Source organism: Butyrivibrio sp. INlla16 (genome assembly GCF_900104155.1).
In the GTDB taxonomy this organism is placed as follows: domain Bacteria; phylum Bacillota; class Clostridia; order Lachnospirales; family Lachnospiraceae; genus Butyrivibrio.
Genome location: NZ_FMYB01000008.1, coordinates 57,672 through 138,442, shown reverse-complemented (window position 1 = coordinate 138,442; position 80,771 = coordinate 57,672). Strand labels below are relative to the sequence as shown.

Genomic DNA, 80,771 nt, shown 5'->3' with positions numbered 1-80,771 from the left:
CAAAAAATAATTGAGCTCCAGGCTGCAGGCTGATTGTTCTTAGATTCTGAGCCAGAGGTAATAACCCAGCCACCGCGTTAGCGGCTTGCCCTTGATGGCACAAAAAATAACTGCTACACTGCTGCAAACGACGGAGAAAATCTGATTGTTCTTGAGTTCTTCGCCGTCGGTGATTAACCGTCAGCAGTTATTTTTTGTGCTGTCAAGGGTGGCGTCCGGCTACCTCAATCTAAATATCTGCATTTTTCAAGGTTCATCTGAGCCTATTTTTTTGACCTATTTTTTTCATAGATTATTTGACACTATCGTCAGCTTCGCTGCCACCTTTCCCCCCAGGGGGAAGGCTTAATTTTTTCAATTGGCTGCCACCTTCCCCCCAGGGGGAAGGCTAAATTATCAAAGCTGTCCGAATGTCTCCATAATATTATCAGCTGTTGCGCCTTCTATACTGCCCTGCACCATGGCGGGCTTTCCGCCACCGCGAACCTGGAAGCTTTTCCTGAGCTCCGTCAGAACATCGTTGCTGTTAAGTCCGTCCGGACATCCGATTATAAATCTGTAACCGCTCTCATCGTCTCCGAAAAAGATACCGCAGTACCCTTCTCTCTCGCTGACAAGTCTGTTCACAACACGTCTGATGACGTTAGGATCCGAATCCTTGTCCGTTAAAAGACAGACATTTCGTACGTCTTCAGGTACCTTGTCAGCTTCTATATTGAGAAGTTTTTCACCTGCCTCGGAAAGGCTTCTTTTCAGAGTGGCGATTTCTTCCTGCTGCTTATGCACAATGTTTGGAATATTGTCACCGGAAGTAGACAATTCTCCGGCAAGTTCCTGGATCATATTATGCTCACCCGACAAAAACTCGAGCGCTCTTTTCCCGCACAAAATGCTGACTCTTGTTCCGCCCTTATAATTCTGAAAACCAACAATTTTCAATATTCCGATCTCGCCGGTTCTCTTAACATGAGGCGCGCAGCAGGCGCAGACATCATAGCCGTCAACCTCAACTATTCTAACCGCACCGATAAGTTCCTTCTTGCTCCGATAGTCGATGTCCGCAAGCTCCTCAGGCGACGGGTAATATGCCCTGATCTCACGATTTTCATAAATCGCCCTGTTCACCTGCAGTTCTACGTCCGCAAGCTGTTCGGGTGAAAGCTGGCCGCTATAGTCCATTGTTACAATAGAATCGCTGAGGTGGAATCCCACGTTATCATAGCCAAATTTAGAATTCACTATTCCGGAAAAAATGTGCTCTCCGGAGTGCTGCTGCATGTTTGAAAAGCGGTGACTAAAATCGATTTTCCCGAGAATCGTGGAGCCTTCCTCGAGCTCCTTATCAAGATAATGATAGATTATATCGGATTTGATCTGGACATCAATGACGTTGATATCATTTTCCCCTTGCGTAAAGGCATCGGCACTTTCAGATGTTCCTGCTGTTTTTAATCGCTCAATATCCTGTTCACTAAGGAGATAAACTACGCCTCTGTCGGGAGTCTGTCCGCCCTCTTCAGGAAAAAACAGTGTCCGGTCAAATACAGCTTTATACTGTCCGTTCTCACCTTCTACCTTCTCACAGCTTATCACCTTGGCTGTGAACTCTGTTGAATATGCATTTTCATCATAAAGTTTTATTGTATTTTCGTTCATAATGCTTTATTTTACCACACTTTGAGGTTATTCAGAAATTTAAAAAGGGATGCCTCATCGGCATCCCTGAAATAATCAATTATTATGCAAGTGTAAGCTGTGAAAGCTCGCTGGTAACGCGCTCTTTTACTGCGTCGAGCTTGGACTCCATTGAGTAAGCCATCTCAGAATAAAGGAGCTTCTCAGCGATTCCGAGGTACTTCTCATCCATTGATGCGAACTTCTTGCCCTCGGCAGCTCTTGTAGCCTTAATCTTGCGAAGAGACTTAACAAGGCACATCATCTCGGGAGCCTTATTTCTCTTGATAACTTCTACGATAACAGCCTCAGCCTTCTTTCCCTGGGGAATATCGTATACTTCAAGCTCATCGATCTCATCGATAAGTTCCTCGGCTTCGTCTGCATCGATAGCATCACGCATCTTAGCCTCTGCTCCGTCAACGGGAACATAAAGAACACCCTTGGTGTCTATGCTTGACACCATGCTGTAGTATAAGGTTTCATTGCCTCTCTCAAGAAAAGACGGAACCAAAATGTCTTTTACTTCACAAAGTCCATGGTTACCATAAACGACGCAATCTCCTCTACTCAGCATATTTTTTCCTCCTAAAAATAAAACACGAAAAAGCCTTTTCGGACGGCAGAACCCCATCCGATGACTACTTCTAAAAAACAAGGGCGACACTAGTACAATCATAGCAATTTTTTACGATTAATGTAATATATCGGGCTCTTTTTTAAGAAAATCTTAAGAAACTATCAGAATATTGTTAGTATATGCTAATAGGGCCTGTTTTAACCGGCAAAAAGCCGCGCCAATGCAGCATTTCTAGCCAATAAAGAAGACCCGACGGAGGTATACTCGCGCCAGGCCATCTTCGCAACAATAACAATATAAGAAAGGAAAGGAGGAATTACTATAAAGCCGGGTGTTATAAAGCTTCACCGAGCTTTGTGTATATAAAACCTGTATTCTGACAGAACTCGTTAAGTTGCTGTCCAAACAGTTTCATATATGCATCTTCCATGTACTGAGCATCATGTGACAGGAACAACAGTACCTGTCCGCTCTTTAAGTCAAACTCAATATCCTTGGTGGGTTCAAGAGCATTGATGTCTTTAAACGACATTCCGTAATTTTCTCTGCACACTTCTTCTTTATTGGGCAGATCCATGGTCTCAGTGATAATCTGGTTCTTGATTTTTCTAAGGTCATCCAGAAAATGGAGAACCATAAACTCTGCAACATTGAGAGAAGTGATCTCATACCCGCCAAGTTTCATGTCGCTGATAACTTTTCCGAAATCTATAGTTGCGGCTGCAAAAGGATCAATCTTCTGCCCACCGACATCCACACAGAACACCGCATCGTATAAGCTTTGATTCATACTGAGCCTCCTGTCATCACGGGGAGTGAACTTCCATATGGTAATTATAGCACGCCTTCTTATAAACAAATCTTATAAATCTATAAAATCATTATTAATTAAATGTTTTTTCGTTAAGAATTTGTTACGAAATTGAAGTAACAAAAAAGAGGCCTGTGGTAGAGCCCCTCATCCGGCGCTGCGCGCCACCTTCCCCCAAGGGGAAGGCTTATATTTTGGCGCGCCACCTTGGGGGAAGACGCAAATTATCAACCGTGGAACAGTTTCTTGGTCTGGTATTGCGGCTCGCAGGTAAGGTTAACGCCCAGCTTGTGGAAGGTGGATTCATCAACGGGTGAAAGAATAACCGTTGAGTGAACCTCAGCGCCGCGAAGCTTGTCAACCTGCTCCAGTGCTGCTTTTGCCTGCTTATCGGTTGCAGCGCAGATTGTAAGAGCTATCAGTATTTCGCCAACATGGAGGTGCGGATTATGTCCGCCAAGCTGCTGGGTCTTGAGATTCTGAATAGGCTCGATAATTGTAGGTGAGATGAGATCAATTTCATCCGGCACTCCTGCCATCACCTTAAGGGCATTCAGCATCATAGCGCTGGTTGCACCCATGAGAGCACTGGTCTTACCTGTAACAACCTGACCGTCCGGAAGCTCAATAGCTGCTGCGGGTGCGCCTGTAAGCTCTGCCTTTAAGTTAGCGGCAGCAACCACAGGTCTGTCCTGAATGCTGCAGCCGGCCTTCTGCATGAGGATCTCGAGAGTGTCGATTCTCTCCTGTGAGCTGTCACCCTTTCTCTTTTCACAGAGTTCCTTGTAGTAACGTCTGATTATCTCCTGTTTTCCTGCTGCCTGTGCGGCCTCGTCGTCGATAATGCAGTTACCAGCCATATTTACGCCCATGTCGGTAGGTGACTTGTAGGGTGAATCGCCATAAATCTCCTTGAACATTGCGTTGAGTACAGGGAAAACAGCGACATCTCTGTTGTAGTTGACAGTGGTCTGTCCGTAAGCTTCAAGATGGTACGGATCAATCATATTCATGTCAGCAAGGTCAACGGTTGCTGCCTCATAGGCAAGGTTAACCGGATGCTGAAGCGGAATGTTCCAGATGGGGAAGGTCTCGAATTTTGCATAACCCGCCTTAACTCCGTGTCTGTTTTCATGATAAAGCTGAGACAGGCAGACAGCCATTTTTCCGCTGCCGGGACCGGGTGCAGTCACAACGACGAGTGAATGCTTGGTCTCAATGTACTCGTTCTTACCGTAGCCCTCCTCGCTGATGATGAGCGGGATGTTTGAAGGGTAGCCCGGAATTGTGTAATGTCTGTAAACCTTGAGTCCAAGGGATTCAAGCTTCTTCTGATAAGCCATAACCTGCTCTGTGCCATCATATCTTGTGAGGACAACAGATCCCACATAGAGTCCGTAGCCGTGGAAAGCATCGATAAGACGAAGCACGTCCATATCGTAGGTTATTCCGAGGTCTCCGCGGACCTTGTTTTTCTCAATATCACCCGAGTTAATAACAATTACAATCTCTACATCCTCTTTAAGCTGAGTAAGCATGCGGATCTTGGAGTCGGGCTGAAATCCCGGAAGAACTCTGGAAGCGTGGTAATCATCGAAAAGCTTACCGCCGAATTCCATGTACAGTTTTCCTCCGAACTGTCCTATCCTCTCACGGATCCTTTCTGACTGCATCTGCAGATACTTGTCGTTGTCAAAAGCCTGTTTCATCATTAGTTTTCCTCCTGGTTATTCTCTATGTGTCTTCTTCGAAGCTGTCCACAAGCTCCGTCTATGTCTCTCCCCATCTCACGCCGTACCGTGGAGTTTATGCGTCGTTTTTCCAATTTCTTCTTAAAAGCCTGAACCCTCTCTGTGGTGCTCTCCACAAAATCCCGCTCCTTTATGGGATTGACCGGAATCAGGTTGACCACGCAGTTTAGATTCTTAAGGATATCCGCGAGCTCGTCGGCATCCTCGTCCGTATCGTTGACGCCGCCCACAAGCGAATACTCGAAGGTCAGCTGTCTTCCGGTTTTATCAAAATAGTATTCACAGGCTTCCAAAAGCTCATCTATGGAATACTGATTTGCTATCGGCATCAGTTCCTGCCTCTTCTTCTGATTTGAAGCATGAAGCGATATTGCAAGATTTATCTGCAACTTTTCATCCGCGAGCTTTTTCATGTTCGGAACGATTCCGCAGGTCGATATCGTGAGATTACGCTGCCCCATGTTAAGCCCGTTTTCATCTGTTAAAAGTCGTACGAATTTCAGAATGTTGTCGTAATTATCAAGCGGTTCGCCGCTTCCCATGACCACCACTCTCGACACCTTCTCTCCGGTGTCGCACATTATGGAATATATCTGGTCAAGTATCTCGGAGGGTTCAAGGTTCCTCTCGACGCCGTCTATTGTCGATGCACAGAATCTGCAGCCCATTCGGCAGCCTACCTGCGAAGACACGCAGACGCTGTTGCCGAAGCGATACTTCATAAAAACGCTCTCGATAAGATTGCCATCTCCAAGCTCAAAGAGATATTTCCTCGTTCCGTCGATTTTTGATTCCTGCACCCTCACTACCTTAAGCGCCACAAAATCGCATTCTCCGGAGAGCTTTTCGCGAAGATTCTTCCCGAGATTGGTCATCTCCTCAAAACTTCGTGCCTGCTTCTTGTGCATCCAGTCATAGATTTGCCCGGCTCGAAAGCCGGGCTCCCCCATGTCCTTAATTAAATCCGTTAATTCTTCCTTTGTCAGTGATTTGATATCTGTCATTGAAAATCCTTAATGATACAAAAGTTATCCGTCCCTGCGTCTGAACTTCGAAATAAAGAATCCGTCAGTGCCGAATTCTCCGGGTATTATCTGGATATAACCGGCTCCGGCCGTAAGAACTTCCTTCATGGGTCCCGGAAGCCTGTCCTCTATGCTTACTGCGTCAAAAGGGAGATTTTCCAGTATCCATTTGTAATTCTCGAGGTTCTCCTCTTTTGTAAGTGTGCATGTACTGTAAATAAGTATACCGCCGGGCTTAACATAATTCCACACATTGTTTAGAATACTTCTCTGTTTTGCCTGAAGCGTCATAATAGCATTCATGTCGGTATTCATCTTGATGTCGGGTTTTCTCGCAATAACACCAAGCCCCGAACACGGAAGGTCACAGTATAACACATCCGCAGCATTTTCTAAAGTCTGATCATGCTTTTCAGCATCATGTTCTTCGACAACAACGTTATCGCATCTCATCCTGTTAACGTTTTCACGAATTAAAATGCACTTATTTTGAGATATGTCTCTGGAAATAACTTTTCCCGTATTCCGCAAGACATCCGCAGCATGAAGGCTCTTGCCCCCGGGTGCTGCACAGACATCAATTACCGTATTTCCTTTTCTAAGTCCCGCAACCTCGGTAACGAGCATGGAGCTGATATCCTGCACCATGAAGGCGCCTTCTTCGAAGCCCGGAAGATATCTGATATTGTCGGTATGATAGAGGTCCATCGCATAGGAAAGGAGCGGACTTGGTTTCATAACTATATTGCCGTTGTTCGCCTCCTTCATTTTTGCAAGAATTCCTCTTAGTTCTTCAGTTTCGAACCTATTGGAAAACCGCACCGTTACAGGTCTTGGTTCCAGGAAAAACTTGAATATTTCAACTGTCTTTTTAAAGCCAAAATCTTCCAGAAACTTTTCGGAAAGCCACTCCGGCTCTGAATATTTTACTGAAAGATACTTAATTCGCGATGCCTTGGATTCATCGTAATCCGGCCACTTTATATTGTCCTTGTTCCTTGCAATGTTACGAAGCACTCCGTTTACAAAGCCCTTGAGTCCCATGAAGTGGAGCTTCGCCGCAAGCTTCACCGATTCGTTAACCGCAGCGGAATCCGGAACAGAATCCATGTAAAGTATCTGAAAAGTCCCCATTCTAATTATGTACAGAATAGGCTTTGCCATTTTTGATATGGGTGTCTTGGAAAACAGGCCGATAACATAGTCCAGGCTTATCTGTCTCTCAATGGTTCCCTCCGCAAGATACTTGATGAAGGATTTTTGATTAGCATCAAGAAAATCATATTTATTTAGCGCAAGCTTAACCGCCGACTTCTGAAAGGAGTCGCTTTTTCCCATCTCAGCGAGAATGTCGTAGGCTATGCGCCTTTCATTAATCTTCCCTGCCATTTTACCTCCGATTTCTGTTTCCGCCGTTTACCATCAAAACCAAACGAAGAAGCTGAAGTATTGATGATGCAGCAGCCGCAACGTAAGTAAGGGCAGCCGCGTTAAGTACTTTTCTTGACTGGTCCACTTCGTCATCCGCAAGAATGCCGTAATCTCCGAGCATAACGAGCGCTCTGTGAGAAGCATCAAACTCAACCGGAAGTGTAACAAGCTGGAATGCCACTGCCAGTGAAAATACCCATATTCCGATCTTCGCAAGGGGTGTCATTCCGATAATAAGTCCAAGTATGATGATCGGTATTCCGATGTGTGATCCGATATTGGCAGCAGGAACAAGCGCTGATCTGATCTTGATCGGCACATATCCTGTGTGATGCTGCATAACGTGTCCGCACTCATGAGCGGCGACACCGATGGCTGCAACACTGGTGGAATTATAGGTGCTGTCCGAGAGGTTAACGGTGTTATTTCTTGGATCAAAGTGGTCTGAGAGGTTTCCCGGCACATGGACAACCGCCACGTCATTTATGCCGTTTCTTCTCAAAATCTCGGTAGCAACCTGAGCACCTGTCATGCCTGACATGCTTCTTATTTTCGCATACTTATTGTAGGTGGACTTGACCATGGCACTGGCAATGATACACAATAGCGCACCAATCAGCACCAATATATACGTAGCATCAAACATCATTCCCCTACCATATCCATAACTATATCTGTACATAATAACTCCTCCAAAATGTAATAATACGGGCAAAGGTTCAATCTTTGCCGCCCAGTAATATATATAATATAAGAAAGTTACTCGAGGTTATCTCCAGGGTTTAAGGTGTATCCAAGGAGGAAGGATTTTACATCCATGCGTTTTTTTCCTTCGAGCTGAAGCTCGAAGATTTCAAGGAGGCCATCGCCGGTGTTAACGGTAAAGCTGTCTTTATTGACAGCTGCGATAGTTCCGGGATTGCCACTAGCAGTATTATTCAAAACCTTAGCAGTCCAGATTTTAAGCATTTTGCCGTTTAAATGTGTATAGGCGCTGGGCCAGGGATTCATGCCTCTTACGAGATAGGAAATCTTCTCTGCTGAGTCGTCCCAGTTGATGTGCCCCATCTCCTTGTTGATTTTGCCGCACTTTGTGGCCTCAGCATCGTTCTGGGGAGTCGGTGTGAGTTCTCCCTTTTCGATTTTCGGAAGTGCCTCAACAATAAGGTCTGCCCCTAGGTACATGAGCTTGTCAAAAAGTGTACCTGCAGTGTCATCCTCTTCGATCGGGATTTCTTTTGTTATAAGCATATCTCCGGTGTCCATTCCCGCATTCATCTGCATGATGGTAACGCCTGTAGTCTTGTCACCGTTTAAGATGCACATCTGAATGGGTGCGGCGCCTCTGTATTTCGGAAGAAGTGATGCGTGAATATTGACGCATCCAAACTTAGGGATATCAAGAACTTCCTGAGAAAGGATCTGTCCGAAAGCAGCAACAACAAAGATATCTGCTCCGAGAGTTTTGAGTTCCTCTACTACCTCTGTCTCTCTGATTTTCTTAGGCTGTATGATCTTCAATCCGTGCTTTAGTGCACACTCTTTTACCGGAGAAGGAACAAGCTTATCACTTCTGCCCTTTGGTTTATCGGGCTGAGTCACAACTGCAACTATTTCATGACCTGCCTCTATCATTTTTTCAAGCGGTGGCACGGAAAAATCCGGTGTCCCCATGTAAACTATTTTCATACTAATTATTCTGTCTCCTTATACATCTATAATAATCCTTATAGGTTAGATGACTTCTACAAACAAGAAAAGCCCTCCATCCGTTATTTTAAACTAATGGAGAGCTTTTTACAATTTTGTAGGATTGATCCGTGGGCAAGGAAATAATCACATGCAACAAAAAATCCAATAATATTGGAATTTGTTGCACCTAAACTGAAGCTTATACAATAAAAATATTGATGCTCCCCAGATTTGTTGTAATCCATTTTCGTACAAACAATAAATATAAATGTATTATCTATATTTGTTGTCTATCAGAATTTTCTGAACAACAAATATGATGAAACGATTCAGATTTATTGCACTCCCAAATTTTGCGTACAACAAAAGCAATTAGAAGATCAAGAATTATTGCACTCTCAAATATCCCACACAATAAACACGATGAAAAACACATGAATTATTGCAATCTAAAAACCATACATACAACAACACCCGAAGTGCTGTAAATAGTGCACTCCGGGCGTTAAAGATTCGTAATAAGTTTTTCATCCCAAAACTACAGTTATTTCTTCATCATCCACAAGCCTTGCATCGACGGAATCCTCTCCGCAGCTGATGGTGTAATTGCCTTTAAAAGCCTCCACAGCAGCGCATCCGTTTTCGTCAGTTGTAACAGCGGTGTCTGTCCACCATTCCTGCTTAACCAGCTTCTTCAGCATCTCGAAAGAGGGCTTCTTTGAATTGTCAAGTCTGATATAACCACTGGGAGCCTTAAGCCATGCGCCGTCCCTGTAGTCCCAGGTGGTTATTGCTTCTACAAGAGGATGCTCGAACAGGGTTCTGTACATCTCCTCTATCTCCCTTGCCTGTCTTTCCTCGCCTTCAGGTGTTGAGGGCCATTCGTCCACCTGCCAGTCATTAAGATCAACAATATGAGGTGGCATAATATCTCCGGATATAAGGGTATTTTCCGTGAAATGGATCGGGAGTCCAAAGTGTGAAAAGCGCTCCAGAACCTCCTCCAGTTTTTCCTTGCCCCAATAGCCCTGATGCTGATGAGACTGGATACCAATGGCACTGATCGGAACACCTGCATTCAGACAGCCGTCAATCAGAATCTCATAGTTGATTGAGGTATTAAAATCGTTCAATAAAAGTACTGCATCCGGATTGTCCGCATGAGCCCTCTCAAAGACTTCCTTAATCAGTCCAACTCTTCCTTTTTCCTTGCAGATCCTGGTAATCGCGTTATCGTATTTATCAAATATGGGCATGATTACAACTTCATTTATCACATCCCACATATCAATAACGCCCTTGAAGCCCTTAACTTCCCTGTCAATACGCTCAAGCTGCTTCTGCATGATGGTCTCATTGTCGTATTTCATGAGCCAGTCAGCGCAGGCTGTGTGCCAACAAAGAGGATGTCCTTTCACGGTGACGCCCTTGCTCTTTAGGTATTCTGCGGTTTTCATGAGAGCATCCTTATTAGGCTGTCCCTCCACAGGCTCATATCGTCCCCAATAGAACGGCAGTGTTCCGTAATTGAAAATCTCAAGCCAGCTCTCTGTTATCTGCTTATGTTCTTCGTCCCCGTTCATTACATAGGGAATAAAATCAAAAGCTCCGCATCCAAAGAGGAACTTATGATTTTTCTGCTGTACTTTTATCCTGGAATTTTTGATGGGATTTCCTTGAGTATCAGTGATCCTGATAAGCTTATTTACTTTTCTGTGTGATATAGCCATGTGCACTCCTTCTCCTATTATTCGAAATATGAATGTCTATCCCAAATGATAGAGATTACGAAGTGCACATACCACTCATGTTTTGTTATCGCACTTATCAATTTTCGTATCTTGAATCCGTTCAAGCTCTGCTCACTTTATAAACTCACTAAGTGTATCGAACAGCACTTCCGGTTGAACCGGTTTTGACAGGTGCGCGTTGAGGCCTGCCTGGAGGCTTTGCTGAACGTCCTCGTCGAAGGCGTTGGCGGTGAGAGCTATTATCGGGATGCTCTTTGAGTCAGCTCTGCCCATGGCTCTTATTGCAGCGGTTGCCTCGAGGCCGTTCATCTCGGGCATGCGCATATCCATCAAAATTGCGTCATAGTAGTTCTCGTGATGTGATTCGAACATTTTAACTGCAATTTTTCCGTTAACCGCAAGCTCGGTCTCCATCTCCTTCATTTTAAGAACCTTTATCATTATCTGTGCGTTGACATCCACGTCCTCCGCCAGAAGAATTCTGCGGCCCGTAAGATCGGCTTTCTTGGGCTTTTCCATTATCTGAAGTCGCTTCTTTTTCAGAGCGTTACGGAATTCATCAAGAAGACTTCCCGCGAACAGAGGCTTGGAGATAAAGCTGTCCACACCTGCATCAGTCGCTTCACTATGGATTTCATCCCAGCTGTAGGCGGTCAGCATAATGATTGCAGAGTCATCCCCGATAATCTCTCTGATCTGTCTGGTTGTTTCAAGTCCGTCCATCTCGGGCATTTTCCAATCAACGATTATCAGATTGTAGGGCTCCATCCTGCCCTTATGCACCTTAACAAGGTCGATGGCTTCCTGGCCTGAGCGCACAGTCTCCACCGCAATACCTTCGTTGCCGAGCACAAGCTTTGCGTGATCTAAGGCAACGGGGTCATCGTCAATTACGAGAACGCACATCTCTTTGGGATTGATCTCTATATCACTGTTATCCTCGGAATGCTTTTTATCGGAATCCAGGAGTGTAACGGTTACGGTAAAAATACTTCCCTTACCCTTTTCACTCTGCACCTCAATCTTGCCGTTCATCATCTCCACAATGCTCTTGGTTATAGCCATTCCAAGTCCGGAGCTGCCATATTTGTTGGCCGCTGTGGTATCCTCCTGGCTGAAGGTCTCAAAAAGTGATGGAAGGAATTCCTTGCTCATTCCTATACCGGTGTCCTTGATTCTAAAGCGCAGTGTGGAGTTTCCTCCGTAGCCTGCTGCCTTCTCAACATCCAGAGTTACCGCGCCGCCCTCGGGAGTGAACTTAACCGCATTGCCCAGAATGTTTATAAGGACCTGCCTTAGCTTTGTGCTGTCGCCGATATAATAATCATTTAACTCCCCTATAATATTGCATTTGTATTCAAGGCCTTTTTCCATGCACTGTCCGTTGAAAATGGTATTTATCTGCTCTAAAAGCTTCGAGAAGGCAAATTCCTCATTTCGAAGGACCATCTTACCTGACTCGATTCTGGACATATCAAGGATGTCATTAATAAGACTGAGAAGGTGCTGCGCAGATGATCCGATTTTCTCCAGATAATCCTTGGTTGCATCTGATATATCAGGTTCGTGAAGCGCAAGGGAATCAAGCCCTATGATGGCATTCATAGGTGTTCTGATCTCATGGCTCATGTTAGACAGGAAAATAGTCTTTGCTCTGCTTGCTTCCTCAGCGGTTTTAAGGGCATCAGAGAGTGCCTGGCTCTTTGCAAGGGAATCCCTCATCTGTGCATCTATATCTGAGAAGCCTGCTCCCACTGCATGAATCTTGTTATCCTGAGCATCCCCCGGATGTCCGACACCTGCCATACGGAGCATCTCATAGGTCTCTTCGCCGTTTTTCTTTACAAGATATCTGTAGGCTATAATTGGCTCTTTTTCCAGCGCCTGCTTTATATTTTCAGGCTTTATGAAATCAATAAAGCCCTGGCGATATTCTTCTGCGACAAAAGACTCAGCATACTCTGTGAATTTTTCACTAAAGTTGAACCGGTCACCTTCACAGATGTCATCTTCGTGATTTTCATCTCCTCTGTAGCAGATTGCATTGTTATTCTCAAGATCAACATAATAAACACTGCGGTAATCCGAAGCCAGTGCGTTTATCATCTTATCCTGCTGCGTACGCACTTTTTCCTGGGCAATGAGCTCATCCTGGAGAGCGATCCTCTCCTCAAGTTCCTGCTGAAGTATTTCAGAGCTCTCCTGTTCTGCCGCGAGCTTCGCTGTCCTTTTTGTCTGGGTGATCATTATTACAAGGAGGGCAATCATTACAGCTGCCGTAAGAATAGACTGTATAAGGCTTCTGATGATTATGCCCTGAGAAATTGTATTTATCTGCTCGGTGATAACGCTCTCTCTTATGAGGTACGTAAGCACCCAGTCGGTTCCGTGCACCGGTACGAAAGCGATAGTTTCTTTTACTCCGTTGTAGGTAAATGAAGCTATTCCCTCAGTATCTTCAGCAAAGCACCTGCGCATTTCCTCAATGGAATATCCCTCATCAAACTTGGCTGATTCAAGCGCCGTGAGAATATTCTTATCCGCTGCAAGTCCGCCCAGAACCGCTCCCGTGAGGCTGCTTCCGTCAGCGGCATACAGATTACAAAAAGTAGCGGAACTGTCATTAGCCTGAAGTGAAACCTTATCAAGAAAATTATTTATATCCATCTCCATGAAGCAGACAATAAGGGTGTGTTTTTCCAGTTTTAGTCTGTCGATCGGAACGGCGATGATGATCTTCTTATTGTTTCCGTCTGCATTTTTTATGGAAATCTCAGGCTCCGAAAGAGTCTTATGATTAAAGGAATACAAATCTATATCCGTCCTGGTGCCGCGTGAGGTATAAATAATTCCTTCTTCATCAACAAAAGCGAATTTTTCAAGTTTGTAGAGCTGCTTCATTCTAAACTGATAAGCCTGAAGACTCTCCACGCTTTCCAAATCAGTTTTTTCAATAAGTCCTATCGCAGTATCAAGGTCACTGACATAGTTACTAAGGGTGGACGCAACAACCTGTTCCCTTCTGCCCGCAAGCTCATCAAGATAGAGGAGGCTGACTGTTTTGACCGCGTTTTCCGTGTCTTTGCTCGCACTCTGCCCCATCCATAATGTTCCTATGATCATTATTGCAACGACTATAATACCGCCGATAATTGCAACTCTTGTAAGTCCGCTCTTACTGTGAAGTTTCATAGCCTTGTTTTTCACCCTATAGAATCTTTAACTGCATCTACAAATACCTGAAGTCTGTCTTTAGTTACATGCTGCATAACTACGATATGAGAAAGGTCGCCTCCCAGCCTGTCATCATGGTCGGGAGCCAGTCCGTATCTATCTGCAATTTCTTCTACCGGTCGCTTGAAATATACTGTGTTGGACATAGGCTCAAGCCATGCCGGCCATCCTATCTCGTCAAGCGCTCCTTTAAGCCACTGCGCTCTTTCCAGCATTCCCTCCGACTGCTCGGTGAAGTCTTCCTTTGTCGTATGCTTTAATATCCACCAAAGTTTAAGCGGAGACATTGCGGAACGCGAGCAATTTATCATCGGCATGCTGGCATTCAGATAGCTGATTTCGAACGGAATCTGATTGTTCTTTACTTCCATCGATGTCAGGAAAACTCCGGCAGGTTCGTCTATTCCAAAGAATTTATGTCCGCTTATTACTATAGAATCAAACGGCTGCACCTTGCGGTTTACGACATCCTTGAAACGTGTGTAGGGAAGGTATCCGCCAAAAAGCGCCGCGTCCACATGGCGATACACAGGTATTTCCGGGTGCTTTGCAAGAATCGCATTTATAGCTGCCTGGTCATCCACTCCACCCTTAAAGGTTGTGCCCATAGCAAACACCACAAGCGCAGGCTTATCAGGTACCAACGCCTTTTCAAATTCCTCGGGAATCATGCAGCCATGAATATCCGACGGAATAAGCTTCAGTTCAAGATTCTGAAGATTGGCAAGGCGCATACTTGAATAATGAGCAGCATCAGAGACATACAGAACCGGTCTTTGCTTCGTCTTTTTTACAATATAATTCGTGCCAAAGTATATTCCGTGATTGTTACCGTCGGTTCCACTGAAAGTGACAATTCCCCAAGTATCGCCCTGATCATACCCATACAGCGGTCCCATCATTTCAATTACTTCTCTTTCGAATACAAGAGTGTTGAGTAAACCGTCATGAATATTGAACGGATCTCCCGCATTATTCGCCATTGCGAGATTGAGTCCGCTTCCGGAAAGCCATTTATAGAACTGCACCAGACGGCTCTTATGATTTATCGGGTACCCAAAGGCTCTGTTTTTCTTGGCAAACAGAGTACCGGCATATTCATCCAATCGGGCAACACACGGATCTTCATTTTCTGCATTGTTTAATACGTTATTGTTTTCACTGTTTGTCATCGTTCTCCCTCCTGTATCCTTACTTTAGTTTCAACTTCCTAACTATTGACAACAACCTTGTTTCGGCCGCCTTCTTTTGCAATATATAATCTCTCATCAGCCAGATTTACCAGTTCCTCCGCAGTCATCCCATCCCTATAAGCAGCCGCTCCGATAGAAACAGTAATCTTCAGGTCTCTGCCGTCTTCATGGAATGAGGTCTCCTCTACCTGGCTTCTGATGTCCTCCAGAAGACTTCCAAATTCCTCATAAGAAATGTCTTCCGGTGCAATAAGCAAAAACTCCTCGCCGCCCCATCTGCCGTAGATAAAGCCTTTGCTTGAATTTTTCTTAAAGATTCCTGCCATCTGTTTTAGCACGTTATCACCGGCGATATGTCCGTAGGTATCATTGATGTTCTTAAAAAAATCGACATCCAGAATCGCTACGAAAAGATCGTTTTCATCCGTCTCATTTTTCCTCTGCAATTCCTTATCAAGAATTCGCTGTACTCTCTGTCTGTTGTAAATCTCTGTCAAAAAATCGTAATCCGCAAGGCGCCTTAATTCTTCATTTTTATGAGCCATGCTCTGATTGTATACGGAGGTATACAGCGTAATTGCACCAAAGCCTATCAAAGCATTTATACAATACAAAACTCTCGCCAGTCTTTCATCCGGATTATAAGTTGTAGGAAACATTTTCAGATCCGCACAGACATGAAGCATCAAAAAAGTTAATACGACGATAATGCTGAAATTTCCAATCTGTCGTCTTTGTTTTGAAGACATATAGGGCATGAAATATGGCAGGAAAATGCTGGCAAATGTGCCAAATAGCCAAAGCTGAAAACCGGATTTTATGCCAACGAAAACAGTGGCAAGGATTATATGAAAATAGACCTCCAATGCCATGAACCAGACAGAACGCAGGGTATTGCCGCTTCGAATAATAAATATGCTGACTACATAAACAAGCATGCTTACGATGTTAAGATAAATCATCGGAGTACAGGATAGCCAAATGTAAAAACCTTCAAAGAAAACGTGAGTAATCAGAAACGAAATGGCTATCATCATATACTGCTTTTGAGTAAAGTAATCACCATCTTCGGTTATATCGTTGTATACCCGGCTGCTATTCAGATTTTGATTATTATTATCCATAATTCGATTGTAAATCTACTGTTAGCAGTGTGCAAATTAAGAAACTATAAACAAAAAAGATGTCCGAAGACATCTTTTTTTGCTTATGGCTATGATTCCCAAGGGAACTCTTTACTGAATCTTGAACTTGCTGAGTTCATCGTTAATCGATACTGCGGAGTCGGATACGGAGTTTGCAACGCTTTCTACACCCTTGGATTCGTTCGCAATATCCTGAGCACTCTGAGCCAGGGTTGTTACGGTTGCGGTAACCTCCTCGGAGCTTGCCGACTGTTCCTCGGAAATAGCAGCTACGCTAGAAGCAATGTCATTTACATCACCCATCATTCCGATCATTTCCTTCATGGTTGCTGCTGTGGAATTAAGCTCCTCATATATCTTGTTAAAGCTGTCGCCTGCCTTTGAAACCGCTTCGCTGTTTTCATTGATGGCATCCATATTAGCCTGCGATTTTTCTGCAAGGTTATGTATAAGCTGAGTTATCTCGCTTATGATGTCGCTGATCTCCTTGGTCGCATCCTGTGAATTCTGAGCCAGTTTTCCGATCTCATCTGCAACTACCGCAAAGCCTTTTCCTGCTTCACCCGCACGAGCTGCCTCAATACTTGCATTAAGCGAAAGGAGGTTGGTCTGCTGTGAAATGGAGTCGATCATCTCAACGATTTCGGTAATCTTATCAGCTGATTCACCGACCGTTGTAACAACATCATTCATCTCACTCATGGATGTTGTGATAGTCTCCATATTCTGCTGAACAGTGTTCATGTCGTGCTGACCGACATCGGCCTGATCCACAAGTTCAAGCATGATCTCATTTGCTCTGTTTCCGCTATCGGTAAGATCAGCAACCGCACCTGCAAGCTGAGTTGCATTGTTTGCAAGCTCTCCAACCGCATTCGAAATATCGTCCATGGTGGTCTGAATCTGTCCCATGGAAATCGACTGCTCACTCGCACCCTCTGACATCTTTCCGGATGCATCTCTTGATGAAGTGGAGTCTGCCTTCAGCTGCTCTGCCTTGGACTGAATCGAATTGATGGTGCTATTCATAATCTGAACGTAATTGTCCATCTCCTTACTGATAAGACCAATCTCATCGCCCTTATCTGCAGGCATCTTGGTTGTGAAGTCACCACCGGAAATCTTTATAATGCTCTCAGAAAGTCCTTTTACAGGCTTTGTGATTACTCTGTTAATTGTGAAAAGAATTACAGCAGCTATGATGATAATAAGAACGATCATTGCAATTATTGCTATGGTCATGAATCTGTTAGCTGTTGCTTCAACATCACTTACGCTGACGGAGGAAATAAGTGTCCAATTTGTTCCCTGAATCGGATAGGTTGCAATATACATCTTAGCCGAAGAGCCATCTTGCTGTATTGTAATAACCTCATCGGATCCACTCTCGATATGTTTCTTCAGCGTATTGAGGTAATTGTTTCCTGATTCCGAAACCTTGGTACCAACAAGGGACGGATCGAAGAAAGTGATGATGTAATCACCATCAAGTATCATTGACCCTCCGACTTTCAGAGGCTTTAAGTCATTTACACTATCCTGCAAATCGTTAAGGTAAACATCCACACCGGCAACGCCGAATTCACCATTATAAAAATCATTCTGCCTTACAAAGGTAACACAGAGGTCTCCTGTTGTTGCATCCAGATATGGCTCGGTTTCAACGAATGTCTCGTTTCCAAGGCCTGCCTGGTACCAGTCGCGCTGTGTAGGTTTCCAATCATCATCCACTTCGGAATGATCTGCAAATATATAGGTATCATCCGAAAATCCAATATAGATACCTGAATTCTTAACTGCGCCGTAGCTTGCCGACGGTTCGATGTACTTAAGCATTGCATCGTGGTCAGCAAATTCCACCTGCTCAAGTGTGTCGCAGTATTCGCCAAACTTTGCGGTCAGCATTCTGAATTTGGTGCCAAGTTCATTTGCATTAGCTCTGGTCTCAGCCTGAATGTCCATCAGCGCCATCTCGGTGATTGTATTCTTGGCATTAATACTCAGCGCCATTATAATCGCCACAACCCCGATGATGATAATCGGCAAAAGGCTTATCAAAAGAGTTTTGCTAATGCTCTTTCTTAACCTTATGTCTTGAAGTATTAGCTTCGTTTTTCTTACCCTTTACACTAGTATCCTCTGCCATTTCAAAAACCTCCGTTCAAGAAAACACTAAAAATTTAATGTGGATTACATATTATAATTGTATACGGAATTACATCAATTAAAATGGATTTTATAGAAATATTAGAGGGTTTAGAATACTTTTATATTTGGAAATAATTGGCATAAAAAACGCCTTCCCCCCAAGGGGAAGGCAAAAATTATTCTTCCGGCTGCTGGAGGTCCTCGTTATTTACGAGTTCTCCCTCAACCTTCTCAACGTACATATGTCCGTCAAGATGATCAAGCTCATGGCATATAGCTCTGGCAAGAAGCTCTGTTCCCTCCAGTTCGAAGGGCTTCATGTCTATATCAAAAGCTTTTACCTTAACATAGTTGGGACGTGTAACAACTCCGGATTTTCCGGGAAGAGATAAGCATCCCTCGTAGCCTGTCTGCTCGCCGCTGGTCTCAAGTATTACAGGGTTGATGAGAAGATGCGGCTCTTCTCCCTCCGGAGAACAGTCAATTACAACAATTCTCTTCAAGATACCAACCTGCGGCGCTGCAAGTCCTACGCCGTTGGCATCATACATTGTCTCAAACATATCCTCAATAAGCTCGCGAATCCTGGGAGTAACCTCTTTTACTTCCTTGCATGGACGCGCAAGTACATCATCACCGTATTCTCTGATCTCTCTAAGTGCCATATTTTAGCCTTTCTGTCTGTTTTATTTCCTCTCATCCGGCGCTTCGCGCCACCTTCCCCATAGGGGAAAGCTTTATTACAAATATAAAGTGTATGATAAACGGCATTATATTTCAATGCTTTATACAATTCTTTCGCTTTTTACATTGTAATCACATGAAATTCATGGGGTCGAAGTCGAACTGAACCTGGAGATTTCTTAAATATCCAAGCTTCTCCCACTCTGAAAGGGCTTCCTCCAAGGTGTCCTTAATCAATGTAAGTCTGTCGAAATCTTCATGCTTAACGTATATAACCATGCGATAGATATCGTTTATCTTGCCGATTGTCGCCGGCGCGGGACCGATTATTATTGCATTCTGTATCCGCATCCTGTCAATGAAGGCGCGAAGCTGATTCGCTTTCTCTTTTCCGAAATCCTCATCCTTAGCCCAGAGCTGAATTGCAAGCATATGAGCTGCCGGCGGATACCTCAGTAATTCTCTGTAGGATATCTCCTCATCGTAAAAGGCTTTATAGTCCTGCTTCGATGCGCTGACAATGGCATAGTTATCCGGCTGATAGGACTGTATCACAACATTACCGGGTACTTTTCCTCTTCCCGCTCTCCCCGCTGCCTGCGTAAGAAGCTGGAAGGTTCGCTCCCCCGCCCTGTAGTCGGAGGCGTTAAGTGACATATCCGCCGCAAGAATTCCAACAAGTGTTACATTAGGAAAATCGTGCCCCTTAACAATCATCTGAGTACCAACAAGAACATCTGCCTCTTCTGCGGCAAAGGCCGACAGAATCTTCTCATAGCTGCCCTTTATCCTCGTGGTATCGGCATCCATTCGAAGAACCCTGGCCTTCGGGAAAAACTTAAGCACTTCCTTCTCAATCTGCTGGGTTCCTGCCCTGAAGGCTGACACGTACTTGGATCCGCACTCCGGACATATCTTCTGAATCGGCTGAGTGTGACCGCAGTAGTGGCACATAAGCATACCGCCTCTGTGCTCTGACATCGACACATCGCAGTGCGGACACTTAAAAACATAGCCGCAGGATCTGCAGGACACAAAACCGGCAAGTCCCCTTCTGTTTATGAAAAGCATTGCCTGATGTCCGTTATCAAGCGTCTCCTGCAGTCTTTCCTGAAGGCTTCTGCTAAATATTGATCGATTTCCGCTTCTAAGTTCCTCTCGTAAATCTGCAATCTCGACATCCGGCAGTGTTCCACCCGTTAGCCTTCTGTTAAGCTCAAATAACCGGTATTCACCTTTTTTCGCCCTGTAATAGGTCTCAAGTGAAGGTGTGGCTGAGCCCAGGATCACATCTGCGCCTCCCGGCACAAGCTTTGCAAGCTCTATAGCTGTCTCCCTTGCGTGGTACTTAGGCATAGTCTCGCTCTTGTAGGTGGATTCATGCTCCTCATCTATAATTATGAGTCCCACATTGGGAAAAGGTGTAAAAAGAGCTGATCTGGGACCGATAATAATATCTATGTCCCCTTCTGCGGCTCTTTTTGCCTGATCGTATTTTTCTCCGGGTGACAATGTGGAATTCATCACCGAAACTCTCTCGCCAAAATGTCTGTAGAACCTCATGAGAGTCTGATAAGTAAGCGCAATCTCGGGAATCAGCACAATGGCCTGTTTTCCCCTGGCGATTATCTCATCTATCATTTTGATGTAGACTTCCGTCTTGCCGCTTCCGGTGATGCCGTGGATCAGGCAGGTCTCCCTGATGCCCTTGTCATAGTTTGAAATGACTGTGTCTACAATCTCCTGCTGCTCCTGACTGAGAGTAATATCTTTCTTGGCAGAGCTCACTTCTCCAACGGGATTTCTGTAATACTCCTCGCTATCCGTAACTATAACGCCCTTTTCGGAAAGTGCTCTTATCACAGCCGCTGAAACATTAAGCTTCCCTGTCACAAGTTCATAGGGAATCCGCTCCCCGGTATCCTCCAGTAGTGCTTCCAATAAGCGCGCTCTTGCCACCTGATGCTTTTTGACGCAGTTTTCATAAAAATCCCGGACATCTTCCTCATTCATGGCAAGTCTTACATAACGTTTTACAAGAGCCTTGGACTTCTTCCTCACCGGGATGACAGTCCGAAGAGCATTTATCATGGTTGAGCCATAGGTTTTCCTCATCCAGGCTGCCAGCGCAATCATTATGCCCTCCGCGGACATCTCACCCTCTTCAATATCAAGAATTTCCTTGGTCTTTTCGGGATCAAACTCTGGAACATCGGTTATTCCTATGACGTATCCCTGTCTTTTAGTGTTTCCCCGTCCAAAGGGTACGCTGACGCAACAGCCTATCTCAATTTTGCCAAGAAGTCTGTCCGGAATTTTGTACTGAAAAGGTCTGTCCACCTTTTCATGGGAGATATCGATTATTATGTTGGCAAATGATAAACTCCCTCTTTCCATCAGGCTTTTTCCTGCATCTCCTCTAAAATCTCTTTGATAAGGACTCTCTCATCCATGGGGTACTTAACGCCCTTGATCTCCTGATAGTCCTCATGTCCTTTCCCTGCAAGTACAATGATGTCACCCTGCTCGCCGTGCTCTATAGCATAGCGGATGGCCTCTTTTCTGTCGGCAATCTTGATGTACTCACCGTCAGTCTTCTTCATACCGGTCTCGATATCGTTCATGATGTCCATGGGATCCTCGAATCTCGGATTATCCGAAGTTATGATAGTAAAGTCGGCAAGCTTTCCGCTGACCTCACCCATCTCAAATCTTCTAAGCTTTGAGCGGTTTCCGCCACATCCAAACACACTGATAAGACGAGTCGGATGATAATCTCTGAGAGTACTAAGGAGACTCTTAAGTGCCATAGCGTTGTGCGCATAGTCAATCATGAGAGTAAACTCATCTGATACTTTAACCATCTCGATTCTGCCCTTTACATGAGCCTTCTTTAATGCAGAAGCTATCTGCTCCTCGTCGCAGCCAAGGTGCTTAGCAACATCAATAGCGCAAAGTGCGTTATAAACACTGAATCTTCCCGGTGTGGGAACCTGTGCATGCATCTCGATTATACCTGTGGTATCAAACATAACCCCAAGTTCACCTGGCTTATGAAGATAAGCAAGGTTTATCGCACGAAGATCTGCATCTCCGGCAAAGCCGTAGGTTGTAAGCTCACAGGTGTGACCTTCAGTAACTTCCGTCATTCTGGGATCGTCCGCATTGGCAATTCCCACTTTACACTGCTTGAAAAGAAGTCCTTTACAGTGCATGTAGTCCTCAAAGTCCTTATGCTCTCCCGGACCGATGTGATCAGGCTCAATATTAGTAAAGACACCAATGTCATAAATGAATCCCTGGCTTCTGTGGAGCATAAGTCCCTGGGAGGATACCTCCATGACAACCGTGTCACATCCTGCATCCACCATTCTTCTCATATATTCCTGAAGCTCATAGGATTCAGGTGTGGTATTTTCAGCGTGAATATGCTCATCTCCGATAATTACCTCGATAGTACCGATAAGTCCGCACTTGTGTCCTGCATTCTCAAGCATATTTCTAATAAGGTAAGTTGTCGTAGTCTTACCCTTTGTTCCTGTGATTCCCACAGTCTTAAGACTCTGTGCAGGATTTTCGAACCACTCAGCTGAAATAAATGCCATGGCATATCTGGTACTTTCCACTTTGACCACCACGGTCGATGAGTTTTCAGGAAGTTCAACATCTTTCTGAACAACAATAGCTGCCGCACCTTTCTCTGATGCTTCAGTCGCAGCGCTGTGACCATCGAAGTTCATGCCTTCGATACATATGAAAAGGCATCCTTCCGTGATCTTACGATTATCCTTTACTACCTCAGTGATCTCCACGGATGAAACATCCGCCTTTTCTTTGCTTCCCCCTACATAAGCTTCATAAGTCAGATTTTTAAGCAGATTCTCCAGTTTCATAGCCTCTCTCCTCGTTTCTTAATAAAATCATAAACTTTTCTACTGTTTTTCTTAAGGTTTTGAACACAATCAGTTCACAATTTAACTGTATATTATAGACAAGATAGTTGATGAACTAACTATCTCCCCCTCATAAGAAACCGCAGACACACGCTTTTAGCGTGTGTTTTGTGGTTTATGGGATAAAATCTTTCAAAACGATCTGAATGCTTTCTTCGCCTCTGTATTCATTAATTTTCGCCTGATATGCAATCTTAATTATCATTTTATCATGATTCGCACCTTTATATAAATTTTCCCGCTGTTCTTTTCCGAAATTCATATCAAGGAACTCATTCCATCTGTCAAAGATACTTCCAAAAACCATCATATCATAGAAATTGCCCTTTTCATCCCTTACTGACATTTTCACAGTATTGGCGTTCTTACCTATAACGCGGCCTCTGACAAGCTCTACATCCCTAGAAGCAAAAAGCGGTTCAGGATTTCCCTGTCCGAAAGGAGCAAGCTTATCTATCTCCTTTAGCAAGCCCATGGACAGATACTGCAGCGGAAGTACCATATCAAGGCGAAGTACCTCTTCAAAGTCATCTTCTGTAAGCTTGCTGTTATCGTTAAGCGCTTCCCTGAAGGCCTCCACATTTTCCTTTTTTAGGGAGAATCCGGCTGCCATCTTGTGTCCGCCGTACTTCGTAAGGAGGTTTCTGCATTCACTAAGGGCCTCAAACATATGATACCCCTCAATTGAGCGGCCTGATCCCTTTACCAGGCCATCACCTGTATCGGTAAGTACAAATACAGGGTGATTCACTTCCTCTTTCACTCTTCCGGCAATAATTCCCGCAAGTGATTCATGGAGCTCAGGCATATAGATAACAAGCACATCCGGAAGATTCTCTCCATAACCGGAGATGATTTCCATCGCCTCGTCCTTGCCCTCTGCGGTCATATCCTTACGACTGTCGTTGAGTTCCTTTAATTCCAGCGCTATCTCGGCAGCTGCATTTGAGTTGGTCTCCGTTAGAAGCTCAAGACCTCTCATGGCTGAGTCAAGTCTACCAGTAGCATTAAGACACGGTCCGATGACAAAGCCGTATATATAGCAGCTAACCCTGTAAGGATCTATATCGGTAGCACGAAGAAGCGCACGTAGCCCAATATTATCAGTTTGGGGAATGCACTTAAATGACTTCTTTACAATTATTCTGTTTTCATCTTTAAGCGGCATAACATCGCATACTGTAGCCCAGCCTGCAAAGATTGACATCTCATCGAAGAAATGACTTAGCCTTTCATCCTGAGGCATTCCCATCTTCTCTGTAAGCACCTGAATGAATTTGTATGCCACCATTGCTCCGCAAATCTCAGGATACGGATATTCATTATCTAGTCTCTTCGGATCAACCACTGCATCAGCCGGAGGCAGAATCATCTCATCCCTATTCTCCTCTGAGTAACTAACCTCATGGTGATCAGTGACTATGACAGTCATTCCCAGCTCTTTTGCATGCGCAATCTGCTCTATGGCTGCTATTCCGTTATCACAGGTGATGATAGTCCTCTTGCCTTCCTCATAAGCCTTATCAACAAGCCCTACACTAAGACCGTATCCATCCTCTATTCTGTGTGGAAGCCTTGCATCCACATCTCCGCCGCAGAGCTTTATTCCGGACAAAAGAATATATGATGAGCATATACCATCAACATCATAATCTCCGATTACTCTTATGAAATCACCTGCCTGAATTCGTTCAGCCATAATCTCTGCCGCTTTATCTATATCTTTCAAAAGATGCGGATCATGAAGATTACTCTCATCACCATTCAGATACATCTCAATATCTGCGGTTTCAACAATATCCCTGTTTTTCAATAATCTCGCCGTTATCGGAGAAATCCCATTATCCTGCGCAATCTTATTAAAATCCGCACCTTTTCTAATTTCAATCCACTTTGCCATAAATTCCTCTTGAAATAAAACAGGCTGCCGTAGCTATCTGCGGCAGCCCTCTTTATTAGTTCTTTTTGAATTTCTTAAGATCAAGCCATATCGGTGATGCGATAAAGATTGATGAATATGTTCCGGCTACTACACCGACCATAAGAGGCAGTGCGAAGAAGCGGATATCCGGCACACCGAAAATAGCAAGTGAAAGAACCATGATGAAAGTTGTGATGGATGTAAACAAGCTTCGTGTAATTGTCTGGCTTACACTCTTGTTAACAAGCTCCTCGAGCTGATCCTGACGATTCATGAAAATATGGTTCTCTCTGATACGGTCGAATGTAACGATAGTATCGTTGATTGAATAACCGATAATTGTAAGAACTGCAGCGATGAAAGTACCACCGACCTGAATTCTTGTAAGTGCATAACATGTAATTACGATAAGTGCATCATGCGCAAGGGCAATGATTGCTGCTGCACCGAACTTGATATCTCTGAATCTGATCCAGATATATGCAAGCATAAGTACAAGTGCGATGATCAAAGCAACTGTCGCATCAGTACGCATCTCATTACTGATTGTGGAACTGATACTCTCAGCAGCGATATTCTCTGCAGGAACAGAGTAATCTGTCTTGAACATATTATCAACTGCTTCTCTCTGATCTACTGTAAGTGTTACAGTCTTGAAGATAACCTGGTTGGAACCTGCAACAGTCTGAACCTGAACGGAATCAACACCTGTAAGCTCCTTGATCTTCGGAACAACCTCGCTGTCAAGCTTCTCTGTTGTCCATGCCTCGTTAAAGGTTACGCTTGTGGATGTACCACCTACGAAGTCAAGGCTGTAGTTGAATGCGCCCTGTCCGCGTCCTGCATTTACACCCATGAATACAAATCCAAGAATGATGATTGCTGCAGAAATACCGTAGAACATCTTTCTCTTTGTAGTGAAATCGAAAAGCTTGAGTTCTTTTGCCTGTCCATACCACTTCTTATCCTCAAAGCCAAGGCCGTAGAAGATATTTGTAATAGCTCTTGTAACAAAGAGAGCTGTGAACATTGAAACAACAATACCAAGTGCAAGTGTGGAAGCAAATCCCTTAACAGTACCTGTTCCGCGAAGTCCGAGAATTGCTGCCGCAATAAGGGTTGTGATGTTACCGTCAAGGATAGCTGAAAGAGCCTTGCTGTAGCCGACCTTGATAGCTCCCTTTACATCCTTACCACCTGCAATTTCCTCTCTGATACGTGCAAATACAAGCACGTTAGCATCAACGGCCATACCTACTGAAAGGATGATACCTGCGATACCCGGAAGGGTAAGTGTAATCTCAAATGCAGAAAGAAGAAGAATCTCCAGTCCGCAGTAGAACATAAGTGCAATACTTGCAGCTACACCGAGCAGTTTATACAGAACAATCATGAATAAGATGATTGCGCAGAAACCTACGATTGCAGCGATCATACTTGTATGAATAGCATTTGAACCAAGCTGAGCTCCTACTACGTTGGAACGAAGCTCGTTAAGCTGAAGCTTAAGTCCACCGATACGGATCATGGATGCAAGATTTGCAGCATCCTCGAAAGTCTTCTCACCAGTGATGATAGCTCTTCCGTCTGTAATTTCTGCCTGAACGGTAGGAACTGAAATGAACTCACCGTCATAGTAGATACCGATTGACTCGCCGTTAGCATAAGCCTTCTTGGTAGCCTCAGCGAATGCCTGTCTTCCGGCCTCTGTAAACTCAAGAGAAACAACTACTTCCTGAGTGTTTGCTGTGCCGGAATTCTGATATCCTGCCTCAGCCTGCGCAACATCCTCACCCTTAAGGACGATTGAACCTTCGGCCTCGAGTTCCTCGATAGTCTTGTTAAGTACGTATCCGATCTCACCATCGCCTGAAAGAACGTAGTTGCCATCCTCATCTACAGTGAAACCTGAATTGTATGTGTAGTTCTCATTACCCTGGCTGTCAGTCTGTGCAATAAAGTACAGATTACCGGGCTGACCTAGATCCTCAAGAATCTTGTTGGCATCTGTAACACCGGGAATCTCGATATTGATTCGGTTGGAACCCTCCTGATAAACCTGTGACTCTGTACTGTACTGATCTACACGCTGCTGGAGCTTGTATATAGTATCTGACATGTCTTCGGCACTGGGTGTTCCATCGCCTACAACTTCATAGGTGATGCTGACACCACCAGCCAGGTCAAGTCCGAGATTGATACTCTTAAGTGAACCTGACTTATCGCTACCAAGGCCATAATATGAAGTATAGCCAAGTCCGCCAAGCAGCAACAGCGCTACCAGCAAAGCGATTACTGATTTTACTCTTTTCATTTCTTAACCCTCCGTTATACTCATTCGGCAAGTGCGGCTTTAATCATAATTGCGCATTCTATACGCTTTCTCTGAAGCTCGCATCCCGTATGATAGGTTGTATTTATGTCGCCGTTAAAATTGTAGGCGTTTGCAGCACAACCTCCGCTGCAATAATATCTTGCAAAGCACTTCTGACACTCCGGTCTCGAGTACACATTGCTCTCCTTAAACTGTCTGCGGAGATCATCTCTTGTGATTCCGTCAAAGACATTACCCATAATAAAATCTTCATTACCGACAAACTGGTGACAAGGATAAAGGTCACCCCAGGGCGTAACTCCGAGATACTCACATCCCGAACCGCAGCCCGACAGTCTCTTAGCTACGCAGGGACCGCCCTCTAAGTCGATGTTGAAATGGAAGAAATTGAAGCCTTTCCCTTCCTTATGTCTCTGAAGATAAAACTTGGCAAGTTCATCATACTGCTCGCAAAGATAAGGGATATCCTCATCCTTGATTGCATACCAGTCTTCAGGCTTAGCCACAACCGGCTCAACCGAGATCTGTTTAAATCCGAGATTCGCAAGATGCTTAACATCCTCACAGAAATCCAGATTGTTGTGCGTAAAGGTTCCTCTTACGAAGTATCTGAGCTGATGACGGCTCTCCGCCACCTTCTTAAACTTGGGAACGATGTTATCGTAGGTTCCCTGACCTCCGCGCATGGGACGCATCTTATCATTTACTTCCTTGCGTCCGTCTATTGAAAGGACGATGTTGCCCATCTCCTTATTGGCATATTCAAGTATCTCATCTGTTAAAAGAGTTCCGTTGGTGGTAAGTGTAAAACGGAAGTTCTTATCGTGTTCCTTCTCAAGGCTTCGTCCGTACTCTACTATCTTCTTTACCACATCCCAGTTAAGAAGCGGTTCTCCTCCAAAGAAGTCAACCTCAAGATTCCTTCTGCCACCGGAATTCTTGATAAGGAAATCAAGAGCAGCCTTACCGACTTCCTCTGTCATAAGAGCTTTTCTGCCGTGATACTCACCCTCATCGGCAAAGCAATACTTACATCTGAGGTTGCAGTCGTGCGCGATATTGAGGCAAAGTGCCTTGACTACGGTATCTCTCTCCTTGAACTCTTCAACATAATTCTCATAAACGTCATCCGTATAAAGAACTTCACCTCTTCGAAGCTCCAAAATATCGGAAATCGCGTCCTTCAGGTCCTCTTCACTGTAATTATCAAAGTCACCTGAAAGGGCAGCCGCAAGCTCTGAAGTAAGAGCCTCATCATCTGCATCGGAAGCACCCTCTGCTGTGATGTCGGCTGACTTAAAGCGCTTAATCAATTGCTCCTCCACGGGGTGGATAAGATCAAAAACAATGTCATCCACTACGTGAACAGAACCACTGTTTACATCCAGAACAATATCATAGCCGTTGTTCTTGTATGCATGTACCATATAAAATTCTCACTACCTTTTCTAATATGTGATGTTGTAAAAATGTATTCCTCACAGTTTTCATAAAGCAAGCAGCGGCATGGCCGCTGCCTGTTTAGTTATAACTATTTAGTTAAATACACCTATTACTTGTTAGCAACCTGCTCGCAGCTCTGGTTACCAACAGTGCAGGAAGTCTTGCATGCAGACTGGCATGATGTCTGGCATTCACCGCAGCCGCCCTTCTTCATTGACTCCTTAAGATTTCTTGTTGCAAGTGTCTTTACATGCTTCATAACTCTTCTCCTTTTCATTCAGGATTAATACTGAAAAACAACACAGTTTTCCACGCTCCAGTAGTATACCATAATTTGTTCACTGCGAAAAGCACTTTTTCACCCAGTCACACTACCTTTTTCATCCTCGTTCTCAGTGCCGCTCTCCTTAGTGTCAAAAGCGCCCTCCGGAATATAAACCAGAACATCGGTGATACGGTTTCTCTTTATGGCACTCGCTGTGAGTTCAACACCGTTTTCAAGCTTTGTGGTCTCGCCGCCTCTCGGAAGTCTGTCCAGACTCTCGATCATCAGTCCTCCGATGGAATCGTAGTCGTCAGATGCAAAAGCCGTTCCCAGAGCATCATTGATATCATCGAGCTTCATATTACCTTCAACCAGGAATCTTCCGCCTCCGAGCTCTCTTATCTGCTCTTCTTCATCGGAATCATACTCATCACGTATCTCACCGACGATTTCTTCCAGAAGATCCTCCAGAGTGATCATTCCAACGGTTGCTCCGTATTCACTAAGGACAAAAGCGACATTCTGCGCATTTTTCCTCATCTCCATAAGGAGATCCGCCGTCTTTTTATATTCGTAGGTGTAGTAAGCCTCTCTCAGATAGTCGCTTATTTTGAAGTTATCCTTATCAGAAACCAGCACCATGTCCTTGATATTTATAAGACCGATGATATTGTCCTGATTATCCTCATAAACAGGGATTCTGGTATACATCTCCTGCTTGAAAACACGCAGAACCTCATGATACTCAGCATCGGAGCTAACGCAGCTCATATCTATTCTGGGAATCATGACATCCTTTGCAACCGCATCGGAAAATTCGAACACGTTGTAGATGATTTCCTTCTCACCGCTTTCGATTACTCCGTCCTCATGGCTTACATCGACATAGGTCTTAAGCTCTTTTTCCGTCATAAGCTGATGCGAATTCTTATCAACTCTCAAAATTTTAAGCACAATATCCGCCACAGCATTGACGATCCAGATAACCGGCGAAAGAATTGTCATTATAAGAAGAATTATTCTCGCGTAAAAGAGCGCCATATTTTCGGCATAAGTGGTCGCAATTGTCTTAGGAATGATCTCACCGATTATGAGAACCACAATAGTCAAAACGCCGGTTCCGATACTGATAGCCCAGTCGCCCCACAATCTCTGAACAAAAATCGTCGCGATGGCAGAAGCCGACAGATTGACTATGTTGTTTCCTATAAGAACCGCCGAGAGCATGTTCTGATAATCGTCCAAGATTTTCTGAACCGCCAGAGCTCTCTTATTGTTTTCCTCCACAAGCGTCTTGATCCTGACTCTGCTGACACAGCTCATGGCCGTCTCCGCAGATGAAAAAAACGCTGATAAAAATACAAGAAGAATCAGAACGATCAACTGTATTATATTTTGCTGCAAGTCTTTGCCCCCCTTTAGGTGTTGTTATGCTGTAACAGTACCGCCATCCATCTTCGATACCACTTTTTTCTTAATTATAAAGTAACTGATGAGATGTGCGGTAGATGTAATTGTCCAGGTCACGGGATAGGATATATACAGTACCGTAAGGTCGTGATATATCCTGAATACAGTAAGTATCCATACAATTCGAAGTCCGCAGGCTCCAATGATCGAAACTATCATTGGCACGGTGGAGTATCCCATTCCGCGAAGGCTTCCGCAGATAACATCCATGCATCCACAGAGGAAATAAACCGTGCAGATAACCGCCATACGCTGAACGCCGTACTGAATTGTAGCAGGTTCCTTGGTATATATACTTACAAGCTGTGCCCCGAAGAAATAGAAAACATTTCCCATCACAGCTCCGACCACAAATACAACCGCAAGGCAGGTTCTAAGTACCTTGCCGATTCTCTCCGGCTTGTTTGCACCGACGTTCTGGCTGGTGAAGGATACGCAGGCCTGGTATACGGAATTCATCGCCATATATACAAAGCCTTCAATATTTGCCGCCGCCGCACTTCCCGCCATAGCAACGGAACCGAATTCGTTGATTGAGGACTGAATCAGCACATTTGAGAATGAAAAAATCGCACCCTGAAGTCCTGCAGGAAGCCCGACACGTACTATCCTCTTTGTCTTGTCCATGTCCACCCTGATTTTTCTGATGCTCAGTTTATACATCTCATCCGTAGTTATAAGCGCCTTTACTATAAGGCCTGCCGATACGGCCTGAGCAAGTATTGTAGCCAGTGCAACACCAGCCACATGCATGTGAAAACCGATTACAAAAATCAGGTTCAGAATTACATTTATCACGCCGGCATTCATAAGGTAGTATAGAGGCCTTCTGGTATCTCCGGTCGCCCTCAAAATAGCCGCACCGAAATTATACAGCATTGTTACCGGCATTCCGATAAAATATATTCGCATATACAAAGTGGAAAGGTCAATTACTTCCTCGGGAGATCCCATCATCTCCAGAATTGGTCTGGAAACAAGGATACCTATAACGGCAATAATAATTCCACCGATAAGAGCAAGTGCAACTGTCGTATGCACTGTCTCTTCCATCTCCTTCTTCTGTTTTGCCGCAAAATATCTGGCAGCAAGCACATTGACACCCACGGAAAGACCCATGAATACACTAAGGAGCATGTTTATAACAGAGCCCGTTGAGCCGATTGCCGCTACGCAATTGGCTCCCAGGGTATCATCTCCCGAGAACTGGCCTACCACTACTATGTCCGCAGCATTAAAAAGAAGCTGCAGTACGCTCGAGATAATTAAAGGTATGGAAAAAAGGAGAATCTTCGGAAGAAGAGCCCCCTTAGTCATATCTATCTCGTATTTTCTGTTTCTGTTTTTCATAATCAATGCTTAAATTCTGTTTTGTAGAAATCCTTGAAATCTGCGTAGCCCTGAGCACCAAGCTGTTCCTTCTGGAACTTTTTATTTTTATTCATGCGCACAACAAGGACCTGGCGTCCGTTTGCTCTCTCTTTCTGTGCCTCGGCGATAATTTCGGAAAGCTGCTCACCGCCGATACCCTTTTCAATAAGGAAAGCGACTTTATCCTTCTCATCGGGAATCTTGAAGCCCTCGTCCATCATAATCATGATAATACGCTCAAAACCGATTGAGAATCCGCAGGCAGGTGTGTCCTGGCCTGTAAACTTGCCGACCATCTTATCATAGCGTCCGCCGCCACCGCAGCTTCCGCCGTACTGAGGCATAGCCACCTCAAAAATAGTTCCTGTGTAGTAACTCATACCGCGAACAAGTGTGGGATCGAATACAAGCTCAAACTCCGCACTCTTTGTTGCATCAACACTTGAAATGATCTCCTGCAGGCTGTTCTTAACGTCAGCGTCAAGGAAGTCGCCGAGAGTATCAGCGAGGAAGCTTATTCCTTCAATTGCACCCTTTCCTTCAACATTTTTAAAGAGGTCAAGGTACTTATCAATACTCTCCTTCGAAAAACCATCCTTAAGGAGTTCTTCCGCTACGCCTTCCAGCCCTATCTTATCCATCTTATCAAGTGTTATGAAAACAGAATCATAGGATTCCTCTGTAAAGCCGGCATACGCAGCCATAGCCTTAAGCATACGTCTCTCATTTATTCTGATCTGGAAGCCCTTAAAACCAAGTCTTCCGAGAGTTGTTGTAGTAGCAAGGATAAGCTCTATCTCAGCAAGATTGGTGGGCTCACCGAGAATATCAATATCACACTGCATAAACTGACGATAGCGTCCCTTCTGCGGTCTGTCTGCTCTCCATACATAGCCCATCTGAAGTGCCTTGAAAGGTGAAGGCAGTTCATTCTGGTGGTTGGAATAGTATCTTACAAGCGGAACCGTAAGGTCATAACGAAGTCCCGAATCCGTAAGGTCGTTTTCTTCCTTTGCTGTCTCGAGATTGAGCTTCTCTCCTCTTTTCATTACCTTAAATATGAGTTTCTCGTTCTCGCCGCCCTGCTTGCTGTTAAGGTTCGCAAGAGATTCTACGCAGGGGGTATCTATGGAAGTAAATCCAAAGCCTGCATAAGTATCCTTAATAATACCGATCACATAATCTCTGAGTTTCATCTCCTCAGGGAGTATATCCTTCATTCCCGTTACAGGTTTCTTTATAAGTGCCATTCGTTAACCTCGTCTTTCTTTATTTATCCTTACAGCCACCGCAAGGGGTTGCTGAGTACTTTTGCACGCTTTACGATTTCCTCGCGGTTATGCTTGATGTAGAACTCCAGGGCCGCAATCTCCTCTTCCTCAAAACCATCGGATTTGAGAATTTTATATCCCGGGATAATGCCCTCGGCAGTATCATTCTCTCTAAGCGATCTGGGCCGCGAAAAATAAATCCTTATGAATGTCTTTCCGGATTTTGACGTCAAAAAGCCTGTCTGCGTCATTTTCAGTTCCTGACCAAAATTCTTAGCCATATTTCCCCCATAAGCAAAGATAAAGTCTTACATAATCCTTATCATCATACCATATAAAGGCATACATCAAAATATGATATATGTGACCGGCTAAAAATACAAGTCGGAATTCAAACTTCGCACAGCCCCCAGAGCTCCGTCCGCCGGCCCCGAACCGTATGCTCAGATGAACCGTCATCTGAGCATACGGTTCGGGGCCGGCGGACGGAGCTCTGGGAGCTGTGTGAAGTTTGAGTTAACGAATTATAAATTCTATTAAATTACTGTAAACATGCTCATTTTCGTGCGTTTTATCGTAAAATTATAGTGTAGTGTATTCATGTACATGTATTTGTAAAGGAGATCGTACAAATGGCTAACAACGAAAACAACAGCGGATTCGAGAAAATCCCATTTATTAAGACCGTTGCCGGAATGAGTCTTATGACTTATCTTGCACTGCTGATTTTGTTCGCATTATCTATAGCAGTAGTTGTTACTGAAATGATGAATATCACAAAGAACTCCATAGCTCAAGCTGAGCAGGTGCAGGGTGTAATGAATGATATGCGTGTTTTTGAAGTAGACATGCGTATTGTGGACAATGATGGTTTTGCCCTTGCATCAGGCTATGATTATCTTAGTCAGAATGGACAGGTTGAAGGAAAAAATACCGAAATACAGGCCTGCCTTGCTGAGATGGATTCTGCTGTTGAGGGAATAACCTCAACCTTTGCCGAGCTGACAGGTGCAGACAGTACTGCTACAAAGGCCGCAAACGTAATTGCAGAGAACTACGCAACCTATAAGCCCGGATATGAGAAATGTATGACAGCAGCTGCATCAGGCGATGTCGATACAATCATTCAGGTTGTATATGTTGAGTGTGCATCACAGTTGACCGTAATGAAGGAACAGCTGAGTATTCTCGACAAAGAACTGGAATCAGTTCAGCAGCAGTCCAGCGAGGCTGTCTATGCAAAAGCCATGAGAGCAATCGGAGTAGTTAATTCGATTATGGCAGTATATATCATCTGCATTATCGCATTCTGCTTCTTCAACTATCGCAAGGTTGGCCGTAAGGTTAATCTCATTGCCGATGAGATCAATGATATCATCACCAATATCAATAACCATCAGGGCGACCTGACAGTAAGACTTGAGACAAAGACCTCTTCCGAGCTTGTGCATATCAAGCAGGGCTTCAACCACTTTATGGAGACCCTTCAGAACATCCTTAGAGAGGTTAAGAACGGAACGGTTACACTTACCGAATCCTCTGAGAGTATGACAAACCAGATCGTTTTAGCCAACGATAATATAACCAATACTTCCGCAGCTCTTGAAGAGCTCGCAGCAAGCATGCAGAACGTATCAGATACCTCCAAGGTGATGAACGAGAAGCTCGATAACGTCAAGGAAGCTACCGACAACATCAACTTTGGTGTTGAAGACGGTACTGCTAAGGCTGAGGAGATCAGAGCTGAAGCTATCGAGATAAAAGATGGCGCCCTCCACAAGAAGGAGAATACCGGTGCCAAGATGGAGAACCTCTCAGGAGTGCTTGAGCAGTCCGTTAAGGATAGTGAAAAGGTTAAGCAGATCAACGAGCTTACCAATGTCATCCTTGATATCGCTTCACAGACTAACCTCCTTGCCCTCAATGCTTCAATCGAAGCGGCAAGAGCAGGTGAAGCAGGACGCGGATTCTCGGTTGTTGCTGAAGAGATCAGCTCCCTTGCAGATAACTCCCGTCAGACAGCTGCCAACATCCAGGATATCAGTAATGAAGTTACCCAGGCAGTTACCACTCTGGCTGATAATGCTATGCAGGTTCTTGATTTCATCAACACCACAGTTCTTAGCGACTACGATGCTTTCGTAGAAACAGGTGAGAAATACGAAGAAACCGCAAAGCTCATCAATGAGATGCTTGACGGCATAGCTGATCAGACTCAGAACCTCAACACTATTATGGAAGAAATGAGTGATTCCGTTACCTCTATTTCACAGTCTGTAAACGAGGCTTCCGATGCGATCAACCAGTCCGCAGAGAACTCTCAGGACATCGTCGACGAGATCAGCGGCATCAGTTCCGCTATGGACACCAACAACGATGTAACAGAGAAACTGAGCGAGAGCACAAGACAGTTCATAAATATCTAAAAAAATCTCTTGAAACAATAAATAGGGCTTGGGATCAATCTTTGGTCCCAAGCCTTTAATTATTTCGAAGTAATTCGAAAACCAATTATTTTAAAGTTACTTTATTTCTGCCACTTTCCTTTGACATATAAAGTGCTTTATCCACACGATTGAATACATCGTCGAAAGAATCCTCATCGCGAAGCTCTGTAACTCCTACAGAACAGGTCAGCTGACCGATCTCCGGAAAAGTTGCTGCTTCAACATTCTTCCTTAAAGTTTCAGATACCTCATAAAGCTCATCTCCGGTTTTCCCTCTGTAGACAATGACAAATTCTTCGCCGCCCCATCTGCCTATATGAGCGTCTTTATCGACAACCGTCTCTTCAATGATGTGCGCGAATTCCTTAAGTGTGCGATCGCCTGCGGAATGTCCGTAGTTATCATTAACCTGCTTAAAGAAATCAATGTCGATCATCATAAGGGATACAGGCGTTCCCTCCTTTTTATGTGCATCGATAGCATTAAGCATCTCCGTCTTAATTCCGCCATGATTGAGAAGTCCTGTCAGTGAATCGGCTATCGCAAGCTCCTCATATTGCCTCAAGGTAGTCATGAGTTCCTCAAAGTTCTCATGAATATCCTGTACCATGAAGACAAATCTGAAATCGTCCTCATTGGCCGTTGCTGTCCTGCTGAAAATAAGTTTTACCCAGATGTATGTGCCCTCAAGATTCATCATCATACAGTCAAGCGATATTGTGCGTCCCGGTGCCAGATTGGCCTTCAGGTATTCAGGATCCGTGATCTTAAGAAACTGATCCTTATCCTCCGGAGCGATCATATTTACCGTCATCAAGCGCCATTCTGAATATTTTATGCTTGAATTCACGGTCTCATCGGATATCTCCGTCACACTCAAACTGCTGGTCGTATCCTGAACAAGGTCCACATACATTGAAAACAGATAGGTGTTCTGTATCGTATTGACCTTTTTGGTGGTCATGAATTCCTCAACATACTCATCGTCGTCAAGTTCATCCATGACAAAAATATACTGTTTCTCATTTCTTGTCGGATAAACCTGCATCTGTACAAAATGAGGTGTACTGCTGCCTTCGAGAAAAACCTTCAGTCTTCTGCTATATTTTCCTTTAAAATCCGCATAGTATGATACAAATGCCTTGTACTTGTCAGTAATCAGTTCACTTGAACCCTCAATATGAAACCAGAGCTTCTCTATCAGGTCATGATAATCACCGGTTTCCTCAATAAGCTCTTTGAACATATTTCTGCGAGTCATTGCCCTGTATCTGTTGGTTGTTGCATCCACAAGAATAACAGCGTCGACATTTTCATGTAAAAGCTCAAGTACTTCCTTTTCCGTATAGCTTTCCAGGCTCTTTCTTGCCATTTTCCTTCCCCTCTGTCATGGGCCCTCTAATCATTCTTTTTATTGAGAATGAATTCCATTAACTTATTTATTATATATCAAATTCAGCCTGTATGCACGCTTATTCAGCGCCTGTGACGCTGACATTCTCAAGCCTTGTGAGCGCAGGAATGTTGAAGTTGTCATACTGGCGCTTTTCCTTTGACATATACATCTCATTCACAAAGTCTGTCATGCAGCCTGAAATCGAACCTCCGCTTACAGGGGTAACCTTTTCGCCGTCGTGGTAATAACCAAGTCTTATCTCTCCCGCGATATCTCCCGAGATGGAATCAACAGCAAAATCCGAAAATTCAACTATCTCAAGGTATTTTCCGCTTCTGATCTCTTCCGAAGTCTTGGAACCGCCTTCCACATCAAAATTGCATGCAAGGTATGAATCCTTGATTCCAAGGTAATATCTGAATCTTCTTCCGCCAAAGAAGGTGGTGGGAACATTTTTATCAAGAACTGTCATATCCCTTATTACAGCACCTTCATCATCCACATCGAAGTTTTTTGATGAGTTCGGCAGGTATTTTACGGATTTCAGGGTAACTTTATCTCCCTTTGCCCTAGGCGCAACTTCCTTGCCAATCTCCCAATCGGAATACTTGCTGTATATAAAACCCGCATTGCACTTTTCAACAAACCAACTGAATATCTGGACCGCATCGCTTGTCGGGAAAACAACTGCTGCCTTTCCAAGCTTCGGAGTAGGTTTCGCGATCAGCTTATCCTTACCATATCTGAGTACCTCTGCAATGTCCTTTTTCAGGTTCTCACTGTCGCAGCTTCCTGCCTTATACATGCGATAGAGCTCGATCTCATGCTCGCTATCCCTGGCATTTACCACAACCTCAACCATTGATGAGGGATATTCAAAGCTTATGTCTATTCCCTCCGAGTTGATGAATCTTCTCTTATTCTTCTCAGCAAAAATCTCATAGGAATTGATGTACTCTGTGTCCGTCTCCGGAAGCTCCTTCATTGCCTTTACGAAGTTTTCCGCAATTTGGGAAACATCCACGTCCTCACTTATTGATACCTCATAATCTTCGGGCTTATTAAGCTCGTAAAAAGGGTTCTTTACATTTTCTGCCCTTGAGATGAGCTTATTGATTTCTTCTTTTATCTCTTCATCCGTAAGTGTCGGATATATCTCTCCCGAAGCACTTCCGAGCATCTTGCCGTCGTCAAGCTTCTTGTAAACCTTGACGTTAATATGCTCTACGTCTCTTACTCTGTTCTGGTCCAGTCTGTGCTTTATGAAATAAAACTCATACGCAAGTGTTGTTGTATCTGTAATCTCAAAGCCGTCCGCATCGGAGGCCTTGAGAATATCTATAATCTTGTCTGTCATTTTCTTTTCCTTTCCGTGCTTAGCCTAATCTAGCAATCGCCTTCAGGTAAGGGCCACCATCGGAGACTTTTACCCACTCCTTGTGTCCTTTACCGCAGCCGCCGTTACCGAAGGATTCACGGTCTGTACTTACCATTGAAATTGAGCCGAGAAGATCTGGCACATAGCCTGTCATAACTACAGGTGCCACAACTTTTCCCGTGAACTTGCCGTCTATAATCTCACGGCCTCTCGCAACGATGCACTGAATGCCCCAGTGCTTCGGATCCTCCATACCGGAGAACATACCCTCAAGATAGTAGCCCTTCTTAACCGAAGCGATCATATCCTCCTTAGAGTCACTGCCGCTGTCGAACATCGTATTTGTCATGCGTGTATAAACCTTGTGCTCGAAGTTCTCGCGCTTACCGTTACCGGTGGGCTTTGTTCCGAGTCTGAGCGCAGCAAGAGCATCACAGACACCTGTTTTCAAAATGCCGTGATCAATCTCTGTAACATCGCCTGCAAGTGTACCCTCATCGTCAAAGGCATAGCTTGCAACGTCAACAACGCAGTTTGCACCCTCGTGCATCGAAACAAGATCTGAACCGACACGCTTATCAATATACTCCGCACCGAGAGCTCTGCCCTTTACAAACATATCCATCTCAACGCCATGGCCGAAGGCCTCATGCGCGATAAGTCCTGTAACCTCAGGGCTTGTGATAATCTCATATTCGCCGGGTACTACCGGATCGGCATCCAGCATATCGCCAACAGAATTAACAGCCACCTCGATTTTCTCCTCAAGGTCGTCAAGAATTCCGGCACCGCTTCTTCCCGAAACGCCCTCGATTGACATGGTATTTCTGCCGTTCTTAGCACCGATTGCAAGAATAGAACCTTCTGTGTAAACATAGCTCTGGCGCATATCTCTGTTCTTTGTGAGGAACATCTTGCAGACATGGGTGGACTTTGCGGATGCGGGTGCATCTATCATGAAATCCTTAAGCTTTACAGCTCTGTCGCTATAGCTTTGTAGCTTCTCCATAAGTGCCCCGAGATCCACATCCTGAGGCATGATATCAGTCTCCATCTCTGTGAAGAGCTCGCAGGGCTCGTCGTCAAGCTTATCCGTATCAAAAACTTCTGTGGAAGTCTTTTTGATAATTTCAAACTGGTCATTCAGAATATTCTTTAGTTTTGAGGCGAAAGCGCTCATATCCTTATCAGGTTTGTTGAACGAATACTCGCTGTAAAGGCCATCCTTATATACTCTGACAACGCAGCCTCTTTCGGTCGTCATATTTTCACTCGTAATCGCCTTGCTCTTCTGCGATGCCTGTATAGAAAAGCCCTTGGAATCGCTGGCAAGAACGCTTACGTAATCATATTCCTTCGAGAGCTCATCGATCAGCATTTTAAGGCCGGGTGCAAGCTCTGTAAGGTATAAAGAAAACTTTGCTTTCATAAAATACTCCTAACATTATATTTTTTGCACAAATACTCCTCTATTATATACTCTCGGGAAAGATAAAGACTAATTTTTCTTCAGACTCACATCAATCCTGCATCCATATCTCTCGCTATCCTTGCAAGATCTTCATACTCTTTCTTCTCACGCTTTACACCGTACCCGGAGACTTCCTTTACACGTATTTCTCCATCGGGAGTAGTTATCGTTTTCTCCTCACGGTGAAGCACGTAGCGATTGCTGATGTGCTCACGAATACCGATGGTTGTTGTATATTTGAAAATCTTTTTGACCAATTCTTCTTTTTTATCTTCCCTGCAGAGGACTGTCAGCATGGTTCCCGGCCGATTTTTCTTCATGAAAATAGAAGTGGTAAATACGTCCAAAGCACCCTCTCCCATGAGACGCTCAGTTGCAAAGCCTATTGCCTCGGGAGTCATGTCGTCGAGATTGCAGATGAGTTCTGTGATGGTATCGGTGAGAGCTTCGTCATCTTCATTGCCAAGCATCACCCTTACGCAGTTTGCCTTTGCGAAATCCTTTTTACCCATACCATAACCGATTTTATCTACACTCATAATAGGCTGAGGTCCAAAGCTTTTTGCAAAGTATCTGATAAGAGCTGCCCCTGTGGGAGTGCATAACTCTCCGTTAATATCTGCGCTGTAGGACGGAATACCTTTTAAAAGAATTGCGGTGGCAGGCGCAGGAACCGGAAGAATTCCGTGCGCACATTTTACATGACCGCTTCCAACATGGATTGGAGATGCGATCACGCTGGCCGGATTAATCTCGTGCATAATAAAGCAGGTCGCTGTAATGTCTGCAATGGCATCCATACTGCCAACTTCATGAAAATGTATCTCGGACACAGGCTTTCCATGCACTGCGCTCTCTGCATCCGCGATCAGTTCATATATATTAATGATGTCCTTTTTAATGGACTCTTCTATTTTCAGTGACTTAACGATATACTCGATATCGCGGAGGCTTCTGTGGATGTGATCATGATGATGGCCGTGGTCATGGTCGTGGTGATGGTCGTGGTGATGTTCATTGTCATGTTCATGGTCATGATGATCGTCCGCATCCACGCTTAGTTCTTCTTCTCCATTTACCCTGACTTCCAGATGTTTTCCTGTAATTCCGCATTTTTCTGAAGTCACAAGCTCATAAGTCACCCCGGGAATCCCGGCTTCATTAAGCTTTTCAAGTATATCATCTCTGTTTTCACAGGTATCCAAAAGGGCTGCAGAGAGCATATCTCCTGCGGCTCCCATCTTGCATTCTATATAAAGTGTTTTCATGATAATTGTTATCCTTTCGATAGTTACGAGGATTAAATTGTATGCTACTTAATTATATCACATTTTATTTATCTGAAAACACCATTTCTTTTAATTTTATTCCCGTAGGGGTCGTGGCCAGTCCTCCGGCCGCAGTTTCCTTTAGGGTTGTCGACATCACATCTCCGACTTCTTTCATAGCATCCAGGCATTCATCGGCAGGAATGTGAGCTTTAATTCCGGCAAGCGCCATGTCCGCACAGGAAAAAGCTATCATCAGTCCCGATACGTTTCTCTTAATACAGGGAATTTCCACCAGTCCTGCCACAGGATCACACGCAAGTCCCATTTGGTTAGCGATTGCCATTGCACATGCATCTGCGCACTGATCAGGAGTTCCTCCCATCAGCTCCACAAGGGCTGCTGCCGTCATAGCAGCTGCACTTCCGCACTCAGCCTGACATCCTCCCTCAGCTCCTGCGATACTTGCTCTGTTTGCCACAACCATTCCGATAGCTCCCGCAGTGAACATGGACATCACAATGTCCTTTTCATCAAAACCTCTGTCCTCGTATAGGGAAACCAGTGCTCCAGGTAAAATACCGCAGCTCCCTGCTGTAGGCGCCGCAACAATTCGCCCCATTGACGCATTACATCCCGCTACCGAAAGTGCTCTTGCTATCGCCTTTGACAACCCCTCCCCGCAGAGTCCGCCATCATTTTTTCCTGCGTATTCGTTCATGATATAGCCTTCACCGCCGGTAAGACCGGAAGTCGACTTAATATCCTTCTTCATGCCCTCCTGTACAGACTGCTTCATTACACTGAAATTAATTTCCATTTTTTCATAAAGCTCAAGCTCTGTTATTCCAAGACTCTCAGCCTGGTCTTCAAGAGCAAGCTGGCTAAGCTTTATATTTCGGGCATTGGCAGCGGTCACGAGATCGCTGATGGATTCGTATTTTATCATTTTGTTCACCTCATCCGGCGCTTCGCGCCACCTTCCCCCCTAGGGGAAGGCTTTATTGTTATGCTTTCCCCCTAGGGGAAGGCTTAATGTTGCTCGCTAAACTCTTTTGATCAGAATTGCGTTAAGGACGTGGTCGATACCTCTTATCTCATCTACCAGTGTCTCCGGCGGCTTGTTATCTATTTCAATGGTCATGATGGCTTCTCCGCCCTTTTCCTGGCGCGAGAGATGGAACTTGGAGATATTCAGATCCTCGTGTTCCCAGTGCATCATATTTGTGACGCTCGCAATAACACCGGGTTTGTCCTCGTGCATCACAAGGATTGTATTGTTGTCACCGGAAAATTCCACATCCATACCATTTATCTGTTTTACAAGGATATTGCCTCCACCAACGCTGGCGCCCTGCATCACGCCTTCGGAGCCATCCTCCAAAAAGTAATGAATGCGCGCGGTATTGGGGTGTGCCCCCTTGATGTTCTCTTTTATAAATGTGTACTCTATTCCCCGCTCAGCTGCGATCTTATGCGCATCCCTGATTTCGGGAGAATAGCTTTTGTACCCCATTATTCCGGCAAGAAGCGCTCTGTCTGTTCCATGTCCCCTGTAAGTCTGGGCAAAAGATCCGGACAGGGTGATCTCAACCTTTTTTAATTTTCTGTCATCTATAAGCTTGTTGACAACTCTGCCGAGCCGCACCGCACCCGCAGTGTGAGAACTCGAAGGTCCTATCATCACCGGTCCTATAATATCGAAAATGTTCATGGAATTACCTCCATTAAAAAAATGGAGCAGACACATCACACCAAAAGCGCTAGAATCTGCTCATCTTATTATTTTCCATCAAGGTCGGCAACTCTTACGGGTTCGCCGTTTAACAGGATGTAACCCTTTGGAAGCCTCGACGCATCCGACATGGAGGTATAGTGCCCTTTGTCATGTCTGTGTGGCATAGCACCTGCGTCGTTTCTTGCATTTTTCCTATTGTATGTATTATATACCCCGGCCGGCTTATGCGCGTGCGGCATCGAAGATGCTTCTCGTTTATTGTTATCAGCCGTCCCGCTCTTAGCTGCCTGCCCGGTCTTTTTTCTTAAAAGTCTTCCAAATACCGATAACGCAAGAATCCAGACTACTAAAGACACAAGCCCATCCAGATTCTCTCCTACCATAGGTAAAACTTCCTCGAACTTTTCTCCCAAAAGAGCTATTACCTGTTCCATATTTCCTCCCGATATCACATTACGCTTCTTTACTCAATTCCTGAAGAATAGCATCCACATCGTAATTTGGAGCATAGTTTTCAGCAATCTTACAAATAAGTTCTATTCTGGCCTCGGATTCTTCAAGCTCATCGGCAATAGCAGCAACGCTCTTCTTTTTGGCTAGCTTTTTGCATATCTGTTCAACAAGACGTTTTTCCATGCCTTTTTCCATGCCTTTTTCCATGCCTTTTTCCATGCCTTCTGCAAGATATTCAGCCTTAAACAATTCCATTGTCTCTGCTTCGTTATACTCTGTTAACAACATATTGAATACCTCCGCCTTATGAACCAGTAGGAAAATCTGATGAATTGTCAAAGCATAGCGCCTTAAAAGTAAATGAAATAAGCTTTCCGGCATTTTGGTATACTTTTCAAGCACTTTTCAGGCATGTTTATCTCTTTAAAGTAAATAGAGAGCCTGATTTGCCATTTTGGTATCCCTGTTTTGAAAAATCATGGGTACCAAATGCTAGAAAATGCCTTCTCATTTACAAAAAGTCATATAAAGCTCTAAAAAAGCCCCTAAAATGGGTACCAATTTGCTGAAAATGCTCTCTCATTTACAAAAATATCTTTCTAAAAATTATACCACAAAAGTGCGCAGTTACACCGTATGATATGCCCCATATTCCATGTCTAACCCCCAATAGACCTAAAACAAATCCAGCATGCTGTCCAGGTATACTTCTTCCCTGACTTTTAGTTGGTATTCGGGTTTTGTCATGTAATAGAGCAAGAATTCCAGAATAATGGCGTTTCCAAGGCTTCTCCCTTCAATTTTGAAATTAGAGAAGCCTGCAGGCATGTATATTTTTTGAATATCTTCAATTCCAATGAATCCGGGATTCTTCATGGCATCGGAAAAGCGGTAGCCTATGCCTGATTCAGGAGAGACACACATGTGATCCTTACAGTTCTCGCCGAGACTTTTCCTGCTGACGTTTTCATAGCAATTCTTTCTGTCATAGCAGTCAAACCAGCAGCATTCATTGCACAAAAACTCCACCTTCTGCTTCTGCAAAGGTGATAGGGCACTTAGTTTATCTAATTCCTTATTTAGTCTGAAGTCCGGTACAACATAGCTGAATTCGCTGCGGTTAAGTTCTTTTTCAAGCTCCGAAAACTCAGTCAACACCTTTGTTGTACTTGAAACAAAATAAAAACCGGAATATTTTTCCTTTAGATACTTAAGAAGAATATCTGAATGAAGTATTATTCCATTTCCCAGATTGTCCGGCTCTTCTCCAACACTTGTCTCAAACAAGGAACATAAGTAATTGCACTTCTTGTCAGAAAGGTGCTTCTCCTCAAGCAGAGAATTACTGAACGTAAGCCGCGCAGAGATTCCATACTGCTTCATCAGCAAGGCCACCTCTTCCGGGTCTGCATCTCCGAAACCCACTCTTCCGCCGCCCCATGTGCAATCGCCGGGAGCGCCATAAATTGAGCCTATTTCACACCAATCATAAAAATACTCCCTGCGCTCTCTAAAGAGCGGCAGGAAGATTTTGTATAAGTCATAAAATTCGAATAAACCGGGGAGATGATAATAAGCTGTCATTTTATCCCTCGTCTCTCCATTGCCTGGATCAGATACTTGATTTTCTTTTTTACCACGTCTGCATATTTGGGTTTTAACTTATTCTGAACACCGATAAAATCTCTGATAGTCTCGATATCTTTATCTCTCATATATGCCAGAGTTTCTTCATCCAGTTTGAGTATATCAATATTTTTATCACAGATTCGTTTAGATGCTATATATCTTTCCATTCAGAACTTCCTTCATTCAATAATTATAAAGCCTCTCTATATTATATTCCAGAAATCTAAACCTCCGATAAAGTTGAAATTAAAAATACGAAAAGCATCCTCCGCGAATTATATTTCATTTTGTGTTAATGAAATGAAATCACCTTGTCGTAGTCATAGCCTCGGTCAGGAGTGAAATCCCTCTTGGTGAGAGTAAAATATAATACTCCATGTTTTTTCAATGTAAATGAAACATCCACCGTTCCGTTCTTTGATACTTCAACAGAGCTCGTTGTAAGAGGCCATGCAGCGCTCTTAATCATTTCCTTCTCCGCCTTCGACGGGTATGCCGGCTCTCCCAAGTCGTGCCACAATTTCAAAGGATTGCAGCAGGTCTCATCGACAGTCTTTTTGATAAGTGTATACTCACCGTCTTCCGGAAGTTCGAAGTCTAAATCAGCGATAATCTCATCCTCACCTATATTCCACAATACTCCTGCGTAGCCGGAATCATTCTTAACAATTACCGCCTTGTCATCGCGATATACACAGTCTGTGCCAAACATTTTTAACTGCTTATAAAAATAGAAAGTCCAGAAGGTCGGCTTGGGAATATTCCCATCCGCAACCATTCCAAAGCCTCCATGGAATAGGGAATGCTGAACTCCCTGCTCCTCGAACACATCTCCGAAGGTCCAGTAGGAATATGCTTCATTCACATCCCCAAGTCCCGCCAGCTGCCCGGCAAGATATGCGGCATTCAAATTTGTATCATGGATTACGCCCCTTGGAGTATATGAGGTGCTAAATTCCGACAGATGTATGGGGAGCCCTCTGAATTCATCATAAGAATCCACGATATCCCTGGTGGACTGAAGATTCTCAAAACGCATCTTTGGATCCTCCAGTTTTGAATAATCATAATGTCCGATACGCTCCGGGAATTCCACAGTGTAATGATGTCTTGTAATCCTGTCGGGTTTTATTCCCTCCTTTTTACAAAACTCAAGGAAAGCCTCTATCCACTCCGCATCCCTTACGCCGCAGATGGCAGGACCTCCGACCTTATATCTTGAGTCATAGTTCTTAATTGCAAGAAACGTCTCCTTGAATAATTTGAAATATTCCTGCATGTCAGCCTTGTACCAAAAGCCCGGCAGATTGGGCTCATTCCACACCTCAATAGGCCATGTTACAGTTTCTTCTCCGTAGCGCTTTTTAAGGTGTGCAAGAAGAGCAATAACCATATCTGTCCACTTTTTATAATCCTTGGGCGGAGTGGTATTCCCCTTCCAGTAAAAGATCGTCTGAGTTCCGCTGGCAAGCTGCCCCGGCATGAATCCAAGCTCAAGGTAAGGCCTGATGCCAAGTCGCAAAAAGCTGTCAAAAATCCTGTCTATATAAGTGTAGTTGTACTCTACTTTTGTCTCGCCGTCCTCTTCGTACTCGTTGTAGATAGCCACATCATCAGAGAAAAGGCCGTGCCCTCTTATGTAGGAAAAGCCGATCATGTTCTGTACAAATTCGAGCTCTTTCAAATACTCCTCTGTCAGTGCCAGTCCAAGCCTTCCCGTGCCGACGCAGTAATCCACGTGATTATTGAATTCCATCCTGTTATCTTTTTTTACGATTATTTTTTCGCTGCTCATACCCTGATTCTCCCTGTTCCCTAAAAAAATAGAATTATTAACAAAATAAAAAGCCTTATATGCTGCATTTCTAATGTAGCATATAAGGCTCCCACACTCTAAAACAATATTGTTTTTATCATGCCAATTATTGCGATTATTTCCGTGATTTTTTCAGAAGCTCCGCGGTAAAGTCGATATAATCAAGGCAGGTGTTGCACTTGGGAGCATAGTCTATCAAAAGTCTCTTGGCTTCCTGAGCTTCCTTTGTCTTTATACATTCACGGATAACTGTTTTAAAGAGCTTCGTATCCATCTTCTTTGCTGTCTTTTCTATATTGTCACGGGTTTCCTTCTCAAGGTTGGATCTCCCAGAATATCTGACAAGAAGAAGTCCGGCGATGGAAAGATTTCTGTTCTGTCTCTTTTTCACAGACATGATCGTGTCGTATAACTGACTGATTCCCTGCATCGCATAGGAGTCCGCAGTAACAGGGATTATCACTTTATCAGCTGCAATAAGGCAGTTATAAAGGATGATATTAAGTGATGGCGCTGTATCAATAACGATGTACTCATATCCATCGAGCTCGTCCAGTGCATCCTTAAGGCGATAGAAGCCTTCAAGGTCACCGTCAAGCATCTTCTCCGCTTTTACAAGAAGAGGGTCAGATGCTACAATATCGCCGTTTTCTGTATGCTGGATAGCTTCCGCAATCGGCAATTTATCAGAGTCGATTATTACATCATAAAGCGTAGCGACGTCCTCAATCTTGGCATCATAGGTGCTTGTGCTGTTGCACTGAGGATCAGCGTCTATCAAAAGTGTCTTTGCTTTTCTTCCAAGAATTCCCGCAAGATTGGTTGCAGTAGTGCTTTTACCGATACCGCCCTTCTGGTTGGCAACCACGAATATAGTAGACATTTTTCATCCCCTCCCTCAGAAATCAACGCAGCCGTTTACATTACCGTTAACAACATAGAAAACCTTGTGCTCCTCAGGCTTTATATAGACATCGATTTTCTGAAAATCCGCTTCCGATACTCCATGAGAAAGCGCATCCTCTTTGATTTTCTTTAAAATGTCATCGGTAGTGCGGTCACTGTTTTGATACTGAACTACGATGTTTTTCTGAGCAGTGGCAAAACTTCCGGTTGCTTCAAGTGCTCTCTTAACACTGCTTTGTCTGGCCATTTTTCATATCCCCCTTTGCAAGTCATTAGAAACTACAAAGATTATTTTATCAAATCCTTTTCCCTCTGACCACTTAGAAGAGGTTTGTTTTTTCAGCAGGTCACCATAAATTTCATTATTTCCTTTATTCCGTTTGCGGCATCCCTCGCACTAACATCAAGAATGATCTCACCTTTTTGGGCTGTCGCACCGCTGGGATCTCCGCCTATACCGATAGGCTTTCCTTCATCGGTGGTGAAGTCCTCCCCCATCCAGGGAAGAGATGTGCTTCCGAAAAATGCAAGCTTTGCACCTTTTTCCGAGATTGAATAATGCCCCGTGCTTGAAGTCGTAAGGTCCACAAGGTTCTCATCCCTTGCCATCACCATGGCGGTTTCCATTTCTCCCCCGTGAAAATCGGCTTCATTTCCCGGAGTTATTGTCTTCTTTACTTCCGGATCCGAGAAAGAGCCCGATGAAATCAAGTAGACATATATCCCAAGATCACGCCTTATCTGACGACTGACTATCTCTGCTGTTGCGCGGTTCCCTCCGTGGCAGATGAGAAGAGCTATATGCTTAAAGCCATGCCTTGCCAGGCACTCTGCTATGTCATACAAAACACTGTAGTAAGTCTGCGGTTTGAAAGATATCGAACCGCAAAAAGAAAGGTGTTCAACACTGTATCCCACAGGAATTGTCGGAAAGAAAAGAACCGATCCCGAAAGGACTTCATCGCTTTTATCCAAAGAGAGCTTCCCCATTATTCTCTTTTTCATCTCATCCGCAATGATCGTATCGGTGCCAAGAGGCGCCTGGTTTCCATGCTGTTCCAGTGCGCCGAGCGGTACCACTACGAGAGTCTTTTCTTTATCCACCTGCTCCATCTGCAGCCTTGAAAGATTTTGGTATTCCTGTATCATCAAGCTGCCTCCTGCACCTGTTCATTATCTGATCTGAGTCCCCTTGCTGAAGGAACAGCTGCGAGAAGTCTGTCATATACTGCATAGCCTATGAAACTGTTGATTGCCAGTTTTACTACATTGAAAGGTATTGTCGCATAGATGATAAATGTCTGAAGGTTCTGGATTCTTGCATTTACTCCACCGACCATTTTTACGACATCATCAAGAGATACTCCCATCGCTTTTGCATATAAAGGAAGTGAAATGCAGGCATTTAAGAAGCATGCTGCACCGGTTCTTATAACAACACTGACTATAAGTGCTACCATAGCAGCCTTTCTTGTCTGTCCCATCTTCTTATAAACAATCCAGGTGGGAATTATGAAAAGAATGATGGCCATAAGGTTTACAAGCTCTCCGACATACATTGAGTTAGTTCCCGTGAGAAGTAGCTTTACTACAAGCTTGATGATCTCAACCAGTGCGCCTTCCGCAGGTCCCATAAGGAAAAGAGCGATGATTGCAGGCACGTCGCTAAAGTCAAACTTATAGAACGGCGGCATCATCGGCACCGAGATTTCCAGTGACATGAGTACGCCTGCAAGTGCTGCGAGCATTCCTGTTAATACGATTTGCTTTGTTGTGAATTTGTTTTTGAACATTTGATTGTTCCTCCCCGTGTTCTTTAGATTTTTGAACCGAAGGATTCCCGAGGAATAACAGCCATATCCGCATTTTTATGCGCCTGAATCACGAAGAAAAATCGTGAAACAAAAAGGCGAAACCTGCATGGGGGCTTCGCCTTAATACGCGCACAATAAAACAGCAAAATAACAGCTATTATAATGCATTACTTCTACCATCCAGACTTTACTGTCGGTCTTGGAATTTCACCAAATCAGTCGCTTTCGCGAGTCGCGGACTGTCACCGCCGGTCGGGAATTACACCCTGCCCCGAAGAATTATTCGATTTTCTTTTTATACCTTATCAAAACACCTATGTATCGTCAATAGGAAAAACAGCGCTTTTCAGGCTTTCCCTCTATAGATGAAGCTCAGCATCGTAATGTCGTCAAACTGTGGTGCTTCTCCTACAAATTCATCAATTTCCTTTTTAACCGCAGGCAAAAGCTCTGTCGGTGACGCATCCGGATTTCGGTTCAGCGCATCAATAAGCCTCTGCTCTCCGAACAGTTCCAGATTGGCATCCGTTGCTTCCGTAACTCCGTCCGTGTAGACAAACAGCCTGTCTCCGGGATCGAGATGGAACTCGCTCTGACGGAATTTAAGTCCTTCCATAGTGGCAACAGCCGGTGAATGTTTTGTCTTTATGAGTTCGTAGGAACCATTGCCTCTCCTAAACGCCGGATACTCATGACCTGCGTTGGCCTCGAGCGCATCACCTGTAGTAAGATCAATAACCACTGCCCATACTGTTACGAAGAGCTCAGCGTCATTTCCCTCGCAAAGCTGATTATTAACATTATATAGTGCCTCGCCCGGCTCTTCTCCCATCTGGAGGCGGTTCTTTATAAGTGTCTTTGCAATAACCATGAAAAGTGATGCCGGGACACCTTTTCCGGAAACATCTGCAATTACAAGAGCAATATGATTTTCATCCACCAGGAAAAAGTCGTAGAAATCACCGCCTACCTCTTTCGCAGGTGTCATGGTCGCATAAATATCAAGCTCTTCTCTGTCGGGGAACGGAGGAAAAATCTTGGGAAGCATGTCCGCCTGGATCTGACTTGCAATGCTTAAGTCCGCATCAATTCTCTCTTTTTCCGCGGTGACCTTCTGAAGATTAACCATGTAATCTTCAAGTTCCGTAATCATCTCTCCAAAGCTCTTTGCAAGCATACCAATCTCATCCATGATTTTCACATGAGACAGAATATCCTTTGCTATCTCCGGATCTTTCTTTTCGGAGTACTCTCTTACCTCGCGCTCAATGCCGATGATACGATGCAAAACATTTTTACTAAGGAGCAGGTAAAGAATAGCTGTAAATATGATAAGCACAACCGCTGAAACCAGTCCCTGGATGATCACATTTTTCATGATCTCGGAATTAACAACCGCCACACTTATTTCAGAGCATAGAAGTCCGACCTTTTCACCATTTATAACCACCGGAGCACAATAATTATACTGTTGGCCGAATTCGTTATTCATGATATCAAAGCCGTTCTGAGCTCTTCCTGTAAACCAGGTATCCCACATGGTTTGATGTATCTCCGGATCCTCGTAAACGACTTCCCCAAGCTTTAGAATTTCACGTCCATCGGGCGCTGTTTTCGTTTCCATCGTAGGATCAAACATATAGTTCATCTTCAGATCCTTTTCACTCTCAGGATAGATGAAATATGTATACATCAGATCAAAACTGTCCGTCGCCTCAAAAAAAAGAGTAAACCATCGTTCAAAGGCGTAGTTGACATATAACCGCTGTCCTTCAAGATCAAGATCATTAAAGAAAAGGGTGGTCCCGTAATCTTTTCCCGGATAATTTTCAAGAATATAATCATCAAAAGCACTCTTACTGACCGGAAGATCACTTTTGAAATCCACCGGAACCTGCACCAGATCAGGATGTTCCTGAAACCAGGCTTTCAGATATATGAACTCATCGCCTTCACTTTGTATCTGATTTACCAGATGTGTCGTTATCCTACGCAAATCCGTGACACACTCACTATGATAGGATTCTGTCTGCGCAATATATGTCATAGTCCCGTTTACCAGGATCGTTCCCAGTGCAAATAAGGCAAAAACAATTATGAACATTTTTACCAGACTTTTTTTCTTCATTTCGTTAAGCTTCTGAGTATTTTCCATATCCACCATTTGTCCTTTTCATCATATGAAAAACCACATGAACCCTACATTTATATTGTATAAATGCTGATTCGTATAGTCTACTAACTTTAGAAAAACTTTATACTTAATTCCGTACTTCAAATGGCAATAAAGAAGGCTGTGCACTAATTTAATGCACAGCCTTCTTTTATAATATTGAAAAGGTTTTACTTGGTATTATCTGTAAACGTACATGTTGTACTTGCCAAAATATTCAACATACTCTTTCCATGCTTTTTTATAAAAATCAACGATTCTCTTCATAATCATAATTCCTTTCCGGCGTTATTACTATGCCTTCCGTATCGGTCAATTTCATATTACGTGATTATAATACCTCGAAGAAAAATATTAATCGCGTCATAACATGAATAAAAGTAGCCAAATCTTGCATTTGTTATCAGACAGGTTATACTAAAAGAAACGGTGTTTTTCAGAGAAGGAGCGCAATGAAGCCATTATTCGAGTCATTTGAGGATGATATAGAGATATATAAAAGAGCCAATATTCACACTCCGCCGCACCTCCACGGATTCATAGAATTCATCTACATTTCGAAGGGCACTATGGAGATAGGCGTGGGCCAGGAGCTCTACCACATGGAAAAGGGCGATATGGCTGTAATTTTCCCCGGTCAGATCCAGCACACCCAGGTATTTGATACGGAAAAAGGCACCGGACTGTACCTTATTGCATCGCCTTCCTACGCGGGATCAATCTCGGACACTCTGCTGAAAAAGGTCCCGGTCTGCCCGGTGATCAAAAGCAGTAATATACACAAAGAGATTCAGTTTGCCTTCAATGCTTTGTACGAAGAAATCGCAAAAAACAAGGAAAAGGGGCGTGACATAGATGCTTCAAGCAAGGTGCTTTACCAGTCCTACATCAGTATTATTCTGCTTAGGTCTCTTCCAGTTTTAAAGCTTACAGAGCGCGATGAAAAGGGAAACGGCGACCTTATCTACAGAACCGTTTCTTATATAGCCAGCAATTTCACAAAAGAGATATCCCTTACAAGCATGGCGAAGGATCTCTATGTCAGCCCGTTTGCCCTGTCGAGAGTTTTTTCCGGAACCTTCCACACCAACTTCAACAGATATCTAAACGAAACCAGATTCATCTATGCGCAGAGTCTGCTTCGCTACACCGACCAGACGATAACCGAAGTATATGAAAACGCCGGCTTCGAGAGCCAGCGAACCTTCAACAGAGTATTTACGGAGAAACTTCATATGTCTCCAAGGGAGTACAGGAAAATAATAAGACAGGACCTTGAAAACAGCACCGATGAGCTGTTTGTGTCAACCATGGGAAGCAAAGATGACTAATTCTTAAAGTTGAATGAATTTTTTTACTTTATGATGAAATAAGATTTGTGATGTGAGAAAATTGTAATTGGAAGATTTCTAAACAATCTAAGGAGGGCATACTATGAGTAAAACATTGGTAGCATATTTCAGTGCCAGCGGTGTAACCGGGAAAGTTGCCGAAAAAATTGCAAAAGTAGCGAATGCAGACCTTTTTGAAATTGTACCTGTGACACCTTATACCTCTGAAGATCTTGACTGGCAGAACAGCAAAAGCCGCAGTTCTGTCGAAATGAATGATGCCACCTGCAGGCCTGCCATAAGCATCAAGATTGGAAATATAGCAGGTTACAATCATGTTTTCCTGGGATTCCCGATATGGTGGTACCGTGAGCCCTCCATCATAGACACCTTCCTTGAGAGCTATGATTTTTCAGGAATCATTATTGTGCCTTTCTGCACCTCAGGCGGCAGTAATCTCGGCGATACAGTAAAGAACCTTCAAAAACTGACTAAAGGTGCAATGGTAATAAATGGAAAGAGGTTCACTCAAGATACACCCGAAGAAGAATATAAAAAGTGGATAGACGAGATTATGGCATAATTATGCCTGTGTTCCTGTTTTTCCAATAATCTTCGCCGCAACTTCATTACCTTTTTTGCAGGCATCATCTATGCTCATATTGTTCATGAGTCCATAGGTAAAACCGGCTACGAAACTGTCTCCCGCACCGGTGGTATCGACCACCTTAACCTTGCGTGTGCTCACCTCGCCCTTCTGGCCATCTGAGTAGTAAATGCAGCCTTTTTTGCCGCATTTGATAATTACGTTTTTCGCACCATTTTGAGCGAATATTTCAAGGCTCTCTTCCGGCGTCTTCCCGCCTGTTAAGAGAGCTGCTTCATGTTCATTTGGAATAATGTAATCTATGAATTCAAAAAGCGGTGCGATGTCTTTTATTGTCTCACCTTTTTTGGCTGTCGTCATATCGGCGATAAGTATGCGCTCCGGTTTCTCTTTTATCTTCCCGAAAAGCACACCCATGTTTTCTATATCAAGCATCGGTGATACGAACATACTTGCAAAGCAGACAATGTCCGCAGCATCGTCTATATGCGGAAGGATGTGCTCTAGTGACAGCTTCCGCAAACTGCTGTAAGGATTGGTGATAAAATAGCGCTCACCTTCATCATCGTTGAGGACGATATTCATACCTGTTGTAAGGCCGTCCTCAATCGTGATTTTCTCTGTAGCTACGTTATTATCGCGAAGATTTTTTAAAACGCTCTGACCGGTTTCATCTTTGCCGATAACTGATATGATCTCGGTTTTCACACCAAGTCCGGACAAAACCACTGCTTCGTTCAGCGCATCTCCCCCAAAGGATATGCACATCCTGTCCGCAGGAACAGAGCCTTTGGAAAACAGATCCCCCGGAACAGGACCTGCATGGATATCCATTATTGCCGCGCCTATGACGGTTACTTCTTTTTTCATAGCATCCTCTTTTATAGTAATTATTTGTTTCAGGCCTTCCACTACATGATGGTTATAACCCCATGACTTCTCCGTAGATAATAACTGCGTTTCTGACACAGTCCTCACAGGGGCATAAGGGCTTTCCGTTTGTTACGGCTTTTAAATCTTTACATTTTAATGCGCCGCATCTTTTCCCAAACTCTTCCTGAATCTGCTTCGTTACTGAAAGAGTTCCTTTTCCTTCTGTCTTAAGACCCGCTATCATGCCCGCACCGATAAGTGCACCGCAGGTGGCTTCCATGTTGCCCATACCTGCACAGAAGCCTGCAGATATCTGTTTAAGCTGCTCTTCGCTAAGTCCTGTCTGGTCTGCCAGTGCTGCCGTCACAGCCTGGGAACAGTTATACTGTCCGGAATTCTTTAAAGCTACTGCCTTTTCGGCTCTCTCACTTAATGTCATAATCTCTTACCTTTCCTTATTTTTCAATTTGCAGATTCCCTGCGTCATTGTTCCCATCGGACAAAATGAGCACCAGGTTCTCTCTTTATAAAGTGCCATTACTATAAGTCCTATCAGCGTTGATGTAAGCATCAGACTATAGAATCCAAATCCAAACTGCGCTACCCAGTCCGGGAATATACTTCCATTATAAGCCCATTTCCACGGCACTTTAAATGTCCAGAAAAGCTTTACCACTTTTCGAAGTGAACCCGTTCCTGAGAACACAAGATAGGTCTGGAAAATCATAGTTCCAAACATAGTAAGGAAAAATACAAGGAATCCATAGCGAAACCACTTGGAAGAGATCCACCTCGGAGCCTGTTTTCTTCTGGAACATTTAAGGTTCCTTCCGAGCACCCAGAAGAGCTGCCCTCTTCCGCACATATGATTACAAAACCATTTATTGCCGCCGACTATTGCAAAAATCAGCGGCAATATGAAATCTATCATTCCGAGCCACGCAAAAAGGATATTAAAAAATCCCAGCGCAAAATAAACTATTGTCCATATCCACAGGTAATCATACCAGTGCTTTTTTCTGTTTGTTGCCATCATCCACCTCTTCAACCTTTATGGAGCCCGCCGGGCATGCTTTCTCGCATATGCCGCATCCCACACATTTGTCGGTATCAACAACTGCGTAGCATCCCTTGAAAATATCTATCGCCTCTCTTGGGCACTGCGCGGCGCAGACTCCGCAGGCAACACATCTGTCTGTATCGTTTGCTGCCTTTCTCATCTGTAAAGTCCTTTCTAAATTTTTTTCAGCTGATGGTTTTATTATAGGTGGTATATTTTTTATATCAAGTACGCAGATTAATTATAGGTGGTACGGAAAAGTGTACCGGCTAGAATACTGCGTGATATGGTTAATTGTCCCTTTCATATCATGAATTTGACTTTGGGTACGATTTAACCCTATGATACAATAAATCTTTCTCTAATTCATATTTTTGTTGCACGCTCCCACGCTGGTTTACAACAAGTCTTGTTATTACCGGAATTATTGTTGTACACCAATTTTCAGAGTACAACAAATCTTAACCGACTCTTTGTATTTATTGTTTTTTAATCTCCGTCGTACAACAAATCCTAATTGCTATGTCATATTTATTGTTCCAATAGTTTTCGCATACAACAATCACCCTCTTCGTTACGAATTTTGTTGTTTACATATTTTCAGGTTACAACAAAGGCATTACACTTTTTGTGCTTGTAAAAAGAATCGATTCTTGTTAAAATGCATTATCTAAAATAGATTGTGCAAATTTTAATTTGTATTTTTTGAGATATAGGAGGAATAAAATAATGAGCGAACAACCTATCAGTTCAGATATGCTCGTGGGTGAAATCATCACAAAGCACCCTCTCGCAGCACAGTTTCTTATGGAGTGTGGCATGGGCTGCATCCACTGCCCCGCTTCACAGATGGAATCACTTTCCGAGGCTTGTGCAGTACATGGTATCGATGGTGACGAGATCGTAGATGCACTTAACGATTATCTCATTGAGCATAATTCATAATAATATATAAGGGCTGCCGCATAATTGCGACAGCCCTTATTTTAGGCCGCTTTATCAGCGTATTGCTCATAAAGTTTCTCATACTCACCGATTGCATTCTCGAACATTTTCATGATGTCATCATTTTTGTAGAGTCCCTCACTGTTTTGTGATATCCCATCAAACATCATGTTATAAATCATGGGCTGCTTGTTTAAATCCAAAAGGGATGTATCTCTAAGCTGCTGCGTGGACTGGTATACAAGATTCACTCCCCAGAAGGTCTCACCCTTGGAATCAGTCCATTTTGAAAATACAAGCTTACAGCCAATAGGTGTCTTTTTCTCAATGGTTCCAGGAAGTTCATAGCTTGAGGCACCGAGAGCCGCAAGGACGCTGCCTACATTTGAATCATGTCCGCATAAAAAAGTGAACACTCTTCCATCAGTATTCATCTCAGAATAGATTTCCTCAAGAAGCGGATTTGCTACATTACATGCCACAAGCGGAGCTGTAAACAGGACATCACCATAGACATCCTTGATCTCCGAAATACTTTCCCACTGCTCCTGACTGAGGTCATTTCCAAAGCCAGCTTTTTTCGCATCGCTTTCCTCATAGTACTGAAGGACAAGTGCATCACTTACAGAGCAGGCAGTTTTCAGAGAGCCTGACATAGCGGGCTCTGCGCCGGTCTCCAGCTTAATCACGCTGTCACTTGTGACAAAATCTCCTACATCTCCGCTTTTATAGCTCTCGGACTCTTCCATATCTATGACATCGGTGATCAGCTCGTAGTTATCCTTCAGGTCTTCAATCGCAGGGCCGTACAGATCAAAAATCTGCTCCGTAGCATCGTCTGCATACTCATCGCTCGTAAAGGTAAGCTGCGGATTAAACACCGGATCCATCGTATCAAAATCGGCATGCCATTCAACGTCAAGACCTGCTGTCGGAAATGCCCCGCTTGAGAAATACTTAGCCGTAGCTATTGTACGCTGTTTGGAGTTAGCATATATTCTGCACTCTTCACCGGTCGGATACCAGTTTTCCGGAATAAGACTCTCGTCTTCCATCCATTTTCTGAAAAACTGCCCCATCTCTGTCTCGAGTACGCCGCCTCTAAGTGAAAGTTCACTGGGTGCTGACGACCACTCAAACCACTCATGCGGAGTGATTGTTCCAAGCAGTGACCCGCCTCCGCTAAGCGGAGACCTGATATTGTGCCTGCTCAGAACAACAATCTTCTCTAGCTTGTAACCATCATGAGATAATGTGCCGTTTTCCACAGTATTAGTGACTGCTTCCTGTTGCTGTCCCTTTGATTGCTCCTGCTTAGAAGCAGCTTGTTTCATAATTGCGGTACTACCGACAGTGATCAGCGCTGCCAATAAAACAAAAACAGCAATGATCCCAACCAGTTCTTTAGCCGTATGATTCAGTATTTTTTTCAAGTTTCATCCCCCTATTTTTTGGTTGAAACTAATTAACGTTTACTAATAATTTTTCGTCATTTTCTTGGCTGTTCTTTATACTCCTTATTATTCTTTTCTGCTCTTTACTATGTTTTTCTATTCTTTATTGCTATATCCTTTGCTGCTTCTAACAGTAACTCATAGTAGTAACTTCTCCCAGCGATCCATCACCACCGACTCACAAGTCCTTAAGTTTATCTCTCTCCTCCTCTATAACAGCTTTGTCGAGACGCTCGAACAGGATTGATATCTCAGGAAGTCTGTAACCTGAAGGAATCACTTTGAACTCCCAGTCCGTATTTATTCCAAGCCAGCTGCAGACCTTATCCGATGAAAATGGCAGGAATGGCGCAAGTACTACAGCCAGATTCGCAATGATCTGAACGCACTGATACAAAGTATTTCTGCAGGCTGCCTCGTCACTTGTTATTGTTTTCCAGGGCTCCTGTTCGTCAAAATATTTGTTGGCTTTTCGCACCACTTCAAATACACCTTCTATGGCATCCTTGAAGTTTCCTTTTTCGATCTGTTCGCCTGTATAGGTGTATAGCTGTTTCAGCGTATCATCCCAGTCTCCTGAGGAAGTGCCCTCCGGGATCACCCCGTCAAAATACTTAGTGATAAACGTAAGAGTTCTGTTTATGAAGTTTCCGTAGGCCCCTAGAAGTTCGCCGTTATGATTATTAACATATTCCGACCAGGAAAAATCTGAGTCCTTTTTCTCGGGTCCGTTCGCCAGAAAATAATAGCGAAGAGAATCGGAATCATACTTATCCAGAAGATTTTTTACCCATATGGCATAGTTTCTGCTTGTGGAAATCTTCTTTCCTTCCAATGTGAGATATTCACTTGATACTATCTGATCGGGAAGACGATATCCCGCGCCGTGAGCCAGCAAAAGTGCAGGTAAAATAATTGTGTGGAAGGGAATATTGTCCTTGCCATGGACATAGTAGTGCTTTGCATTTTCTCCGAAAAGCTCGTCAAAGCTCTCACCTTCCCGGTCAGTTACCTGCTTTGCTGCGGACAAATACCCCAGCACATTTTCAGCCCAGATATAAATTGTCTTTTTCTCATAGCCTTCCTTTGGAACGGGAATTCCCCATTCAAGGTCTCTGGTAAGTGCTCTGTCCCTAAGTTCCTCATCAATGTATCGGTTTGTGAAAGATATGGCATTTTTTCTCCAGTTAACCTCATTATCAACAAGGTCGCGGAGCTGTTTTTCCAGTTTACTTATAGCAATGTACAAATGAGTAGATGCCCGGAATGTCACCGGGTTCTTACAGACAGCGCAGATAGGCTCTTTTAAAATCTCCGGATCAAGAACCGTTCCGCAGGCGTCACACTGATCTCCCCTTGCAGGCTCACCGCAAACAGGGCAGCTACCGGTCACAAATCTGTCCGCAAGGTAAGTATTGCAGCATTCGCAGTAGGCCTGAGGCGTCTCCTTTTCATAAACATAATCTCCGTCGTAGAGCCTTCTGTGGAATTCCTGCACGAACTCTTTATGCGCATCGTCAGAAGTTTTGGTATAGCAGTCGTAGCTAAACCCAAGACGATTAAAGCAGTCCACAAATTCTTCATGATAATGATCACTGATTTCCCGGGGAGATTTTCCCTCAGACTTAGCCCTGATGGCTACAGGTGTTCCGTGACAATCACTGCCCGAAACAAAATATACTCTGTCCCTGCATGCTCTGTGATATCTTGCTAGTACGTCGCCGGGAAGAAGTCCTGCAATATGTCCGATGTGTAATGAGCCATTGGCATAGGGCCAGGCACCACCTATCAATATATTTCTATTCATCTCATTTCCTCCTTTGAATTAAGTTTGATAACAATCAGCAGTTTCTTAATTTTTTGTACAAAAAAGCCCTCCTCTCTGAATTATTTTCAGGGACGAGAGCTTACGCTTCGTGTTACCACCCTAATTCACTCACACCTCACGATATGAGCCTTAGCAACTACGGATGGGAAATGGTCCATCGATAGTCCGGCACTGTAACGGGCGCACCCGTCGTAGCCTAAGTTCAAAAGAACCTCGGTACGCGGCTCCAAGACCATGTTCGGTTGCTGCTTGCTCACCGGCTCTCACCAAACGCCGACTCTCTGTAAAGCTCCTAACAACTTACTCTTTCTCTTCACAGCTTTGCTATAGGTTAGTACAAACATATAGTTATGTCAACTAAAACAAAAATAAAAACTCCCCGGAATCTGTTTATGATTTCCGGGGAGAAGAGAATTATCTACAATAAGTTTCACTCAGCGACAGGCTGGAAATTGATGATCTCTGCATTCATTGCTTCATCAAACATACGCTGAAGCTCTGTGTCATCATCCACCTTGTCTTCGCCGACATAATAGGTTGCATTTCCGTCGGTATCGAAGGTCTCGGAAGCTTCCTCAGCTACTGCAAGTTTTCCATCCTTGATTGTGTTCTTGGTAACAAAGTGGTGACCTGCTGTGATAAGCTTGCCGTCAGCCATTGCCAGGGGATTAGCTGTTCCCTGTGAAGTAACACTGCCAAGATACTTAACGGCACCGTTCTCATCATATATGAAAATTGATGAATCAATTGCTGCGTCTGTGTCATCCCACTTGTAGCAACCGCTTGCTACCAAAAGAGCATCCGTACCATCGATAGTTACGTTTGCGTAGCCCATTCCTGCTTTAAGGCTGTCAACGAGTTCAGTGAAGGTTGCATACTGTGACATATCAACTTTTGAAAAATCTACCGGAGCAATATCTGAAAGAGGCTTTAGTTCAACGTCTGATTCCTTCTGGCCCTCGTAGTTCTTCATAGCTTCATCGTACTCTTCCTCAGAGATAGGAGTCCATTCCTCCATATCATAGGTAGCAAACCAGGGCTTTTCCTCGTCCTCGTAGCCATCGTACTTATAGCCGTACTGACAAACCATATCTGTGTCATTGTTCATAAGTGCATAAAGTGTAACGCCGCTTTCCTCTGCTCCGCCGGAGTATTCGTTGGAGATAAATGAATTGTCGTATACATAGTATCTGTCTCTTGCTCCGCCGCTTACTACGTGAGTTGCTTCTTTGTCTACCATTGTGAATACATCGTAGATCGCACCGCTCTCAATATCACCTATGAAAAGTTCATCAATACCGTCCACATTTACATCCTTGTATGCAAAGCCGATTTTTGAAAGGCCGTCCTCGCCCTCTGCCTGCATTATTGCATAGTAGTCAGGTGCATAGCCCATCTCCTCGAGCTTATTGGCATCTGCGCCTTCATTTAAAGCGTCAATGAAATCACTAAATGTATAAGCGTAAAGATCCTCGCCCTTCATGCCTGCGCCATAACTGAAGGTTCCGCCGTTTGTAGCAGTGATGTTTTTGATAATGTCTTCAGCAGCATCATAGAGTTTTCCGAAATCCTCGGGCATGTCCTTGTTGTAGTCCCACTGGATCTCTGTTGCTTCGCCCTTTACCACATCGTAGCTAGCGCCATCCTTGTCAAACAGCTCGCCCTTCTTCATATAAGGTCCGCCGGCATATTCTGAAGGTGTCTCTCTTGCCCAGATTGAGAAAATAAGTCCGGGGAAGCCTTCCTCTCTGGTCTGCTTATGATAAATATCTACTCTGCCTTCGCTGACCTCTGCTTCAAAGATCCCTGAAAACTCATCAGGTATTGTTACTTCGAAAAGATCTGCTGTGATCACGTTGTCAGTTATAACATCGGAATTCTCAGCCTTCTTGCCTTCTTCAGAACTCTCCTCATCGGCTGCTTCTGTCTCCTCTGAAGCCTCAGCCTCCTCCGGTTCCTCAGTTGTTGTCTCTGCTGCTTCAGTTTCCTGCGCTGTTGTCTCTGCAGGCTGCGATGTTCCTGCCTCTGTTCCGCCGGTCTGTCCGCATGCAGAAAGTACAAATACCAATCCAAGTGTTGCTGCTACAAGTTTCTTTTCCATAATTATCTCTCCCTCACAAAAAATGTTTGTTTTACGTTGTTTTCATCTTACACGCTTATTATATTTCCTTAATTATCACATTTATATCACACTACAATAATTAAGCATTCTTGCCTGTAAGAATCATTACCAAATCACCTTATCACCTCGAGTCCCACAAAATGTCGTCAAGATTGTTACGCCATTTTAGATACATGAAGAAACAAGCCCTGCATTGTTTAGATCATCAATCTCCATTTTCTTAGCAATGCACGGGCTTATGAAAGCGAGCTTTTCCTTCATACCCAATACTTTTCTGCAGTAAACAGCTCCGCACATAAGAGGACTGTGTACGGAGAAAAGCTTGGGTAAAAGCTCAGGTGTGTAATTTTCAATTGCTTATACAGTCACATTTCTAAGCGTTTTTCGCACTGCGCCTTCGCCTTCAATCATGGCTGCAAAGTAGTCTGTTACTCTGTCTGCAAGACCTGTCTGCTCAAGGTCCACGCCAAATATCTTCTCATCCTTGAGAAGCGGAAGAACCTTCGCCTTCAGCTCATCTGCCGAAAGTTTCTCACCGAGACGAATATCCTTAACATACTCCTGACACTTTGTAAGAAGCGGATCGGGACTGGGCTCAAAGGTCTTACCATCGTCTGTTGCTCCCATAAGGTAACGAAGCCAGCCTGCAAAAACAAGAGGAATACACTTAAGGTCCATCACATCAAGAGTATCCGAAGCCGCATAGGCTTTAATTGTCTCACCGAATCTGATCGGAAGCTTTTGCGATGTATCACAGGCGATTCTCTGCGGTGTATCCGGCATGAACTTATTAGGGATTCTGACGTTAACTACTGTATCTATAAATTCCTGAGGTTTGATAACTCCGGGATCCGTAACAACGGGAAGTCCCTCGACATAGCCAACCTTCTTAACAAGTGCCACAAGGTCCTCATCCTTCATCTCTTCGGAAATCTTGTCATAGCCAAGGACGCATCCGAATACTGCAAGGGATGTGTGAAGCGGATTAAGGCAGGTGCAGACCTTCATTCTCTCAACTTTATCAACTGTCTCTTTTGTTGTGAAAATAACGCCGACCTTTTCAAGCGCGGGTCTGCCGTTCGGAAATTTATCCTCTATTACAAGGTACTCGCTCTCCTCTGCATTTACGAAGGGGGCTACCCAGGTGTTCTTACTTGTTACAACTGCTTCCAGTTCTTCTACTCCGTCATTTTTCAAAATCTCATTAACGGAGTCGTCGGGTCTTGGTGTGATCTTATCAATCATTGACCAGGGGAAGGAGACCTTGCTCTCATCCTTTATGTAAGAGAGGAAATCCTTGTCAGCCTTGCCATTCTTTACCCAGTTCTCCGCAAAAGCACTGATAGCTTCGAAGAGTTTGTCGCCGTTGTGTGAGCAGTTGTCGGTACTTACCATGGCGATGGGCTTTTTACCTGATAAAAATCTCTCATATAAAAGCGCAACCACTTTTCCGATATAGCTTGCAGGCTTTTCGGGGCCGTTCTCAAAATCTGCTGCCACAGCCGGAAGGAGCTCCCCGGCGGGATTTGTAAGACAGTAACCCTTCTCAGTGATTGTAAATGTAGTGAGCTGCAAAGAGTCTGCTCTGAATATCTCCTTTAGTCTCTCGAATTCTTTGTCATTTTCCGAATCAAGAATGCAGGATTCAGCGATACTTTCAACTACTGTTTTCTCCACACTGCCATCAGCCTTGAGCGTTACAAGTATTGAGAGGTTGTCGTGCGGTCTGTACATCTTCTCGATTATTTCGTAGTCGAAACCTTCAACTATGGTGAGGCCCTTGGTAGCGTGGCCTTCTTCCAGCATTCTCTGAGCGAGATTTGCCTGGAATGCTCTGAAAATGTTACCTGCTCCAAAGTGAACCCACTGGGGAGTGGCTTTGGTTTCTTCTATCATTTTATCCCTGTCGAAGGTAGGGAGGATGTAACCTTTCTCCTTCCAGGTGGTGTCTGATTTTATGCTTGATGAATTTAATTTCATGGTCTTTTCTCCTGATTTGTTTTCCCCTCATCCGGCGCTTCGCGCCACCCTGTCTACGCTCCGCTTCGGTCCGCGCTGGACCGACGTCCCCAAGGGGAAGGCTGTTGTTGGATCCTCCCCCCAAGGGGAAGGCATATTAGTTACCTTTTCACAGTCCGCGTTGATGTGATTTTTCGATTGCTTCCCAGAGGCCGTTTATGTAGGTTGCGCCGAGGGCTCTGTCGTAGAGGCCGTAGCCGGGCATTGCAACCTCGCCCCAGATCATTCTGCCGTGGTCGGGACGGATAGGGCCGTCGAAACCGGTCTCGTAGAGAGCCTTGACTATCTCGTACATATCGAAGGTTCCGTCTGAAGACAGATGTGCAGACTCCTCGAAGTTGGTGGGTGATATGAACTTGAGGTTACGGACATGTGCAAAATGAATTCTGCCCTCGAGAGCTCTTATCATATGCGGAAGGTCGTTCTCAAGGCTTGTACCGTAGGAGCCTGAGCAGAAGGTCACGCCGTTGTGAACATCATCCACTGCCTTCATAAGCTTTAAGATGTTCTTTTCATTGTTGATGATTCTGGGAAGTCCGAAGACAGACCACGCAGGATCGTCGGGATGGATTGCCATCTTGATATCATACTTGTTGCAGACAGGCATGATAGCCTTAAGGAAATAGACAATATTTTCAAAGAGCTTATCCTCATCCACATCCTTATAAATCTCAAAGAGTTCCTTTACATGAGCCATTCTCTCAGGCTCCCAGCCCGGCATTACAGAGCCGTTTGTATCACCTGCAAGAGATTCAAACATCTTCTCGGGATCAATGGCATCGACTGCCTCCTGGGTATAAGCAAGAACAGTTGAGCCGTCTGCTCTCTTTCTTGCAAGCTCGGTTCTGGTCCAGTCAAAAACAGGCATGAAGTTGTAGCAAACCATGTGAATGTCTTCTTTTCCGAGATTCTCAAGAGTCTTGATATAGTTGTCGATGTGCTCATCCCTGTCCGCGGTTGCTGCCTTGATGGCATCTGAGACATTTACTGACTCGATTCCTGCGATCTTAAGTCCCTCTGCTTCAACATCCTTTTTCAGCGCCTGTATCTCACTCTGCTCCCAGAGTTCGCCCGCCTGTTTATTATAAAGAGTAGTGATTACTCCATGAACTCCGGGGATCTGTCTGATCTGCCAGAGCTTAACCGTATCGTAATTTGTGCCATACCAACGAAGTGTCATTTCCATAAATAGATTACCTCCAAAATTTTCCAAAATAACAACATCTATACCTTACTTTTTTGACCTTTGATTTAGAATAGAATTAGTTGTTGCGCACTTTGCAAAAATTGCCATATAATATTTTTCATGAAAAATAAGCTAAGATCATCCTTTAATACAAGACAATATATGCTCTCCTCGGATTTCGAGGTATTCTACTATTCGGACAGGAATTTCCCAACCCTCAGTCCTCACACCCACGATTACTATGAGTTCTACCTTTTTATCGAGGGTGATATTACAATGGAGATTTTCACCGGAAAGGGCGAATCCACTCTTCACAGGATGTCTCCCGGCGATCTGATGATTGTTCCTCCCGGAACGAGTCACCATGCCATTATGAATGATTCCACACAGAATTACAGACGATTTGTCTTCTGGATCAGTAAAAAATGCTGTGAGAGCCTTACGGCAGAATCTGTTGATTACATGTATCTCATACAAAAAGCGGAAGCTTTTCACAAGTACATATACCACCTGTCACCCTCTGAATATCATCAGGTGGAGCACAGGTTTTTAAGACTTCTTGAGGAGATATCAGCGGAGCGCTACGGCAGCAGTACCGCAAGACATCTGTGCCTATGCGATCTCATCATAACAATAAACCGCGTGATCTATGAAGAAGATCATGCGGGATCCAAAAATGATGAGTTATCACTTTTCCAGAATGTCCTCTCCTATGTTGAAAATAATCTCGAAGAGTCTCTCTCCCTCGATGATATCGCGGGGCAGTTTTTCGTAAGCAAGTATTATATATCACATATGTTCAAGGACACCCTGGGCATCTCACTCCACCAGTACATAATCAAAAAACGCCTTGCCGAGTGCCAGAGCGCCATCACAAACGGCGAGAGCATCAGCAAGACGTATGAACGTTTCGGCTTCCGAGATTATTCCAGCTTCTTCAAAGCCTTCAAAAAAGAATACGGCATGTCCCCCAAAGAGTACCAAACCCTCTACTCCCACGACCACGCATAAGCAGGCGCCGTTGGAGGCGAAGTCTCATATAAGGCATCACCCGAGGCTACTGTCTTCGTCTATCTTTTTAATTATGGTGTTGGTCAGGATAAGGAGGATACAGCCAACTGCACTCTGTAGAAAGGCCGCAGCGGATGAGAAGCTGAAGTTGGCCTGTTTCATCAAAGCTTTATAAACATACACATCCAGAGTCTGTGTCACAGGTTGCAGTGAATTAGAATCCAGCGGCACCTGATAGAATAAGCCAAAATCCGATGCCAGGAGACTTCCCGTCCGAAGGATCAGGATCGTTGCAATGGTTGGCTGAAGCAACGGCAGGGTTATGTATTTCGCCCTGTCCATAAAGGTCGCTCCGTCGAGAGATGCACTTTCATAAAGCGAACGGTCTATCGCTGTAATCGAGCAAAGATAGATTATCATGGAATATCCGGTTGATTTCCAGAGCTCTGTAATTATCAAAATAAATCGCCAATACTGCGGAGACTGGTACCACTGCACCGAGGACAATCCAAAAAGGCGGAGAACGTGATTCAGCTGTCCCTCATCGGTTGCAAGGAATCCGTATACGCAGTAGCTCACTACTACAAAGGATAAAAAGTACGGCAGCACCGTGACCATCTGAACATAGCCGACAAAAACCTTATTATGTAATTCCGTCAGGCATATCGCCAAAATTACAGGTAATGCAATTCCCAGTATTAAAAAGATTATATTGTAAGACAGTGTGTTAAAAATTATCTTTGGCATGTCGGAGGATCTCAGCAAAAATGAAAAGTTCTTGAGCCCGACAAATCGGCTGTTAATAAACAGATTTCTAAACAGCGACTGCCCCGGCACCGGAGTAAACTGTTTGAAGGCAAAGGCCACACCAAACAACGGAAGATAGGAAAATAATAAAAACCAGATAATCGCCGGCAGTGCCATAAGAAGGAGATCTTTTGTATCCTTTCTTTTTTTCCTGTTAACCATTTATACAACCTCCGAAAATGCTTTCAATATTGGCTTATGTCTCATTTTGCCTGAGATTCCCAAGCCTGAAGCTGACTGTTTATATCATCCAAAAGTTCATCTATTCCTGCTGCTTCCATTCGCTTTTTTATCTCTGGAATAACCTTGTCCGGGTCGCTGGTTCCCGTGCACAGTTCAGTGGAATAATCACTGTAGACAGCTCTGACAGCGGTTATTATATCCTCATTATTTACAGGATCGTAGGCAAAGCCGCCGGCTCTGCTGTAAATGCCGTCCTCAACATATCCCTCATATACAAGCTTCCACTGATCGGGATCCGCCAAAATAGTCCTGCTTACAGATTCAACTGATGCACTTACTGCCGATCCCGTCTGATACAATCCCGTATGGTATCTGTCATTTCCTGCCGGAAGTCTAAGTATTGTTCCATTATCCAGATATTCAAAATGTGTTCCCTCAATCCCGTAAGCGAGAATATCTCTGAACTTTTGATCCGTATTAAGGAGCTCGAGATACTTAAGGCATGCCACCGCTTTTTCTTCCGGGCAGGCTGCACATATGGCAAACAAAGCCCCCTGCTCACTTGAGCGGGACAGATACGGTCCCTCATAGATTGAGGTCTTCACGTTAAATCCCCACTGATCCGGATTTGAATATCCCTTATATCCTCTCCAGGCAACACCGCCCCTTACAGGGATGGAAATGTCTGCTGCCGTCGACTGAATCGTAGCTGCATCCGGATGTATATATCCTTTGGAATACCACCTATGAAGTGTGCGGTACTTATTCACAAGTTCATCGCATTCCCAAAAAGGAATCGCCTTTACCGCTTCATCATCGCAGTCATAAGGGATCACAATTATGCCATCCACTATTCTCTCAACGCAGTTCAGATACCCCGGAACTCCACTCTTATCCATGGCCAGTGGATATTTATCAGGATAGTCATTTTTATAAGTTTCAAGGAAGGGTTCCAGTTCATCAAAGGTCATCTCTTCCGGAATTGTCATCCCCTTCTGCCCTTCAAAATAATCGGCATTTAATCTGAACATTTCTTCAGCGCCCATATCCTTAAGAGTGGGAACGCCGTATATCCTATCCTCCAGCTTTGCACAATCCCAGTATTTTCCGATGGTATCATAGAGCGCAGGCGTCTCTCTTTGCACGAGCTCAGTTATATCAAGGTAGCATCCAGCAGCCGCATTTTTATCAAAGCTGTTTAGCCATGAGCTGGTAAAAACCATGTCATAGTACTCGCCTGAAGCCATCATCAGATTGATCTTTTCACTGGGCTGGAATTCCAGATCCACTTTCACTCCGATTTTTTCAGCTGATACTTTGTTAGCCGCAGTTATCACCTCTTTGGCATCCAGCGGGATGCTTCCGTTGTCATAGGTAACCCACCTGAGAGTAATTATGTCATCGTCTCCCTTAGCTGAACTTATACTGCAGCCTGTCAGGATCAGCATTAAGAGAAAAATTATGGAAAAATACAGATAAGCTTTCTTCATAATCATCCTTTCACAGCACCTACAGTCATTCCTGTGGTCAGAAACTTCTGGAAAAACGGAAACAGTATCATAACAGGAAGTACAACTATTACTACCATCGCCATACGTATAGTAGCAGCCGGAGCAACGCTCGCCTGCATTCCCGATAAGTACTGTGCATCCTTTGTTATGGCATCTATACTTCTCTCCATATTTACAAGTACATACTGAAGCGGATAAAGCTCGGTATGATTGCTGTCAATGTATAAAAGGGACGGATACCAGCTGTTCCAGAATGAAAACATCTGAAGGACGGCTACGGTCATTATTACAGGCTTTGCCACCGGAACAACAATAAAAAGAAATATCTGCGGATGACGACATCCGTCAAGACCTGCCGACTCAATAAGGGAATCCGGAATAGCGCTTTGAAAATAGTTCCTCAGAATCAGAATGTACCAGGTGGAACATAATCCCGGGAGGATCAGTGCAAAATAGGTATTGTTCAAATGCAGCACCTGTGTGTTGACCATATAGCTGGCAACCATTCCTCCGGAAAACAGCATCGGAATCATAAGAAATACCAGAAGAATTTGGCGATAACGAAATTCTTTTCTCGATATGACATACGCCATGGGACACATCAGAAAAAGTCCCAGGAGCGTTGCAGAGACGGTGATCAGGACAGAGTTAAAGAAGGCTCTTACCAGATAGCTCCCGGAATTCATAAGATACCGGTATGCATCGAGTGACAGCCCTTTCGGGAAAAAACTGTACCCAACTTCCGTGATACTGTCCATAGTTGAGAACGATACGATAAACACAAGCAATATTGGTAAAAAAATCAAAACCGTCAAAATGAAGAAAAGTATTGTCGCAACAGCATTAGCGCGCTTTGAATAAGCGCTGTCATTTGGACTGACTAAATTTTCCACCTGCTTATCTCCCCTTTATATCTACCTCATAAGTGTTTTCAATATCTGCGATATCTGCTTTTTATATTTAGATAAAAATGCAAGATGATCGTCATCAGGTCCGCCGATAATATAGGCCTCTCCTTCTGTCTGTGAATATGCGCTCCATGAATCATTATCGCTTCTTGCAGCTTCCGCTTCGGTCATATCACCTTTCCCGTAAAGGGCGACACTGTCTATCTCTGCCTTAACCTTCCCGCTAATATTGACGCTGTTCATCACGTTTGATGAATAAACCAGGTAGGTTTCAAATATAGCGTGAAGCAGAGCATCATTAGCGTTATCTGCGAAGTTTTCTTTAAGATACTTTTCAAAAAATGTTCTCTCAGACAGGCTATCCTCCTCGCCGGGATCTGCGATTTTTGTCTCTGTCCTTCCCGCAAAGATTGCAGCTGCCGCAGACATTCTTTCATACTTACTTTCTTCATCGTATGTTTCACCTGGCTCCGGAGCTTCCAGCATAATAATCCTGTCTGCTTTAAAGCCTTCACTTTCAAGCCTTTGTGCTGCAAGAAACGCAGCCGGTCCACCCTGCGAATATCCGATAATAAAGTCTCCGTCCTTAAACAGACCTTGCATGCTTTCGCAGTAATGCTCTATAGTTTTGCCCCACATGTCTGCACTTTCCGGCTCGTATGCCATAAGCTCCTCAAGCGTCATATCTGCAAATAGTGCATACTTATCATCCGTAAGGCCGTATACTCTTCCATCGTAGTCAAGCTCTTTTATCAGCGGAAGATAACATAACGGCATTCCTCCCGAAGGTGGAATACAGAACAGTGCCGGCTTATCCTTGCTTCCTTCTTTAAGCAGAGCTACCTCATCTTTCCTTCGCTCCCATCCTCTGTATCTCTCAAGCAGGAGTTCACCGAAAAGTCTTGGCGTAGGCGCCTTGGCAACATCTGAAATACTTATGTTGTATCCGTTAAGTTCCGAGATAAGGCGCATCATATCAAGGGAACTTCCGCCAAGTTCGAAGAAGGAGTCATCCCTTCCAACCTTGTCCATGCCCAGTATTTTTTCATACAGAGCAGCTATCATCTCTTCAAGATAGCCCTCAGGTTCTGCTTTATTCTCAGTAAATTCGGGAACAGGCAGTGCGTCATTATCAAGTTTGTCACTGGCATTTCTTGGCAGGATATCAAGTGTTACTATCGCTACAGGCACCATGTAGGCCGGGAGTTTTTTCTTAAGATAAGCCCTAAGCATATCCGTATCCACAGCCTCGTCGCAGGTGATATAAGCGGCAAGATATGCTTCCCTTCCGTTATCACTTCTGCTAATAACCGCGGCTTCCCTGACAGATCCGAACTCTCTTATGCGGCTTTCTATTTCTCCGGTCTCAATGCGGTATCCGCGAATCTTGACCTGGTCGTCATATCTTCCCTGGCAATATACGTCACCCTTCGCATCAAAATATCCAATATCACCCGTACGATAAATGCGCTCCTTTGTATAAGGATTTATTACAAAAGCCTTGGAATTAAGTTCCTCTCTGTTATGATAACCTCTTGCAAGACCCATTCCACCAATGCATATCTCACCCTTTTGCAAGGTTCCGCACAGCTTATCACCCTGAAGGATATATACCTTTTTATTTACATAAGGTCGTCCTATTGGTATAGCTCCCAGGTGACCCTCCTCATATTTATAGGAGAGCGCATTGACACAGGCTTCGGTCGGGCCGTAGTCATTTACCATAAGCCTTGCATGCGTTACCCATTTTGCGAAAATATCATTGTTTGCCGCATCTCCGCCTGCGCAGACAGCATCGATGGTTTCGAAGTCATCCGGATTAAGTGCCTGCAAAAAGGCATTTGTTGTCGCTATGCAAGTCACTTTGTTTTCCTTGCAATACCTCGCAATAGCTTTAGAACTTCCAAGTTTTTCCTTCGAAATCATGCACACTGTGCCTCCGTACGCAAGGGGCACAAATATTTCATATACAGAGGCATCAAATACATAATTGGCCATCTGTAGTATTACATCTGTCGTATCACCGAAAAATTCCCTGTTGGACCTTACCATAACAGTAAGGGCCTCATGATCTATCTCAACACCTTTGGGAATTCCCGTTGTTCCCGAAGTATAAATCATATATGCAAGAGTCCCCGCCACATCGCTTTCCGGCCTGGGCACGCTATAATCCGCATCTTCCTGACTAATAAGTTCCTCGGTGCAGACATCTATGATACGTAAATCTGCTTCATTAAAAAGCTCTGATCTATCCTGTGTTCCCGGGTTTATACTCCGAAGCACAGCCACAGGTTCACAGTCGGAAAGAATAAAGCTTATACGATCATCCGGATATTCGGGATCCAGCGGCACATACGCAGCACCTGCAATAAACGAGGCGATCAGCGCCACTATCATTCCGGGATTCCTGTCGGCATAAACTGCCACGAAACGTTCCTCTCCAAAGCCGAGTTTTGACGCAAGAGTACAGGCTCCTCTCCATAACTGCCCATAACTTAGAGTATTGCCCTCCATTATTACCGCGGCTTTATCCGGATTTTTCTTTACATTCTCATATAACATGTGGATAAAGGGTTCAGAACCAAACTCCTTACAGGTTCCAGATATATCCGAAAGCATGTAACTTATCTCGCTCTGAGGCACCCTTTCGAGGTCTGATATCTTTATATCCTCATTTGATATTATCTGAAGGATCAGATTCTCATATCGGCCAAGAAGCTTGTCTATATAGGCGCGTTCATATATTGTTTCATCATACTGAATTTCAACGCTGAAACCATCCTGTTCCTCTATACCTATAGAGAAGGGATAATCAACCTCCTCATGTTCCATACTTATCCTGTATCTGTCATCGCTGTCCTCAGCAGGATAATTTTCATAAACATAAAGAGTTTTTATAAGACCGGTGCCCGCCTTCTTTCTGGACATTATCTTATCAAGAGGCGCATTTTCATAAGGCTGCATACTAAGATAATCTTCCTGTCGCCCCTTCATAACGAGGGAAACAGGTGTATCAGCCTCCCATTTAATCCTTGTGGGTATTGTATTAATAAACATGCCTACAGCATCTTCGATACCTTTGGCATTTATGTTTCTTCCCGATACCGTCTCTCCAAATACGATATCCTTCATATCATTTTCAAAACCGAGAAGAAGTCCGAAGACCGTTCCGAAAAAGGTGCTTAAGGTAATCGCTCTGTTCTTCGCATATTCCCTTATCTTCTTTTCTTTTTCACCTTGTATGAAAAGTTTCACATAAGCAGCTTCGCCTCCGCCCTCGCTTTTGGCGGATTCTCCGATTCCCGCTCCCTCATTTATTCCGCTGAGATATTCCTCCCACTTGGTGAGAACGCTTTCGCTGTCTCTGTCGCCTGTAAGACGCAGATATTCCGCAAACCCGAGTCCCCCGGCAGCTCCTTTTAACGCTTCATTCCTAAGCTCGTCATAGGACTCGTCGCCGCATAATCTGAAATAATAATCCGTAACAGTATCTATAAGTATTCTGAAACTCCATCCGTCAAATATGCAGTGATGGGAAGTTATAAGAAGTTCCTTTAAATCCCTGTCCGCAGAATCCGCATTGAAGGTTACTCTTAGCATCACATCTTCTTCCGGATCAAAGCCTCTGCGTAAATCGTTTGCTGCAATATCCTCGATGCTAAGTCCGCTCATCTCACAGAATTCAGGAGAAGCTGTGCCTTCACTAAGTATTATCTGCCAAAGCTTCTCGTAACCGTTTATAGCAAAACGTATTCTTAGTGCATCAAAACGAACGGCTGCAAGACTCAGAGCCGCACAAAAAGCGTCCTTATTCCATTCACCCTTAAGAAGGAGCTTATCCTGTAGCATATATGCGCCTGTCCCGGGCTCAGCAGCAAGGCGGTACAGCATGCCCTTTTGAAGAGGTGTCGGAGTACCTATTGCTGCAATATCTTCAGGAGATATTGACATAGTAAGCCTGTTCCAGTCGCGCATACTCATGATGTCCGAGACGCAAAGATCAGACGGCGAAATAACTTTTCCCTCGTCAGGTATGCTTTCTATCGAAGATTCAATGAATGATATGTATTTATTTATAAGCTCTTCGATTTTGTCAGCGGAATAGATGTTGTCATATACGCACTCAATTTCAAAACCGCTGAAGGCCGCCCTGATATTAACGGATATTGTCCCCGGATCAACATTCTCTGCATCCGATTCACGGCCGGCATATTCATCGGAGTATTCTATAAAAGCTCCGTGGCTGCTGCGAAGGCTTCCAAGATAGTTGAAAACAAATCCGCCGATATCGACCAGATCATCAAATAAAAGGCCGTATCCCAGGCCATAATTGGGCACAGCTGCCAGCTCTTCCTTGACCTGAACGATCTGCTCATCCGTGTCTTCAGTAGCGGAAATGAGCATAGGATATACAGCGGTAAACCATCCTACTGTTCTATCGCATCTGATATCCTTCCCCAGCTTCCCTCTGCCGTGACTTTCCATCTGGAATAAAACAGTTCTGTCGCCGTATAAGCCATTGATTGTCCTTACTAATCCTGCCAGCAATATTACAGCAGGGCTCGCCTTATACTTGCTGCCCGAAATCCTTATCAGCTTATCCGATATTTCCTTCCCTACAGACGCAGTTATATAGCCAGATCCCTTTGCCTGTGATCCGTCATTTTTCAAGAAGTTACTAAGAAGTTCTTTGTAAACCTCTCTGTATTCACTTATTCTTTCATGTATCCTGCCCCAGTAATTTTTCTCCGGGATGAAGCCCTGAGATTTGCTGTACATTGCCAGCTCCTTGGACCATTCACCAAATGACACTGTCATAGGAGGCAGAACATCTCCGCTTTTTGCACCGTAAAGTGAATTAAGATCCTGAGTTATAATCTCCCAGGATACCTCATCAATCACATAGTGATGGAAGGTAAGGAATAACCTGTCACCTGCCTTTTTTCTGAAAAGAGCAGCATTCATAATCCTTCCGCTCTCAGGATCAATCGAAGCATTTAAGTCATTCATTACCTTTATTCTTTCCTGTTCATCGAGATCACTGTATACGGGAAGGTCTATCCTGCTAACTTCTTCCTTTTCACGAATCCTTATTGTGCCGTCCTTTTCCAGTACCATCCTGAGCATACCGTGATACCGGACAAGAGCATTAAGAGCCTGTTCAAGCGACGCAGCATCAGCACTTTCTTTGATAGTGAAAGCTGCTGCCTGATCGTAGTACGACGGATTGCTCATCTTTGCCATATTGAACATGCGCATTACAGGAGTAGGGATAACCTTTTCAAATTCCTTGTACCTCTTCTCCTCTTCCTTCTTAATATGCGCACTAAGTCCGCGCACCGTCTGGCTTCTTAAAATATCTGCCGCATCAACGTTGTAACCCTTCTTACGAAGAAGCGATACAATCATTATTGCTTTTATGGAATCACCACCGTATGAAAGAAATTCATCGGTGACACCCATATTCTTTATAGCCAGAACTTCCTCAAAAGTCTCAAGGAGGTCCCGTTCTTCATGCGTTGCCGGAAGGACGCGATTACTTACATTTTTAAATTCTTCCCGATAATCTTGGGGATCCGGGAGCCTTCTTCTGTCAATCTTGCCGTTTATGGTGAGCTTAAACTCCTTAACGGGAATGATCACAGGAGGAATCATATAAACCGGAAGGCGTTTTTCAAGCTGTTTTCTTATATTTCGGATTTCCTCATCCGAATTTTCTGCGTTCTGTAAAATGCAATATCCAAGTAGCTGTCTCTCGCCTTTTTCATTATTACGAATTATAACTACAGCGTCATTAACTTCGGGGAGCGAACGCATAGCTGCTTCTATTTCGCCTGTCTCAATTCTGTAGCCCCTTATCTTGACCTGGTCGTCAATGCGGCTTATAAACTCGATATTGCCATCCTTAAGCACCCTTACAAGGTCACCGGTCCTGTACATTCTGCCCTCACCAAAGGGATTATTTACATACTTCTCTTTAGTGAGTTCCGGTCTGTTGTGATATCCTCTGGTCACCTGCCTTCCGGAGATACACAGCTCACCCTGCACACCGATTCCGCAAATACTGTCACCTCTAAGGACATACGTCCTTGTTCCCGGGATAGCCCTTCCGATTGGAACATTTTCCTTATCACCACGAGCTTCAAACAGTATTCTGCCCTTGTCCGCAAACTTAAAGCTCGTTGCATTTACTGTTGTCTCAGTGGGGCCATAGGTATTAAATACCGTCCTGTTCTTGCTCCATGCCGTAAGAAGCGATTTATCCGGTGCCTCACCTCCGACATCAAGGAGCCGCAGTTTCGTAAGTCTCTCAGGATCCATCAGGCGTAAAAATCCCGGAGTGAGAGATGCGGCAGTAACGCCCTTGTTCTCACAGTATTCAGAGAGTCTTTCCGGATCCCTGACAATATTCTCAGGGATGGTACAAAGACATCCGCCCACTGTCAGTATATGAAAAATGTCCCACACTGACTGATCAAATACAAAATTTGCGAACTGAAGAACAGTGTCGTTGCAGTCAAGTTCATAAATATTCTTATATGCATCAAGAAGTGACGACAGCTGTGCATGCTCTACAACAACGCCCTTTGGCTCCCCGGTTGATCCTGATGTATATATCATGTAAGCATTCCGGTTCGGCATGACCCTTGGAAGCCTGCAGTTTTCATCAGCCTTCTCTTCAGTTCCGTTACCAAACTCTTTTTCCGATAACCTGATGACAGGCAGCTTATTCAAATTCTCTTCTATGTCATCGCAAATGTCCGAATCCGCATCGCATACCAGCACAAGATCAGCTCCCGAATCCTTTAGCATAAAGCTAATGCGCTCGTTTGGATATTCGGGAGATATCGGCACATATCCTGCACCTGAGCGCAGTATTCCAAAGATTGCCGCAACCATCGAAAAGCCGCGTCCCGCTATAAGGCCAACCCAGCGCTCCTTACTCTCCTTATCATTTTCAAGAGAACCATATTCCTTCAAAAGTCTCCCGGCGATTCTGCCCGAAACCTCCCACAGCTGTTTATAGGTCATAACTGATTCTCCATATACAACCGCTTTCTTATCGGGATGCTCCTTCGCCTGCTGCCCCAATCTGTCTATAACAGTGTCCGATAAAAATACCTCATCATTCCCGGAACCATAATTCATAATAAGAGACTTCTCTTCCTCATCCAGCATGGAAACAGAGCTTAGTGATTCCTCCTCTTTTCCTACACACGCTTTAAGAAGAGTACTAAAATGTCTGCTCATCCACTTGATGCTTTCCTCATCAAACAGATTCCTGTCATACTCGAAAACAAAATAGTATGCGTCCTTTTCCATTCCGCCTTCAAGTGTGAGGTCGTACATCGGCATCTCATCATAGGGCCAGTACATTTTCGAAGGTCGTCCGTCCATGTCAGGCAGCGCGCTGCCAAAATCACGCATCACAAAAAAGACATCAAATAACTGGTGCCCGTGTGCAGTGCGCCTTATGCCTCCAAGATTTTCATAACCGGCTGATATGTCCTCCAGTGAGGCCTGCCTGTTATCCAGCATGAAAAGTACCTTATCCCTGACACTGTCAAGGAGCTGCGAAAAGGTCATACTTTCCTTTACATTCATGGCTATCGGTAATGTATTTGCGAACATTCCCTGGAGTTTTACCGTGCCTTGCTGCTGCCTTCCATCCACTGCCGTTCCGAGAATAAACCTTTTCTTTCCGGTATATTTATGTAGCAAAACCGCGAAAACCGTTACAAAAAACATGTAGGGAGTAACTCCGAGATCCCTGCAGTTTTTCTCGATTTCCTTTGATAGTCCATCACCGAGTTCAAGCTTTACATGCCCTGCTTTTGCCTTTTCGGACTCATTAAATACTCCATCATAAGGAAGCCTTAATTCTCTGCTGTCGGCATGATCTGACAGGAGCCCTGTCCATTCATCTATGCAATGCTTATAGGCATCAGATGACATCCATTCACGCTCCCACGAAGCGTATTCCTTCTGGTGAATAGACGTATCTTCAAGCTCTTCGCCGTTGTAAAGAGCGGCGAATTCCTGCCCGAACATAGCCATTCCGGTGCCGTCATTTATAATGTGGTGCCAGTAGAAAGTAATTCCGCCATCTCCAATACTCCACCTAAAAAGCGGAGCATCTTCAAGTTCAAAATATGCGGGAACTTCCTCTGTATATGCCTTTTCAACAGCCTTCGTTATCCACTCGCTGTCAGCTGGCTGAATCCTCTGAACTATATCAGAGCCCTGCATATAAAATGAAGTTCGAAGGCTCTCATGACGTTCAAAAAGCTTATAAAGCACCTCTTTGGTTCTTCCCTTATCAGGCCTTTTTTCAGTCAGTATAGACATGCTAAGAAGATACGTGGAATCGTTATCGTCAAGGAGCTTCTGGGCTGTATATATTCTCTCCTGCGCTTTACTAACAGGATAATAATCCTGCTCCGGCAGAAGTTTTTCATCGATAGCCCTAAAGCCCGAATCCGTATCTTCGAGACTCCTTTTTTCAATAAGGTTAGCAAGCTCGGAAACAATAGAATTCTCCATGATATCCCGCGTACTTAATCTGCATGAAAAATGTTTTTCGATTTCAAACAGGAGCCTTGCAGTAAGAAGTGAGTCGCCGCCTATCCGCATAAAATCGTCGTTTCTTCCGACTTTCGTAATGCCAAGAAGCGCTTCATAAATTAGTGTCAGTTCCTTCTCCGTATCATTCGCCGGTGCTTCATATTCAGCCTTGTTAAGGTCAAAATCCGGCACCTCAAGCTTTTCATAATCCACCTTTCCGTTTGTATTAAGGGGAATACTGTCTATTCGTATAAAAAAGGACGGAACCATATAAGAAGGCTTAAACCTGCGCACATAATCCTCAAGCTCATTGGTATCAAGTTCTGAATCCGCAAGATAATAAGCGGCTATAACTCTCTGTCCTCCTACCTCGGGAGTCGAGATAACCACATCATCAATTCCGTCATAGCCTCTTAAGAGTTCCTCTATCTCTGCAGGCTCTATTCTTATTCCGCGTATCTTGACCTGTCTGTCGGCTCTTCCCATGAATTCGAAGATTCCGCCTTCATGTCTTATGACAAGATCTCCTGAGTGATACATCCTTTTATATTCGGGATCATCAGAAAAAGGATTGTCCGTAAATGATTTCTCTGTAAGCTCCGGTCGATTCAAATATCCAAATGCAACATGGGGACCGGCTATGCAAAGTTCGCCTATCTCGCCCGGTCCTTTCTCCTGTCCGTTCTCATCCACCACATATAATCTGACCTCGTCAACTGCTTTTCCTATGGGCGCCTTGCCCGGATATTCTTTATCTATAGGAAAAATCGTCGTATACAGTGTGCACTCAGCCGGGCCGTAATCGTTAGTCAGTGTGTATCCGGTCGGAGGAGCCACTGATACAAGTGCTTCTCCGCCAACAGTCAGATGACGAAGACAGTGGTTTGAAACAGTCATTGCAAACTGTCTTCCAAGCTGCGTCGTCATGGTAAGATGAGTGATTTTATGCTTTTCAAGAAAGCTATTGAGCTCACCTAAATCTGTTCTTATCTCTTCGGGAATGATATAGATTGAAGCACCTGAAGTAAGCGGAAGCAAAAGTTCCACTATCGCAAGATCAAAGACAAAGCTCGGATGCTGTGCCATGCGGCAACTATCATCCACTTCATAATATTTCAGATGCCATTTGCAGGCTGAATAAATATTGCCATGTGTCAGGACGATACCCTTGGGCACACCGGTAGTACCTGATGTGTACAGTATTACAAAGCGGTCATCACCGCTTACATTTTCCCAAATAACTTCGGATGTATCCGGGAGGTTCGGGATATCCTCCATATAGAGTATTGTGCGCTGTTTTCTGCCTTCACACGCAGACGTTATCCGATGTTCAAGCTCTTTTGAAACTATAATGACAGGTGCATCCGCATCCTCTATCATAAAGCGCAGACGCTCTTCGGGGTAAGAAGGATCCAGTGGCTGATACGCTGCTCCCACGCGAAGTATCCCAAGCGGAGCAATAGTCATATATTCGCAGCGGGGAACGAGAACGGAAATGACATCCCCCTTTACTATCCCCTGCTTCTTTAAAAAGGCTGCCAGTTTTCCGCTAAGCTTATCAAGCTCACCGTAGGTATATTTATTTTCCCCACAATAAAGCGCAGGCATATTTTCATATGCCCTTGCAGACTCCGCTATCAGCGGCAATATGGATTTTATTTCATAAGGTCTGATCGGTTCGTGCATCATCCATGTTCCCCATTACTTTTTATCATCTCTGTAGATATAGTCCACCAGCTGAAGGTTGCTAAATGAAATGTCAAAATCTACTTTCTCCGCCGTTGTATAATTCACTCCTATCTTTGGCGTAGTTTCACATACCATATCCAATTGATCAAAGGATACCCCCTCCTCGGCATATCTTCGAATCTGCTGTACCACATGATTTGCCGACTCACTGCAATCAGTCATGGTAATTCCGAAAAGTACACCGTTGGCAACAGGCATAAGCTCATCCTGAGCCATGGTTTTAATCTTTTTCGGAATAATACAGTCATCAAGAAGCTCCTGCATTTTTTCCTCGTACTCAATGGAGGATACCGTAACAAGCAGACAGTCTATGCCTTTATCAGCGAGTTTCCTGTAGGCCTGTTTTAATTCATCATAATATCTTTCATAATCATCATCCGTAACAGGCTCATCCACATTTTCATATACAACCTCGAAGCCGTATTCCTTTGCTTTTGCTTCTATCGTCGGGATTCCTGAATAAATATATGCATCCCGGGAATCCTCATATACAACTCCGAGCTTTTTAAACCCAATGAATTTATAACCGGCATCCATCTGTCTGATATAAGGCGTGGTATCAACAAGCGCAAATGACCTGTCATCGAAGCGCTCCGTCTCGCTTTTAACAATGCCCGAATCGATAGGATCTGCCGCGTACATATTCATGAACTTATTCTTTTTCTCGTTATTTTTAAGATAAACACCCGACGCCGTTCCCATCGACAGAATAATATCTACATCATCGCGGTTTGTGACGCTCCTATAATCCTCTTCATTCATATCATCAAGATTGAAAAATGCATCTCTTACAAATACATATTTCGCCCCTGCAACATTGGCATCACAGATATCGTTCCATAATTTTTCGGTATCACCCGAAGATAATTTTTCTTCAAAATTCACGTCCTTATATTTCTCTGCAAAGGACTGACTAATGCTTCCCTCATAGGTGAATTCAATGGCTATATCCAACAGGAGCTGGGTAAACGAACC

60 protein-coding genes, 1 riboswitch and 1 other annotated feature (1 of these 62 only partly in view) are annotated in these 80,771 nt (G+C 44.1%); of the genes, 5 read left to right on the top strand and 55 right to left on the bottom strand.

The genetic code is table 11. The annotated features are described in order from the left end of the window. Positions 1-396: 396 nt before the first annotated feature. From BLR42_RS06000 to BLR42_RS05885, 24 genes are all read right to left on the bottom strand, one after another. Positions 397-1,656 (bottom strand): alanyl-tRNA editing protein, encoded by a 1,260-nt coding sequence (locus BLR42_RS06000; protein WP_091867468.1) that lies wholly within the window; start codon positions 1,654-1,656, stop codon positions 397-399. A gap of 82 nt (positions 1,657-1,738) precedes the next feature. After that, positions 1,739-2,251, bottom strand: coding sequence for a CarD family transcriptional regulator (locus BLR42_RS05995; RefSeq protein WP_022762607.1), 513 nt, complete (start codon positions 2,249-2,251; stop codon positions 1,739-1,741). A gap of 337 nt (positions 2,252-2,588) precedes the next feature. After that, the gene (locus tag BLR42_RS05990; RefSeq protein ID WP_091867464.1) at positions 2,589-3,044 is read right to left on the bottom strand and encodes a hypothetical protein; all 456 of its coding nucleotides are present in this window, start codon (positions 3,042-3,044) and stop codon (positions 2,589-2,591) included. 248 nt (positions 3,045-3,292) lie between these two features. Next, entirely contained in the window at positions 3,293-4,774 is a 1,482-nt protein-coding gene (locus tag BLR42_RS05985; protein ID WP_334292768.1) for a DUF1846 domain-containing protein, read from the bottom strand. 2 nt (positions 4,775-4,776) lie between these two features. Then, positions 4,777-5,820 (bottom strand): dual-specificity RNA methyltransferase RlmN, encoded by a 1,044-nt coding sequence (gene rlmN, locus BLR42_RS05980; protein ID WP_091867459.1) that lies wholly within the window; start codon positions 5,818-5,820, stop codon positions 4,777-4,779. 24 nt (positions 5,821-5,844) lie between these two features. Further along, a complete protein-coding gene (rsmB, locus tag BLR42_RS05975; protein ID WP_091867456.1) occupies positions 5,845-7,230 on the bottom strand; it encodes a 16S rRNA (cytosine(967)-C(5))-methyltransferase RsmB in 1,386 nt (461 codons plus the stop codon). 1 nt (position 7,231) lies between these two features. After that, positions 7,232-7,954: a zinc metallopeptidase gene (locus tag BLR42_RS05970; RefSeq protein ID WP_022762622.1), complete on the bottom strand. Its 723-nt coding sequence runs from the start codon at positions 7,952-7,954 to the stop codon at positions 7,232-7,234. A gap of 77 nt (positions 7,955-8,031) precedes the next feature. After that, positions 8,032-8,961, bottom strand: a complete 930-nt coding sequence (fmt, locus tag BLR42_RS05965; RefSeq protein ID WP_091867454.1) for a methionyl-tRNA formyltransferase — start codon at positions 8,959-8,961, stop codon at positions 8,032-8,034. A 530-nt stretch (positions 8,962-9,491) separates the two neighbouring features. Continuing rightward, positions 9,492-10,694: an endo-1,4-beta-xylanase gene (locus BLR42_RS05960; protein ID WP_091867452.1), complete on the bottom strand. Its 1,203-nt coding sequence runs from the start codon at positions 10,692-10,694 to the stop codon at positions 9,492-9,494. Between the two features lie 132 nt (positions 10,695-10,826). Continuing rightward, positions 10,827-13,907: a response regulator gene (locus tag BLR42_RS05955; protein WP_091867450.1), complete on the bottom strand. Its 3,081-nt coding sequence runs from the start codon at positions 13,905-13,907 to the stop codon at positions 10,827-10,829. 11 nt (positions 13,908-13,918) lie between these two features. Then, positions 13,919-15,121, bottom strand: coding sequence for a pyridoxal-dependent decarboxylase (locus tag BLR42_RS05950; protein ID WP_091867448.1), 1,203 nt, complete (start codon positions 15,119-15,121; stop codon positions 13,919-13,921). Positions 15,122-15,159: 38 nt separating this feature from the next. Next, entirely contained in the window at positions 15,160-16,266 is a 1,107-nt protein-coding gene (locus BLR42_RS05945; RefSeq protein ID WP_091867446.1) for a GGDEF domain-containing protein, read from the bottom strand. A gap of 111 nt (positions 16,267-16,377) precedes the next feature. Next, a complete protein-coding gene (locus BLR42_RS05940) occupies positions 16,378-18,297 on the bottom strand; it encodes a methyl-accepting chemotaxis protein (RefSeq protein ID WP_091867444.1) in 1,920 nt (639 codons plus the stop codon). A 314-nt stretch (positions 18,298-18,611) separates the two neighbouring features. After that, positions 18,612-19,100 (bottom strand): peptide deformylase, encoded by a 489-nt coding sequence (gene def / locus BLR42_RS05935; RefSeq protein WP_022762628.1) that lies wholly within the window; start codon positions 19,098-19,100, stop codon positions 18,612-18,614. 151 nt (positions 19,101-19,251) lie between these two features. Then, positions 19,252-21,516, bottom strand: a complete 2,265-nt coding sequence (gene priA / locus BLR42_RS05930; RefSeq protein WP_091867442.1) for a replication restart helicase PriA — start codon at positions 21,514-21,516, stop codon at positions 19,252-19,254. Then, positions 21,516-23,012, bottom strand: coding sequence for a UDP-N-acetylmuramoyl-L-alanyl-D-glutamate--2,6-diaminopimelate ligase (locus tag BLR42_RS05925; protein WP_091867440.1), 1,497 nt, complete (start codon positions 23,010-23,012; stop codon positions 21,516-21,518). The genes priA and BLR42_RS05925 overlap by 1 nt, the downstream gene beginning before the upstream one ends. A 175-nt stretch (positions 23,013-23,187) precedes the next feature. Next, positions 23,188-24,972, bottom strand: coding sequence for a single-stranded-DNA-specific exonuclease RecJ (recJ, locus tag BLR42_RS05920; protein WP_091867439.1), 1,785 nt, complete (start codon positions 24,970-24,972; stop codon positions 23,188-23,190). Between the two features lie 55 nt (positions 24,973-25,027). After that, complete coding sequence (secD, locus tag BLR42_RS05915) at positions 25,028-27,307, bottom strand: protein translocase subunit SecD (protein WP_026498038.1); 2,280 nt, start codon at positions 27,305-27,307, stop codon at positions 25,028-25,030. Between the two features lie 20 nt (positions 27,308-27,327). After that, positions 27,328-28,755 (bottom strand): thioether cross-link-forming SCIFF peptide maturase, encoded by a 1,428-nt coding sequence (scfB, locus tag BLR42_RS05910; protein ID WP_091867437.1) that lies wholly within the window; start codon positions 28,753-28,755, stop codon positions 27,328-27,330. 125 nt (positions 28,756-28,880) lie between these two features. Then, on the bottom strand, positions 28,881-29,030 hold the full coding sequence (scfA, locus tag BLR42_RS05905; RefSeq protein ID WP_022762634.1) for a six-cysteine ranthipeptide SCIFF: 150 nt from the start codon (positions 29,028-29,030) through the stop codon (positions 28,881-28,883). 99 nt (positions 29,031-29,129) lie between these two features. After that, positions 29,130-30,440 (bottom strand): HlyC/CorC family transporter, encoded by a 1,311-nt coding sequence (locus tag BLR42_RS05900; RefSeq protein ID WP_091867435.1) that lies wholly within the window; start codon positions 30,438-30,440, stop codon positions 29,130-29,132. Between the two features lie 24 nt (positions 30,441-30,464). After that, positions 30,465-31,856, bottom strand: a complete 1,392-nt coding sequence (locus BLR42_RS05895; protein ID WP_091867433.1) for an MATE family efflux transporter — start codon at positions 31,854-31,856, stop codon at positions 30,465-30,467. Positions 31,857-31,858: 2 nt separating this feature from the next. Then, complete coding sequence (gene hisS / locus BLR42_RS05890; RefSeq protein ID WP_091867431.1) at positions 31,859-33,127, bottom strand: histidine--tRNA ligase; 1,269 nt, start codon at positions 33,125-33,127, stop codon at positions 31,859-31,861. Positions 33,128-33,156: 29 nt separating this feature from the next. Then, complete coding sequence (locus BLR42_RS05885) at positions 33,157-33,429, bottom strand: hypothetical protein (RefSeq protein ID WP_022762638.1); 273 nt, start codon at positions 33,427-33,429, stop codon at positions 33,157-33,159. Positions 33,430-33,780: 351 nt separating this feature from the next. Between BLR42_RS05885 and BLR42_RS05880 the strand changes: the two genes are divergently transcribed. Beyond that, positions 33,781-35,574 (top strand): methyl-accepting chemotaxis protein, encoded by a 1,794-nt coding sequence (locus tag BLR42_RS05880; protein WP_091867429.1) that lies wholly within the window; start codon positions 33,781-33,783, stop codon positions 35,572-35,574. A gap of 85 nt (positions 35,575-35,659) precedes the next feature. On the opposite strand, the gene BLR42_RS05875 is transcribed toward BLR42_RS05880, so the two are convergent. The 16 genes from BLR42_RS05875 to BLR42_RS05800 all read right to left on the bottom strand — a co-directional run bounded on the left by BLR42_RS05875 (position 35,660) and on the right by BLR42_RS05800 (position 51,619). Further along, the gene (locus tag BLR42_RS05875; RefSeq protein WP_091867427.1) at positions 35,660-36,967 is read right to left on the bottom strand and encodes a GGDEF domain-containing protein; all 1,308 of its coding nucleotides are present in this window, start codon (positions 36,965-36,967) and stop codon (positions 35,660-35,662) included. A gap of 100 nt (positions 36,968-37,067) precedes the next feature. After that, positions 37,068-38,348, bottom strand: coding sequence for a metallopeptidase TldD-related protein (locus BLR42_RS05870; RefSeq protein WP_091867425.1), 1,281 nt, complete (start codon positions 38,346-38,348; stop codon positions 37,068-37,070). 19 nt (positions 38,349-38,367) lie between these two features. After that, a complete protein-coding gene (locus tag BLR42_RS05865) occupies positions 38,368-39,798 on the bottom strand; it encodes a TldD/PmbA family protein (protein WP_091867423.1) in 1,431 nt (476 codons plus the stop codon). An 86-nt stretch (positions 39,799-39,884) separates the two neighbouring features. After that, on the bottom strand, positions 39,885-41,108 hold the full coding sequence (gene larC / locus BLR42_RS05860) for a nickel pincer cofactor biosynthesis protein LarC (protein ID WP_091867421.1): 1,224 nt from the start codon (positions 41,106-41,108) through the stop codon (positions 39,885-39,887). A 64-nt stretch (positions 41,109-41,172) separates the two neighbouring features. Continuing rightward, the gene (sdaAA, locus tag BLR42_RS05855; protein ID WP_091867418.1) at positions 41,173-42,057 is read right to left on the bottom strand and encodes an L-serine ammonia-lyase, iron-sulfur-dependent, subunit alpha; all 885 of its coding nucleotides are present in this window, start codon (positions 42,055-42,057) and stop codon (positions 41,173-41,175) included. A gap of 96 nt (positions 42,058-42,153) precedes the next feature. Beyond that, entirely contained in the window at positions 42,154-42,822 is a 669-nt protein-coding gene (sdaAB, locus tag BLR42_RS05850) for an L-serine ammonia-lyase, iron-sulfur-dependent subunit beta (protein ID WP_026498027.1), read from the bottom strand. A 68-nt stretch (positions 42,823-42,890) separates the two neighbouring features. Then, the gene (locus BLR42_RS05845) at positions 42,891-43,280 is read right to left on the bottom strand and encodes a hypothetical protein (RefSeq protein WP_091867416.1); all 390 of its coding nucleotides are present in this window, start codon (positions 43,278-43,280) and stop codon (positions 42,891-42,893) included. 19 nt (positions 43,281-43,299) lie between these two features. Beyond that, the gene (locus BLR42_RS05840) at positions 43,300-43,587 is read right to left on the bottom strand and encodes a hypothetical protein (protein WP_091867414.1); all 288 of its coding nucleotides are present in this window, start codon (positions 43,585-43,587) and stop codon (positions 43,300-43,302) included. Positions 43,588-43,974: 387 nt separating this feature from the next. Beyond that, entirely contained in the window at positions 43,975-44,883 is a 909-nt protein-coding gene (locus tag BLR42_RS05835; protein WP_091867412.1) for a hypothetical protein, read from the bottom strand. Beyond that, positions 44,880-45,095, bottom strand: a complete 216-nt coding sequence (locus BLR42_RS05830) for a hypothetical protein (protein WP_022762649.1) — start codon at positions 45,093-45,095, stop codon at positions 44,880-44,882. The genes BLR42_RS05835 and BLR42_RS05830 overlap by 4 nt, the downstream gene beginning before the upstream one ends. A gap of 125 nt (positions 45,096-45,220) precedes the next feature. Further along, entirely contained in the window at positions 45,221-46,723 is a 1,503-nt protein-coding gene (locus BLR42_RS05825; protein ID WP_091867410.1) for a GH39 family glycosyl hydrolase, read from the bottom strand. A gap of 136 nt (positions 46,724-46,859) precedes the next feature. Then, on the bottom strand, positions 46,860-47,627 hold the full coding sequence (locus BLR42_RS05820) for a ParA family protein (protein ID WP_091867408.1): 768 nt from the start codon (positions 47,625-47,627) through the stop codon (positions 46,860-46,862). Positions 47,628-47,642: 15 nt separating this feature from the next. Beyond that, positions 47,643-47,897, bottom strand: coding sequence for a DUF6465 family protein (locus BLR42_RS05815; protein WP_022762652.1), 255 nt, complete (start codon positions 47,895-47,897; stop codon positions 47,643-47,645). 92 nt (positions 47,898-47,989) lie between these two features. After that, entirely contained in the window at positions 47,990-48,799 is an 810-nt protein-coding gene (locus BLR42_RS05810; RefSeq protein WP_091867406.1) for a creatininase family protein, read from the bottom strand. Further along, the gene (locus BLR42_RS05805) at positions 48,799-49,443 is read right to left on the bottom strand and encodes an ECF transporter S component (RefSeq protein WP_091820725.1); all 645 of its coding nucleotides are present in this window, start codon (positions 49,441-49,443) and stop codon (positions 48,799-48,801) included. Before BLR42_RS05805 ends, BLR42_RS05810 begins: the two co-directional genes overlap by 1 nt. 185 nt (positions 49,444-49,628) lie before the next feature. Next, positions 49,629-49,747, bottom strand: a riboswitch (FMN riboswitch). A 63-nt stretch (positions 49,748-49,810) separates the two neighbouring features. Continuing rightward, complete coding sequence (locus BLR42_RS05800) at positions 49,811-51,619, bottom strand: SpoIIE family protein phosphatase (RefSeq protein WP_207648517.1); 1,809 nt, start codon at positions 51,617-51,619, stop codon at positions 49,811-49,813. Positions 51,620-52,089: 470 nt separating this feature from the next. Here BLR42_RS05800 and BLR42_RS05795 point away from each other — a divergent pair, with 470 nt between their 5' ends. Both BLR42_RS05795 and BLR42_RS05790 read left to right on the top strand, forming a co-directional pair. Beyond that, positions 52,090-52,968, top strand: a complete 879-nt coding sequence (locus BLR42_RS05795; RefSeq protein ID WP_026498021.1) for an AraC family transcriptional regulator — start codon at positions 52,090-52,092, stop codon at positions 52,966-52,968. Positions 52,969-53,071: 103 nt separating this feature from the next. Next, entirely contained in the window at positions 53,072-53,551 is a 480-nt protein-coding gene (locus BLR42_RS05790) for a flavodoxin (protein ID WP_091867402.1), read from the top strand. Here BLR42_RS05790 and BLR42_RS05785 read toward each other — a convergent pair whose 3' ends face one another. From BLR42_RS05785 to BLR42_RS05770, 4 genes are read right to left on the bottom strand one after another with little or no spacing between them, the layout of a single operon-like run. Beyond that, a complete protein-coding gene (locus BLR42_RS05785; RefSeq protein WP_091867400.1) occupies positions 53,552-54,445 on the bottom strand; it encodes a carbohydrate kinase family protein in 894 nt (297 codons plus the stop codon). A 52-nt stretch (positions 54,446-54,497) separates the two neighbouring features. Then, entirely contained in the window at positions 54,498-54,887 is a 390-nt protein-coding gene (locus tag BLR42_RS05780; RefSeq protein WP_091867398.1) for a C-GCAxxG-C-C family protein, read from the bottom strand. A gap of 6 nt (positions 54,888-54,893) precedes the next feature. Next, the gene (locus BLR42_RS05775) at positions 54,894-55,481 is read right to left on the bottom strand and encodes a 4Fe-4S binding protein (protein WP_091867396.1); all 588 of its coding nucleotides are present in this window, start codon (positions 55,479-55,481) and stop codon (positions 54,894-54,896) included. Further along, positions 55,450-55,668 carry a DUF362 domain-containing protein gene (locus BLR42_RS05770; RefSeq protein WP_022763245.1) on the bottom strand — a complete coding sequence of 73 codons (219 nt, stop codon included), beginning with the start codon at positions 55,666-55,668 and terminating at the stop codon, positions 55,450-55,452. The genes BLR42_RS05775 and BLR42_RS05770 overlap by 32 nt, the downstream gene beginning before the upstream one ends. A 569-nt stretch (positions 55,669-56,237) precedes the next feature. On the opposite strand from BLR42_RS05770, the gene BLR42_RS05765 reads away from it, so the two are divergent. Then, positions 56,238-56,453: a DUF1858 domain-containing protein gene (locus BLR42_RS05765; RefSeq protein ID WP_022763246.1), complete on the top strand. Its 216-nt coding sequence runs from the start codon at positions 56,238-56,240 to the stop codon at positions 56,451-56,453. Between the two features lie 41 nt (positions 56,454-56,494). Here BLR42_RS05765 and BLR42_RS05760 read toward each other — a convergent pair whose 3' ends face one another. From BLR42_RS05760 to uxuA, 6 genes are all read right to left on the bottom strand, one after another. Continuing rightward, positions 56,495-57,886: a histidine-type phosphatase gene (locus tag BLR42_RS05760; protein WP_091867394.1), complete on the bottom strand. Its 1,392-nt coding sequence runs from the start codon at positions 57,884-57,886 to the stop codon at positions 56,495-56,497. 199 nt (positions 57,887-58,085) lie between these two features. Continuing rightward, a complete protein-coding gene (gene metG / locus BLR42_RS05755; RefSeq protein WP_091867393.1) occupies positions 58,086-59,714 on the bottom strand; it encodes a methionine--tRNA ligase in 1,629 nt (542 codons plus the stop codon). 85 nt (positions 59,715-59,799) lie between these two features. After that, positions 59,800-60,061, bottom strand: a binding site (T-box leader). Positions 60,062-60,165: 104 nt separating this feature from the next. Continuing rightward, positions 60,166-61,836: a hypothetical protein gene (locus BLR42_RS05750; protein WP_091867392.1), complete on the bottom strand. Its 1,671-nt coding sequence runs from the start codon at positions 61,834-61,836 to the stop codon at positions 60,166-60,168. Positions 61,837-62,022: 186 nt separating this feature from the next. Next, positions 62,023-62,211 (bottom strand): [Fe-Fe] hydrogenase large subunit C-terminal domain-containing protein, encoded by a 189-nt coding sequence (locus BLR42_RS05745; RefSeq protein ID WP_091867389.1) that lies wholly within the window; start codon positions 62,209-62,211, stop codon positions 62,023-62,025. 3 nt (positions 62,212-62,214) lie between these two features. Further along, positions 62,215-63,837 (bottom strand): mannitol dehydrogenase family protein, encoded by a 1,623-nt coding sequence (locus tag BLR42_RS05740; protein ID WP_091867387.1) that lies wholly within the window; start codon positions 63,835-63,837, stop codon positions 62,215-62,217. Positions 63,838-63,985: 148 nt separating this feature from the next. Continuing rightward, positions 63,986-65,062 (bottom strand): mannonate dehydratase, encoded by a 1,077-nt coding sequence (uxuA, locus tag BLR42_RS05735; RefSeq protein WP_091867385.1) that lies wholly within the window; start codon positions 65,060-65,062, stop codon positions 63,986-63,988. Between the two features lie 120 nt (positions 65,063-65,182). Here uxuA and BLR42_RS05730 point away from each other — a divergent pair, with 120 nt between their 5' ends. Then, positions 65,183-66,073, top strand: a complete 891-nt coding sequence (locus tag BLR42_RS05730; protein WP_091867383.1) for an AraC family transcriptional regulator — start codon at positions 65,183-65,185, stop codon at positions 66,071-66,073. Between the two features lie 36 nt (positions 66,074-66,109). Here the strand turns inward: BLR42_RS05730 and BLR42_RS05725 are convergent, their stop codons facing one another. The 5 genes in view from BLR42_RS05725 to BLR42_RS05705 are tightly spaced (at most 41 nt apart) and all read right to left on the bottom strand, a layout consistent with a single transcriptional unit that may run on beyond the window. Further along, positions 66,110-67,042 carry an ABC transporter permease gene (locus tag BLR42_RS05725; RefSeq protein WP_091867381.1) on the bottom strand — a complete coding sequence of 311 codons (933 nt, stop codon included), beginning with the start codon at positions 67,040-67,042 and terminating at the stop codon, positions 66,110-66,112. A gap of 41 nt (positions 67,043-67,083) precedes the next feature. Continuing rightward, the gene (locus BLR42_RS05720; RefSeq protein WP_170832645.1) at positions 67,084-68,553 is read right to left on the bottom strand and encodes an ABC transporter substrate-binding protein; all 1,470 of its coding nucleotides are present in this window, start codon (positions 68,551-68,553) and stop codon (positions 67,084-67,086) included. 2 nt (positions 68,554-68,555) lie between these two features. Further along, positions 68,556-69,467, bottom strand: coding sequence for a carbohydrate ABC transporter permease (locus BLR42_RS05715; RefSeq protein ID WP_091867376.1), 912 nt, complete (start codon positions 69,465-69,467; stop codon positions 68,556-68,558). Between the two features lie 21 nt (positions 69,468-69,488). Then, positions 69,489-79,736, bottom strand: a complete 10,248-nt coding sequence (locus BLR42_RS05710) for a non-ribosomal peptide synthetase (RefSeq protein WP_091867374.1) — start codon at positions 79,734-79,736, stop codon at positions 69,489-69,491. Between the two features lie 12 nt (positions 79,737-79,748). Continuing rightward, positions 79,749-80,771, bottom strand: the 3' portion of a protein-coding gene (locus tag BLR42_RS05705) for a type 1 periplasmic-binding domain-containing protein (protein ID WP_091867372.1). It continues 150 nt past the right edge of the window; only the last 1,023 of its 1,173 coding nucleotides appear in the window; the start codon falls outside the window, past its right edge; the stop codon is at positions 79,749-79,751.

Bases quoted from the DNA above. Each gene is read 5' to 3' on its own strand.
- BLR42_RS05945 (WP_091867446.1), bottom strand. From the start codon at position 16,266: ATGGATAATAATAATCAAAATCTGAATAGCAGCCGGGTATACAACGAT.
- BLR42_RS06000 (WP_091867468.1), bottom strand. From the start codon at position 1,656: ATGAACGAAAATACAATAAAACTTTATGATGAAAATGCATATTCAACA.
- sdaAB (WP_026498027.1), bottom strand. From the start codon at position 42,822: ATGAACATTTTCGATATTATAGGACCGGTGATGATAGGACCTTCGAGT.
- BLR42_RS05950 (WP_091867448.1), bottom strand. From the start codon at position 15,121: ATGACAAACAGTGAAAACAATAACGTATTAAACAATGCAGAAAATGAA.
- metG (WP_091867393.1), bottom strand. From the start codon at position 59,714: ATGAATAGAAATATATTGATAGGTGGTGCCTGGCCCTATGCCAATGGC.
- BLR42_RS05940 (WP_091867444.1), bottom strand. From the start codon at position 18,297: ATGGCGCTGAGTATTAATGCCAAGAATACAATCACCGAGATGGCGCTG.
- BLR42_RS05880 (WP_091867429.1), top strand. From the start codon at position 33,781: ATGGCTAACAACGAAAACAACAGCGGATTCGAGAAAATCCCATTTATT.
- BLR42_RS05990 (WP_091867464.1), bottom strand. From the start codon at position 3,044: ATGAATCAAAGCTTATACGATGCGGTGTTCTGTGTGGATGTCGGTGGG.
- larC (WP_091867421.1), bottom strand. From the start codon at position 41,108: ATGAAAACACTTTATATAGAATGCAAGATGGGAGCCGCAGGAGATATG.
- BLR42_RS05865 (WP_091867423.1), bottom strand. From the start codon at position 39,798: ATGAAAGCAAAGTTTTCTTTATACCTTACAGAGCTTGCACCCGGCCTT.
- BLR42_RS05805 (WP_091820725.1), bottom strand. From the start codon at position 49,443: ATGTTCAAAAACAAATTCACAACAAAGCAAATCGTATTAACAGGAATG.
- BLR42_RS05790 (WP_091867402.1), top strand. From the start codon at position 53,072: ATGAGTAAAACATTGGTAGCATATTTCAGTGCCAGCGGTGTAACCGGG.
- BLR42_RS05840 (WP_091867414.1), bottom strand. From the start codon at position 43,587: ATGTTGTTAACAGAGTATAACGAAGCAGAGACAATGGAATTGTTTAAG.
- recJ (WP_091867439.1), bottom strand. From the start codon at position 24,972: ATGGCAAAGTGGATTGAAATTAGAAAAGGTGCGGATTTTAATAAGATT.
- BLR42_RS05960 (WP_091867452.1), bottom strand. From the start codon at position 10,694: ATGGCTATATCACACAGAAAAGTAAATAAGCTTATCAGGATCACTGAT.
- BLR42_RS05885 (WP_022762638.1), bottom strand. From the start codon at position 33,429: ATGGCTAAGAATTTTGGTCAGGAACTGAAAATGACGCAGACAGGCTTT.
- BLR42_RS05795 (WP_026498021.1), top strand. From the start codon at position 52,090: ATGAAGCCATTATTCGAGTCATTTGAGGATGATATAGAGATATATAAA.
- BLR42_RS05730 (WP_091867383.1), top strand. From the start codon at position 65,183: ATGAAAAATAAGCTAAGATCATCCTTTAATACAAGACAATATATGCTC.
- BLR42_RS05925 (WP_091867440.1), bottom strand. From the start codon at position 23,012: ATGAAACTGGAGAATCTGCTTAAAAATCTGACTTATGAAGCTTATGTA.
- BLR42_RS05770 (WP_022763245.1), bottom strand. From the start codon at position 55,668: ATGAGAAAGGCAGCAAACGATACAGACAGATGTGTTGCCTGCGGAGTC.
- BLR42_RS05740 (WP_091867387.1), bottom strand. From the start codon at position 63,837: ATGAAATTAAATTCATCAAGCATAAAATCAGACACCACCTGGAAGGAG.
- BLR42_RS05815 (WP_022762652.1), bottom strand. From the start codon at position 47,897: ATGGCCAGACAAAGCAGTGTTAAGAGAGCACTTGAAGCAACCGGAAGT.
- sdaAA (WP_091867418.1), bottom strand. From the start codon at position 42,057: ATGATAAAATACGAATCCATCAGCGATCTCGTGACCGCTGCCAATGCC.
- BLR42_RS05895 (WP_091867433.1), bottom strand. From the start codon at position 31,856: ATGAAAAACAGAAACAGAAAATACGAGATAGATATGACTAAGGGGGCT.
- BLR42_RS05820 (WP_091867408.1), bottom strand. From the start codon at position 47,627: ATGTCTACTATATTCGTGGTTGCCAACCAGAAGGGCGGTATCGGTAAA.
- BLR42_RS05720 (WP_170832645.1), bottom strand. From the start codon at position 68,553: ATGAAGAAAGCTTATCTGTATTTTTCCATAATTTTTCTCTTAATGCTG.
- BLR42_RS05995 (WP_022762607.1), bottom strand. From the start codon at position 2,251: ATGCTGAGTAGAGGAGATTGCGTCGTTTATGGTAACCATGGACTTTGT.
- uxuA (WP_091867385.1), bottom strand. From the start codon at position 65,062: ATGGAAATGACACTTCGTTGGTATGGCACAAATTACGATACGGTTAAG.
- BLR42_RS05845 (WP_091867416.1), bottom strand. From the start codon at position 43,280: ATGGAACAGGTAATAGCTCTTTTGGGAGAAAAGTTCGAGGAAGTTTTA.
- hisS (WP_091867431.1), bottom strand. From the start codon at position 33,127: ATGGCACTTATAAAGAAACCTGTAACGGGAATGAAGGATATACTCCCT.
- scfB (WP_091867437.1), bottom strand. From the start codon at position 28,755: ATGGTACATGCATACAAGAACAACGGCTATGATATTGTTCTGGATGTA.
- BLR42_RS05710 (WP_091867374.1), bottom strand. From the start codon at position 79,736: ATGATGCACGAACCGATCAGACCTTATGAAATAAAATCCATATTGCCG.
- BLR42_RS05835 (WP_091867412.1), bottom strand. From the start codon at position 44,883: ATGACAGCTTATTATCATCTCCCCGGTTTATTCGAATTTTATGACTTA.
- rlmN (WP_091867459.1), bottom strand. From the start codon at position 5,820: ATGACAGATATCAAATCACTGACAAAGGAAGAATTAACGGATTTAATT.
- BLR42_RS05725 (WP_091867381.1), bottom strand. From the start codon at position 67,042: ATGGTTAACAGGAAAAAAAGAAAGGATACAAAAGATCTCCTTCTTATG.
- BLR42_RS05810 (WP_091867406.1), bottom strand. From the start codon at position 48,799: ATGATACAGGAATACCAAAATCTTTCAAGGCTGCAGATGGAGCAGGTG.
- BLR42_RS05825 (WP_091867410.1), bottom strand. From the start codon at position 46,723: ATGAGCAGCGAAAAAATAATCGTAAAAAAAGATAACAGGATGGAATTC.
- BLR42_RS05875 (WP_091867427.1), bottom strand. From the start codon at position 36,967: ATGGCAAGAAAGAGCCTGGAAAGCTATACGGAAAAGGAAGTACTTGAG.
- BLR42_RS05985 (WP_334292768.1), bottom strand. From the start codon at position 4,774: ATGAAACAGGCTTTTGACAACGACAAGTATCTGCAGATGCAGTCAGAA.
- BLR42_RS05750 (WP_091867392.1), bottom strand. From the start codon at position 61,836: ATGGAAAAGAAACTTGTAGCAGCAACACTTGGATTGGTATTTGTACTT.
- BLR42_RS05800 (WP_207648517.1), bottom strand. From the start codon at position 51,619: ATGGAAAATACTCAGAAGCTTAACGAAATGAAGAAAAAAAGTCTGGTA.
- BLR42_RS05870 (WP_091867425.1), bottom strand. From the start codon at position 38,348: ATGACAGACAAGATTATAGATATTCTCAAGGCCTCCGATGCGGACGGC.
- BLR42_RS05955 (WP_091867450.1), bottom strand. From the start codon at position 13,907: ATGAAACTTCACAGTAAGAGCGGACTTACAAGAGTTGCAATTATCGGC.
- BLR42_RS05780 (WP_091867398.1), bottom strand. From the start codon at position 54,887: ATGACATTAAGTGAGAGAGCCGAAAAGGCAGTAGCTTTAAAGAATTCC.
- priA (WP_091867442.1), bottom strand. From the start codon at position 21,516: ATGGAAAGAGGGAGTTTATCATTTGCCAACATAATAATCGATATCTCC.
- BLR42_RS05765 (WP_022763246.1), top strand. From the start codon at position 56,238: ATGAGCGAACAACCTATCAGTTCAGATATGCTCGTGGGTGAAATCATC.
- BLR42_RS05775 (WP_091867396.1), bottom strand. From the start codon at position 55,481: ATGGCAACAAACAGAAAAAAGCACTGGTATGATTACCTGTGGATATGG.
- rsmB (WP_091867456.1), bottom strand. From the start codon at position 7,230: ATGGCAGGGAAGATTAATGAAAGGCGCATAGCCTACGACATTCTCGCT.
- def (WP_022762628.1), bottom strand. From the start codon at position 19,100: ATGGCACTTAGAGAGATCAGAGAATACGGTGATGATGTACTTGCGCGT.
- BLR42_RS05970 (WP_022762622.1), bottom strand. From the start codon at position 7,954: ATGTACAGATATAGTTATGGATATGGTAGGGGAATGATGTTTGATGCT.
- scfA (WP_022762634.1), bottom strand. From the start codon at position 29,030: ATGAAGCATGTAAAGACACTTGCAACAAGAAATCTTAAGGAGTCAATG.
- secD (WP_026498038.1), bottom strand. From the start codon at position 27,307: ATGAAAAGAGTAAAATCAGTAATCGCTTTGCTGGTAGCGCTGTTGCTG.
- BLR42_RS05830 (WP_022762649.1), bottom strand. From the start codon at position 45,095: ATGGAAAGATATATAGCATCTAAACGAATCTGTGATAAAAATATTGAT.
- BLR42_RS05785 (WP_091867400.1), bottom strand. From the start codon at position 54,445: ATGAAAAAAGAAGTAACCGTCATAGGCGCGGCAATAATGGATATCCAT.
- fmt (WP_091867454.1), bottom strand. From the start codon at position 8,961: ATGAAAATAGTTTACATGGGGACACCGGATTTTTCCGTGCCACCGCTT.